Raw genomic sequence first — 114,024 nt, 5'->3', positions numbered from 1 at the left:
TCCTGAGCACCAAGCTCGGCCTCAACCAACAGGACGTCGGCCTGCTGCTCGGGATTGCGGTGTTCATCGCCACCCTGCTCGCGCTCTATGGTGGTTACATCATCGACCGCCTCGAAAAGCGTCGGCTGCTGATCCTGGCCATGCTCTCCAGTGCCATCGGCTTCGTGCTGCTGACCTTCGCCGAAAACCTCTACCTGACCACCGCCACCCTGGTGATCACCGAAACCGCTTCGGCGCTGTTTCTGATCGGGTCCAAGGCGATTCTCAGCGACAACCTGCCCATGGGCCAACGCGCCAAGGCTTTTTCGCTGCGCTACACCCTGACTAACATCGGCTACGCCACCGGCCCGATGCTCGGCGTGGTGATCGCCGGTGTGTACCCGATTGCGCCGTTCCTGATCGCCGGCGGCATCGCGTTCTTCAGCATTTTCCTGATGAGCGGCATTCCCAAGGACCCGGCCCAGACATCCGCCATCGGCCAGCCCCAAAGCTTTCTCAAAACCCTGGTCACCCTGAAAAACGACCGCACGCTGATCATGTTCACCTGCGGCTGCCTGCTCAGCACCGTGGTCCACGGTCGTTTTACCTTGTACCTGTCGCAATACCTGCTGGTGACCCACGACTCCAAACGAGCGCTGGAAACCATGGCCGCCCTGCTCGCCTGCAACGCCATCAGCGTGATCCTGCTGCAATACCAGATCGGCCGGTTTCTCAAACGCGAACAACTGCGTTACTGGATTGTCGGCGGCAGCAGCCTGTTCATCCTCGGCTTGATCGGTTTCAGCCTGGCCGACGGCCTGGTGAGCTGGTGCATCGCAATGTTCATTTTCACCCTCGGCGAAATGATCATTTACCCGGCCGAATTCCTCTTCGTCGACACCCTGGCCCCGGAAGAACTGCGCGGCAGCTACTACGGCGCGCAGAACCTCGCAGCCCTCGGTGGTGCGCTGAGCCCGGTGATCTGCGGCTTCTTGCTGATGCACACGCCCGCGCCCACCATGTTCTACGCCCTGAGCGCATTGACGGCGATGGGCGGTTTTCTCTGTTTCATGAGCGGTCGACGCGTCGCGATACTGCAAAAATAATGCATTGAAGCTGCATTAATATGAATTTGTCAGTATCGGTAATGACCGGCACACTGTTCGCCGTTCCTCCCCCAATAGTTGGAACCACTTCAAGGGCTTTCCGGGTATCCGGACAAGCCTTTTTTTTGCCCTGGTTTTTGTCAAAGGATCGATGTTCGTCATGCTCGCTCACTGGTTGCCTGCCGCCATCAACACCCGCCCCTCCGAATGGAGCCGTGCCGCCATCGGCATGGCCATGGGGACGATGTTCAGTGTCTGGTTGTGCGGCCAGGTGTTCGGCATCGACGTGGCGCTGCATCTGATAGGTCCGTTGGGCGCGTCGGCGGTATTACTGTTCGCCGTGTCCTCGGGTGCGCTGGCCCAGCCGTGGTCGATTCTTGGCGGTTACCTTTGCGCGGGGGTGATCTCGCTGCTGGTCGCTCACGTACTCGGCCGCACCCTCGGCAGCGCCTGCCTCGCGGCGGGCATGGCGCTGATTCTGATGTGCTGGCTGCGTTGCCTGCACCCACCCGCCGGGGCGCTGGCGCTGCTGATGGTGCTGGCAGACCCGGCGACCATCGCCATGGACTGGAAAGCCCTCGGCCCGGTGATGCTCAGCGGTTCGACGATGCTGCTCAGCGCGTTGGCGTACAACAACTTCACGCGCATTCGTTACCCCAAGCGTCCCGCCGAACCGGCCCCGCTAATGCCCGCGGCCGACATCCAGGCGATCACCGCCGAAGATCTGCGACGGGCACTCGCCGACATGGAGGCCTTCTACGACGTCACCCCTGAAGACCTCGAGCGTTTGATTCATGCCAGTGAATTGCATGCCAAGCGGCGCAGTATCGGTGAAGTGCTGAGCAGCAGAACCTAAAGGCATCTTTGTGGCGAGGGGGCTTGCCCCCGTTGGGTCGCGAAGCGGCCCCAAAACCTGCTAACGAATTTTTCCAGGCATAGCTCATTGCCCTTATCTGCGGCTGCTGCGCAGTCGAACGGGACGGTGCGGCGATCCGACAAGCCCCCTCGCCACAAATTCAAGGTTGATTCAAAACGGAGTCAGGCTGCCGAAGGCTGCGATCTTTTGATTTTGCACTAAGGTAAAAATGCAGAAAGAACCTGCACTTATCTCGGTTGTACAGGGCAAATTTGCACTGTTACGATCCTGCATCGCTCGCGCGCGAGCTTCTCTATAAAGAACAATAAAAGCAGGGAGTTAGTGATGACTGCTCAGGTTTCATCCCCGGGGACACCGTCCATGGATGCCACGCAAAACGAAGTGTTGGCCGAGGTTCGCAATCACATCGGTCACCTGACCCTCAACCGCCCCGCCGGCCTCAACGCCATTACCCTGGACATGGTCCGCAGCCTGCAACAGCAACTCGATGCCTGGGCACAGGATCCGCAGGTGCATGCGGTGGTGTTGCGCGGTGCTGGCGAGAAAGCCTTCTGTGCCGGCGGCGATATCCGCTCGCTGTACGACAGCTTCAAAAGCGGCAACACGCTGCACGAAGATTTCTTCGTCGAGGAATACGCCCTCGACCTCACGATCCATCACTACCGCAAACCGGTCCTGGCCTTGATGGACGGCTTTGTCCTGGGCGGCGGCATGGGGCTGGTGCAAGGCGCCGATTTGCGAGTGGTCACCGAGCGTAGCCGTCTGGCGATGCCGGAAGTGGCCATCGGTTATTTCCCGGACGTCGGCGGCAGCTACTTCCTGCCGCGCATTCCCGGTGAGCTGGGCATCTATCTCGGCGTCAGCGGCGTGCAGATCCGCGCCGCCGATGCGCTCTATTGCGGCCTGGCCGACTGGTACCTGGAGAGCGCCAGCCTGGGCGAGCTGGACGAGCGACTCGACCATCTGGAATGGCACGACACCCCGCTTAAGGACCTGCAAGGCGCGCTGGCGAAACTCGCCGTGCAGCAACTGCCGGCAGCGCCGCTGGCGGCGCTGCGGCCGGTCATCGACCACTTCTTCGCCCTGCCCGATGTGCCGAGTATGGTGGAACAACTGCGTGCAGTGACCGTCGCCGACAGCCATGAGTGGGCCATGGCCACCGCCGACTTGCTGGAAAGCCGTTCACCGCTGGCCATGGGCGTGACCCTGGAAATGCTGCGGCGCGGTCGGCACCTGAGCCTGGAACAGTGCTTCGCCCTCGAACTGCACCTGGATCGCCAGTGGTTCGAACGCGGCGACCTGATCGAAGGCGTGCGCGCCTTGCTGATCGACAAAGACAAGAACCCGCGCTGGAACCCGCCGACCTTGCAGGCGCTGGACGCCGAGCACGTCGCGAGTTTTTTCACCGGGTTTGACCAGAGCGGGAGCTGAACCATGCACGATATCGAATTGAGCGAAGAACAAGTGATGATCCGCGACATGGCCCGGGATTTTGCCCGCGGCGAAATCGCACCCCACGCACAAGCCTGGGAAAAGGCCGGCTGGATCGATGACGGTCTGGTGGCAAAGATGGGGGAACTGGGGCTGCTGGGCATGGTGGTGCCCGAGGAATGGGGCGGCACCTATGTCGACTACGTGGCCTACGCGCTGGCGGTGGAAGAGATTTCCGCCGGTGACGGCGCCACCGGCGCGCTGATGAGCATCCACAACTCTGTCGGCTGCGGGCCGGTGCTGAATTACGGCACCGAAGAGCAAAAACAGCAATGGCTGCCGGACCTCGCCAGCGGCCAGGCCATCGGTTGCTTCTGCCTGACCGAACCGCAAGCCGGTTCCGAAGCCCATAACCTGCGCACCCGCGCCGAACTGCGCGACGGCCAGTGGGTGATCAACGGCGCCAAGCAATTCGTCAGCAACGGCAAACGGGCGAAGCTTGCAATCGTTTTCGCCGTGACTGATCCGGAGTTGGGCAAGCGTGGCATCTCGGCATTCCTGGTGCCGACCGAAACAGCGGGGTTCATCGTCGACCGCAGTGAACACAAGATGGGCATCCGCGCTTCCGACACCTGCGCCGTCACCCTGAACAACTGCACCGTCCCTGAAGCCAATTTGCTGGGTGAACGCGGCAAAGGCCTGGCCATCGCCCTCTCCAACCTCGAAGGCGGCCGTATCGGCATCGCTGCGCAAGCCCTGGGCATCGCCCGTGCGGCGTTCGAAGCGGCGCTGGCTTACGCGCGGGATCGGGTGCAGTTCGACAAGCCGATCATCGAACACCAGAGCATCGCCAATATGCTGGCCGACATGCAGACCCGACTGAACGCCGCGCGCCTGTTGATCCTGCACGCCGCGCGCTTGCGCAGTGCCGGCAAGCCGTGCCTGTCGGAGGCTTCACAGGCCAAGCTGTTTGCTTCGGAGATCGCGGAGAAAGTCTGCTCGTCAGCGATTCAGATTCATGGCGGGTATGGGTATCTGGAGGACTACCCGGTGGAGCGTTACTACCGGGATGCGCGGATCACGCAGATTTATGAAGGGTCGAGCGAGATACAGCGGATGGTGATTGCCCGGGAGCTCAAGAACTACCTGATCTAAAAAGCTTCGCGGGCAAGCCTCGCTCCTACAGGGGAATGCATATCCTCTGTAGGCGCGAGCGGTGCGGCGATCCGACTTGCCCGCGAAGACGTCCGTGAGGACGCTACATCACTTGCCTTGGAATTCGGCCTCACGCTTGGCAATAAACGCCGCCATCCCTTCTTTCTGATCCTGGGTGGCAAACGCCGCATGGAATACCCGGCGTTCAAAACGCACGCCTTCCGACAGGCTGACTTCAAAGGCGCGGTTGACGCTTTCCTTGATCATCATCGCAATCGGCAGTGATTTCTTCGCAATCAGCGCCGCGACTTTCAGCGCTTCGTCCATCAGCTCATCCGCCGGCACGATGCGCGCCACGATCCCGCAACGCTCGGCTTCCACCGCATCGATCAAGCGCCCGCTCAGGCACATTTCCATGGCCTTGGCCTTGCCCACGGCGCGGGTCAGGCGCTGGGTGCCGCCCATGCCCGGCAAGACGCCGAGGTTGATTTCCGGTTGGCCGAACTTTGCATTGTCGCCGGCCAGGATGAAGTCGCACATCAGCGCCAGTTCACAGCCACCGCCCAAGGCGAAACCGTTGACCGCGGCAATGATCGGCTTGCGGCGGTTAGCCACGCGATCGCTGTCGCTGAACAGATCATCGAGGTAGATCTGCGGGTAGGTCAGCTCGGCCATTTCCTTGATGTCGGCACCGGCGGCGAAGGCTTTTTTCGAGCCGGTCAGCACGATGCAACCGATGTTCGAATCGGCTTCCAGGCCATCGAGGGCGTGGTTCAGTTCACTGACGATTTGGGCATTCAACGCGTTCAAGGCTTGCGGACGGTTGAGGGTGATCAGGCCGACGCGGCCGTGGGTTTCCAGCAAAATCGTTTCGTAGTTCAGCTCTTTATTGCTCACAGACGGGACTCCTTCTCAAAGATTGCGCGAAATGACCATGCGCTGAATGTCGCTGGTGCCTTCGTAGATCTGGCACACCCGCACGTCGCGGTAGATCCGCTCCAGCGGGAAGTCGTTCAGGTAACCGTAACCGCCAAGGGTTTGCAACGCCGAGGAACAAACCTTTTCGGCCATTTCCGAGGCGAACAGTTTTGCCATCGACGCTTCGACCAGCGCCGGTTTGCCGCTGTCGCGCAATGCCGCCGCGTAATGCACCATCTGCCGGGCCACGGCGATCTGGGTGGCCATGTCGGCCAGGCGGAACGCTACCGCCTGGTGCTCGATGATCGGCTTGCCGAAGCTCTCGCGTTCGCGGGCGTAGTCGCGGGCCGCTTCGAATGCGGCGCGGGCCATGCCCACCGATTGCGAGGCGATGCCGACACGTCCGCCTTCGAGGTTAGCCAGGGCGATCTTGTAGCCTTCGCCCTCCTCACCCAGTCGATTGGCCACCGGCACTTTCACATCCTCGAAGAGGATCTGGCAGGTATCAGAGGCGTGCTGGCCGAGCTTGTCTTCGACCCGCGCGACTTTATAGCCCGGCGAATCGGTGGGCACGATCAGCGCGGTGATCCCGCGTTTGCCGGCACTCGGGTCAGTCACCGCAAACACAATCACCACCCCGGCGTTTTGCCCGGAAGTGATGAACTGCTTGCAGCCGTTGAGCACGTAGTGATCGCCTTCCAGCCGGGCACGGGTTTTCAGGCTGCTGGCATCGGAGCCGGCTTGCGGTTCGGTCAGCGCAAACGCACCGAGCATCGCGCCGGCGGCCAGCGGTTTGAGGAAACGTTCTTTCTGGTCGTCGTTGCCGAACTTGAGGATCGGCACGCAACCCACCGAGTTGTGCACGCTCATGATGGTCGAGCAGGCGCCGTCGCCGGCAGCGATTTCTTCCAGGGCCATGGCGTAAGCCAGGTATCCGGTGTCACAACCGCCCCACTGCTCCGGCACCAGCATGCCGAAGAAGCCCAGGTCAGCCATCTCGCTGATGGCTTCCTTGGGGAAGCGATGTTCGCGGTCCCATTCGGCGGCGAACGGTTTCAGCCGTTCCTGGGCAAACTGCCGGGCCGCGTCGCTGATCTGAAGTTGTTCGTCGTTGGGGATCATGCCAATTCCTTAAAAATCAAGTTGAAACGCAAGACCTGTGGGAGCGGGCTTGTGTGGCGAGGGAGCTTGCTCCCGTTCGACTGCGCAGCAGTCGCAAAGCTTTTGGGGCCGCTTCGCGACCCAGCGGGAGCAAGCTCCCTCGCCACATAAAACCCACACACAGGTTGCGCCTCATTAGCCTCAGTACAGGCATTCAACGGCCATGGCCGTCGCTTCGCCGCCACCGATGCAGATCGCTGCAACGCCACGTTTCAGGCCTTTCTGGCGCAGGGCCGAGAGCAAGGTCACGAGGATCCGCGCGCCGGATGCACCAATCGGGTGGCCCAAGGCACAGGCACCGCCGTGGACGTTGATCTTCTCGTGGGAGATTTCCAGCTTGGTCATGGTCACCAGGCTCACCACGGCGAAGGCTTCGTTGACTTCGAACAACTCGACTTCATCCAGCGACCAGCCGGCTTTCTTCATCAATTTCTTGATCGCGCCCACCGGTGCCACCGGGAACAGCCCCGGGGTGTCGGCGAACGCCGCGTGGCCATGAATCACTGCCAGTGGTTTCAAGCCTTGTTTCTCGGCTTCGGAACGGCGCATCAGCACCAATGCCGCGGCGCCGTCGGAAATCGAACTGGAGTTGGCCGCCGTCACCGTGCCGCCCTCGCGGAACGCCGGTTTCAGCGAAGCGATCTTGTCCAGTTTGGCTTTCGGCGGTTGTTCGTCGTGGCTGATCAGCACTTGCTGTTTGCCGACCGTCACGGTGAGCGGCACGATCTCGGCGTTAAAACTACCTTCCTCGATCGCCTGTTGGGCGCGGGTGGTCGACGCGATGGCAAACGCGTCCTGATCTTCACGGCTGAAGCCATTGGTCTCGGCGCAATCCTCGGCAAAGGTGCCCATCAGGCGGCCCTTGTCGTAGGCGTCTTCGAGACCATCGAGGAACATGTGATCGAGCACCTGGCCATGGCCCATGCGGTAACCGCTGCGGGCGCGGTCCAGCAGGTACGGCGCGTTGGACATGCTTTCCATGCCGCCAGCGACCACCACGTCGGCGCTGCCGGCGATCAGCATGTCGTGGGCCAGGATCGTCGCTTCCATGCCCGAGCCGCACATTTTGTTCAGCGTCGTGCAGCGGGTCGATTTATCCAACCCGGCGCCCAGTGCCGCTTGCCGCGCCGGGGCCTGGCCGAGGCCGGCGGAGAGCACGCAGCCGAACAGCACTTCTTCGACGGATTCAGGGGCGATACCGGCGCGTTCGACCGCGGCACGAATCGCAGCAGCGCCCAGTTGCGGCGCGGTCAGGCTTTTCAGTTCGCCCTGGAAACCGCCCATCGGGGTGCGGACGGCGCTGACAATAACAATCGGATCGTTGGACAGTGTCATGACAAATACTCCTTATTTGGCGGCCATGCGCAAGGCACCGTCGAGACGGATCACCTCGCCGTTGAGCATGCTGTTTTCTATGATATGCCGGGCCAGCGCGGCGTACTCGCTCGGCTTGCCCAGGCGTGGCGGAAACGGCACCCCAGCGGCCAGTGAATCACGTACTTCCGGGGTCATGCCGGCCATCATCGGCGTTTCGAAAATGCCCGGTGCGATGGTCATCACGCGGATGCCGAAACGCGCCAGCTCACGGGCGGCAGGCAAGGTCAGGCTGGCAATCGCGCCTTTGGACGCCGAATACGCGGCCTGGCCAATCTGACCATCGAAGGCCGCCACCGATGCGGTGTTGATGATCACCCCGCGCTCGCCGTCTGCATCGGCTTCGGCCTCGGCAATCGCCGCAGCAGCCAGGCGCAGCATATTGAAGCTGCCGATCAGGTTGACGTTGATCACCTGGCTGAAACTGGCCAACGCATGGGGGCCGGTCTTGCCGAGGATCTTCTCGCCACGCACGATGCCGGCGCAATTGACCAGGCCATTGAGGCCGCCAAACGCTTTGACCGTCGCCTGCACCGCCGCTTCTGCCGCCGCTTCATTGCTGATGTCGGCCACCACGCTTTGCGCGCCAAGACGTGCAGCCTGCGCCGCGACGGCTTCGGCGTTCATGTCCACCAGCATCACCTTGGCGCCGGCGGCCACCAGCATTTCAGCGGTGGCGGCACCGAGGCCGGAAGCACCGCCGGTGACGAGAAAAACCTTGTTTTCGATCTGCATCATTGTTTCCTTGGATTCAAGCTGAAACGTTCTTCGCGGCGGCCTCTTGAGCCTTGGCGATTTCCTGGTTGCGCAAGATAAAGCGCTGCAATTTGCCGCTTGGGGTCTTCGGCAATTCGCTGACAAATTCGATTTCACGGGGGTACGAGTGCGCCGCCAGACGCTTGCGTACGTGTTGCCGCAGCTCTTCGGCCAACGCAGGTTCGGCACGGTATTGCGGGCTGAGCACAACGAAGGCTTTCACCAGTTCGGTGCGCTCCGGGTCGGGCTTGCCGATCACCGCCGCCTCGACCACCGCCGGGTGTTCGATCAGCGCGCTTTCCACGTCGAACGGGCCGACGCGGTAGCCCGAGGTGGTAATCACGTCGTCGCTGCGGCCGACGAAGCTGATGCTGCCGTCCGGGTTCCACTCGACGGTGTCGCCGCTCAGGTAATAATTGCCGACGAACGCTTTGGTCGGTACGCCTTCGTAACCACCGAACCAGCACATCGGCGACTGGGTACGGTCAATGGCCAGGATTCCTGGCTGGCCAACGCCGAGTTCTTTGTATTCCTCATCCAGCACCACGATACGGTGGCCCGGCGAGGCAAAACCGGCGGCGCCCATGTGGATCGGATGTTCCAGGCCATGGTGATTGCACAGCACCATGCCCAGTTCGGTCTGGCCGTAATGGTCGTGAATCACCACACCGAGGTTGTCGGCGAACCAGCGGATCACTTCCGGATTCAGCGGCTCGCCGGCGCTGCTGACGATGCGCAGCTTGCCCTTGATCGAACGGGCGAATTCATCGCCACCGGCAATCAGCAAGCGATAGGCGGTCGGTGAGCCAGTGAGGTTGGTAATCCCGTATTTGTTGATCACCCGGCAGGTGCTTTCGAGGGTGAACGGGCCATCGTAAAAGGTGATCGGATGCCCCATCGCCATCGGCCCGGTGACACCGAAATAAATACCGTAGGCCCAACCCGGATCGGCGACGTTCCAGAAGGCGTCCTCGGGGCGCAGGTCTACAGCGTCGCGGGTGTAACTCTGGAACGCAACGATGGCCTTGAGCGGCACCGACAGCGCTTTCGACGGGCCGGTAGTGCCCGAGGTGAACATCAGCAGGAACGGGTCTTCGCCGGTCAGCAATACCGGTTCGCAGATGCTGGAGTAGTTGGCCAGTTCCGCCCAGAAACTGAAATCACCCCGAACAATACCTTGGCCTTTCGCGCCGCCGACGGTGACGATGGTCGGGCAGTCGGCCACTTCAGCCAGTTTCGGCCGATTGACCGCATCGGTGACCACCACTTTGGCGCCGGAACTGTTCAGACGGTGTTCGATGGCTTTGGGGCCGAAGGCGGTGAACAGCGGCTGATAAACCGCCCCGATACGCCAGGCGGCAAACACGGTGATCAGCAATTCGAAGTTGCGGGGCAGCAGGCCTGCGACCTTGTCGCCCTTCTTCACGCCCTGGGCCACCAGAAAGTTGGCGAAACGCGCGGCCTTGTCCTGCAAGTCGCTGAAAGTATAGGTCGCGCTGCTACCGTCGCGGCCTTCCCAGAACAGCGCAATGCGCCCCGGCAAGGCATGCCGGTCGCAACACTCGACGCAGGCGTTGAGCGCTGTCAACGACCCTGTGAGCGCGGCATCGACGGTGTGCTGATAATTGAACTGTGACGTAGCAGACAAGTAATCGCGCATTGCCAGAATCCCTTTGTATTTTTATTAGGTTGGGGGAACCGTAATCAACAGGGAAATACTCGCTCTGCGCGGGGAGCGGGACAATGGTCAAAGCTATCAAGTTGTGTGACTGGTTTGGCCAAGGTTCGAGGGCGTGCCCGCGATGGCGTCAGCCCCCCAGGATCCGGATCAGTCCGCCTCGTTCAGAATCAAACTCCGATAATGCCCAGGATTGGACCCCGACCATTTGCGAAACGCCTTGTAGAACGAGCTGGCATCGGCAAACCCCAAACGGGTGGCGATTTCAGCGAAGCTGATGGCCGGCTCGGCCAGCCAGACGATGGCCAGTTCCTTGCGCACGCTGTCCTTGAGCCCCTGATACGTCTGCCCTTCTTCGGCCAGGCGGCGGCGCAAAGTTGAAGCCGACATGCACAGTTGCTGCGCCAGCGCTTCGGTTTCCGGCCAGCGCTCGGCGGGCAATTGCCGCAGATCGTGCTTGATCCGGCTGGCCAGGCTCTCGGGGTCGCGGTACTTGACCAGAATGTTCGCCGGTGCATGGGCCAGAAAGCGCTTGAGCTCTTCAGCGCTGCGCTTGATCGGCAAATCCAGGCAGTCGGCGGAGAAAATCATCCGCGTACGCGGCCGGTCGAATCGCAGGTTCTCGGAAAACATCACCCGATAGTCATCGCAAAAATCCGGCTCCGGGCAACGCAGTTCGATGGCCAGGATCGGAATCCGCCGCCCCGCCAGCCAGCAGGCAACGCCGTGCACGATCATCCAGTAAGTGAAATAGGTGAAGGCGCGGCGTGGTTCTTCGTCCTCCTCCAGCAGGACGATTTCCGCCAGGCTTTGCTGGCGAACCAGTTGTGCGGGCAGGCGTTCGAGCATCAACGACAGAAAGTTCAGGCCCGAGGTCAGCCCGGCGGCCAGGCTCGACTGAACCATGGAGCAGCGACAGAGAAACTCCAGGCTGCCGGACTTGAGCTTGCGCGGGTCCATGCCAAAAAACTCATCGTCCCCACGCCGGGCCAGCAAACGCCACAGACGCGCATAGGCGGCGGCCGGGACACGCGCGTCGGTGCTGTCCAACAGCGCTGGATCGATGCCGACCTTGTTCAACACCTCTGCGGTGGCAGCGCCAGGGGCGCAACTTTGCAACAGTGCTTCACGCACCAGTTGAATGGCGATGGTGTCTTTTTCCGACATTGACCGGGGTGAGCCTTGTTATTGGAGTGGTGGGCATATTAGCGCACCGCTCGCTCCTAAGGGATGGTGGGATCTTCAGGGTTGTTCAGCTTAGGTTCAGGCAATTAGCAATAACTACCATATGAGAATGAGTTTCATCATGTTACAAATTAGCACCCTATCTAATTACTCCCCGGTGCTGAATGCTCGTTCCTTTTCTGATCATGCTGCGCGAAGGCATCGAAGCCGCGTTGATCGTTGGCATTATCGCCAGTTACCTCAAGCAGACCGGTCGTGGCCAATGGATGCCGGCAGTGTGGGTCGGTGTATTCCTCGCCGCCGCGCTGGCCCTGCTGGTCGGCGGTGGCCTGGAACTGGTCAGTGCTGAATTCCCGCAAAAGCAGCAAGAGCTGTTTGAAGGTGTGGTCGGTTTGCTGGCCGTCGGCATTCTCAGCTCCATGGTGTTCTGGATGCGCAAGGTGGCGCGTTCGATCAAGCATTCGCTGCACGTTTCCCTCGATCAGGCGCTGACCGGCTCCAGGCATCAAGTGACCGCGCTGATCGCCATGGTGTTTTTCGCCGTCGCCCGGGAAGGCCTGGAAACGGTGTTCTTCCTGCTCGCCGTGTTCCAGCAAAGCGAAGGCCCGGCCGCACCGCTCGGCGCCCTGCTCGGCCTGGCCCTGGCGATCATCGTCGGCTTCCTGATCTACACCGGCAGCCTGCGCCTGAATCTCTCGGCGTTCTTGCGCTGGACCGGTCTGTTCATTCTGGTGGTAGCCGCCGGGATTCTCGCCAACTCGGTGCAAGCCCTGCATGAAGCCGGCGTGTGGAATCACCTGCAAACCGTGCTCTTCGACTTCAGCGCCACGCTGCCGATGGACGGCCCGCTGGGCTCGGTGCTGGCCGGCATGTTCGGCTACCAGGACGCGCCGACCGTCAGCACCCTCGGGGCGTATCTGCTTTATCTGTTGGTGGCGCTGGTGATGTTTTTTCTCCCGGCGGCCACGCCCGCGCAAACACCCTCTTCCGTTTCCAGCCAATAAGGGCCTTCATGTCAACGCCAGTTCCTCCAGTGGCTTCACCTCCGCGCGCCTTGCGCTGGGCGGTAGCCGGCTCGGTGATCGTGATGATCGCCGCCGCCGGCCTGTTCTACTACGCCTCGAAAATGGCCGCCGCCAAGCGCCAGAGCAACCACGACCAAGTGCTGGTCACCCTTCACCCGCACAGCTGCGAACCGAATGCGCTGACGGTTCCGGCCGGTCGCACCAGTTTCCGTATCGTCAACCGCTCGGACCGTGCCGTCGAATGGGAAATTCTTGACGGCGTGCTGGTGGTCGAAGAGCGCGAGAACATCGCCCCTGGCCTGAGCCAGGTGATCAACGCCAACCTGTTGCCCGGCGACTACGCCATCACCTGCGGCTTGCTGAGCAACCCGCGTGGCACCTTGCATGTCAGTTCGACTGCCGCATCCGATGCGGCGGCCAAGGCGCGTCCGTCGATGGTGGCGTTCATTGGCCCGCTGTCGGAATTTCGCGTGTACCTGAGCAGCCAGAGCACCGCATTGATCAAAGCCGTCGCCGCGCTTGAGCAAGCGATCGAGGCCGGCGACCTGAGCCAGGCACAAGCCTTGTATGTGCCGGCTCGCGCAGCCTATCAACGGTTGGCTCCAGCAGCCCAGCGCCTGGCGGAGCTGGACAACGCGATCAACGCCCGCGCCGACTACTTCGATAAGCGCGAGCAGGATCCGGGCTTCGTCGGCTTCCACCGCCTCGAATACGCGCTGTTCCAACAACGCAACCTCAATGGCCTGACACCCATTGCCCAGCGCCTGAGCATCGATGTCGCCAATCTCAAACAGCAACTGCTGGCCCAGTCGCTGCCACCGGAACAACTGGTGAGCATGCTGGTGCGCAACCTCAACAGCCTCGCCGAGGTACGCGCCAGTAGCGGCGAAGAAGAACGCTACAGCCACACCGACCTGAACGGTTTCGCCGCCAACCTCGACGCGACCCGCAAAGTCGTCGACCTGTTGCGGCCATTGCTGAGCAAACCTGCCGCTGAACTACTGGCGAAAATCGACAGCGCGGTCACGGCCTTCGACGCCGAACTCAACGGTTTCAAGGTCAAGGATGACTACGCCAGCTACGACACTGTCAGCGCCGAACAGCGCAAACGTATCGCCGACAAGGCCAAGGTTCTGGCCGATGCACTCGATGGAATCGATCCCGCCCTTGGCCTTTCCGGCCTGTAAGCAGAAGACCTCAGACAGATGAACGACTCAGAACAGTTTTCAGCACAACGCCGTCGTGTATTGATGGGTATGGGAGCCGCCGGTGTGGCGATAGCCGGTTCGGCCCTGAGTTGCCCGGTCATGGCCGCGACCCCGGCGCAAGTCACCGAAGCACCGAGCAGCGACAAGACCGAGGACCGCCACGCCTTCCACGGCCAGCACCAGACCGGCATCGTCACCCCGCGCCCAACATCCGGCATGCTGGTGTCGTTCGACGTATTGGCCAGCGACCGCGCAGATCTGGAGCGGCTGTTTCGCACGCTCAACGAGCGTATCGCGTTCCTGATGCAGGGCGGTCCGGTGGCCCAGGTCGACCCCAAACTGCCGCCGCTGGACTCGGGGATTCTTGGCCCGGTGGTTACACCGGACAACCTGACCATCACCGTATCGGTGGGCGAGTCGCTGTTCGACGAGCGCTTCGGTCTGGCCGGCGCCAAGCCCAAACGGCTGATCCGCATGGTCGGTTTCCCCAACGACGCACTGGAGGCCGACTGCTGCCACGGCGACCTTAGCCTGCAGTTCTGCTCCAACACCGCCGACACCAACATCCACGCCCTGCGCGACATCGTGAAAAACCTGCCGGACCTGTTGCTGGTGCGCTGGAAACAGGAAGGCAGCGTGCCTCCGCAAGCCCCGACGAAACCCGGTGTGCCGGCGCAAAGCGCACGCAACTTTCTGGGTTTTCGCGACGGATCGGCCAACCCCGACTCCAACGACGCCAAGGCCATGGACAGCATCGTCTGGGTCCAGCCCGGCAGCGACGAACCGGCCTGGGCGGTCAACGGCAGCTACCAGGCGGTGCGGATCATCCGCAACTTCGTCGAGCGCTGGGACCGCACGCCGCTGCAAGAACAGCAAAGCATTATCGGCCGGGTCAAGAGCACCGGTGCACCGATGGATGGTGCGCATGAAACCCAAGTCCCGGATTACGCCAAAGACCCGGAAGGCAAGCTGACCAAACTCGACGCCCACATCCGCCTGGCCAACCCGCGCACCGCCGCAACCCAGGCCAACCTGATCCTGCGCCGACCGTTCAACTACTCCAACGGCGTGAACAAGAACGGTCAGCTGGACATGGGTTTGCTGTTCATCTGTTACCAGGCGGATTTGCAAAAAGGCTTCATCACCGTGCAGACCCGACTCAATGGCGAGCCGTTGGAGGAATACCTGAAACCGGTTGGCGGCGGGTACTTCTTCACCCTGCCGGGTGTGACCGGCGACAAGGACTTCATCGGCCGCTCGCTGCTCAACGCCACACAACCCAAAGCCTCAGTCTGACCCTTACCACTCCACGGAACCGTCCCATGAAAAAGTCGCCCCTCGCGTTACTGCTGACCCTTGGTTTGCTCAACACCCCGTTTTCGGCTTTCGCGGCGACGGCGCCACTGGAGTTGGTGGGGCCGATCTCTGACTACAAGATCTACGTCACCGAACAACTGGATGAACTCGCCAGCCACACTCAGCAATTCACCGATGCAGTGAAAAAAGGCGACCTGGCCACCGCGAAAAAGCTCTACGCACCGACCCGCGTCTATTACGAGTCGATCGAACCAATTGCCGAGTTGTTCAGTGACCTCGATGCGTCCATCGACTCGCGGGTCGACGACCACGAAAAAGGCGTGAAGGCCGAAGACTTCACCGGTTTCCATCGCATCGAATATTCATTGTTTTCAGAGAGCAGCACCCAGGGTCTGGACAAGCTGGCTGACGGCTTGAACAAAGACGTGAAAGACCTGCAAACCCGCGTCGCCGGCCTGACCTTCCCACCGGAAAAAGTCGTCGGCGGCGCCGCTGCGCTGCTTGAAGAAGTGGCCGCCACCAAGATATCCGGCGAGGAAGATCGCTACAGCCACACCGACCTCTATGATTTCCAGGGCAACATCGACGGCGCGAAGAAAATCGTCGACCTGTTCCGTCCGCAGATCGAGAAGCAAGACGCGGCATTCATGGCCAAAGTCGACAAGAACTTCGCTACGGTGAACAAGACGTTAGCCAAGTACAAAACTACGGGGGGTGGTTTTGAAACGTATGACAAGGTGAAGGACAGCGACCGCAAAGCGCTGGTCGGGCCGGTGAATACCTTGGCTGAGGACTTGTCGATGTTGCGGGGGAAGTTGGGGTTGAACTGAATATCGGCGTTGTCTGTGAAAAGATCGCAGCCTTCGGCGGCGCCCACAGGCGCGGAGCTGCCGAAGGCTGCAATCTTTGCTTTTGAGCCCTACAAAATCCGATACAACAACCGCTCGATCCGCACCCGACTCACACGCTTGAGAAACCTGGCCACTCCCGCCGGGTAATCCGGCAGCGTTTGCAGATCCAGGTAACGCTCAATACGGCGGGTGTGCTGGAAAATCTCTGCCAGTTCCTTGCCACGCGGCTCCAGCAACTCGCCTTTCGGATCATCAATCAGCAACGCATTTTCCAGGTCGAGACGGAACGCCCGTGGATTGAGGTTGTTGCCGGTCAGCAAGGTGTAGCGCTGATCGATCCACATGCCCTTGAGATGATAGGTGTTGTCACCATCCTTCCACAGATGCAGGTTCAGCTTGCCGCTGTCGATGTTGCGCTGATGACGCTTGGCGAAACGTCGCAGGCTGATTTCGTAGAGGTATGGCAGCGCCGCGATCACCTTGAACGGCTCGCTGGGCGGGATGTAGAAGTCGTTGGCGGTCTTGTCGCCGACGATGATGTCGATCTTCACGCCGCGAGCCAGGGCCCGATTGATTTCCCGGGTCACCGCCAGCGGCAGGTTGAAGTACGGCGTGCAGATGGTCAGCTGATGCTGCGCACTGGCGATCAGCTCGCAGATGACTCGACTCAACGGGTTGTTCTTGCCCACACCGAGCAACGGACTGACCGATAAACCGCCCTTTGCCGTGCTGCCCGCCGTGGTGTCGTACGCCGCGTGCTTGAGACGGCTGCGCAGGTCGCCGATGTCGTGGCGCAGACTGCGGGTGGTCGGCAGGTTCGGCAGGTCTAGGCGATGCACCGCTTTGGAGGTGATCAAGCCGTGCTGGATCAAGTGATGCATCGAATCGGCGAGCGCCTGATTCTGCAGCAGGTGATAACGGTCGAAGCGGTACTTGTCGAATTTGTGCAGGTAAACGTTGTTCAGGCTCGCGCCGCTGTAGATCACGCAATCGTCGATCACGAAGCCTTTCAAATGCAGTACGCCGAACAGTTCGCGGGTCTGCACCGGCACGCCGTACACCGGCACTTCGCTTTCGTGGGTACGGGTGGTTTCCTGATACCAGGCTGAGTTGCCCGGTTGCTTGCCGGCACCGATCAAGCCGCGCTGGGCGCGCAGCCAGTCCACGACCACCACCACGTCCAGTTCCGGACGTGCCAGTTTGGCCGCGTGCAGCGCATCGAGGATTTCCTGGCCGGCCTCATCCTGTTGCAGGTACAGCGCAACGATATAGATACGCCGGGTCGCCTGAGCGATTTTTTCCAGCAGGCAACGACGGAACTCGGCAGCGCCAGAGAGGATGGTGACGGCATCGGCGGTCAGCGGAAAACTGCGCAATTTAGGCAGCAGAGAACGTTTGAAAAGCAACGGCATAGGGCTCGCAAAGGGTCGAATCCGAAGAGCCTGAGAGCTTACACCATGGATGGGTTTGGGTCTTGTTACTGTCTGTAAAGACCCCGCACCGATCGTTCCCATGCGCAGCAAAGGAATCCATCTCGTGACGCTGTGCGTCACATTAACGCTGGACGCGGAGCGTCCATGGCGGCATTCCCACGCAGAGCGTGGGAACGATCACTGAAAAAAACATTGACCAAGGAGAACGATCATTCTACTGTTGGCCGCATGAACGAAATCACTAGCAACGACACACGCGACATCATTCTGGATGTCACCGAAAAGTTGATCTACAAAAGTGGCATCGCTGCCACCGGCATGGATCTTCTGGTGAAAACCGCCGGCGTCTCCAGAAAAAGTATTTACCGCTACTTCGCCAACAAGGAGGAGCTTGTCGTCGCGGCCCTGCAACGCCGCGATGAGCGCTGGATGCACTGGTACCGGAGCGAAGTCGGCACGGCCCAACCCCCGGCCGAGCGGCTGCTCAACCTGTTTACCGTGCTCAAGGCCTGGTTCGTCTCCGAAGGCTTCCGCGGCTGCGCATTCATCAATACCAGCGGCGAAACCGGCGACCCGCAAGACCCGGTTCGCCTGGTCGCCAAAGACCACAAACAGAAACTGCTCGACTACGTGCGCGAGCTCTGTACCGAATATGGCGCAACAGACCCGGAGACGCTGGCCAGACAGCTGCTGATCCTGATCGACGGTGCCATTACCGTAGCGCTTGTGATGGGTGATCACAGTGCCGCCGATAATGCGCAATGCATGGCGCGAAAGTTATTGGACCTGTAACACTTTAAATAAGCCCGACAACTTTTTTGAACGTTAATTTGATAGGGAGACTTAATATGTCTACTGCCGAAGTTCGTCCGCCATTGCCGCCGTTTACCCGTGAATCGGCCATCGAAAAAGTTCGCCTGGCCGAAGATGGCTGGAACTCCCGTGACCCGGAACGGGTGTCTCTTGCCTACACCCTGGACACCCAGTGGCGTAACCGCGCCGAGTTCGCCCACAACCGCGAAGAAGCCAAAGCTTTCCTGACCCGCAAATGGGCCAAGGAACTGGACTACCGGCTGATCAAGGAACTCTGGGCCCATGGCGACAACCGCATCGCCGTGCGTTACGCCTACGAATGGCACGACGATTCGGGTAACTGGTTCCGTTCCTACGGCAACGAAAACTGGGAGTTCGACGAGAACGGCCTGATGTTCAACCGCTACGCCTGCATCAACGACCTGCCGATCAAGGAAAGCGAGCGCAAATTCCACTGGCCACTGGGTCGCCGGCCGGATGATCACCCCGGGTTGTCTGACCTAGGTCTGTAACATCACCTCACCGATCGTTCCCACGCTCTGCGGGGTAATGCCGCCACGGACGCTCCGCGTCCGCCGTGACGCAGAGCGTCACAAGATGCATTCCCACGCGGAAGCGTGGGAACGATCGGCTCAGGTCGCCGCAGAAGTTGGATATGGGTAAGATACCGGCCTTTCCCCGCAGCCCTCTTCTGCGCCCTGCCGAATAAGCCCCATTCCATGCCTTTCGAACTCAGCGTTGACCTCACTACCCTGGCCGTTCTGGCTCTCGTCGCTTTCATTGCCGGTTTCATCGACGCCATCGCCGGTGGTGGCGGTCTGTTGACCACCCCGGCACTGCTGACCGCCGGCCTGCCGCCGCATCTGGTGCTGGGCACCAACAAACTCAGTTCGACCTTTGGCTCGGCCACCGCCAGCTTCACCTTCTACCGCCGCAAGCTGTTCCATCCACGGCAGTGGATGCACGCCATCGTCGGCACGTTGGTTGGTGCGCTCAGCGGCGCCATCGTCGCTCATTATTTGCCGGCGGAATGGCTGAACAAGATGCTGCCGGTAATTGTGTTCGCCTGCGGCCTGTACCTGTTGTTCGGCGGCACACCGAAAGCGCCGCTGGACAGCGATGCACCCATCAAGAAAAAGTGGCAATCGAGCCAAGGCTTCAGCCTCGGTTTCTATGACGGCGTGGCCGGCCCGGGAACGGGGGCGTTCTGGACCGTCAGCAGCCTGCTGCTCTACCCCATCGACCTGGTCAAGGCCAGCGGCGTGGCGCGCAGCATGAACTTCGTCAGCAACATTGCAGCGCTGTCGGTGTTCATCTTTTCCGGGCAAGTGGACTGGATTATCGGCCTGAGCATGGGCCTGTCGGTGATGGTCGGCGCCTTCTTCGGCGCGCGCACCGCCATCAGCGGCGGTGCGAAATTCATTCGTCCGGTGTTCATTACGGTGGTGCTCGGCCTGACCGTGCGCCTAGCCTGGCAGCACTGGTTCAGCGTGGCCTAAGCGCCGCGCCACGTAGACGTCGATCAGGTAGCGGGCAATCGAGCGTGACGCCGGCAACGGCGGCAGCTCGTGCACGTTGAACCACTGGGCGTCTTCGATCTCGTCTTCCTGACAGACAATCTCGCCACCGGCGTACTCGGCATGAAAACCGAGCATCATCGAATGCGGGAACGGCCAGCACTGACTGCCCATGTACTGGATGTTCTTGACCTCGATCTGCACCTCTTCGCGAACCTCGCGAATCAGGCAATCTTCGGCCGACTCACCCGGCTCGGCAAACCCCGCCAACGTGCTGTAGACCCCGGTGACAAAACGCGGCGAACGGGCCAGCAGAACCTCGTCGCCACGGGTCACCAGCACAATCATGCTCGGCGAAATACGTGGGTAGCTGCGTAAATCGCATGGCTCGCAGTACATTGCCCGCTCGCGCGGCACCTGGATCATCGCCTGCCCGCAGTTGCCGCAAAAACGGTGCTCACGGGCCCAGGTACCGATTTGCGCGGCATAGCCCAGAACCTTGTAGACGGTGTGATCGCCATCGAGCATGAACGCCCGCAGGCCTTTCCAGTTACAACCCGGCACGTCGCTGTGACCGCGCAGTTCCAGCAGGTACACCGGTTCGCCATCCAGGTGACCGATGCCGTGCTCGGCAAGAACCGACAAGTCCTGACGCTTGAGCCATTCCCGTGGAAACAGGGCGCCATTGTCATCGAACAAAAAGCCTTCGGGGCTGCGCGCCACGGCCCAGCCGCCGGGTTGATCGGTGTCCAGTACTGCAGTGGTCCAGCGTGAAGTCATGGTTAATCAATCCAGAAATTCGGGTTTCTGTTTGCTCATATGGGCGGCCATGGCCACGCGCAGATCGGTGGACTGCAGCATGGCGGCGTTCCACGTGGCGACGTATTCAAGGCCGTCGTCGATGCGATGGTCGCGCATGTAGCTGATCATCTCTTTGGTACCGGTGATGGCAATCGGCGACTTGCCGGCGATTTCGCGGGCAATCCCCATCACGCCTTCAAGCAGGCTGGCGGTGTCGCTGTAGACGCGATTGACCAGGCCAATGTTACGCGCTTCTTCGGCGCCAAAGGTGCGACCAGTGTAAGCCAGCTCACGCAGCATGCCGTCACCGATGATCCGCGGCAAGCGTTGCAAAGTGCCAACATCGGCCGCCATGCCGATATCGATTTCCTTGATGGAAAATTGCGCGTCTTCAGCCGCGTAACGCATGTCGCAGGCCGAAATCAGATCGATGGCGCCGCCCAGGCAATAACCCTGCACCGCCGCCAGCACCGGTTTGCGGCAGTTGTCGACGGCGTTGAACGACGCTTGCAGCGCCAGGATCTTGCGCCGCAGCAGGCGCGCATTGCGGCCGACGTCCTTGCCCAGCTCATTGGCCACACCGGCGAGCATCATCAGGTCGATACCGGAAGAAAAATGCTTGCCGGCGCCGCTGAGCACCACCACCCGGACTTCATCGGTATCATCGACCCACTGGAAAATCTCGATGATCTCGCTCCAGAACGCGGCGTTCATCGAGTTGATCTTGTCCGGACGGTTGATCTGCACATGGGCGATGTTATCGGCCAGTTCGACGCTGAAGGCGGTGTATTGAGACATGGCAGTGATCCTTTACCGGACAGAAAATGAAGCCCGAACTATAACAAGGCATCTGTGTCGGCAGTAAGGCAGCGGTTCGGCCAAATGCGGGACTGGCTTCTGGATTTTCAGCGTCTGGACGGGCCTGCTCGCGATTGGCCGTACCACCGAAATTGTTAGAAACCGTCTTGGCGCGTGAACACAGTTGTCACTATGCTTGCGCCTGACTTTCCAAGGAGGAACCCTACCCATGCCGATTTCTTCACGCGCTGCCTTACTGGTCATCGACGTACAAAACGACTTCATTCCCGGCGGTCAATTGCCGGTGCCGGAGGGTGACCTGATTGTGCCCCTGATTAATCGTCTGGGTCACCAGTTCAAACAGGTCATCATTGCCCAGGACTGGCACCCGCCCGGCCACGCCTCGTTCGCTTCCAGCCACCCTGGGCACAAGCCTTACGACGTGATTCAGTTGCCTTACGGTGAACAGACGCTGTGGCCGGAGCATTGTGTTCGCGCCACGCCCGGCGCCGAGTTCCACCCGGAGCTGGACCTGCCCCACGCCCAATTGATCATCCGCAAGGGCTGCAACCCGGACATCGACAGTTATTCGGCGTTTCTGGAGGCGGATCGAACCACAACCACCGGTTTGGCCGGGTACCTGAAAGAACGCGGCATCGACACGGTTTACATGGTCGGGCTGGCACTGGATTTCTGCGTGATGTTTTCTGCGCTGGATGCGCGGGCGGCGGGGTTCAATGCGTTTGTGGTGATGGATGCTTGCCGCGCGATTGATCTGGAAGGGTCGCTGGCGGCGGCGATTGAGCGGATGCAGGTGGCGGGGGTCGGGTTGATTGAGTCAGCCGAATTGCTCGACTGAACTGTTGAACGTTTCCCCGCCTGGTTCGTAGCAGCTGCCGAGCTTGCGAGGCTGCGTTCGAGGACGCAGTCCTCGCAAGCCCGGCGGATGCGGTTTTCCCGAAAAGAACCGGTTACCTGGTTTTACGAGTGCTGCGCACTCGAACGCAGCCTCGCAAGCTCGGCAGCTGCTACAGGTCAGGGCCGCCGCTCAGGTTCGGAAAACCTACAAATGAACCGCCGGTTTCTCGCAGTCACACTGATGATGGAAAGACTGACCACCTCGATATCACCCGCGCCAGTGGTGCAGACGTGCAGCAGAGTGCTCATGCGGCGACGCTGCTGCGCGATGGGGATATACGCCAGAAGTAGTTATCTCAGAAAGAGAATGAAAAATTATCCAATATTAACCAATCTCCTTCTGGGTTTTGGATCTCAATCCGCACAATACCGGTCTCAGAAAAAACAATTTTATTTGCAGAATTCAAGTTCAAAAGCAAAAATTGCTGCCCTAACAAGCCGTTCACCCCATAAAAATATGCGACATTCGTGGCGACATTCGTCGCCCCGTACCAGAACGAAACTTCGTTGCATGGTTTTTTCAAGTTTAACGCAATGCGTTGTGCTCCCGAGTCTTTGTAACCTATATGTAAAACTTGAAGTTCTGTTTTCTCCGGAATGGTAATAAAACCATCTGTAGTCGGTGCGATCCCCGTCATCCCGCCCCCTGATACAAATCCTATTCTCATAACCGAGGTTTCGATCGTCTGACCTGAAACTATAATCTGTGTCAATTGGTTATCAAAATTTTCAGTGAGCGTACGCTGCACAGTCAACTCACGTATCGGAAACAAAACTGACCTGACCTGATCAGTGTTCTGGCCGAGCAAAACACTCAAGCTCACATTTGCCTTACTGTCATGTTTCAGACCTGCCAGTTCTTTTCTCCGCAACGGCACACTCAGTCCGGAACTCACTTCCTTCGTTGTTACTTTAAATGCTTTAAGTAGCGGAATCACATACTCGCCGCCTCCGCTATCGATCCCGACGCACTTGAGTTCAACTTCTTGTCCTTCCCGAATCCCCAACCAAGGCAGCACCTTCACCTCGGCATCGCCTTCAAACTTGCTGAAATCCAACACCTTGTCATCCGGCGCTTGAGGCACCTTCGGCGTTGGCAGTCTCGGATCCCCGTCGACAATTTTCTGCACCGTCAACAATGTCGGTTTCGAGCGGGTCTTGACGCCGTTTCGCGTCAGCTCCCACGGCAATCGGATCACTGTGCCGTGCCGAGCAACCAGATCCTGAATCGTCAGGGTGTTATTAACCCGCTTATTGGCATTGAACGCCTTGGCGGGAAACATCGGAAAACCCTCTGCCGTGACGGGACGGACAAGTTGAAGGCCTGTGTCGCCCGTTTGTGCCTTCGCAAACTCGATTCTAGCGATCAAGCCTTCCGGGTAGGCCAACGGATCAACTACCAACCCCGGCACGCCGACCACTGTCACCAGCGGCAGCTCGATCAGCGCCTCCCCAATCACGTCAACCGTGGTCGTGAAGGATCGCCCTACTTCCTTGCCACCGCGCAGCAACTTGTATTTGAATCTGGCCGAACCGCCCACTGCCCTGACGAACTGTGCGTGGGGCACCGGTAGTTTGTAAATGAACGGTGCGCGATCCACGGTTTCCTTGAGAACCAGCACCTCGGACGAGTCCGTCGCCGAGGTGAACGTGCAGGTCAGCTCAATGATGTCGCCCCTGAGCCATGAACGTTGCGCGTGGACTTGAGCAATCGCTGGTTGGCCTGCGAGCTTGCCCAAATCGATGCTATCCGGATCGTCCGAGGCGTCGTTCGGGTCTTCGCTGACCAGCGGTGGCTCGTACCAAGTGCCGTTCAGGCTGACGAACAGTTCGATGGCCGCCGACCACAGGGCATCCAGATCCACGCTGTTACCGATCCAGTCCCATACGGTATAGGTCACGACACACTTGGGTGTGTCACCGATCTTTTTGAACACTGCTTCGTCGATCAAGATCTCCACGGGCTCGCCGGACTTCGCCTCATCCTCTGAAACCTCATGCTCAATCGACTCGCCGCCGCATCTTACGCGGATCTTGTCGAACGCTCGGGTCAGGGGATAGAAGGCCGTGCAGATCACACCTTGCCGGGCTTGCTCAGGGTCTACACCGTCGTCCACCACCTGTGGCGGCAATACATTGATCCCCAGTTCAGAGTGCGACTCGTGATTACCTTCGAGATCTTTAAGACCTGGCCGTCGCTTGTGAAACCAGGCTCGCAACGTCGTCGACGAGTCAATGTTTTCCGAGCCGCGCCGGATGCTGTAGTAGATTTCATTGAGCCCGTCGAACAGCGCTTTTACCGGCAAATACAGAATGAAGCGTTTGTCGGTCAGTGACTCGACGATAGCGACCGACACTACAACGCCGTTGAGATAGAGGTCGATGTTGTCACCGACTTCCTGCTCCAGATAGCCGTCAACAAAGACTTTCACCCCTTCAGGGTAAAGGTAGGTCAGCGCCAGCGGAATCCCTCCATGAGCATTGATCGGGGCAGGTACGGTATCTTTCCAGCCTGGAATTCGTGGGGCGTAAAGGGTCAGCAGGTGAATGTCGGTCATCGCAGCGCTTCCTGTCAGTGACACCGCTCCAGGTGCAGAGAGGCTTCATTTATATGAGAGCGCTAAGGCCGGAGGCTTGGCTACTGTCATATCTGACAGGTAGGGACTGATTATCGCTACCGTCTGTCAGCTGGAGCTTCGGCAGTCTTTCTGCCGTACCAATTAGGCTGGTTCTACGAGTGCTGCGCACTCGAACGCAGCCTCGCAGGCTCGGCAGCTGCTACAACGAATGCGTCAGGCCGAGGTGGGCAGCCACAAACGGAACCGTGCGCCGCCCAATGGTGATGCCTGCGCGGTCAGCGTGCCGCCCTGCGCTTCCAGTGCTCGGCGGCTGATTGCCAGCCCCAGGCCAAACCCGCCTGTGGCGCGATCCCGACTGCGATCCAGCCGATAGAACGGCTCAAAGATCCGCTCCCGCTCTTCATCGGGAATGCCAATGCCATCGTCATCCACCCAGATCTCACAGCCTTTGGCGCACACCTGCACACCAATCTGAATCCGTTTCTCGCAATAGCGCATGGCGTTGCGCAGCAGGTTCTGGATCGCCCGGGCGGTCAATCTCGGATCCAGCGAGAAGCGTTCGAGCTGACCGTGCAGCAGCACATCAATGACGATTTCCGGTGACTCAAGCTCTTCATCGACGCTGCCCAAAATACTGTCGATGAATTCATCCAGCGACACCTCGACCTGATCCGGCAGCCGAGCCGGGTTTTGCAATCGGCTGTAGGACAGCAGCTCCAGCACCAGCTCATCCAGTTCGCGAATGTGCGCGACCAGGCCTTGCAGGCGTTCCCGGCTGGTGGCCGGCAAGTCGTCGGACAGCGCCAGGGCCAGGCCGAAATCCAGCCGCGTCAACGGCGTGCGCAATTCGTGGGACACGGCGTTGAGCAAGTCGCGCTGCTGGTTGAGCAGGTTTTCGATGTCGCCGGCCATGGTGTCGAACACGTTGGCCAGGCTGCCGATGTTGGAGCTGGGGGAAATCTGCGTGCGCTCGCTCAGGTGGCCCTTGCCGAAGCGTTCGGCGGTGCTTTTGAGACGTTCCAGGTCGCGCCAGTGCGGGCGCAGCCACAACAACAGGCAGGCCAGCATCGTCGCACCGATCAGCACGTTGATGCTCCAGTACAACCAACTGACATCCGTGGGGTCCGGTGGTACGACCATCTCCACCACCATCTGCTCGTTCAACGGTGTCACCGCCAGGGTGCGCCAGCCCCAGTCGCCGATGCGTACCACGTTCTCCCCGCGCTGCAAGCGTTCGCGCTCATCCAGGGTAAATTCGGTATCGTCGTTGCGGGTCAAAATGATGTGCAGCGGCTGGAACTCCTTGTCCATCTCCGCCGCCAGCGCCGGCCACTGCTCGACAGGCACCGTACGAAACTGTTTGACGATCAGCGTTTGCAAACCTCGGGAGTAATCGAGGTTGTAGGTCACAAAACGCTCATGGAAGACCTTGATCACCAGGTCCGGCACCAGGTAGATCGCCGCGCTGAACGAAACGATGGTCACCAGGTACAGACGAAACAGGATTCTGAACATGGTTCAGCATTCCCACTCGGAGCGGCTGAACAGGTAGCCCTTGCCCCACACGGTCTTGATCTTGCGCGCCTCGCCGGCGTGGTCGTCGAACTTGCGCCGCAGTTTGGAGATGGCCACATCCACCGAGCGGTCGGTACCGTTGAATTCGATACCGCGCAGGCGTTGCAGAATCTGATCGCGGCTCAGCACTTCGCCGGCATGCCGGGCCAGCACCACCAGCAAGTTGTATTCGCCGCTGGACAGCTCGACCAGTTGCCCGCGCCAGGTCACAGTGCGCTCGGACAGGTCGATGCACAGGTTGCCCATGAGAATACGGTCATTAGCGGTCTGCGGTTCGCTGAGGCTGCTGCGACGCAACAGCGTGCGTACGCGGGCCAGCAACACACGGGGCTCGCAAGGTTTGGTGACGTAGTCGTCTGCGCCCATTTCCAGGCCCAGCACCTGATCGTGACTGTCGTCACGGGCGGTGAGCATCAGGATCGGCAACGTCGCCGAATCGGCCCGCAGCAAGCGGCAGACCTGCAAGCCGTCGAGCCCCGGCAGCATCAGATCGAGAATCACCAGGTCCGGCGGACTGACCCGCGCGCGTTCGCGTACATGATCGCCGCGGCTGATCACGCTGACGGAATAACCGTTGCGTTCCAGGTAGCTGGCAATCAGTTCCGAGAGTGCGGTGTCGTCTTCGACCAGGAGGATGTTGGGCATGGGTGATTCCAGAAAGTGCTGTGGCGACTGGCGGGGCCTCATCGTGGGCTTGCCCGCGAAGGCGGCCTGACCGTCGCAAAAAGTTTCAAGCTGCGAAGGATATACGCCCTCATGCATACGCGAGCAAAACCCTTACACAATTTCACACAGCACCAACAAAGCTTCACCGCTACCCTCATCGACTCCCCGTAGGATGCGGGTAGTCATTATTGGGGTATTTCCATGTCAAAGAACCTGCTTGCCACGCTCAGCCTGATTGCCCTGGCGTTGACGCTGAGCGCTTGTGACCAGTCTTCGACCGCCGAAGAATCGGCACCGCTGGCCACGGTGCGCATCGAAACCGTCGAAGCTCGTCCTCTGTCAATCAGCAGCGACTTGAGCGGGCGGATTGCCGCGCCACGGATTGCCGAAGTGCGTGCCCGGGTTGCCGGCGTGGTGTTACAGCGGGTCTTCCGCGAAGGCAGCGACGTGAATAAAGGCGACGTTCTGTTCCGTATCGACCCGGCCCCCTTCAAGGCCGACCTGGACAGCGCCGAAGCCGCGCTGCGCAAGGCCGAAGCCAACGCGTTCCAGGCCAGATTGCAGGAGCAGCGTTACGCCCAATTGATCGAAGGCAACGCCATCAGCGCTCAGGATTACGACAATGCCCGAGCCAATGCCCGGCAGACCGCCGCCGATGTCGCCGCCAACAAAGCCGCGGTGGAGCGGGCGAAATTGAACCTCGGTTATGCCACCGTCACCGCGCCGATTTCCGGGCGCATCGGCCGCGCGCTGGTGACTGAAGGCGCGCTGGTGGGGCAGAACGAAACCACGCCGCTGGCGCTGATTCAGCAGTTGAACCCGATCCACGCCGACCTGACCCAATCGACCCGTGAACTCAACGATCTGCGCCGGGCCTTCCGCTCTGGCCAGTTAAAGGAAGTGGGCCAAGGCCAGGCCAAAGCCACGCTGATCCAGGACGACGGCAGCCTTTATCCGTTGCCCGGCAAGTTGTTGTTCACCGACATCACCGTCGACCCGGGCACCGGTCAGATCATTCTGCGCAGCGAGTTCCCCAACCCGGACCTCGACTTGCTGCCGGGCAGCTTCGTTCGCGTACGTCTGGAGCAGGCCTTCAATCAGCAAGGCATCAGCGTGCCGCAACGGGCCATTCAGCGTGACAGCGCCGGTGTCGCCCAAGTGCTATTGCTCGACACCGAACAGCGGGTCGGCCAGCAACCGGTAGAGCTGGGCGCGGTGCAGAACGATCGCTGGATCGTCACCCGCGGCCTCAAGCCCGGTGACCGCATCGTCACTGAAGGCCTGCAACACGCGCGCCCCGGTGAGAAAGTCCAGATCGACAACACCCCTCTTCCACTTGCCCAGGTTTCTGGCCAGTAAGCAGGACGCTTTTTATGCCGCAGTTCTTTATCGATCGCCCGGTGTTCGCCTGGGTGGTTGCCCTGTTCATCCTGCTGGCCGGTGCGTTGGCCATTGGGCAGTTACCCGTGGCGCAATACCCGAACGTTGCGCCGCCGAAAGTCGAAATCTACGCCACCTACCCCGGCGCTTCGGCGCAGACCGTGGACGAAAGCGTGGTCAGCCTGATCGAAGGAGAACTCAACGGCGCCGACCATCTGCTGTACTTCGAATCCCAGAGCAGCCTCGGCAGCGCCACCATCACCGCGACGTTCCAGCCGGGCACCAATCCGGAAATGGCCCAGGTCGATGTGCAAAACCGCCTCAAAGCGGTTGAGTCGCGCCTGCCTCAAGCGGTCACCCAGCAGGGTTTGCAGGTGGAGAAAGTTTCCGCCGGTTTCCTGCTTCTGATCACCCTCACCTCCAGCGACGGCAAGCTCGACGACGTGGCGCTCAGCGATTACCTGGCGCGCAACGTGATGAACGAGATCAAGCGTCTGGACGGCGTCGGCAAGGCCCAGTTATACGGCGCCGAACGGGCGATGCGGATCTGGATCGACCCGCAGAAGCTGATCGGCTTCAACCTGACTCCGGCCGACGTCAACGCAGCCATCGTTGCGCAGAACGCTCAGGTTTCCGCGGGCAGCATCGGCGACTTGCCGACCCGCACCACTCAGGAAATCACCGCGACCGTTCTGGTCAAAGGCCAGCTGTCGACGCCTGAAGAATTCGCCGACATCGTGCTCAAGGCCAATCCTGACGGTTCTACCGTGCGCATCCGTGATGTGGCGCGGGTCGAGATCGGCAGCCAGGAATATCAGTTCTCCACACGCCTGAACGGCAAACCGTCTACCGCCGTCAGTGTGCAACTGTCGCCGGGCGCCAATGCCCTGAGCACCGCAACGCTGGTGCGAGCAAAGATGGACGAACTGGCGCGCTATTTCCCGGCCGGTGTCGAATACAAGATCCCGTACGACACCTCACCCTTCGTCAAGGTCTCGATCACCAAAGTGGTTTACACCCTCGGCGAGGCGATGGTGCTGGTGTTTGCGGTGATGTTCCTGTTCCTGCAGAACATCCGCTACACGCTGATCCCGACGCTGGTGGTGCCGGTGGCGTTGATGGGCACGTTTGCGACCATGCTCGCGCTGGGCTTCTCGATCAACGTGTTGACCATGTTCGGCATGGTGCTGGCCATCGGCATTCTGGTGGACGACGCGATTGTGGTGGTGGAGAACGTCGAACGAATCATGGCCACCGAAGGCCTGTCGCCCAAGGAAGCCACGCGCAAGGCGATGAAGCAGATCACCGGCGCGATCATCGGCATCACCCTGGTGCTGGTGGCGGTGTTCATTCCGATGGCGTTCATGCAGGGCTCGGTCGGGGTGATTTACCAACAGTTCTCGCTGTCGATGGCCACGTCGATCCTGTTCTCGGCATTCCTCGCCCTGACGTTGACCCCGGCGTTGTGTGCGACGCTGTTGAAGCCGATTGCCAAAGGCGAGCATCACGAAAAAGCCGGATTCTTTGGCTGGTTCAACCGGCGCTTCGAACAACTGACCGAGCGTTATCAGGGCTGGGTCGCCTATGCGTTGAAACGCACCGGTCGTTACCTGTTGATTTATGGCGTGCTGCTAGTCGGCCTGGGACTGTGTTTCAGTCGTCTGCCCTCCTCGTTCCTGCCGGTGGAAGACCAGGGCTACACCATCACCGACATCCAACTGCCACCGGGCGCGAGCAAGAATCGCACAATAAATGTGGTGGAGCAGATCGAAGCACACAACGCCACCGAACCGGGCGTCGGCGACAGCACAGTGATTCTCGGCTTCAGTTTTTCCGGTAGCGGGCAGAACGCTGCGCTGGCGTTCACCACGCTCAAGGACTGGTCGGATCGGGGCAGCGACGACTCGGCGAGTTCCATCGCCGATCGCGCCAACATCGCGCTGAGCCAGATCAAGGATGCCATGGCTTTCTCGGTGCTGCCGCCGCCTGTTGACGGTCTCGGCACCTCCAGCGGTTTCGAGTTCCGCTTGCAGGACCGTGGCGGCCTCGGCCATGCCACGCTGATGCAGGCGCGTAGCCAGTTGCTGGCGGCCGCCGAGAAGAGCCCGATCCTGATGAACGTGCGCGAAAGTGCCCTGGCCGAAGCGCCACAGGTTCAGCTGATCGTGGACCGCAAGCAAGCCAACGCCTTGGGCATCTCCTTTGCCGACATCGGCAACGTACTGTCCACCGCTGTGGGTTCGGCTTACATCAACGACTTCCCCAACCAGGGGCGAATGCAGCGAGTGGTGGTCCAGGCCGAAGGCGATCAACGCAGCCAGGTCGCCGATCTGCTGAAGATTCACGTACGCAACAACGCTGAAAAAATGGTGCCGCTGTCGGCCTTCGTCCGGGCCAACTGGACCCAGGGCCCGGCGCAATTGACCCGATACAACGGCTACCCGGCCATCAGCATTTCCGGTGAACCGGCGCCCGGTTACAGTACTGGCGAAGCCATGGCGGAAATCGAACGGCTGGTGGCGCAAGGCCCGGCGGGGTTGGGTCAGGAATGGACCGGGTTGTCGTTGCAGGAACGCTTGTCCGGCAGTCAGGCGCCGATGCTGCTCGGTCTGTCGCTGCTGATCGTGTTCCTGTGCCTGGCGGCGCTGTATGAGAGTTGGTCGATTCCGACCTCGGTGCTGCTGGTGGTGCCGCTGGGTGTGCTCGGCGCGGTCCTGGCTGTGACCCTGCGCGGGATGCCCAACGACGTGTTCTTCAAGGTCGGGCTGATCACCATCATTGGCCTGTCGGCGAAGAACGCAATCTTGATCATCGAGTTCGCCAAAAGCCTGTATGACGAAGGTCATGACCTGATCGATGCCACGCTGCAAGCGGCGCGCCTGCGGTTGCGGCCGATTGTGATGACATCGCTGGCGTTCATTCTTGGGGTGGTGCCGTTGGCGATTGCTACCGGAGCCAGTTCCGCAAGCCAGCAGGCGATCGGCACCGGGGTGATCGGCGGGATGATCACGGCGACATTGGCGGTGGTGTTTGTACCGGTGTTTTTTGTGGTGGTGATGAAGTGGGTGCGCAAATCCGCCAAACCCCACTGACTCCACCTGTAGGAGCTGCCGCAGGCTGCGATCTTTTGACTTTGCTTTTAAAGATCAAGATCAAAAGACCGTCCGAACGCGGCCCGAGCCTTCGGCAGCTCCTACAAAAGCGACGTCGCGTGCGCTATGGTGCTGGAACGCACCATCAAAGTGAGTCTCCATGCCCTTCCTCGCCCGCACCCACCCTCGCCTGTCCGCCGCCGCCACCCTTGGCGTCGCGGCAGGCATTCTGGCTCCGGCCGATTCGATCCTCGGCAAAATCCTCATCGGCTGGAATGCCGGGGTCTGGACGTATCTGGCCCTGATCATCTGGCTGACCATGCGCTCCAAAGCCGACGACGTGAAACGCATTGCCGAAGTCGAGGACGAAAACGCCGGGCTGGTGCTGTTCACCGTGAGCATGGCTGCACTGGCCAGCCTCGCCGCCATCACCCTCCAACTAGCAGGCAGCAAAGATCTGGACACCTATCACCGGCTGTTGCACTACGGCTTTACCGGGATGACCGTGATCGGCTCGTGGCTGTTGATCGGGGTGATTTTCAGCGTGCATTACGCCCGGTTGTATTACACCTGGGAAGGCAAGGAACCTGCGCTGCGATTTGCCGAAGGGCTGACAACCCCCAATTACTGGGACTTCCTGTACTTCTCGTTCACCATCGGCGTGGCGGTGCAGACCGCGGATGTCGGCGTCGCCACGCGGGAATTGCGCAAGATCGTGCTAGCGCAATCGTTGATCGGGTTTGTGTTCAACACGGCGATATTGGGGTTTTCCATCAACATTGCCGCCGGTTTGTTCAGCTGACGACCGCCCCCTGCTCTGTTCAGCCTGGATACCAGCGTTTTGTGCCTGCATGCTGAGGCCATCCATTCACAGATTTTGACAGCTGTAACCTGTCAGGTTTGACAGTTTACAACCCGTCAGGAAAACGCTTCCATGGTGCATCCAGAGTTAGGGTCGGACGGCCTTTGGATACTTCCTTTTAGTGAACGGAGATCCTATTCATGAACGCTGTAATCAAACAAATCAGCTTTGCCCCAGGTAACTATGTTACTGCGAAGGCTTACGCCAACACTGGTACACCCTTCGAGGATTTCATTGCCACTTCCCGACTGATAGACCAGGTAAAAGTCGGCGTTCAACAACTTGATGCCGTACAGATTACGGCCATCGATCGACCCGCTTCGAATACTAAAGCCAAAAGCTATCCGGCACGTGAAATTATCATCATCCTCCCCAAGGACTTTCCGGTGGGCAAACATGCGATCAAAAGCAGTCCCGATGTGGCACTCAGCTTTAAAGACGACACCGTGGTAAGTGAAGCCATTTCAGGCGAAATCGAAATCGAACCGGCTGTCGACAGCGCTAACGTCAAAGCCAGGTTCAAGGTGGTCGTAGAGAATGCCGACGAAACTACATTTCAGCTCAATGGTGATTTTCAAGTTTTGAAATATTAACCGCTGTGTAAACCTTATTCAGGACGGGACACACAGTCAAAAAAAGGGAAGCCAGCGCTTCCCTTTTTCATTCGCGTCAGAACTTGTAATGCGCCCCCATGTTCACGCCAAAGTCCTTGGTAACGCCATCGCCCTTGCTGGTATCCAGTTCCGCGTGTAGCTGCCAGCGGTCATTGAGGGTCCAGGATGCTCCGGCGGCAACCTCCAACTGATTGCCGGACAAGTTATTGTCGAATTCATTGTTATTGACGCGCACCTTATTGGTCTTCACGAACTCATGAACGCCAGCAACACGCACATGAGGTTGCAGGACGCTGCCGTCAGACAGCGTCATGCCACGTCCCAGCGTTACACCCGCCTTGCCAAGCACTGAACGTGTGGTGTCGGCGTCGACCTTCAGGCCATTGTCCAGACTGAAGTCCTTGCCTTGCACGGAGGCTGCCTGCCATTGAGTGAACACCTCTGCGTAATAGCCGTCCTTGAAGTCGATACGCTTGCCGAACTCGACCGATGCACTGGCGCCCAGATTGTTGTAGTTGCCTTTGGTTTTGGTGTTATCGCTCAGTGCCACATTGGCTTCATTGCGGAAGTGATTGAGCTTGGCCACCGTATCCAGGTAATAGCCACTATCACCCAGCCAGGTGCCATAAACGCCGAGGGATGTACTGCCGATTTCACCGGAGCTGCCACGGCTCAGATCGAGAACGGATTTGCTGTAACCGGCAAACACACCCAGCAACACGCGCTCGCCCGCGATCTCCACCGGGGTATCGACCCCCATTGACAACCCGTACTGGCGCTGGCTATAGCCGTTCCCGTAGGCATTGTTGCCGATGCTGTACCGACTGCCGAAAGACCGGACCCATCCGCCGGTTTGCCCGCCATTGACACGTAGATCGCCCATCCGGTTGTTCAATAGAGGCATTTCGCCGTAGGTCACCGCAGGCGTCGTGCCGGCAATCGCCAATATCGAGCGGGTCGGTGTGCTGACGACTTCCTTGTCGGGTTGCAAGTACCAGTCATTCCCGTCCTTCACCAGTCTATAGGTGAACGCCCCGACATCGACCTGGTTGTTGACGAGGCCGTATTGCGCGTTTGAAGCAACGCTCTGCACCACCTTGATCGAAGCATCATTGACCGGATCGAAACCCGAACTGCGAACCAGCAACTGATGATTGCCGGCAGCGCTTGCAGTGATATTCAACAAATCACTGATGCCCTGGTTGAAATCGGTACTCATCCTGAATGTACCGTTGCCCGCCAGGTTGGCCACGTTCAGTTGAAAATATTCCTGATTAGTGCCTAATCGGACTCCGCCGCCATTGCTGAGTGTCAGGTTGTTCACCGACTGGCTGCCGGTCATCTGCCAGAGCGCCTGATTACTGATGGCGAAATTGGCGACGTTGTTCACTTGCCCCGTCAGGCTCGCCCCGTTATCCAGTGTCAAGCCAGAAGCACTGCCCGTCGCAGCGTTGACGTTGCCGGTCATGATGCTCTGGTTGTTGATGGACACGCTGGCGACATTGTCCAGGTTACCGCTCAGTGTCGAACCATTATCAAGCGCGACACTTGAAGCACCCAGCACATTACCGGTCATACGTGCCTGATTATTTAACACGGCGGTCGTGACGTTTTGCAGGTCCCCGGTCAACGATGCATTGTTCTGCAGCGTGACGTTGGCGGAACTGCCGGAAGCCACCGTTACATTACCGGTCAATGCGCTGTTATCCACAAGGAAACCAGCCGAGGCGCCTCGCCTGACTTCCAGCAACGTATTGTTGCCTGAGACCAGGCTCGAGCCATTACGCACTTCGATGTTGGCCACGGTCGGAAAGTTCGGCGCGTTGATGCCGACCACCAACGCCGACCCTGTCTTGCCTTCGACACGGGTAGCGTCCAGAACGATGGTGGTTGGAATGACAGTCGATACTTGCGTGTCGGTGCCCACCGTCACGCCATTGAGGCCGCCGGTGATCGTACTTCCGGTGGCCGACAGTGAACCCTCCAGCATCCGAATCCCGAAACTGGTGGCGCCAGTCCCTTCAACAGTGGAATTTCGCAGATTGAGGACGCTGAACCGGTTGCCCGCGATACCTCCTTGCAAACCTCGAACGACAGACCCATTGCGCAATATCACATTCGAACCACCGACGCTGGCGACGTTTCGTACCGCAGAGATGCCGATGCCGGTGGCACTGTTGACGCTCGAGTTGTCCAGGTTGGCGCTGGCGTTGGTCAGGGAAATACCTGAACCCGTTGCGGCGCTGACGTTTGAGCCAGTCAAGTTGAACACACCACCAGCAGCACTGGTCATCTGCAGTGTTGTGGCATTGGTGGCGTTCAACGTAGCGTTGCTTTGAAGCTGCCAGGTTTGCAGGGGTGTCGTGGCGTCGATGGCTTGAGTGGTGCCCGCCGGAACAGTGGCAGCCTGAGTCATCGATGAATTCATCAGAAGAGGCATCAGGGTTGCCACCCAGAAGCTGATCGATGTTTTCAAAAAAGGAAATTGCGACTTTGGCAACATAGTTGAGTCCTACTCGATTGCATTCCATCAGGAACGAGTTTCCGACTCAAACGGTGTGCGAGCCGGACTAAAACGGTCGCCAGACTACGGATAACTTTCCCGGGGATATGTAGGATCAATCTCCGTCTTTGTACGATTTATCCCCTTGCGTCGTAAGCTCGTACGTATCTGACTTCACCTCCTTGGATGAGGACGACAATTGCTGTCGCCCTTATCCTGGGAAGTTTCATTCGAAGCGCTGCTGATCCGTTATCAAGGACGGTTCTGCTCGCAATACACCAGGCTCGAGTTCAAGAGCGCCACGGGGACGATGACCTCGGAAGTGATTCCGTTGACCGTATACGCGATGCGCGCAAAACGGGTGGCAGGTCGCTGACCCGGGCCGGGGCTTGGCAGCTGGATCGTCCTGATGGCGGTGTAGTCCGTCAGGTTGAATTCCAGCACTCCGGTCGCTGGCATAGGCCTCGAATCCGTGATCTGAGTGCCGGGAATTGCAGCCCCACCCGCCGTGTTGGTGACCCGGCCCTCAAATTCCAGGTTCACTATTGCGCCTGTAGGGATATTGGGATCACGCAGGATCCTGATCCGCAGGCTGCGCGCCGCGTAAGGCGGCATCGGCCCGTTCGCTACAGTCGGGTGATCCATGCTTGGACAGTTGATGGAAGTCGCGACACGCTCCGGCACCAGGGTCCCGGTGGCTGTTCTGAAGGCTGAAACAATGATCTGTGGCGCCGGGAGATCGATCACGACCGCAGTTACGTTAACCGGGGTCACCGGTGTCTGCGTCATCACGTTCGCGCTGCCAGGGTATCCGATGGTGATGTAGGCTTCTCGCGCCATTGCACCGCTGCCATTGCCTTCGGCCAGGATCGTGTCCCAAGGCAATTGCGTGGTGACCGTCGTATCCCCAGCCTGCACGCCCACCGGGCTCCCTACTTGCTTGCCCTGGTAGTAGAACGTCACGATTTCACGCCCTGTCACCAGTCGGTCTGGATCTGTCCACAATGTCCAGGTCATGGTGGCGGCAAGCCCTGCCTGGGCCGGGCCGAGTGTGTTGGGAGCGGGCACCGGAGCGCCTGCGCCCTGAACCACCACCGGCACAATGTTGGGGTTGGTCAGATCTGGCAGGTTCGGTTGCTCAGGCCCGGCGTACGAAAAATCGACAACGCCAAATTGCTGCGGCTGCGAAACCGGGTTGACCGGAATCGTAGGGCGACGCAATTCGTACCAATACTCAAACTGCTCCTCGTCCTGTCTGTTGGGGTTACCAAAAACTTGCGCCCAGAAGTCGTAGTCAATCACGAACGTCAATGGACCTGGTGTACCGGCAGGTGGAATTTGCTGTTCAGGCAGATCGTAGACATTACCGTCCGAATCGGAGATATGCGGGATGATCCGGTCACCTGGACGCGAGTTGAGCGGGAAATCGATTTCCATCACGGCTTTGGAAGGAGGAGGTGCCACCGTCGCAAAAGTGATGGGCGTTTGCCCGTTGGGGCCGGTGACCGGGATCCTAGGAATGCCCAGTACCGGGGCGGGGGCACTTACCCGACTGAACAGCAACGTGATGGCCGAGTTGTTGCTGATATTTCCTGGCGCATCCTTGAGGTTATAGGAATAAAAGTACGAACCATCCCTCAACGCCTGCAGATCGGCCAGCGGAATGTTGATGACCCCGCCAACCGGCAGCGGAAAATCGATGACAGAGGCTCCGTTGACGTCGCCCTGCATCCCTGTAAATGTTGTTTGCGTAGAAACATAGAAACTGACGAGATCGGTTAACGCTTCGAATTTTGTATAGCCGGTAGGAATGGTCAAATCGAGACCGCCGGCGTTGGCGGGATCCGCCAGCCAGGCTTCGTCAATCCTCGTAGGCAAGCCAGTCTGGCTGATCAACACAGGCCGGGGGCCGGTGCCGTTGCCCGTACCGGGTTGGCGCTGGTAAGGCGCGGTCAGATCGACTTTGAACTCAAGAGGTGGATCAGATATATCGGGGTTGGTGTGGGCGTCATAAATAATGAATGTCGCGCCGTATTCCGCGTATTCGCCGTTCATATCAAACCTGTCGACCAGTCGATCGAGTGCAGCTCCAGTCACGTCAAAATCGATCGGAAACGTCCAGTCAGCCGCTGGCTGATTGGCTTTCAACAACTCCAAAACCACCCATGTCGGGTCGAACTCTATGGGCTTGACCCCTTTCGGGTGCACGTGAAGTTCGATTCTGTGAGCGCCTTCAGGCGTTTTGTCATCGACATCGGCCAATTGAAATTTGACCCGTCTGTCGACTTTCAGTTGTTGATAGGGAATTCGGCCATCAGGCAACACACCGACAATAGTCGGAGGCAAGGCAAGGACACCGCCAGATTTAACCTGCATATTCATGTTTGTATGCTCCATGGATGAATTAATCGTTGAACCATCAACGTTGTGTCCCAATGAAAAATCTCGCGACTCCTGGCTGCATGTCCCTGGGATTGACGTTTTTCTTGCGTTTGTGTGTTCTACAACGGTTGAACTTGAGACTCCTTGAGTTATGGGCCGCAAGGTGGATTCCCCGATACGCCCCGGTCGATCTTTACCAGGCCCGGGGCCGATCGACCCAGAGCGACACCCTTTCGATAAAGCGTGTACTGAGCGAGTGCCGATGCGTTGATGACCATAGGCTTGATATGTTTTTCGTATTTGTCGCTTTCGAGCCTGAAGTCGAAGCCCAGCGCTGAATCGGCTTCCTGCTGCGTCAATGTTTTGCGCAAGCTCAGCGCCGTGCCTGGAATGGCGTTACCGCTGCCGTTGAGGCTGCTGAAGCCTACCCATCCCAGTTCACACACATCGCCTGCAAGGAACCGCCCCGGTTGTGCCGGAACACGCACAGTGACCACCACCCAGATCGCTGGAGACGTCCTGCAATTCAGGTAACCCCACAAGGTTGCGTTGGGAAAGACCGGTTCCTTCAGGTTGACCGGGACCGGGCGTTTGAGGATGAACACCTGCGCCAGCGAGTCATCCTCGTTCTTGGTATCTCCAGACGTCACCTTGTAGGTCAGAGTGATGTCACCTATCAGTTGCAGGAACTGCGAGGGCAAGTGGATCGAGGTCGGAAACACCACCGGGACGGGAAAAAGGTTGTTGTAAAAACGAGTGTCGGACGTTGCCCCAGGCTCTCGAATCCAGATCTGCAGCAAATCACTCTCGCCAGGTTTGAGCGAAGGTGCGAGCCAAGGGGGGATTCGCAGTGTCACGCCATTGAGGTGCGCGTCCGGCGGAAGCACCTTATCGGCACCGACACCGTCAATGCTTAATGGCGCGGCGAATATTCCGATGGGTGTCGTTGTGCTCATTCGCCGTTCTCCAGAGGCCTTGAAAACCCTTTGCTTCGGGAGAAATTAAACGCAGTAATCGCGATCTCGCCTACTGTCAGATCTGACAGGTTTAACTACCGCTGGTCGGAATACTCCGGCCCTGTCGTCGGGTTCAGATCTTTTCAAGCTTGACGAGCCGATGGGTTATGCGGTTACCTGAAACCGGTTTCAGACCTTGCGGTCGCCCCTGAATAATTCCAATAAGAAGGCTGTCTATCCGTGAACGACTTCTCCGCCGCCCAGCGCAGCCGCGTCACCATGCTCGACGTCGCCGAACACGCGGGCGTCTCCAAGGCCAGCGTCTCGCGCTTCATCGGCGATGACCGCGCCCTGCTCTCCGATGCCACGGCCCTGCGCATCGAGCAGGCGATTGCCGAATTGGGCTACCGCCCTAACCAGATGGCCCGCGGCCTGAAACGTGGGCGCACGCGTCTGATCGGCATGTTGGTGGCCGATATCCGTAACCCTTATTCGATTGCTGTGATGCATGGCGTGGAAACCGCCTGCCGTCGGCACGGCTACAGCCTGGTGGTGTGCAACACCGATCGCGATGACGAGCAGGAACGTCAGCACCTGGCGCTGCTGCGCTCGTACAACATTGAAGGCTTGATCGTGAACACCCTCGGCCACCACGTGGATGAGTTGCGCGAATTGCAGCAGGAAATGCCCATGGTGCTGGTGGATCGCAAGGTCGAACAGTTCGATAGCGATCTGGTGGGGCTAGACAATCCTGCCGCCGTTGAAATGGCCCTCGCCCACCTGCAAGAGCGCGGTTATCGCGATGTGCTGTTGGTGACCGAGCCGTATGACGGCACCAGTTCACGGATCGAGCGGGTCAGCAGTTTCAAGGCGCAGATTGCGCAACGTCCGGCGCTCTCAGGCGCGGTAGTTGAAACCGGCGGCGATCTGACCAGCCGCTTGAAAACCTTTCTTGAAACCCCTGGCCCGAAAGCGCTGTTTTGCGCCAACGGCATCGCTGCGCTGGCCAGCACCCATGCGTTGCGTGAATTGAAGTGCAACCTGTTTGAGGATATCGGGCTGATCGCCCTGGATGATCTGGATTGGTATCCGTTGGTGGGTAGCGGGATTACCGCCCTCGCCCAGCCGACCGAGGACATTGGCGCAAGTGCGTTCGAGTGTTTGCTCAAGCGTTTGCGCGGGGATGGCGGGCAGGTGCGGACTTTGGATTTTGCGGCGCGGTTGATCGTGCGGGGGTCGACTCTTGGGCATTTTCGGTGACTGAAAGAACGGCATCGACCACTGATATTTCTTTGAACATTTTTTTTGAACAGAAATGAAACCGGTTTCAGAGGTGATAACAATGAACAAACCACCCGTTTCCATCAGCCTGTCCAGCTACGGCGCCGAGCTTGTGCGCCAACGTGGCCAGGGTAGTTTTGTCGAAGTGCTGGCCGCTGCCGGTGCCACGCACATTGAATGGCGCGAAGAGCTGCTGACCCTTGAAGACCCCGCGCAATTGGCCGACTCCACGCAATCCCGGGGCCTGGAAAGCGTGTATTCCTCGCCGCTGGAGTTGTGGCTGGCCGGGCAATCGGCACCCAACCCTGAATTGCTCTCGACCCTGCAACGCGCCGAGGCATTCGGCTCACAATGGCTGAAAGTCTCCCTGGGTTATTTCACCGACAACAATGACCTGCAAACACTGGCGCATGTGTTGCAGCAGAGCCCGGTGCAATTGCTGGTGGAAAACGACCAGACCTTGCACGGCGGCCGCATCGAACCGTTCCAGCGTTTCTTCGCCGACGTCGAGCAGCATCAGTTGCCAATAAAAATGACCTTCGATATCGGCAACTGGCAATGGCAGGAGCAGTCCGCCGCCAGCGCCGCGCGAATGCTCGGTCGACATGTCGGCTACGTGCACTGCAAAGCAGTGGCGCGTCGGGTCGACGGCAAACTGGTGGCGATACCACCGGCGGCCAGTGACTTGCACCTGTGGCAACAATTGCTGCGGCACATGCCCCAGAACGTGATGCGCGCAGCGGAATATCCGCTGCAAGGCGATGACCTGGTGCAGCTGACCACCGAACACGTCGCTACCCTCGCCTGCCTCGGCCAATCCCGCCTGGAGCCTGCGCATGTCTGAGATCGAGATTCTGTCGTTCGGCGAAACCATGGCGATGTTCGTTGCCGAGCAGAACGGTGAACTGGCCGACGTCGGCCACTTCCACAAGCGCATTGCCGGGGCCGACAGCAACGTCGCCATTGGCCTGTCGCGATTGGGCTTTAACGTCGCCTGGCTGAGCCGGGTGGGCGCCGATTCTCTCGGCCGTTTCGTCATCGATACGCTGAAGAAAGAAGGCCTGGATTGCAGCCACGTCGACATCGACCCGGCCCACCCCACCGGGTTTCAACTCAAATCCCGCGCCGATGACGGCAGCGATCCGGTGGTCGAATATTTCCGTCGCGGTTCGGCGGCCAGTCACTTGTCGGTGCAGTCGATTTCCCCGTCGCTGCTCAACGCCCGGCACTTGCATGCCACCGGCATTCCTCCGGCGCTATCCGCGTCGGCCCGGGCAATGTCCTTCGAACTGATGACCCGCATGCGCGATGCCGGGCGCAGCGTGTCGTTCGACCCCAACCTGCGCCCGAGCCTGTGGGCCAGCGAACAGCAGATGATCAGCGAGATCAACCGCCTCGCCGCCCTCGCCCATTGGGTGCTGCCGGGGTTGAGCGAAGGACGGTTGCTGACCGGTTTCGAAGACCCCGCCGACATCGCGGCGTTTTACCTCGACCAGGGCGCCGAAGCCGTGGCGATCAAGCTTGGCCCGCACGGCGCGTATTACCGCACGCATCAGGATGAAGGTTTCGTCGCAGGCGTACCCGTGGCAACCGTGGTCGATACGGTCGGTGCCGGTGACGGGTTTGCCGTGGGCCTGATCAGCGCCCTGCTGGAAAACCACGGCGTTGCCCAAGCCGTACAACGTGCCAACTGGATCGGCAGCCGCGCGGTGCAGAGCCGTGGGGATATGGAGGGGTTGCCTACCCGAGCCGAAATGTATGCCGACTTGCCCGAGATAAGGCCCGCATAGTCACCACCGCATTTAAACCGTTACCTGCTGCGACAAAAACAACAAGCTCAGGAGCATCACTATGAAAACCGCAACACTGGCCACCCGCCGCTGGTGGTACATCATGCCCATCGTGTTCATCACCTACAGCCTGGCGTATCTGGACCGCGCCAACTACGGGTTCGCCGCCGCCTCCGGGATGGCCAAGGACCTGATGATCACCCCGGGGTTGTCTTCCCTGCTCGGCGCACTGTTCTTCCTCGGCTATTTCTTCTTCCAGATTCCGGGCGCGATCTACGCCCAGAAGCACAGCGTGAAGAAACTGATCTTTGTCAGCCTGATTCTCTGGGGGGCCCTGGCGACCTTGACCGGGATCGTCTCCAACGCCTACTGGCTGATCGTCATTCGTTTCATGCTCGGAGTGGTCGAAGCGGCGGTGATGCCGGCGATGCTGGTGTACCTGTGCCACTGGTTCACCCGTGCCGAACGCTCGCGCGCCAATACCTTCCTGATCCTCGGCAACCCGGTGACCATGCTGTGGATGTCGGTGGTCTCGGGCTACCTGATCCAGCATTTCAACTGGCGCTGGATGTTCATCATCGAAGGCTTGCCGGCAGTGGTGTGGGCGTTTATCTGGTGGCGTCTGGCCGATGACCGTCCGGCTCAGGCCAAGTGGCTCAACGACCAGGAAAAGCAGGACCTGGAAAGTGCCTTGGCCGCCGAACAGGTCGGCATCAAGGCAGTGAAAAACTACGCCGAAGCCTTCCGTTCGCCAAAAGTCATCATCCTCGCCTTGCAGTTCTTCTGCTGGAGCATCGGCGTCTACGGTTTCGTGCTGTGGCTGCCATCGATCCTCAAGGCCGGCGCGCAAATGGACATGATCGAAGCCGGCTGGCTGTCGGCGTTACCCTACCTGGCGGCAGTGATCGGCATGCTGCTGGTGTCCTGGGGCTCGGACAAACTGCAGAAGCGCAAACGCTTCGTCTGGCCTCCGCTGCTGATCGCCTCAATTGCGTTCTACGGCTCCTACGCGCTGGGCGCGGAGCATTTCTGGTGGTCCTACACCCTGCTGGTGATTGCCGGTGCCTGCATGTACGCCCCGTACGGGCCGTTCTTCGCCATCGTTCCAGAAATCCTCCCGGCCAACGTGGCCGGTGGCGCCATGGCGTTGATCAACAGCATGGGCGCGCTCGGTTCGTTTGGCGGCTCTTATCTGGTCGGTTACCTGAACAGCTCCACCGGATCGCCTGGTGCGTCTTATCTGCTGATGAGCGGCGCGTTGCTGGTGTCGGTGGTGCTGACGATTTTCCTCAAGCCCGGCGCCAGTGACCGGGTCGTGGCCAAAGCCGCCGCGCCCCGGCCGGTGGCGGCTCATTCCTGAATGGATGTTGATATGAAAAAGCAGGTTGTGCTGTACAAGAAACTCTCGCCGCTGCTGATGGCTCGCTTGCACGAGCAGACCGAGGTGACACTGATCGACAGCCTCGACGCCGAAGGCCTGGCCAAGCTGCGGCAGGCCCTGCCCCGCGCCCAAGGGTTGCTTGGCGCCAGTCTGAAACTCGATGCCGGGTTGCTTGACCTGGCACCGAACCTGGAAGCGATTGCCAGTGTGTCCGTCGGCGTCGACAACTACGACATCGACTACCTGACCGAACGGCGGATCCTGCTCAGCAACACCCCCGATGTGTTGACCGAGACCACCGCCGACACCGGTTTCGCGCTGATCCTGGCCACCGCCCGACGCGTGGTGGAACTGGCGAACATGGTTCGCGCCGGCCAGTGGAACCGCAACATTGGCCCGGCGCATTTCGGCAGCGATGTGCATGGCAAGACGCTGGGCATCATCGGCATGGGGCGGATTGGCGAGGCGTTGGCGCAGCGTGGGCATTTCGGTTTTGGCATGCCGATTCTGTATCACAGCCATTCGCCGAAACCGGCGGTGGAGCAACGCTTCAATGCGCAATACCGCAGCCTGACCGAGTTGTTGCAGCAGGCCGACTTCATTTGCCTGACCTTGCCACTGACCGCTGAAACCGAAAAGCTGATCGGCGCCAGGGAGTTCGCCTTGATGCGCCCGCAAAGCATCTTCATCAACATTTCACGGGGTAAGGTGGTGGACGAAGAGGCGTTGATCGAGACGTTGCAGCAGAACCGGATTCGCGCTGCCGGACTGGATGTGTTCGAGCGCGAACCGTTGCGCCATGACTCGCCGCTGTTGCAGTTGAACAATGTGGTGGCGACGCCGCATATCGGCTCGGCGACCCATGAGACACGGGAGGCTATGGCGACTTGTGCGGTCGAAAATTTGTTGGCGGCGTTGGCGGGTGAGCGGCCAGTGAATCTGGTGAATGCCGGAGCGTGGAAGGGGTAAGGAACTGATCGTTCTCACGCTCCGCGTGGGAACGATCAGGCCCGTCGCATCTGCAGCAAATCCGCCGCACAGGACGCAATCCGCCGACACGCTTCAGCCAGCTTCAGCTGGTCCACCACCAGCCCGATGCGTATGTGCCCCGCCGCACTCGGCCCGAAGGCTTCGCCGGCCAGCACCGACACGCCATAACCTTCCAGCAGCCGCTCGGCAAAATCCTGGGCGCCGAGCCCGGTCTGGCGCACATCGAGCATCACAAACATCCCGCCATCGGGCTTGATCGGCCGGATACCGGGGCAACCGCTCAACCTCGCGCACACCAGATCGCGTCGCTGGCGATACTCCTCACGCATCAGCGCCACTTCCGGCAAATCCTTATCGAGTGCCGCTTGCGCGGCTTTCTGAACGAAATCCGGAATGCCGAACAGCATGCACAACGACAGATGCATCACATGATCGGCCAGTGGTTTCGGGCCGATCATCCAGCCTACCCGCCAGCCAGTCATGGCATGGGATTTGGACAAACTGTTAAGGGTCGCGGTGCGCTCGGCCATGCCCGGCAGGCTGGCCGGGCTGATGTGCTCGCCCTCATACAACAGGTCGCTATAGACCTCATCGCTGATCAGCCAGAGGTCATGTTGCACACAGAGCGCCGCCAGTTCCTGCCAGCTTTTCAAGGAAAGGCTGGCACCGGAGGGATTGTTCGGACTGTTGAGCAGAATGACCCGGGTTTTAGCGGTGATCAGCGCTGCGACATCCGCCGGCTCGACCCGAAAGCCGTTCTCCGGACGCACCGCCACAGGCACCACGCTCGCCCCGCAGGCACCGAACACGCCTTCATAAGTGACGTACATCGGTTCAGCGATGATCACTTCGTCACCCGGGTCGAGCAGGCACTGGGCAACCGAATACACCGCGCATTGAGCGCCGGGCAACACGATCACATGGTCGGCGTCCACCTCCTGGCCGCAGCGCTGCTGGTGACGGCTGGCGATGCTGCTGCGCAATGTACGGGTGCCGCGCACATCCGAGTAATGGGTGTCACCGGCCAACAGGCTGTCGATGGCCGCGTGGACGACCGGCAGCGGCGTATCGAAATCCGGGTCGCCGACCGACAGCAGCAGCACGTCGACGCCCTGCTCGCGCAATTCCAGCGCTCGATCGTGAATCTTCCAGGCTGCCGCTCCATCACCGTCGATTCGTTGGGTCAAGGCTGAATAGCGCATGTACTTCTCCTAACGCGCGAGTTCCAGTTTCAACCCTATCTCAAATCACGAAACGCGCCACCATTGCATTCAAATCTACCGCCAGTCGTGACAGTTCATGGGTGGCGGCGCTGGTCTGGTTGGCACCGGCGGCCGACTGGGTGGCCAGGTCGCGGATGTTCACCAGGTTGCGGTCGACTTCACGGGACACCTGGGCCTGTTCTTCCGAAGCGCTGGCGATCACCAGGTTGCGCTCATTGATCAGCTGAATCGATGAAGTGATCTGTTCCAGGGCAACACCTGCCGCACGGGCCATTTCCAGGGTGCTTTGGGTGCGCTGATTGCTTTGTTGCATCGACGAAACCGCTTCACCGGTGCCGTTCTGAATGCCGGCGACCATTTTCTCGATTTCCTGGGTCGATTGCGCAGTGCGATGGGCCAGCGCCCGGACCTCGTCCGCCACCACCGCAAAGCCACGCCCGGCCTCTCCGGCACGGGCCGCTTCGATGGCAGCGTTGAGGGCCAGCAGGTTGGTCTGCTCGGCAATGGCGCGGATCACGTCCAGCACTTTGCCGATGTCGCGGCCCTGAGTGGCCAGCCCCTCGATCATCAGTGCAGTGTTTTGCACGTCGTGGGTCATGGTCTGGATCGCGTCGACGGTTTCCACTACTCGGTCACGACCTTCACGGGCGGCCGCGGTCGACTGGTTCGAGGCTTCGGACGTCGATACCGCATTGCGTGCCACTTCTTCCACGGCGGCGGTCATTTCGTTGACGGCGGTGGCGGCCTGTTCAATTTCGTTGTTCTGTTGTTGCAGGCCACGGGACGCTTCCTGGGTCACGGTGCTGAGTTCTTCGGCGGCGGCGCCCAGTTGCGTCGCGGAGCCGGCGATCTGTTCGATGGTCTTGCGCAGGTTCGTCTGCATGGTGGCCAAGGCGCCGAGTAAACGCGCCGGTTCGTCGTTGCCGTCGACTTCGATGACCTTGCTCAGGTTGCCGCTGGCAATGGTTTCTGCTGCCAGCACCGCACGGTTCAGCGGCGTGACGATACTGCGGGTCAACAGCCAGGCCAGCAGCACGGTCATCAGGGCAGCGACCGCCGAGACCACGATGATGCCATTGGTGGCAAAGGCAAACTGCTCTTTGGCCTGGGCGTCGGCCGCAGTCGCGCCAGCCTTGTTGATGGCAATCAACTTGTTCAACTGCTCGCCCATCTGATCGGTACCGTCCTTGACCCGGGTGTTGATCAGGTTGAGCATTTCATCCAGTTTGTTCTGCCGCGAAAGCTCCATCATCTCGCGCACCGCTTGCAGGTATTTGTCCAGCGTGGCCGAGAATGTCTTGAATAACGCCGCCTCCTCATCGCCGGCCGGCAATGCCCCATAAGCAGCCTGTGCCTGCTTGACCTTGTCCACCAGTACCCCGATCCGGGTTTCTGCTTCTTGCAGGCTCGCGGGCTCACGGTTCACCAGAACCCGGAACGAGAGAATTCGCAGACGCAGCACGTTTTCGGTCATGACACCCAAGAAGCCGACGCTGGGTAGCTGATTGCTTTCCATATCCACAGAGGCCTGTCGGATGATCGACATGCGATTCGCCGCAAACACACCCAGCACGATGACCAGCAAGGCGATGAAAGCGAAACCGAGGAAAGCTCGAGGCGCGATTTTCAGATTACGCAGTGACATAGGATGATCTCGGTAATTGAGGCGGCGAGCATCCTTGCCATGATCACTGGCGGGCGGGCGATGGCGCGCACCTTTCAGTTTGGCGCCACTGTTGTAATTGGTTTGTGTACGCCTATTGGCTGTATCGGCCGGGGTTTAGGATTTTTGCAGGGGTCTGGAGAAATATTTTTCAAGGGCGGCAGAGTGTTTCAGCGGTGAAACAGATGTTGCGCGGAGGTCGGCTTTGCGCAGTAGCCTTTGTGGCGAGGGAGCTTGCTCCCGCTGGGCTGCGTAGCGGCCCCAAAAAATTTACGGCTGCTGCGCAACCGAGCGGGAGCAAGCTCCCTCGCCACAGAGATTTCTTTTTACTGAAGACAGTGTCAGGCCTTGCGGGCGGCCACCCGCCAAACCCGCGCGATATCACTGGCGCGCTCACGCAACAATCGCGGCGCCTCGGCGCAGGCCTGTTCCAGGGTCATCGGCCCGCTCGCCAATGCAAAAGCCGCATCAATGCCATGCTCGTACAGCGCCTGATACCCCTCGCCCAAGGTGCCGGCGATGACGATGACCGGCACGCCCTGCTGCCGGGCAATGCGCGCCACGCCAAACGGGGTTTTGCCGCGCAATGTCTGGGCATCGAAACGGCCTTCGCCGGTGATCACCAGGTCGGCGCCGTTGACCGCCTCGGCCAGCCCCACCAGTTCGGCGACCACTTCCACACCGGCCTGGAATTGCGCGCCAAGAAACGCCTTTGCGGCAAACCCCAGACCGCCCGCCGCGCCACTGCCCGGTTCATCGCGTACGTCTTTGTCCAGGGCTTGCGCGCAGAGCTCGGCAAAGTGCCCGAGAGCAAGGTCCAGTTGCTGGACTTGCTCGGGCGACGCACCTTTCTGCGGGCCGAAAATCGCTGACGCACCGTGCGGGCCGCACAGCGGATTATTGACGTCGGCGGCGATGTCGAAACGCACGCCGGCCAGACGCGGATCAATGTCGCTCAAATCGAGACGGGCCAGTTGCGCCAGCGCCAGACCACCCGGCGCCAGGGTTTGGCCCTGGGCATCCAGCAGTTTCACCCCCAAGGCCTGCATCGCCCCGGCGCCGCCGTCGTTGGTGGCGCTGCCGCCAATCCCCAGAATCACTCGTTGCGCCCCGGCATCGAGCGCAGCGCGGATCAATTCGCCGGTGCCGAAGGTGCTGCTGGTACAGGCATCGCGCAGGTCAAGCGGCACCAGTTGCAGGCCACTGGCCTCGGCCATTTCGATGATCGCGGTATGACTCTGCGGCAACCAGCCCCAGGCGGCATCGACCGTGGCGCCCAACGGCCCGCGAACACGGGTGCGGCGCAGTTCTCCGTCGCACGCGGCCAGAATCGACTCGACCGTGCCTTCGCCACCATCAGCCATTGGGCACTTGAGCAATTGCGCGTCTGGCCAAACCTGCGCCAACCCCAGCGCTATGGCCTCGGCCACACCCTGGGCACTCAGGCTGTCCTTGAACGAATCGGGGGCAATGACGATTTTCATGCGAATTCTCCAGTTCCAATGCGTCCATGCTGCCAGCAGGCCTGAACAATAACGCCGGTCCGCTGCACAAGCGGCCATGTGGATTATTGTTCATTTCCACAAAACCCTTGTCCGCACTGTTCGTCGTAGCAGCTGCCGAGCCTGCGAGGCTGCGTTCGGCGGCGAAGCCGTCGTGAAATCATGCGGCGCGGTGTGTCAGGTAAGCCGTATTTATAGAATTTACGACGACTGCGTCGCCGAACGCAGCCTCGCAGGCTCGGCAGCTGCTACGGAGCGGTGGTCGGCAGCTCGGTTTGTGGCAGGAGCTGGACGCCAAGGTACAGTGCGAGCATTCCGTCGAGCTTCAGCGGGTCGACGCCGCTGAGTTCGGCGATCCGCTCCATGCGATAACGCAAACTGTTGCGGTGGATGCCCAGGGCATCGGCGCAGGCCTGGCTCTGGCCGTCGTGTTCGCACCAACTGCGCAGGGTGGCCAGCAATTGCCCGTTACCGTCCTTGGCGATGACTTTACGCAGCGGCCGCAGCAGTTCATCCAGCGCATCATCGTCGCGGTGCCGCCAGAGCATCACCGGTAGCCGATAACGGTTCAGGATCAGCAAGCGCGAATGCGGCAACACATCGCGCCCGTAGGCCAGCAAATCGCCGACCCGTCGATAGCAGCGACGCAACCCCGACAAGCCGTCGGCCTGCCCGCCCACGGCAATGCGCAAAATGTTCCAGCCCAGGCCATCGAGCTTTTCCAGCAATCGTTCGTTCTCGACCGCAGGCGTCGCCGGGCGGCACCAGAGCAACGAAGATTTGGCCGAGCTCACGCACCAACTGTCCGGGTAGCGCGACATCAGCCAGGCGCTGAGCGCTTCGACGGTCTGGCTCGGGCCGTGTTCGATGCCCAACTCGAACAGATACGGCACCCGTGTCAGCTGTGGCTTGAGCCCCAGTTGCTGCGCTTCATCCAGCAACCGTGGCGAATCCCCTGCTTCGCTCAACAGCAATGCCAGCAGATCGTCGCACCGTTGACGCCGCCATTGCTGCTCGGCCTGCTGATTGCGCTGGGCCACCAGCATCTCGGCGGTCATGCGCACCAGTTCGGCGTAGGTGCGCAATTGCTCCGGTTCGCCAGTAATGCCCAGCACGCCGATCAAGCGCTGATCGAGCAACAGCGGCAGATTAATGCCCGGCTGCACGCCTTTGAGATGAATCGCCGTTTGCGCGTCGATCTCCACCACGCGCCCGTTGGCCAGCACCAGTTGCGCGCCTTCGTGACGGGTGTTGATCCGCTCCGGCTCACCGCTGCCGAGAATCAGCCCCTGACTGTCCATGACATTGACGTTGTAGGGCAGGATGGCCATCGCCCGGTCGACGATGTCCTGGGCCAGGTCGTGATCGAGTTCAAACATAGCGGGGATCCTTGAAAGCGTGATGGGGCGGCTTGTTCAGCCGCACAGGCCAGGGTCGCAAACCCTGTGCTCAGGCACAAAGACAACCACCCAAGGGGTGGCCGAGACTCACCGGGCGATCAACGTTACCCTTGCGTCGCAAAAAATCATAATAAAGAGAGAGCCCGCCATGTCACAGAGCGCCACCGCTACCCTGGCCAACGCTGACGACAAGAACGCCGTCTACAAACGCATTACCTTGCGTTTGATCCCCTTCATCTTCATCTGCTACCTGTTCAACTACCTCGACCGGGTGAACGTCGGGTTTGCCAAACTGCAGATGCTCGACGCGCTGAAATTCAGCGAAACCGTGTACGGCCTCGGTGCCGGGATTTTCTTTATCGGCTACGTACTGTGCGGTGTACCGAGCAACCTGGCCCTGACCAAATTCGGCCCGCGCCGCTGGATCGCGTTGATGATGATGACGTGGGGCGCGCTCTCGACGTGTCTGCTGTTCGTCACTACACCCACCGAGTTCTACACCCTGCGCCTGTTCACCGGTGCCGCCGAAGCCGGGTTCTTCCCGGGCGTGGTGCTTTACCTTTCGCAGTGGTTCCCGACGTTCCGCCGTGGCCGCATCATGGCGCTGTTCATGTCGGCGATCCCGGTGTCGGGCCTGCTGGGCAGCCCGTTTTCCGGCTGGATCCTCAACCACTTCGGCGCAGGCCAGGCCGGTTTGGCCGGCTGGCAGTGGATGTTCCTGCTGCAAGGCATCCCGACCGTGATCCTCGGCGCCCTCGCCTACTTCCTGCTCAGCGACAGTTACGCCAACGCCAAGTGGCTGACCCCGTACGAGCGTTCAGTGCTTGAAGCCGACCACGCCGAAGACCTGGCCAGTAAACCGAAAACCACCACCGACTCCTTGCGGGCAGTGTTCAAGAACCCGGCGATCTGGGCGTTCGGCCTGATTTATTTCTGCATCCAGAGCGGTGTCTACGCGATTAACTTCTGGCTGCCGTCGATCATCAAGAACCTGGGTTTCAGCGACAACCTGGTGATTGGCTGGTTGAGCGCGATTCCGTACCTGCTGGCGGCGGTGTTCATGTTGATGGTCGGTCGCTCGGCGGACCTGCGCAAAGAACGTCGCTGGCACCTGGTGGTGCCGATGCTGATGGGTGCGGTGGGGCTGTTGATTGCGGTGAACTTCGCGACCACGCCAGCTCTTGCGATTCTCGGCCTGACCCTCGCCACCATGGGCGCCCTCACCGGCTTGCCGATGTTCTGGCCGGTGCCGACGGCGATGCTCAGCGCCGGTGCGGCGGCCGGTGGCTTGGCGCTGATCAACTCCATGGGGCAGATGGCGGGTTTCCTTAGCCCGTATCTGGTGGGTTGGGTCAAGGACAGCACCGGGTCGACCGATGCGGCGTTGTACCTGCTGGCGGGTGTGATTGTTTGCGGGAGCTTGCTGGCATTGCGCATGACCCGGACGTTGCGGGTTTAAGGTTCAGTGAAAACAAAAACGGCCCTCCCGGGCCGTTTCTCATTCCATGCATTCGCAATTGCTTCTGTGGCGAGGGAGCTTGCTCCCGCTGGGTTGCGAAGCGACCCCAATCCCGGTGATCGCGGTTTTTCAGACATACCGCATGCCCAGGCTTTGCGACTGCTGCGCAGCCGAGCGGGACGGTGCGGCGATCCGACAAGCTCCCTCGCCACAAGGAGTGCTCTCACTACAGACTTTCGTCAGCCTTGCGGATCGAGGTTATCCAGCACTCGGTTGACAGCCAGCTCCCCAAGCATGACCACCGATTGAATCCCCAGCATCATGTTGCGATGGGGCATGTCCATCAATCCGGCGAATTCAGTGAGCATCATGCTCGCTGACGCCAGGGTTTCGCAGGCGTTGACCAGCAGGGTTTCGTTATCGACTTTCTCACCGACATGGTAAATGGTGCTGGGTTTGCGCTTGGTGGCTTTGGGGGTGGGCGGTTTGAGGTAATGGTCGAGGGCGCGCTCGGCGGCTTCGTTGAGTTTTTTGGAATCGGGGGTTTCGTAGGGGGAAACGTCGTCCGCTTCTGGTGGATTTGGCGTTGGTTTGAACATAGATGAAACTCCTAAAGCGCTTAAAAGGAGCCATCACCCTCGCTACCAAACGATGGGTGGAGGCCATACGCAGGTTGGTAGACCGGGCTCTAGGAAAACGGCGCACCCGAAGGTGCCCTGCGCATGACCACCATAAAGACGAGACGAAAAGGCTCGGCAAAAGGCAGTGCTTTGCAATTAGAGACCCGGGCTACCAAACCCGATCGCTGTTTTTCAGCGACGGGGAAACGATAAAACCCAGGCCCAAGGCGCACAAGCCGGCGGATTCTGGCGCAGTCGTAGGCAGCGGCGCAAGAATATGTAGCCTCAGTGAGTATCCGGAAATGTCTTTTAAACATCCCCGTTAAACGCTCTCCAGACCTCCTGCCTTGGCATCCAACTCAATCACCAAACCACCCGGCATCTGCACGAAAATCTGCCAGATCCCGTCCTCCGGCACCTGCGCCACCTGATACGGCAAACCGCTGGCCTGCACCCGTCGCAACACCGTGGCAGCGTCCTCATCGGTGCGAAAGGCAATGTGGCTCAACGCCGTTTCATCGAACGTCGGCTGTTCGATTACATGCACCAGCGCCTGCGCATCCTGATACAACCAGCGTCCAGGGAACGGGAATGGCGGGCGGCGTCCCGGCGCCAATCCCAACAACGAACCGAAGGCCTCCTGCAACGGTTGCCCGTCGGGGGTGTTGAAGGCCAGATGATCAAAGTGCCAACTCATAGCAACCCTCCTCCGTCGACGTCGATGACGGTGCCGCTGATAAAGTCGTTTTCCATCGCCAGAATAAACGCTGCCGCCAGATCTTGTGGGGTGCCGACCCGGCCCACCGGCAATGCGGCGGCGGTACGGGCAAACATCGCGGCGCGTTGCGTTTCGTCCATTCCGGCGTAAGCCTCGGTGTCGGTCACGCCAGGGCTTACAACGTTGACCCGGCGCGGAGCCAGTTCCTTGGCCAGTTGCTTGCCCAAGGCTTCCAGCGCCGCATTCAAGGTGGTTTTGATGAACTGCCCGGCGACAAATTTGCGCGATAACAAACCCGAGGTCAGCGTGATGCTGCCATGTGCGCTCAGGTATGGCAGCGCGACCTGAATCGTGCGCAGCGTGCCCCAGAATTTGACATCGAAGGCCTGTTGGGCGTGCTGCAAATCGCTGTCGGCCAGCGGTTTGGCACTCACACTCGGACCGGCCGTGATCACCAGATGATCGAAAGGGCCGATACGCTCGAACAGCTGTCGCAACGACGATTCATCAGTGACGTCCGCCGCTTCGTGTCGAATCTTTGCATCATGGTCGACCGCTGGCTGGCGGCGACTCACCGCGACCACACGGGCCTCACGCTCGGCTGCGGCCTGGACGATGGCTGCGCCTATTCCGCTGCTACCACCGATCACCACTACGGTCTGATTGTGCAAGGAAGCGTTGAGTTGTGTCATGAGCCGATCTCCGGTCGAGTTAGGGAGATTCAATCTTCCTCGGTTGCCAATCGAAGAAAAATCCCGGTAAATCAGAAGGATCTTTAAAGGATTTTTACCAATGAGCTCGATTCTCGACCTGGAGATCTTCGTCCGCACCGCCGACTCCGGCAGCATTTCCGCCGCCGCCCGCGCCCTGGAGCTGACCCCGGCGGCGGCCAGCATCGCCCTCAAACGCCTGGAAACCCGCCTCGGCATCCGCTTGCTGGCCCGTTCCACACGAAGCATGCGCCTGACCGAAGAAGGCCGGCGCTACCTGGATAGCGTGCGCCTGGCACTGGCCGCGCTGGCCGAAGGTGAGCAGGCGTTGAAGCAACAGACCCAAGGCTTGAGTGGTGTACTGCAATTGGCGGCGCCGTCGGACTTCGGGCGCAATGTGCTGTTACCGTGGCTAGATGATTTCAAGCGCCAACACCCCAACATTCAATTGCAACTATTGCTCAACGATCGACATGCCGACCTGTTCCGCGAGACGGTCGATGTGGCCCTGCGCTTCGGTGTGCCGAGTGACTCGACGCTGGTGGCGCTACCTATTCTGCCGCAGCATCGGCGCGTGGCCTGTGCCAGCCCCGAGTACCTGACCCGCCGTGGCACGCCGCAGCATCCCGAGGAACTGGGCGAACACAGCGCCCTTCTCTACCTGCGCAATGGCCGACCCTACAACCATTGGCGTTTCAGCCGTGGCGATGAGGTGCTGGAGGTTGATGTGCACAGCGACTACCTCAGCGACGACGGCGAAGTTGCCCGCCGCTGGGCCCTGGCCGGGCATGGCATCGCCTACAAGGCCTGGCTCGACGTCGCCGCCGATGTGCAGGCCGGGCGGCTGGTGACGCTGTTCGATGACTGGCAAGGCGAAAGCGTGCCATTCAATTTGCTCTGCCCGCATCGGGTGCAGGTGTCGGAGCGGGTCAAGGTGTTGCAAACGTTCTTGCAGGAGCGTTGTGAGGCACTGCGTCGATAATTCAGATTGCTCCGCGCAGCGGTTCTGGTATTTGATTAGGGCTTTCTGACCGGTAAAAGGATTTCGTCATGAGCTATCGCACGCTGGGTCATTCGGGTTTACAGGTGTCGACCCTCACATTGGGCACCATGATGTTCGGCGAACAGACCAGCACCGAAGATTCCCTGCGGATCATCGGCAAGGCCTGGGACCAGGGCATCAACTTCATCGACACCGCGGACGTGTACACCAATGGCCGCTCCGAAGAGATCGTCGGCGAAGCGATCGCCAGCCACCGCCACGAATGGGTGCTCGCCACCAAGGTCGGCTTCGGTCCGGTGGACGGTGTGCCGAACCGCAGCGGTTTGAGCCGCAAGCACCTGTTCAATGGCATCGACGCCAGCCTGACGCGGTTGGGCACCGATTATCTGGACATCTATTACCTGCACCGCGAAGACCACAACACGCCGCTGGAAGTCACGGTGTCGGCCATCGGCGATCTGATTCGTCAGGGCAAGATCCGCTACTGGGGCCTGTCGAACTATCGCGGCTGGCGCATCGCCGAAGTGATTCGTTTGGCCGACAAACTCGGTGTCGACAGGCCGGTGATCAGCCAGCCGCTGTACAACATCGTCAACCGTCAGGCGGAAACCGAGCAGATCACCGCCGCGCAAAACTATGGCCTCGGCGTGGTGCCTTACAGTCCGCTGGCGCGCGGTGTGCTCAGCGGCAAGTACGCGCCGGATGTGACACCGGACGCCAACAGCCGCGCCGGTCGCCAGGACAAACGCATCCTGGAAACCGAATGGCGGGTTGAGTCTTTGCGCATTGCCCAGCAGATCCAGCAATACACCCGGGACCGTGGCGTGGGCATCGTTGAGTTCGCCATCGCCTGGGTGCTGAATAACAGCGCCGTCACCTCGGCCATCGTCGGCCCGCGCACCGAAGAACAGTGGGATGGGTACACCAAGGCGCAAGCGGTGAAAATCACGGCGGAAGATGAAGCCTTTATCGATTCGCTGGTGACACCGGGGCATGCGTCGACACCGGGGTTCAATGATGTGAGCCATTTTGTGCCGGGACGCAAACCGCGTTCGGCTTGAGGTTTATCGCGGGCAGGCTCGCTCTCACAGGTTCTGTGTCGATCTGCTGACTATGCTTCGACGAAGTTACTTGTGGGAGCAGGCTTGCCTGCAACATCCCTCGCGATGTTGAAAATATCGATCACTTGGCCAATATTCAGCACAAAAACCACGTATCCTGCGCGCCCCGTTTGACCTTCAACCCGCGAGGACAGTTTGTCTAAAGGTATCGCTCTATCGGTCACAGCCTCGATGCTGTTTGCCGTCATGTATTACTACACCTCACTGCTCTCCCCCTTGAGTGGCGTGGAGATTTTCGGTTGGCGGATGTTGCTGACCGCACCATGCATGACCGTGTTCATGGTGGTGTCCGGCGAATGGAAACGTGTGGTCGAGATTCTTCGGCGGCTGGCCGCCAAGCCGAAGTTGCTCATCGCCCTGATCGGCTCGGCAGTGCTGCTGGGCCTGCAACTCTGGTTGTTCATGTGGGCGCCACTCAACGGCTATAGCCTTGACGTGTCGCTGGGGTATTTCCTGTTGCCGCTGTCCATGGTCCTGACCGGGCGAATCGTCTATGGCGAGCGCCTTTCCTATCTGCAGAAAATAGCCGTGTTCTTCGCCAGTCTCGGCGTGCTCAACGAGTTGTATCAGGTCGGCGGTTTTTCCTGGGCGACGTTGCTGGTGGTGATCGGCTATCCGATCTATTTCATCTTGCGCAAACGCCTGGCCACGGACAACCTTGGCGGGCTCTGGCTGGACATGGCGTTGATGCTGCCGGTGGCGTTCTGGTTCGTGCAGGGCGGTGAACAAGGTTTTGGCGTGTTCGATCAACATCCGTGGCTGTCGCTGTTGATTCCCCTGCTCGGGGTGATCAGCGCTTCGGCGCTGGTGGTCTACATCATTGCCAGCCGGCTGCTGCCGTTCAGCCTGTTCGGGTTGTTGAGTTACGTCGAGCCCGTGCTGTTGCTGGGCGTTGCGTTGCTGTTGGGGGAAAGCATCAAGGCCGGCGAATGGCTGACTTACATTCCGATCTGGCTGGCGGTGGCGGCGTTGGTGTTTGAAGGGTTCAAGCATCTGGTCCGGCAACGACGCCGGCCAATGTAATTGCATGATTCAAAAAAAAGCCCGGCCAGCATTGCTGCTGACCGGGCTTTTTCACATCAGGAACGGCTTAATCAGTGGAAAGCACACCGCGACGAACCTGATCGCGCTCGATGGATTCGAACAGAGCCTTGAAGTTGCCTTCGCCGAAACCATCGTCGCCTTTACGCTGGATGAACTCGAAGAACACCGGCCCCATCAGGGTTTCCGAGAAAATCTGCAGCAGCAGACGCTTGTCGCCAGGTTCGGACGAACCGTCCAGCAAGATGCCCCGTGCTTGCAGTTGATCGACCGGCTCGCCGTGGTTCGGCAAACGGCCTTCGAGCATTTCGTAGTAGGTGTCCGGCGGCGGCGTCATGAAGCGCATGCCGATTTTTTTCAGGCGGTCCCAAGTATCGATCAGGTTATCGGTGAGGAACGCCACGTGCTGGATGCCCTCGCCGTTGAACTGCATCAGGAACTCTTCGATCTGCCCGGCGCCTTTGGACGACTCTTCGTTCAGCGGGATGCGGATCATGCCGTCCGGCGCGGTCATCGCCTTGGATGTCAGGCCGGTGTACTCGCCTTTGATGTCGAAGTAACGGATTTCGCGGAAGTTGAACAGCTTCTCGTAGAAGTTGGCCCAATAGGCCATGCGACCGCGATACACGTTGTGGGTCAGGTGGTCGATGATCTTCAGGCCGGCGCCAACCGGGTTGCGGTCAACACCTTCGATGAATACGAAGTCGATGTCGTAGATCGAGCTGCCTTCACCGAAACGGTCGATCAGGTACAGCGGAGCGCCGCCGATGCCTTTGATCGCCGGCAGGTGCAATTCCATCGGACCGGTTTCGATGTGGATCGGCTGGGCGCCGAGTTCCAGGGCACGCTTGTAGGCCTTTTGCGAATCCTTGACCCGGAACGCCATGCCGCACACCGACGGGCCGTGCTCGGCCGCGAAGTACGAGGCCACGCTGTGGGGTTCGTTGTTGAGGATCAGGTTGATCGAGCCCTGGCGATACAGGTGCACGTCTTTGGAACGGTGGGTCGCGACCTTGGTGAAGCCCATGATCTCGAAGATCGGCTCCAGGGTGTTCGGGGTCGGCGATGCGAATTCGATGAACTCAAAGCCCATCAGGCCCATTGGGTTTTCGTATAAATCTGCCATTTTGGCGCCTCATCATGCTTTTAGAATTAACGGATCGTTAGTTGCTAGCAATGCTGAGACCGGCGGGTGGCGCGCAGGAGATGCCCCTCACGCTGCGGGCGAGGAAGTCACCGTAGATCAATTGGAACCCAAATATCTTCATTGTCGACCCAAGGCTCTTGCGGGCGAGGCTTCTGCTGCCAGAAGACGATTATTCTTATATGCGTAACCGGATTCTACACAGCGTAAATCAGTTTGTCCGCCTTCTTATACAATCCCCTTTTTCGTGGCCTGCGCAAGCGGTTTGTTGCACAGGAAAATCCCCGCCAGGATCAGCCCGCCGCCCAGGCACATCGCCAGTGTCAGCTGTTCGCCCAGCAACAACGCGCCGAGAAGAACAGCAGTCAACGGGTTCAAGGCGATGAACACGCCCGAGCGCGTCGCGCCGATTTTGCGAATGCCGTCGTAATAACCAATGTAGGCCAATGCCGAACCCAGCACGCCCAGGTACATCAGGCTCAACCATTGTTGTGCGCCGAGCCCGGTGAGCGCCGCGACACTCAGCTCGCCCCGCACGGCACTGGTCACCCAGAGCATCAGCGTGCCGAGCAAAATCGAGTACGTCACCGTCTGCACCGGCCCCAGTGTTTGATTCAGGCCTTTGGAGAACAGCGAATAAATGCCCCAGCCGAGCACGCAGCCGAAGATCAACAGATCGCCGATCCAGGCATCGGCATTGCCATCCAGTAACTGCGGATTGCGGCTGACGATCACCAGGCTGGCGCCAGCAATGCAGATCGCGATACCGACCACTTTCGCCCGACTCAGCCGCTCCTTGAACAGCAGCCACGACGCCAGGCCGATCACGGCTGGATTCAACGCTACGATCAATGATGCCCGAGACGCGTTGATGTAATGCAGCCCGTAAAAGAAGCACAGGTTGTAGAAGAAAATCCCGAAGAATCCCAACAGCGCCAATTGCAACCATTGCCTGGGGCTGGGTCGCACCAAGGGCACCCGCGCCAGCAGCAGGAACACCAGCAACGCCACGCTCGCCAGCAGGAACCGCAGACTCGCAGCGAATAACGGACTGAGGCTGTCGGCCAGAAACCGCCCGGCGACGAACGTCCCGCCCCAGATCATGGTGACCGCCGCCAGTTTCAGATAAACCGGCACATCCGAAGAGTTCGCAAGGGTCTGTTCACACGTAGTCATAAGTCTCCACCGCCAGAAATCGGGCATGTGGCGTATCATTCGACTAATGATCGATCATCGTAAAATGAGTAAAAACTCATGACCCTCACTCAACTCGAGATTTTCTCGCTGGTGGCCGAATTGCGCGGCTTCACGGCGGCCGCCCATCGTTTGGAGATTTCCCAGTCTGCGGTCTCCCACGCACTCAAGTCGCTGGAACAGGAATTGGGCGTCGAACTGTTGCGTCGGCATCAGTCCCAGGTCGAGCTCAGTGATATCGGCCAGCAGCTATTACTGCGCGCTCGGGCAATGCTCGGGCTGGCCAACACTTTGCGCCAGGAGGCGGCCGATTCACGCGGGATGAAAACCGGAACTCTGCGTATCGGCTCGTTCGGCCCGACCTCATCGATCAAGCTGTTGCCCAGGATCTTGCAGCACTACCGCGCCTCGCATCCGGGCATCGAGGTTCATATCGATGAAGGGCCGGATCGCCAGGTGATTCAGTGGCTGGAAGAACGGCGTATCGACATCGGCTTCGTGGTGTTGCCCCAAGAGCGTTTCGACACCGTGGCCTTGATCGAGGACCAGATGGTCGCGCTGCTGCCTGCCGACCATGTACTGGCCGGTCGCGGCAGCTTGCGCCTGAACGACTTGTGCCACGACCCTTTTGTGCTGACCGAAGCCGGGTCTTCGGAGCTGGTGTCGCGCCTGTTCAATACGGCGCGATTGACGCCGAACATCCGTTATCGCTGCTCGCAGTTGCTCAGCACATTGGACGTCGTAGGCCGTGGCGATGCCTTGACTGTCGTCGCCGAAAGCTCACTGCCTGACGACAACGACAACCGCTACGTGAAAAAACCGCTGTCGCCCCCCATCAGCCGCCAAGTCGGTCTGGCGGTGCTCGATCAGCGTCAGTCATCCCCCGCGACGCTGGCCTTTATTAAACTGGCCTCAAGATTGATTAAAGGTTGAGCGGCATAAGGGCCGATAGCCAACTATCATGGCTGAACTCTTTTGGGAGGCATGTCGACCTGCCAACCTTTGAGAGCCCTCTTTTATCGCGATGGATTTGCGAATGCCACTGAACGTCAAAAGTCGCCGCAAGCGTGGCACCCGGATCACTGTGACTGTTTTGAGCGGATTGCTCCCGGTGTTGCTGGGAGTCGCCATTCTCTATCTGCAGGCTGAACGTACCCTCAAGCAAAGTACTGAACTGACTGGCGAAGAATCCATTCGCCAGTTCGAACTGATGCTCGACAACACCGCCCAAGCGGCGCAGGAGCTCCTGCCGCTGGCTGGCAAAAACTGCAATGACGTCAAACTGGCCTTGCGCGAACAAGTTACGCGCCGGCCCTTCGTGCGCTCGACCAACCTGGTGTGGGACGACAACCTCTATTGCAGTTCGTTGTTCGGTGAATATCAGGAAAAGGTTAATCCCGGCGACTACACCCAAGGCCAGTTATGGCTCATGAACGGCAACCCGGTCACGCCCAATACCGCGCTGTTGGTGTACCGGCTCAGCGAAGGAAATAAAGGGGCATTGACCACGCTGAACGGTTATCACCTGAGCAATGAATTGCGCCTGATCGGCCGCAAGACATTACTGTTGCTACAAGTCGGTCCCAACTGGTTGTCCGCCGACGGCAAAGTTCACGAGGACGCCCTGCCCGCCTTGCCGGTAGCACAAAGTACGCTGACGTCCTCGCGTTATGCCTTTACGGTGGCCGCAGGTTTCCCCGAAGGAGAAACCTGGCGTTACATGCGTAGTGAATACCCGCCACTGTTCAGTCTGTTGATGTTCTTCGGCGTGGTGTCAGGTTCGATCGGGCATGTGCTGCAGAAGCGCTCGATGTCGCCCAGCCGTGAAATGCAGCGGGCGCTGGAGGCAGCAGAATTCATTCCTTACTTTCAGCCCGTGGTGCATGGCGACAATAAGCTGTGGTCCGGCACCGAAGTATTGATGCACTGGAAACATCCCAGGGAAGGCCTGGTGCGTCCGGATCTGTTTATCCCGTTTGCCGAACATTCCGGTCTGATCGTGCCGATGACCCGCTCGCTGATGCAACAGACCGCCACATTGCTGGCGCCCTTGTCGGCATCGTTCGAGGGGCCATTCCACATTGGCATCAACATCACCGCCAGTCATTGCCGGGATCTTGCGCTGGTCGAAGACTGCCGTGAATTCCTCAGTGCTTTTGCACCGGGCAGTGTCCATTTAGTGCTGGAGTTGACCGAGCGCGAACTGGTCGAACCGACAGCCATCACCCTGCTGTTGTTCGAACGGCTTCGCGCGCTGGGCGTGATGATCGCCATCGACGACTTTGGCACCGGCCATTCAAGCCTCGGTTACTTGCGTCAGTTCAATGTGGACTTCCTGAAAATCGACCAGAGTTTTGTCGCCATGATCGGTGTCGACGCCCTCTCCCGGCACATTCTGGACAGCATCATCGAACTCTCGGCCAAACTCGATCTGGGCATCGTCGCCGAAGGGGTGGAAACCGAGGAGCAAAGTGACTATCTGACTGCCCATGGCGTGAACTTTCTGCAAGGTTATCTGTTCGGCCGGCCGATGCCCGGCGCAGAGTTCATTAGAGCATTAAGTGATCATTAACTAACCACGTTAAGCGCCGGAATCATGATGATGCGCGCCAAATTGAATCAAAAGACTACTCTTGTTACATGAAGAAAAAGTCAGGATTTACTCTTGGCCAATTAACTACTACAATTTTTCATACCTGTGCAAAATCGGCAGGCGTGCCATTATCACCGAGTCGCTTCAAGGCTCTTGGCTTATAGCTTTGTTTGCGGTTGGTTTCAGCCAAACACACTATTGGAGTAAAGATATTGTCCAGACTCGCTGAATTCCGTGCAGCTGAAAAGGCCCTTCAAGAACAGCTCAAGCAGTTGGAATCTTTGAAGAACGATGCCGGTCTCAAAAAAGAAATCGAATTCGAAGAAAAGCTCCAGGGGCTGATGAAAACCTACGGCAAGAGCTTGCGCGACATCATCGCCATCCTCGACCCGCACCCGGCGAAATCCGGCCTGCAGCAGGCAACCGCCCCTAAAACCCGCCGCGCTCGCGTGGTCAAGGTTTATCAGAACCCGCACACGGGTGAACTGATTGAAACCAAGGGCGGCAACCACCGCGGCCTAAAAGCCTGGAAGGAACAATACGGTGCAGCCACCGTTGACTCCTGGCTGCGCGCCTAAGCGCTCACGGTAATAAAAAAGCCCTGCCAATGCAGGGCTTTTTCATGGATGCCGTCTAAAATGCGACGATAGTCGCCGATCAATTCGCTATAGCCTGACTAACTTTGTGCTTAATCCGTTTGGCTATCTAAAAATCCGGGCCATGCTCAAAAACGCGGGTACAGAAACCTTAAACTAAAGTTTCAAGCTGTTTCGAGCTGCCTCTATGTCGCCCTGACTTGCCTTATAAACCTCAGCCTGCCCCGCGTAGGAAAGAACATAGGCTTTATCGCCGTCCACTGCGGCGACCAATGTTTGAGACAACACATGTCGACCGTTCTGGGTAATGGTGCAGGTAGTTTCCAGCGCCGATAACCGGCTCAAGGCAGTCGGATGAATTTTGTTGCAGACGCTCTGATAGCCGCCCTGAAAAAAGTCCTTCTGCACGGACTTGCGCATTTCCAGTAACACACCTTCCAGATTCACCTGATGACCGCTTTCCACTTGAGTCATGGTCAACTCCATCACCATTACCGGTGTCCCGTCCTGGTCGTTTTTTACCGCGCGCTGGCGGGAAACCTGAGGTTTGGCCTCGTCTTGCGGCACGGTCTCGACGGTCCATCCATTGGGCCAGGTCACGACCGGAGCTTCTGCATCAGCACGGGTAACACCTGAAAGCAGACACATAAGGACGAACATCAATTGACAGGGTCGGATCATTGTAATGAACACTCACGGATTGAGCCGCGAAGTCTGAGCTTCACCCGCCCGGCAGGCAAGCCTGCGGTTTTGGTTTGGCGATGCCAGGCCCCTTGCGTATCATTGTGAGCATTCTTGGAATTTCCGGAGGGCCCATGAGCCTGCACGAACTCAATACATTTCCTGGTGTGACCGCCCAACCTGACACCGCCACCCAGAAGTTCGTCTTCAACCACACCATGCTGCGGGTCAAGGACATCACCCGGTCCCTGGATTTCTACACCCGCGTCCTGGGTTTCTCGCTGGTGGAAAAGCGTGATTTCCCGGAAGCCGAGTTCAGCCTGTACTTCCTGGCGCTGGTCGATAAAAACCAGATCCCGGCCGATGCCGCTGCCCGCACCGAGTGGATGAAATCGATCCCCGGCATTCTCGAACTGACCCACAACCACGGCACCGAGAACGACGCGGATTTCGCCTATCACAACGGCAACACCGACCCGCGCGGCTTCGGCCATATCTGCATCTCGGTCCCAGACATCCGTGCCGCGTGCGAACGTTTTGAAGCGTTGGGCTGCGATTTCCAGAAACGCCTGAACGACGGTCGCATGAAGAGCCTGGCGTTCATCAAGGACCCGGATGGTTACTGGGTCGAGATCATTCAGCCGGCACCGTTGTAAATCAAAAGATCCACCCACAAAAAACCCCATGATCGCTCATGGGGTTTTGTGTTTTCAGCTTCGGCGTTTATGCCGGCGCCGAGGTGCGAATCAAGTGATCGAATGCGCTCAGGGAAGCCTTGGCGCCCTCGCCCACCGCAATCACGATCTGCTTGTACGGCACGGTGGTCACGTCGCCGGCCGCGAACACGCCGGGGATCGACGTCTCACCACGGGCATCGACAATGATCTCGCCGCGCGGCGACAGCTCGATGGTGCCTTTAAGCCAATCGGTATTAGGCAACAGACCGATCTGCACAAAAATCCCTTCCAGCTCGACAGTGCGCAGCTCGTCCGACTGACGATCCTTGTAGCGCAGGCCGTTGACCTTCTGGCCATCGCCGGTCACTTCAGTGGTTTGCGCACTGGTGATCACGGTAACGTTCGGCAGGCTGTGCAACTTGCGCTGCAACACCGCGTCGGCGCGCAATTGCACGTCGAACTCCAGCAGGGTTACGTGGGACACGATCCCCGCCAGGTCGATGGCTGCTTCGACGCCGGAGTTACCGCCACCGATCACCGCCACACGCTTGCCTTTGAACAGCGGACCGTCACAGTGCGGGCAGTACGCCACGCCCTTGTTGCGGTATTGTTGCTCACCCGGAACGTTCATTTCACGCCAGCGCGCGCCGGTGGCGAGGATCACGGTCTTGGCTTTCAAGGACGCGCCGCTGGCGAAATGGATTTCGTGCAATTCACCGTTTTTTCCCGGCACCAGCTTGTCGGCGCGTTGCAGGTTCATGATGTCCACGTCGTATTGCTTAACGTGTTCTTCCAGTGCCACGGCCAGTTTCGGCCCTTCGGTTTCCTGCACGGAGATGAAGTTCTCGATGGCCATGGTGTCGAGCACCTGGCCACCAAAACGTTCAGCCGCCACGCCGGTGCGAATGCCTTTACGAGCGGCGTAAATTGCCGCTGAAGCACCGGCCGGGCCACCGCCGACGACCAGTACGTCGAAGGCTTGCTTGGCGCTGATCTTCTCGGCCTGGCGCTCGATGCCGCTGGTGTCGATCTTGGCGAGGATTTCTTCCAGGCCCATGCGACCCTGGCCGAAGTTCACGCCGTTCAGGTAAACGCTTGGCACGGCCATGATCTGGCGCTCGTCAACTTCGGCCTGAAACAGCGCGCCGTCGATGGCGACGTGGCGGATGTTCGGGTTCAGCACGGCCATCAGGTTCAGCGCCTGAACCACATCCGGGCAGTTCTGGCAGGACAGCGAGAAGTAAGTCTCGAAGTTGAACTCGCCTTTGAGCGAGCGGATCTGCTCGATAACGTCGGCACTGGCTTTCGATGGGTGGCCGCCGACTTGCAGCAAGGCCAGCACCAGGGATGTGAATTCGTGGCCCATCGGGATGCCGGCGAAACGCAGGCTGATATCGGCTCCCGGGCGATTGATCGAGAACGATGGTTTACGCGCATCGTTACCGTTGTCGAGCAGAGTAATCTGGGTGGAAAGACTGGCAACGTCTTTGAGTAACGCGAGCATTTCCTGGGATTTCGCACCGTCGTCGAGGGATGCAACGATCTCGATCGGCTGAGTGACCCGTTCCAGGTACGATTTCAACTGGGCTTTAAGATTGGCGTCCAACATACGGGCGATTTCCTTAGATGCTGTTTGAATAGAGAGCAATCAGACATAAAAAAACGCCCGAGCGAATCTCGCCCGGGCGTTTTATGGGGCGGTGCAGCTTACTTAGTAGGTGCGGAGCTCCGCCCTGATGAAGCGCGTCACAGACTTAGATCTTGCCGACCAGGTCCAGGGACGGAGCCAGAGTGGCTTCGCCTTCTTTCCACTTGGCTGGGCACACTTCGCCCGGGTGAGCGGCGACGTATTGAGCGGCCTTGATTTTGCGCAGCAGCTCGGAAGCGTCACGACCTACACCGCCATCATTGAGTTCAACGATTTTGATCTGGCCTTCAGGGTTGATCACGAAAGTGCCACGGTCAGCCAGGCCAGCTTCTTCGATCAGCACGTCGAAGTTGCGGGAGATGACATGAGTCGGGTCGCCGATCATGGTGTACTGGATTTTGCCGATCGCTGGCGAAGTGTTGTGCCAGGCAGCGTGGGCAAAGTGGGTATCGGTGGAAACGCTGTAGATCTCGACGCCCAGTTTTTGGAACTCGGCGTAGTTGTCAGCCAGGTCTTCCAGTTCGGTCGGGCAAACAAAGGTGAAGTCAGCTGGGTAGAAGAAAACGACAGACCACTTGCCTTTCAGGTCAGCGTCCGACACGTGTACGAAGTCGCCGTTTTTGTAGGCGGTAGCTTTGAACGGTTTAACTTGGCTGTTGATGATAGGCATCGGTGACTCTCCGTCAGGGGTTAAGAAGTTGATGTGGTGAATCCTACCCACCCGATCGCCGGTTGGCTCATTGGCAAACCTGATGCTGCTGATTTGTTTTCGCTATTAGCCGAGCGTATTAATAGAAGAAAACGTGATCTACAGCGCCAACGGCTTTTCAGCGATTCGGGTCATCCCGAGAAACGGGCTGGCTTCAACATAGCGCATGGCTGACTTCACATCCTTCCAGCCCACGTAATTCATCAACGACTTCAAATCCCAACCGCTCTGATGCGCCCAGGTGGCGAAGCCGCGACGCAGGGAGTGACTGGTGTAGTGCTCGGCCGCAATGCCGGCGCGCTCCAGTGCCTGGCGCAACAACGGGATCACGCTGTTGGCGTGCAAGCCCTCCTCGCTCAAATGGCCCCAGCGATCGATGCCACGAAACACGGGGCCACGGACCAACGCGGCTTCGGTAATCCATTCGATGTAGGCCTGTACCGGGCACAGGCGCTGCAAGGCGGGTGCCTGGTAGGTCTGGCCGAGGTTCTCGCGATCGCCCTTGCTGCGTGGCAAGTAGAGGGTAATGCCTGAACCGGCGCTGGCTTGTACATGCTCGATCTGCACGCGGCACAACTCATCACTACGAAAACCACGCCAGAAGCCCAGCAGGATCAGTGCGGTGTCGCGCTTGGCTCTCAGCAATCCCGCGCGATCGCCCTGCGCCCTGGCGGATTGTGCTTCCTGCTCCAGCCAGGCGATCACTTGCTCCAGATGTTGAAGCTGCAAGGGTTCAGCCTGTTTTTCCTGGGCCGGGTGCAGCGCGCGAATACCTTTGAACACTTTGCGCACCACCGGTGCCTTGGTCGGATCGGCGAACCCCTGGCTGTTGTGCCACTGCGCCAACGCGGACAAGCGCAACTTCAAGGTATTGATCGACAGCACGCCCGCATGTGCAACCAGGTACCGCGCAACGCTATCGCTGGTCGCCGGCAGGAACCCGCCCCAGCTGACTTCGAAGTGCTCGATGGCCGCGCGATAGCTGCGACGGGTGTTGTCGCGGGTAGCGGCTTGCAGGTAGCGATCCAGATCGGTCATGGGCTCAGTGCTCGAAAACGTACCGCGTTGGCGATTGAATACCCGGTCTACAGCTCATCACACGGGGTAATACCAGTATATCCCGCATCAGTTATCACAAGTTTTTAACTTTATTCACGGCATGGTACATTGTGTATATTAGTGGTACGTACCACAGTATCAAATCGTAGGAGAACACATGGCACGTGGCGGCGTAAACAAGGCACTGGTGCAAGCGGCACGCTCGGCAATCCTCGCCCGGGGCGAACACCCGAGCATCGACGCAGTGCGGATCGAAATGGGCAATACCGGCTCGAAAACCACGATCCATCGCTATCTGAAAGAGCTCGATGACGGCACCGAACCCGCGCCAGCACCTTCCGAACCGATCGATGATGAGCTGACAGCGCTGGTGGCGCGACTGGCGCAACGCCTGAAAGAACAGGCGCAAGAACCCATCGACCAGGCACGCGCGCAGTTCGAGCAACAACGAAAAGAGCTGGAAACCCAGTTGCACGAGGCCCGCGAGGCCAATACCGAATTGCAACAGCAATACGAAATTCAAAGCCTGGCGCTGACCCAGGAATCGGCGGAACTGCACGACACCCGCTCGATGCTGCAAACCGAGCAAACCCGCAACGCCGGGCTGAACCAGGCACTGGCCGATTTCGAGTTGCGTTTGCAGGACAAGGACGAGCAGATCCGCTCACTGGAAGAAAAACACCTGCACGCCCGCGAAGCACTGGAGCACTACCGCAACGCCGTCAAAGACCAGCGCGAGCAGGAACAGCGACGCCACGAAGGCCAAGTGCAGCAGATTCAGATGGAGTTGCGTCAGGCCCAGCAAAGCGCACTGGTACGCCAGGATGAAATCACCCAACTGCATCGCGACAATGAGCGTCTGCTGACCGAAAACCGTGGCACGCTGCGGGAGTTGAGCCTGTTGCAGGAGCAACTCAAGCACACCAACAGCCGACAGGATCAGTTACTGGAACAGGTCACCCGCATCGACAGCGAACGCACCCTCCTCCAGGAACGCTTGCGCATTGCCTTGCTGGAAAGCCAGTCGCTCAAGCAGAACATTGACGAGCAGTCGCACATCAACAAAGCGCTGGAAGTTGAACTGATCAAGTTGCAGGCAAGCCTGGATGAAAGCGTGCGCCTGGCCGCTGTCGTTGCGACAGCGCCAGACGCATCAGCGCCACAGAAGAACGATTAACCCGCGACTGGCGTGCGCATGGTGACGAACTCTTCGGCGGCCGTCGGATGCACACCTATGGTTTCGTCGAAGTCGCGCTTGGTCGCGCCCGCTTTCAGGGCAATCGCCAACCCTTGCACGATCTCGCCGGCATCCGGGCCGACCATGTGGCAACCCAGGACCTTGTCGGTCTTGGCGTCCACCACCAGTTTCATCAAGGTGCGTTCCTGGCATTCGGTCAGGGTCAGCTTCATCGGCCGAAAACGGCTTTCGAAGATGACCACATCGTGCCCAGCCTCGCGCGCCTCTTCTTCAGTCAGCCCGACAGTGCCGATGTTCGGCAAGCTGAACACGGCGGTCGGGATCATCTTGTAATCCACCGGGCGATATTGCTCAGGTTTGAACAAACGCCGCGCCACGGCCATGCCTTCGGCCAGAGCAACCGGCGTGAGTTGTACCCGACCAATCACATCACCGAGGGCCAGGATTGACGGTTCAGCGGTTTGATACTGTTCATCGACCTCGACAAAACCTTTCTTGTCGAGTTTGACCCCGGTGTTTTCCAGCCCCAGGTTGTCGAGCATCGGACGCCGACCGGTGGCGTAGAACACGCAATCCGCTTCCAGCTCACGACCATCCTTGAGCGTCGCCTTCAGGCTGCCATCGGCCTGCTTGTCGATACGTTCGATGTCGGCATTGAATTGCAGGTTCATGCCGCGCTTGGTCAGCTCTTCCTGCAAATGTTTGCGCACTGCGCCGTCGAAGCCACGCAGAAACAGATCACCGCGATACAGCAGCGTGGTCTCAGCGCCCAGCCCGTGGAAAATCCCGGCAAACTCCACCGCAATGTAACCACCACCGACCACCAGAACGCGCTTGGGCAGCTCTTTAAGGAAGAATGCCTGGTTGGAGCTGATGGCATGCTCGTGCCCCGGAATCTGCGGGATCTGCGGCCAACCACCGGTGGCAATCAGGATGTTTTTGGCGGTGTAACGCTCGCCATTGATCTCAACCTGATGCGGATCGACGATTTTCGCGTGACCTTCATGCAAGGTCACACCACTGTTGACCAGCAGATTGCGATAAATGCCGTTCAGGCGATTGATCTCGCGATCCTTGTTGGCGATCAGCGTCGCCCAGTCGAACGTCGCTTCACCCGGAGTCCAGCCAAAACCTTGCGATTGCTCGAAGTCTTCGGCGAAGTGCGCGCCGTAGACCAGCAGTTTTTTCGGCACACAGCCAACGTTCACGCATGTACCGCCCAGGTAGCGGCTCTCGGCCACGGCGACTTTCGCACCAAAACCGGCCGCGAACCGCGCAGCCCGCACACCGCCAGAACCGGCACCAATCACATATAGGTCAAAATCGTAGGCCATTACTATCTCCTCGGCAGGACACCAGCATACCTGCGAGCGCCCTTTGGGCAAGCGTTGCAAACTATTTGGGGCCGAAAAATGAAAAAGCCACCCGAAGGTGGCTTTTCAATACAAGCAGCTCAGGCGCTATCAGTAAGCCTTGCCAGTCTTGTAGAAGTTCTCGAAGCAGAAGTTGGTTGCGTCGATGTAGCCTTCGGCGCCACCGCAGTCGAAACGCTTGCCTTTGAACTTGTAGGCCATGACGCAGCCGTTTTGCGCTTGCTTCATCAGGGCGTCGGTGATCTGGATTTCGCCGCCCTTGCCTGGCTCGGTCTGCTCGATCAGGTCGAAGATGTCCGGGGTCAGGATGTAACGGCCGATGATCGCCAGGTTCGACGGTGCATCTTCAGGTTTTGGCTTCTCGACCATGCTGTGAACGCGATAGATGTCGTCGCGAATCATCTCGCCGGCGATCACGCCGTACTTGTTGGTTTCCTGAGGATCGACTTCCTGGATGGCCACGATCGAGCAGCGGAACTGCTTGTACAGCTTGACCATCTGGGTCAGTACGCCGTCGCCTTCGAGGTTGACGCACAAGTCGTCCGCCAGTACTACGGCGAAAGGTTCGTCGCCAATCAGTGGACGGCCGGTCAGGATTGCGTGGCCCAGGCCTTTCATTTCGGTCTGGCGAGTGTAGGAGAACGAGCACTCGTCGAGCAGTTTACGGATGCCGACAAGGTATTTCTCCTTGTCAGTGCCCTTGATCTGGTTTTCCAGCTCGTAGCTGATGTCGAAGTGGTCTTCCAGGGCGCGTTTGCCGCGACCGGTAACGATGGAGATTTCGGTCAACCCGGCATCCAGTGCTTCTTCGACGCCGTACTGGATCAGTGGCTTGTTTACCACCGGCAGCATTTCTTTGGGCATGGCTTTAGTCGCTGGCAGGAAGCGAGTACCGTAACCGGCTGCTGGGAACAAGCATTTCTTGATCATATAAGTCCTTGAAAGGGCTGTGTGTACGAGTTTCGGCGCAGTCTAATCAGGCGGCGTGCACCTTACAATGCCCCGCACTGGCTAACCGACGCCATCATAGAGAAATATTCTGATGGATAGTTCCGCAGATAAGCTGCACAACGTCTTATAGATAGCAGAGATCGACGACCTGCGCGGCCATCAGTCTAGCGACAATCTGCCCCACCCTACACCCATCGGCACCCGTTGAGGGCATTTGGCGCTATCATTGCGCACCTGAACCAGCCAACGAGGCAGATAGATGTCGGCAGCAAAAAGCGTCAACGGGTACCTGATCAATCAGGCGAAAGACGGCCAGTGGTGGATAGACAGCGTCGGCGGCGAGAATATTGCCGGGCCGTTCCCTACAGAAGCGTTGGCGATTGAAGTGGCATTGGTGTTGCAGGATCAACCCGCAGCACCCAAGCGGCGCGGCAAGGACAAGCCTTGAGCTGAACCTGGCGCGACCGCAGCCCTGTCTTTGCGCAGGGCTTTTTTGTGAATGCCTGCAACGAAGTGGCCAATCGCTATAACCTTTCGTTGCAGCCGCTGTCATAGCGTTTAGCCCCCATCACTGACGACGACCACGACATGAAAAGATTCTTGCCACTGATTGCGGTACTGGCCCTGAGTGGCTGCGCCACGTCAGAAACGACTTACCTGAAAAATGGCGAGCAAGGCCTGACCATCGACTGCTCCGGGGAAGCCAACGCCTGGGCCAGTTGCTACGAAAAAGCCGATGCCTCTTGCGCCGGTACCGGCTATCGGATTGTCGGTACCGACGGTACACCTTCGACCAAGGAAAGCGACAAAACCCTGGGCGTCGACGTCGGCAATTACAAGAACCGCAGTGTGGTGGTGGTCTGCAAGTAGGGCACCCATTGCCCTACATATGGATTTCGGCGAACTTGATCCCGAGCCCGCGTACCGTCTCGATCAAATCGTCGAGGCGGCTGAAGGACTCGACTTCATCGTTGTCATCCACCAGGAAAAAACTGCGCCCGGCGCTTTTTTTGAAAAATACGATCCACTCCCCCGGATTCGCCGGGTTCTGAATCACATGGGTGGCAGAGATATGACCCTCTGCGTGGCGCTCCCGCACCTGCTCTCGTTTCATGCTCGACTCCAGAAATGACAATGCCGTCAAAGTGCGACTTTGACGGCATCGATGCTGACCGGGGGTAGTTTATCAGCCGGAAATGCACGCGGTGGCGGCATTGCGTACATCCCATGGGCGCAACGGCACATTGGAGATGCGCTCATGCAGTTTGATGCTGCTGCCACCGGAGCGGTCTTCAATGTCAAACACCGCTGCCGGCCCCGAGGAGAACTTCTGCGGCACAATCACCCGCATGCCATCCTTTTGCGGCTCGACTTGCAAGGCCCCACGGCTACTGGCCAATTTCTCGACCAGGCACTGGGCGTACTCATGGGGTTTCTTGCCTGAAATCACGTTCATGGTAGGCAACGACGCAGTGATGTCCGAGACCGTCGCACATCCACCCACTGCCAATACAAACGGCACGACCAGAACACCCCATTTCATATGAAACCTCCGATAAAGACCCTCCGACAGCACAAATGCTGTTTTTCTCCAAGGCTCCCTGCATTTATCGCTCATAGAATTCCAAATAACTGTTTTTAATTGTCAAAGCGGACCCCGACAGCCAGATAATAACCTGTTCGGGCTGATAAACTGCGCCAATCGCCCATGCTATCGTTTTGATTTTGTAGAAAAAGCCCTTCTGGAGGCGCCTCATGAAATTTATCCACCAGCGCGAGCACCTCAACGAAGACGACATCGTCGTCATTCAGTGCTCCCAAATGTGCAACATCCGCTTGATGAACGACGCCAACTTCCGCAGCTTCAAGAACGGCGGCCGTCACACGTATCACGGTGGCGCATTCGACACCTTCCCGGCCCGGATCACCGCGCCGAGCACCGGTTTCTGGAACATCACCATCGACACGGTCAACCGCCGGCCGATCAGCGTGACCCGCAAACCGACCCTGACGCACTCGATCAAGATCATCCGCCGCTCCAGCTCGAAGCTGAGCTGAACCCACACCAGAACAGGCAGGTATGACCGTGGCCCAGACGACCAAATACGTCATCAAATACAAACTCAACGGCGAACGTCGCTTCGAATTCGCCCAGCTTGAAAACGGCACCGCAGAAGAAGCCAAGGCTGCGCTGGACAAGCTGCATGGCCAGAGCGAAGACGTCATCAGCGAGATCAGCGTCAGCAAAGCGCTGTAACGCGATCTGGAGCGACAACATGGACGTCTGCTCCCCTCTCGCGAATTCGACCGCAAGCGCCGGAGTGCCCGCTCCCGCAACGCTCTCTAAACTGGCCGCCTCGACCTTTTGGTCAAGGAGTCAGAACCCTTGCTTACCGATCCGATTCACCACGATGCCCTCGACTGGGGCAAACTTACGCAGCAACTCGACCAGGATGGCTGCGCGATCATCAAATCGCTTTTAAGCCATAAGACCTGCGATGAAATAAGCGCCCTGTACGACTGCCCCGAACCCTTTCGCTCGAAAGTGGTGATGGCGCGCCACGGTTTTGGCCGTGGCGAGTACAAATACTTCAGATACCCGCTGCCGGATCCGGTGGCCCGATTGCGCAGCGCGCTCTACCCTCGACTGGTTCCCATCGCCAATCGCTGGTATGAATGCATGGATCTGCCGACCCGTTTCCCCGAATCCCACGAAGCGTTTCTGCAACGCTGCCATGCCGCCGGCCAGGAACGCCCGACACCTTTATTGCTGCAATACGGCCCGCAGGACTACAACTGCTTGCATCAGGATCTGTACGGCGAACACGTGTTCCCGCTGCAAGTGGCGATTCTGCTGTCAGAACCGGGAGAGGACTTTACCGGTGGCGAATTTGTGCTGACCGAACAACGCCCACGGATGCAATCGCGCCCGCAAGTCATCGGACTGAAGAAAGGTGACGCGTTGATTTTTGCCGTGAATCAGCGCCCGGTTAAAGGCGTTCGCGGCTATTACCGAGTGACCCTGCGTCATGGGGTGAGTCGCCTGCACAGTGGAAAACGGCATACCCTTGGAATCATCTTTCACGATGCGTTATGAGCCCATGAACCCGATCACCTTCGATCTGTTTGCCGACGCCGACCCCGAGCAGCAGCCCAGGCGCGAGCAGATCGGCGAACAATCCTACGTCCTGAGGGGCTTTGCCCTGCCCTGGCTCGACCGGTTACTACCGGCTCTGGAGGCGGTTCTGACAGCGGCGCCGTTTCGGCAGATGGTCACGCCCGGCGGCTTTACCATGTCGGTGGCCTTGAGCAGTTGCGGCACCTGGGGCTGGACCACCGATCGCAGCGGCTACCAGTACACCCGCAACGATCCGCAGACCGGCGCGCCCTGGCCTGAAATGCCCGAGGTGTTTTTCGAACTGGCCCAGGCGGCGGCGCGAAAGGCAGGGTTTATGGCGTTCGTACCGGACTCCTGCCTGATCAACCGCTATGTTCCCGGGGCCAGGATGTCGTTGCATCAGGACAAAAACGAAAACGCCTACACTGCCCCCATCGTGTCGGTGTCTTTGGGGTTGCCGGCGACGTTCCTGTTCGGCGGCTTCGAACGCAACGCCAAAAGCCAGCGGGTGCCGCTGTTTCACGGTGATATCGTGGTTTGGGGCGGCGTGGACCGTTTGCGTTACCACGGCGTATTGCCGATCAAGGAAGGCCAGCATCCGCGGCTGGGCGAACAGCGGATCAATTTCACTTTTCGTACTGCGCGATGATGCAGTCGAATTCGACCGCAAGACCCGGAGTGTGGCGTCGGTGCCGGCTGGTTAATCTGCATGAAACGGGTCAACGGACATGAAGCCATGACAACTCAATCGCCAACAATCGCCACCGAAAACGATCCTCGCTGGGCCGCCGTGGTCGCGCGCGATCCACGTGCCGACGGGCAGTTTGTGTATGCGGTGAAAACCACCGGTATCTACTGTCGCCCCAGCAGCCTGGCACGCCTGCCGAAACCGCAGAACGTCGAATTCTTCGACACGGCCGAGCAAGCTCAGGCGGCGGGTTATCGCCCCAGCAAACGGGCCGCGAAAGATCACAGCGACGTCGCCGCGCAACACGCCGCGACCGTGGCCGCCGCGTGCCGTCAAATCGAATCCGCCGAAACGTTGCCGGCGTTGAATGAGCTGGCGGATGCAGCCGGTTTGAGCAGTTTCCACTTCCACCGCGTGTTCAAGGCCATCACTGGCCTGACGCCCAAGGGCTACGCCACCGCCCATCGTTCACGCAAGGTTCGCGAGCGCCTGACCGATGGCGGCACGGTTACCGATGCGCTGTATGACGCCGGATTCAATTCCAACAGCCGTTTCTATGAGGCAGCGGATCAATTGCTCGGCATGACACCCGGGGACTATCGCGCGGCCGGGCAGAACAATGACATTCGCTTTGCCGTCGGCCAGTGCTCTCTGGGAGCGATTCTGGTGGCACAAAGTGAGCGCGGAGTCTGCGCGATTCTGCTGGGCGACGACCCGCATCAACTGGTCTGCGACCTGCAGGACAAGTTTCGCCGCGCCAACCTGATTGGCGCCGATCATGAGTTCGAGCAGTTGATCGCCAAGGTCGTCGGCTTTATCGAAGCCCCGGCCCTCGGCCTGGATTTGCCGCTGGATGTACGCGGCACAGCGTTTCAAGAGCGGGTATGGCAAGCCCTGCGGGAGATTCCCGTCGGCAGCACCGCCAGTTACGCCGATATCGCTCAGCGCATCGGCGCACCGAAAGCCATGCGCGCCGTGGCCCAGGCCTGTGGCGCGAACAGTTTGGCGGTGGCGATCCCTTGCCATCGCGTGGTGCGCAGCGACGGCAACCTGTCGGGTTACCGCTGGGGCGTGGAACGCAAGCGTCAGTTGCTGGAACGTGAAAACGCGTCCGGGTCCTGAATGCCAATATAGACCGCCACGGATTCCGGGCCGGTGTAGACCTCGAAGTCCGTGGCGAACTTGCGGCGAACCTGCGGGTTGTCTTCGAAGTAAGCCCAGATAAAGCCCCAAGCCTGAATGACGCTGTCCGGCATCGCCCCTTTGGCGCTGAACACCAGGTAATCGCCGCCCTCAACCTGAATCTGCGCAAAGCCCTCGGAGGGTGCGGTGACCGCCGCGCCCGAGGTTACATCGAAGTGACCTGAAGCGTCGGACTCGTAGTTGGAATACACGCCGTACATAAAGGAATCCGGCTGTTTGTGGGCGATTTTGTCGAAAACGTCCTCGACGAAAAATTGTTCCCACAAAGGGCCGATACGTGCGGTATCCGGCTGCTGCTCTGCGGCATTGCGGGTTCGCACCTGCAAACCCGAGACACTGAAGGGCAGCACTTCACGCAGTTTTACATCCATTGTCGCTATTTCCTTTTCACTACAGTTTGTCTGTTTGATTGGTGCCAAGACGATCAACGATTGACGTCGACCACCACCCGGCCGCGCAACTGCCCGGCAAGCAAGCGCAGCGCGGCGTCGATGGCTTCGCTCAAGCCGATTTCGTGGCTGATCAGCGGTAGCAAGGCGAAATCCAGGTCCTTGGCCAGGCGATTCCAGGCCAGTATCCGCCGGGCTTTGGGTTGGGTCACGCTGTTGATCCCGGCCAGGGTCACGCCGCGCAATATGAACGGTGCGACGGACGCCGGGAAGTCCATGCCCTGGGCCAGGCCGCAGGCGGCGACGGTGCCGTTAGCCCTGGTGCTCGCACAAGCGTTGGCCAGTGTGTGGCTGCCGACCGAGTCGATCACCGCTGCCCAACGCTCCTTGGCCAACGGCTTGCCCGGCTCCGACAATGTGGCGCGGTCGATGATCTCACTGGCGCCCAATTGCTTGAGGTAGTCGTGTTCGGAGGTGCGGCCGGTGGAGGCCACCACGCGATAGCCGAGTTTGCTCAGTAGCGCGATGGCGAAACTGCCTACGCCACCGTTGGCGCCCGTCACCAGTACGTCGCCCTGTTCGGGACTCACGCCGTTGTGCTCCAGCGCCAGGATGCTCAGCATCGCCGTGTAGCCGGCCGTGCCGACGGCCATCGCTTGCGCGGCGGTGAATGCCTTGGGCAACGGAATCAGCCAGTCGCCATTCAGGCGAGCTTTCTGCGCCAATCCGCCCCAATGTCCTTCGCCGACGCCCCAGCCATTGAGCAGGACTTGATCACCGACCTTGTAGTCCGGGTGACTGCTGACTTCGACGGTGCCCGCCAGATCGATCCCCGGCACCATCGGGAACTTGCGCACCACCGGGCTGCTGCCGGTGATCGCCAGGCCATCCTTGAAGTTCAGCGTGCTGTACGCCACACGCACCGTCACATCGCCCTCGGGCAATTGATCGTCAGCGATCTCTTGCAGCGTGGCCCGGTAACCGCTGTCGTCTTTGTCGATCAAAATGCCTTTGAACATCATTGCCTCCTGGTGGAATCGTTCAGTTGTCGTGCTGTTGAAATAACACAGGGAACCCCATCACCGTACCCGACTTTAAGCCAATCCCCATCGGCTGGCGCCTTGCGGATCATCCTGTACGCATTAAAAACTCGACTGGCCTTGCGCCAGGCATTACTGATACATACTTGCTTCTACCGTCCCTGCCCTGTTTCGACGTCGGAGAACACTGCACATGAGCCAATGGCCAGACACCCGCATTCTTGACCTGCTCGGGATCGAGCTGCCGATCATCCAGGGCCCTATGGCCGGCGCGACGACTTCGGCCATGGTGATTGCTGTGTGCAACGCCGGCGGCCTCGGCTCCATGCCCGCCGCAATGCTGAGCATCGAGCAGTTGCGCGAAGAACTGAAGACGATTCGCCAACACACCCAGCGTCCGTTCAACGTCAATTTCTTCTGCCACCAACCTCCGCCGCCGGATGAGCAGCGCGCCCGGGAATGGAAGAATCTGCTGGAACCGTACTACCGGGAATTGGGCGTCGACTTCGACGCACCGACGCCGGTGTCCAATCGTGCGCCGTTCGATAACGCAGCCTGCGAAGTGATCGAAGCGTTTCGCCCCGCAGTGGTGAGTTTTCACTTCGGCCTGCCGGAAAAATCGCTGCTGGATCGGGTAAAAGCCACCGGGGCGAAAGTTCTCTCCTCAGCGACTACGGTCGAAGAAGCCATCTGGCTGGAGCAGCATGGCTGCGATGCGATCATTGCGATGGGTTACGAGGCTGGTGGTCACCGGGGCATGTTCCTCAGTGATGATTTGAGCAGCCAGGTGGGTACTTTCGCGCTGGTGCCACAGGTCGTTGATGCGGTGAAAGTGCCGGTCATTGCGGCGGGCGGGATTAGCGATGCGCGTGGCGTCGCAGCGGCTTTCATGTTGGGCGCATCGGCGGTTCAGGTAGGTACGGCTTATTTGTTCACGCCAGAGGCCAAGGTCAGCGCGTCCCACCACAAGGCGTTACGCACGGCCAAGGAAAGCGAGACAGCGGTCACCAACATTTTCACCGGGCGCCCGGCGCGCGGGATTCTCAATCGGGTGATGCGTGAGCTGGGGCCGATGAGCGCCAAGGCACCGGCCTTCCCCTTGGCGGGCGGTGCGCTGATGCCATTGCGGGCTAAAGGGGAAGCGGATTTCAGCAACCTTTGGGCCGGGCAGGCGTTCACCCTGGGCGTTGAACTGACTTCGGCAGAGCTTACCCGGCGTTTGGCGGATGAGGCATTGGCCAAATTGCTTCACCGCTAATCCCTGTGGCGAGGGGGCTTGCCCCCGTTCGAGTGCGTAGCACTCGCAAAATCTACGATAACTTCGAGATTCTGGGGCTGCTTCGCAGCCCAACGGGGGCAAGCCCCTTCGCCACAACAGCTCCCTCGCCACAGTTCAGTGCCAACTCCGCATCCGGCAAGTTCCGTTTACAGGCATTTCGCTATATATTCTTATATATAGCGCTTCACTCGCCTACCACGGAGCCGTTTCATGACCATGCGTGCCTCACGTTTTGCCCCTGTGTGCCTGTTCAGCGTGTTCGCTTTCGGGTCCGCCCACGCGAACGAAGTCCAGGTCGCCGTTGCCGCCAACTTCACCGCGCCGATCCAGGCCATCGCTGCCGATTTCGAGAAAGACACCGGGCACAAACTGGTCACCTCCTTTGGTGCAACCGGCCAGTTCTATACCCAGATCAAGAACGGCGCGCCGTTCGAAGTGTTGCTCTCGGCGGATGACACCACGCCACAAAAACTCGAGACCGAAGGCGACACCGTCAAGGGTTCGCGCTTCACCTACGCCATCGGCACGCTGGCGCTGTGGTCGGCCAAGGAAGGTTATGTCGACGCCAAGGGCAAGGTTCTGAGCGACAACCAGTATCAGCATCTTTCCATCGCCAACCCGAAAGCCGCCCCATATGGCCTGGCTGCCACTCAAGTGTTGGCCAAGCAAGGCCTGACTGACAAGGTCAAAGACAAGATCGTTGAAGGCCAGAACATCACCCAGGCTTACCAATTCGTGTCCACCGGCAATGCCGAACTCGGTTTTGTGGCCTTGTCGCAGATCTACAAAGACGGCAAAGTGACCAGCGGTTCGGCCTGGATCGTTCCGGCCAACCTGCATGATCCGATCAAACAAGACGCGGTGATCCTCAACAAGGGCAAGGACAACCCGGCCGCCCAGGCATTGGTTGACTACCTCAAGGGGCCGAAAGCCGCCGCCGTCATCAAGTCCTATGGTTACCAACTCTAAATGACGCTATCGAGTGCCGATTACTCCGCGATCTGGCTGACCCTGAAACTGGCGTCCCTGACCACGGTCATCCTGCTGATCATTGGCACTCCGATTGCGTTATGGCTGTCGCGTACCCAATCCTGGTTACGCGGCCCGGTCGGGGCGATCGTCGCCCTGCCCCTGGTGCTGCCACCCACGGTGATTGGCTTTTATTTACTGTTGGCGCTCGGCCCGAACGGGTGGATCGGCCACTTCACCCAATCGCTGGGACTCGGCACCCTGAGCTTCAGTTTTGCGGGGCTGGTGATCGGCTCGGTGCTGTACTCGATGCCGTTCGTGGTCCAGCCGCTGCAAAATGCCTTTTCCGCCATCGGCACTCGCCCATTGGAAGTGGCCGCCACCTTGCGCGCCAACCCCTGGGACACGTTCTTCAGCGTGATTGTGCCGCTGGCCCGTCCCGGTTTCATCACCGCGGCCATTCTCGGTTTTGCCCACACTGTCGGCGAGTTCGGCGTGGTGCTGATGATCGGTGGCAACATTCCCGACAAAACCCGCGTGGTCTCGGTGCAGATCTACGATCACGTCGAAGCCATGGAATACGCCCAAGCCCATTGGCTGGCCGGGGCAATGCTGGTGTTTTCCTTTGCAGTGTTGCTGGCGCTCTACTCCAGCCGTAAAACCAAAGCGGCCTGGAGCTGACCCATGATTCAAATGCGCTTGAAACTGAGCTATTCGGGATTTGCCCTGGATATCGACTTGCAATTGCCCGGCCGTGGAGTGACTGCGCTCTATGGTCATTCCGGTTCGGGCAAAACCACCTGCCTGCGTTGCATCGCCGGCCTGGAACAGGCCGGGCAGGGTTTTATCCAGATCAACGATGAAGTCTGGCAGGACAGCGACAAGCGGATTTTCGTCCCGCCGCATAAACGCGCCCTGGGTTATGTTTTCCAGGAAGCCAGCCTGTTTCACCATCTGTCGGTGCGGGCCAATCTTGAATTCGGCCTCAAGCGCATCCCTCGCCAACAGCGGCGGGTCGACATGGCGCATGCCACTGAACTGCTAGGGATTGGCCATTTACTCGACCGCAATCCGCAGAATCTTTCCGGCGGCGAGCGCCAGCGTATCGGCATCGCCCGTGCCCTGCTCACCAGTCCCAAACTGCTGCTGATGGACGAGCCACTGGCGGCGCTTGATACCCAGCGTAAAAACGAAATCCTGCCTTACCTGCAACGGTTGCACGATGAGCTCGACATCCCGGTGCTGTACGTCAGCCATTCCCAGGATGAAGTCGCGCGGCTTGCCGATCACCTCGTCCTGCTCAGCAACGGCAAGGCTTTGGCCAGCGGCGCCATCGGCGAAACCCTGGCCCGGCTCGATCTGCCGCTGGCGCTGGGCGATGACGCCGGCGTGGTGATCGAAGGGCACGTCAGCGCCTATGACGCCGACTACCAGCTGTTGACCTTGCAACTGCCCGACACCGACCTGAGCATTCGGGTCGCCCACGCGCCGATGACCAAGGGCCAGGCATTGCGCTGCAAGGTTCAAGCGCGGGATGTCAGCCTGAGCCTGCAAGGCGTCGAACAGAGCAGCATCCTCAATCGCCTGCCGGTCACGGTGATCAGTGAAATCGGCGCCGACAACGCTGCTCACGTACTGATCCGCCTGAATGCCGCCGGCACACCGCTGCTGGCGCGAATCACCCGCTACTCCCGGGATCAACTGGGCGTGCACCCCGGCCAGCAACTCTGGGCGCAGATCAAAGCGGTGGCGGTGTTGGCCTGAAATCTGTCGGCATTCTTTAGGCACCCCGGCAATGGCGCGTGGTCAATGGCTTAACACCCTGACTCGCCGCCCGGGATTGCCTGCCATGCCAGATACCGCGTTGTCCGAGGGACTGCCGTCCGACCTGCATTACGTCGACGACAGCCAGCCTGGCATCACCCGCAAGAAGCTGCGTGGCGCATTCGGCTATTTCGCCCCGTCGGGTCGCCGCATTACCGATCCGGATGAAATCAAACGCATCAACGCCCTCGCAGTACCACCCGCCTACACCGATGTATGGATTTGCCCCGACCCGCGCGGTCATCTGCAAGCCACCGGTCGCGATGCCCGTGGCCGCAAGCAATACCGTTATCACCCGCGCTGGCGCGAAGTGCGCGATGCCGACAAATATTCACGCTTGCGGGACTTCGGCCTGGCCCTGCCGAAACTGCGCAAGCAGCTTGAAACCCTGTTGGCGACTCCCGGCTTCAGTCGCGACAAGGTGATGGCCACGGTGATTACCTTGCTCGATGCAACGCTGATCCGGGTTGGCAACACTCAATACGCCCGGGACAACCGCTCCTATGGCCTGACGACCCTGCGCAACCGTCACGTCGAGATCAACGGCAGCGCGATCATGTTCCAGTTTCGCGGCAAGAGCGGCATCGAGCACCAGATCACCGTAAAAGACCGGCGCCTGGCGCGGATCATCAAGCGCTGCCTGGAGATTCCCGGGCAAAACCTCTTTCAGTATCTGGACGAAAACGGTGACCGGCACACCGTCAGCTCCTCCGACGTCAACGCTTACTTGCAAATGCTGACCGGCGCCGATTTCACCGCCAAGGATTACCGCACCTGGGCCGGCAGTGCGCTGGCGTTGGCAGTGTTGCGCAAGCTGCAGTGGCAATCGCCAGCCGATGCAAAGCGGCAGGTGGTGGACATGGTCAAGCATGTCGCCCGGCAACTGGGCAATACCCCGGCGGTTTGCCGCAAGTGCTACATCCACCCGGCGGTCGTCGATGAGTTTATGCAAGGCGCATTGGCCGGACTGCCGCCGTCGCGGGGGCGTAAAAGGCTCAGGGCAGAGGAAGTGGCGCTGGCGGTGTTTCTGGAGAAGCTCATCGAGAAGGCTGAAACACCATGAGTCGACTTCTGGGGTGCACTGAACCGACGAACTGACCCACCAGTTTTTTGCATGATCGCAAAGCGCTTCTATGCTTGATCTGAACACGAACAGCTTCGGTGGACGCCATGGAAGACATTTTCGTTGTGAAACGCTGCAACAAGATCATCGTTCATGGCCGCCGGGCCGGAGAAACCGGTCACCCACCACCCGACGCCGCCGTCTGGTATCGCATCGTCGATACCCGCACGCGCGGCTTCATCGGTGACGGTTACGATCTTGAAGAGGACGCCAGGCACGAATGTCGCAGGCTTAACGAGGCCAGTTCGCCGGTGTCGCACGGGTTGGCTTGACGCCGGCCACTTTCATTTTCCGGGTCTATACTTGAAGGAGCTGAAGGACCAGCGACCCATCGGCAGAAAGCTCGCTCCCCCGCGGGCTTTTTGTTGCCCTTTAGCCGATTTCCTTGAACGGAGGTGATTGTCATGTCCGAGAAAGAGTCTATCGCCACCCTGCTCACCCTGCTTGACTCCCGTCAGGCCCGCCTTGCTGCTGCGTGCAAGGAAATCGCCGACTGGGTCGATCATCAAGGGGGGCATCCGACAGCGCTCAGGATTCGTGACCGCTTGAACGACATCGAGAAGGACACGCCGCAGATTCGCAGCGCGTTGTCTGCACTCAAACATGTCGAGCCGCCACTGCCTCGGTTCAAATCAGGCGACCGCGTTATTTGAGCCAGGGACAGAGTCCAATCCAGCACACCTGAGCGGTGACCTCTTCGTCACCGTGGTTGTGCCTGCCTGCCCGACTCGCGCTGCTGCCCAACCCGGCCCGGTTTGCCGGGCTTTTTTTATTCGTGCTTTGACCATTTCACACCGCCTTCACAACCGAGCCCCTACAGTTCACTTGCTCCTTTGAAAACATCCCCTGGCCCGCCCGCATGCGGGCCATTTTTTTGCCTGCCGTAACGCGAACGAACGCCCTCACCCGCCAGGTGTCGAACGCTTACACATCACGAAGGAGTATGTCCCATGGTCACTCACTTCAAAGTCGGCGGGCACCTGGCCTGCGGGCACAAAGGCAGCAACCTCACTTCCAGCAGCATATTGAACCGGGTGAAATGCAGAAGCTGCCGCAACACCGATGCGTACAAGGAAGCGCGCAAAACCGAACGCAACGCCGCCCGTCGGGCCGCACGCAAGGCCAAAGCCACCCACACCGCCAATGATTGGCGCTCAGAGTGGACCCAACGGCTGATCGAGATGCCCGGACTGCAACGGCTACCGCGTGGCTTTACTGGCCAGCCATTTGTATAGCTGACACGCCAGGCGTGAGGATTTCCTCTAGAAAATCGATAAACACATTGATCCGGCTGGATCCCCGGTGGTTGGGCAAATACAGCGCGTTGATGCAGCTGCTCGCACTGCCGGGATTGACTTCGTAGTGTTCCAGCAACCGCGTCAGCCGGCCTGCGGCGACATCGTCGCGCACCAGCCAGTCGGCCAACAGGGTCACCCCGCCGCCGGCGATTGCCGCTTCGCGCAGGATGTCGGCGTTGTTGCTTTGCAGGCGGCCGTGCACATTGAGCTGGATGGTTTCCTTGTCGCCCTGGAACGTCCAGCACTGGTGCGAACCAGCGTAATCAAAGCGCAGGCATTGGTGCTCGAGCAAGTCGCGAGGATGACACGGCGCCGTGTGGCGGCTCAGGTAATCCGGGCTGGCCACCACCCAGCGCTGGAAGGCCCCTACCCGTTTACTGACGATGTCTTCACTGACCACCGACGATCCCAGACGCACTGACACATCGATCTGTTCGCTCAGCAGGTCGCTGACCTGATCGCTCAACGACACGCTTATTTCCAGTCCCGGATGGCGCTCGAGCAGTCGGCCCAGATGCGGCGCGATGATCCGCCGACCGAACTCGACAGGGACGCTGATCCGCAGGCGTCCTTGCGCCTCGCTGCCACGGTCGGCAACCACGGCATCGGCTTCGTCGATGGCGTCAAGAATCGCCACAGCCTTTTCGAAATAGGTTTGCCCGGCGACGGTCACGCTGGTGTTGCGTGTCGTGCGGTTGAGCAGGCTGGCGCCGAGCTCGTTTTCCAGCCCCGCCACCTGGCGAGTGACCGAAGACGTCGAGATGCCGAGCTTGCGCGCTGCGGAGGAATAACCGCCGCAACGCACGGTTTCAACAAACATCTTCAGTGCCAGCAACTTGTCCATAAGCGGAATCCGGTCAAAAAGAAACGGTGATGATAGTGCATCACCGTTCGCCAGCCGTCTTGTATGACCGTGCTTCACCGGACTCCCCCACACCCGGCGCTCAGGCATTGGCCTTGCGGCCGAGGAACATCACCAAAGCCAAGGTCGGGAGCAATGCCACCGATGCGGCAGACAGGTTCCAGCCGAAGTGCTCGTAGAGCGGGCTCGCCACCAGCGATCCCAAGGCACCGCCAACGAAGATACTGGTCATGTACACGGCGTTGAGGCGTGCCCGGCTGTGCGGGTCGATGGCGTACACCTCGCGCTGGCCCAGCACCATGTTCAGTTGCACGGCGAAATCCAGCAGCACCGCGCACACCACCAGCCACAGGTAGCTGCTGCCGGGCAGCGCAGCGATCAACAATGAGGCCGGTGCCAGTAGCAGTGCGACCCGTGTTCCGCGGTGGCCGTGGCCGGCATCGGCCAAGCGCCCGGCAATCGGCGCAGCGACTGCACCTACCGCTCCGACCAGGGCAAAAATCGCCACCTGCGCCTGGCTGAAACCGTGGTGACGCATCAGCTCAATCGGCGCAAGCGTCCAGAACAGGCTGAAGCTGGCGAACAACAATCCCTGATACAACGAACGTTGACGCAGCACCGGATGGCGACGAGCCAGGGTAAACACCGAGCCGATCAGCGCGGCATAAGTCGCCTGATGCGTTGGCACACGGCGCGGCAGCGCAGCCGCGGTGATCAGGGCGATGACGGCCATCAGCGCCGCCGCGCTGTAAAACACCCCGCGCCAGCCAAACACTTCCACCAGCAGGCTGGACAGCGGACGCGACAACAGAATGCCCAGCAGCAGCCCGCTCATGATATTGCCCACCACACGACCGCGCGTGGCTTCGGGTGCCAGATGCGCCGCCAGTGGCACCAGAATCTGCACTGCAACCGAAGTAAGGCCGATCAGCAAGGAAAATACGAGGAACATCGACGGCGAGTGCGTCAGCCCGGCACACAGCAGCGTAACGCTCGCCGCGAGGGTGAAACCCACGACCAGGCGCCGGTTTTCCATCAGGTCGGCCAGCGGTACCAGCAACAGCAGACCCAACGCATAACCAAACTGTGTGAGTGAAACGATCAGGCTGGCATTGGCGCTGGACAGGCCGATCTGCGGCGCGATCAATTCGACAATCGGTTGGGCGTAATAGAGGTTGGCCACGACCGCGCCGCAGCAAAACGCCAGGAACGCGACCATCAGGCCGGAGAGTGAAGCAGGCTGTTCGGCCTTGGCCGCCGCTGCGGGGTTACCCGTGAGCATGATGACACCTCGTTGAGTTCGGGAAAGTGATGCCAAGGCTAAGGGCATGGGCCGACACAGAGAATCCATCATCCGGGCAATGGAGTGATGCGCCATCCGCAACGACCCCGGCGTTGCCGTTGGCGCAAAGCGCTATTGCGCGACGTGGCAATACTCCGGCGCTTGCGCTTTCTCTAACCTTGGGCACTTGGCGCAGGGCTCTCCATCAGCGCCCTTCCCCCGGATGCTCAAGGAGCTGTTCATGATCCCGAATCCCTCATCGATGCGCATTGCGCGCCTCTCGCGTTGCAAACCCTCATGAAGGGCAATTTCCTGAGATCCAGCCCCCTCTGGATCAGCGCGGCCGTCCTCGCTTCGATAGGTGCAATCGGCGCAGCGATGCTGATGTGGCGCCCGGCGATAGCACCGATTGAGCGCCCGCGAACGTTCGATGCCGCGCAATTGCAGCGCGGTGCGCGGGTGGTCGAAGCAGGCGATTGTGCGGTGTGCCATACGCGTCCGGGCGGTCAATACATGACAGGCGGGCTGCCGCTGGTGACGCCGTTCGGCACGCTCTACAGCACCAACATCACACCCGATCCGCAGACCGGTATCGGCCAATGGTCACTGCCGGCGTTCGAGCGGGCGATGCGTGAAGGGATCGCCCGCGATGGCCACTTCCTGTACCCCGCCTTCCCGTACGTGCACTACCGGCGCATGAGCGAAGGCGACATTGCCGACGCGTATGCGTACTTGATGAGCGGCCCTGCCGTGAATTCACCGGCCATGCAAAACCACATGAATTTCCCGATGAACATCCGGCCGCTGGTGTCGTTCTGGAATCTGCTGTTTCTGCATGCAAAGCCGCTGACGCCGGTAGCGCAACAATCTGAAGCGTGGAATCGCGGACGTTATCTGGTTGAAGGCCCCGGCCACTGCGCAGGCTGCCATTCACCGTTGAACCTGATCGGTGCCGAGAAGTCCGGCGAGAGCCTCGCGGGCGGTAAGGTGGATGGCTGGGAGGCGCCTTCGCTGCTCGGCATGGCCCGTCGCGCAAACCCGTGGAACACTGAGCAGTTGGTCCACTATCTGCGGGCAGAAGTGGTGGACGGGCACGGCACAGCCGCGGGCCCGATGCGCCCGGTCAGCCTCAGTCTGGCTCGCTTGCCGGTCAGTGACGCCGAGGCGATTGCCGAGTATTTGCTGAGCCTGCAAACCAAGGCTGCGATCACCGAAATCCAACCCGGCGCCGGGAGCGTTGAGACCTTGGACCAGACCAGCGGCGCCCTGCTATTCGCCAGTGCCTGCGCCGGTTGTCATGCCCCAGCGGCGCCGATGCGCGAGATCGACGGGCGTCCGGGGCTGGATCGCACCTCGGCACTGCAAGCCCCAAGCGCACGCAATTTCCTGAAAACCGTGCTCGAAGGCGTGACGGCAACGCCGGGCGTGCCCGGACCGGTCATGCCGCCGTTTGCCGCCAGCCTGGACAACGTTCAACTCATCGCCCTGGCGTCATACCTGCGCCAGCAAGCCAGGCCTGACCAACCCTGGACAGAGCTTTCTTCCACTATTGAAGCGATCCGTCAGGAGACGAAATGACCCAAGTCACGCTCAACGTCAACGGCTCGGCCCATGCATTGGAGCTGGAACCTGACATGCCGCTGCTCTATGCGCTGCGTAATCATCTGGGGCTGAACGGCGCCAAATACGGGTGTGGTTTGGGGCAGTGCGGCGCCTGTACGGTCATCGTCGACGACAAGCCGGTCTTTTCTTGCGTGACGCCCTGCGCGGGCCTTGAGGGCAAGAAGGTTCGAACGGTTGAAAGCCTCGGTTCTGCCGAACGTCCCGGCCCTTTGCAGAAAGCCTTTATCGACAAACAGGCGGCTCAATGCGGCTACTGCATCGCCGGCATGCTGATGCGCGCGCAGTCATTGCTGGAGAGCAATCCGCACCCGGACGAGCAGACCATTCGCGAGCACATGGCAGGCAACCTGTGTCGTTGCGGCACCCACCTGCGGATTATCGAGGCAATCAGCCTGGTGGCCGGGCAAAACGGGAGCGCGACATGACGATGGAGAAAAAAGTCGACCACGGTCGCCGGGCGTTCTTGCGTGGGGGGGCCTTGCTGGTGGCGTTTACCCTGGTGCCAGCGGCGCGTCGTGCATGGGCCGATACCGAAGTGGATACCCTCGGCACGGTGGTGCTGGCACCTGATCTGCCCGGCAGCCTGCGCACCAATCCCTACCTCGATGCGTGGATCCGCGTGGGCCCTGAAGGCATCACCGTCTACACCGGCAAGGTCGAATTGGGCACTGGCGTCAAAACAGCCTTGCTGCAAATCGCCGCCGAACGTCTGGAGGTTTCGCCGACGGCGATCAACTTGCTGACTGCCGACACTGCCCTGACGCCCAACGAAGGCTACACCGCCGGCAGCCATAGCATTTTCGACAGCGGCACCGCGCTGTTCAACGCGGCGGCGCAAGTGCGTGAGTTATTGCTGCAGTCGGCCGGGCGCAGCTGGGAGGTGGCACCGCCACTGTTGACGACGCAGGAAGGCGTCATTCACGGCCCTGCCGGACAACGAATGTCCTACGCTGACGCCGTCAAAAACGTCGATCTGCACCTCTATGCCAAGTCCGAATCGCCGGCAATGCCCGCGACGGGCTTCAAGCTGATCGGTCATTCGCTGCAACGACTGGATATTCCGGCAAAAGTCAGCGGCGGCCCTGCATTTGTTCAGGACATTCGCTTGCCGGGCATGCTGCACGCTCGGGTCATTCGCCCTCCTCGTCCCGGCTGCACGCTGGAGGCCTTCGACGCGGAGTCGATCAAAACGTTGGCCGGGGTTGTGCAGGTGATTCGCGACGGCAATTACCTTGCCGTGGTGGCGCGTGATGAATGGCAAGCGATCAAGGCCATGCGCAGCGGATATGAATCGGCGCGCTGGAGCGGTGGACAAGCGATACCCGAGTCACGGGACATCCACACATTGCTCGAGCGCCTGCCTTCACGCCGCTACCCGATCAGCCATGAGGGCACCCCACAGGTGGCGACCGACAAGAGCTATCGAGCGCGCGTGACCAAGCAATACCTGATGCACGGATCCATCGGCCCATCCTGCGCCGTGGCCTGGTTCAAGGACGGCACCCTCACCGTCTGGACCCACACCCAAGGCGTGTATCCGCTGCGCGCCGGGATCGCCGAAATGGTGCGGCTACCGCCCGAGCGCGTTCGCTGTATCCACACCGAAGGGTCCGGTTGTTACGGCCACAACGGCGCAGACGATGCAGCGGCCGACGCGGCGTTGATTGCCATGCGAATACCGGGCACGCCGGTGCGGGTGCAGTGGATGCGCGAGCAGGAAAATCTCTGGGAACCCTACAGCTCGGCGATGGTGACTGAAGTGCAGGCCAATCTTGATGCTCAAGGTCGACTGCAGGACTGGAATTATGAACTGTGGACCACGCCGCATAACGAACGCATCGTCAACGCGGGCCGGCTGCTGCCGGCGCGACTGTTGGCCCGGCCGTTCATCTCCGCGCCTTCGGTGCCCATCGCTCAACCTGAAGGCGACGGCGATCGCAATGCCGTGCCGCTGTACACGCTGGCATCCACGCGCATCAACATGAACTTCGTCACTGAGATGCCGTTTCGCACCTCTGCCATGCGCTCGCTGGGCGCGCACATCAACATCTTCGCAATCGAGGCGTGCATCGATGAGCTTGCCGCCAGGGCCGGGAGCGATCCGGTGGCCTTGCGCCTTGCGCATCTGGCAGATCCCCGGGCGCGGGCCGTGGTGGAGCGCGTGCGCGACGCCATCGGCTGGTCGCAAAAAAGCAGCGAACCCGGCGCGGGCATCGGCTTCGCGTTTGCCCGCTATAAAAACATCATGGGTTATTGCGCGATCGCGGTGCGCTTGCGCGTACATCCGCAGACCGGCGAGGTGCAGGTCGATCACGTCGTCACGGCGGTAGACGTCGGGCAAATCGTCAATCCCGATGGCCTGCGCAACCAGGTGGAAGGCGGGATCGTGCAGTCCACCAGCTGGACGCTCTATGAAAAAGTCGCCTATGACGCCGGGGGCATACGCAGCTACGACTGGAGTGGCTACCCGATCCTGCGTTTTTCGCAGGTGCCGAAAAAGGTCGACGTGCACCTGCTCGACCAGCCGGGACAGCCGTTTCTCGGCGCCGCCGAAATCGTCCAGGGACCGATGGCCGCCGCCCTCGGCAATGCCGTGGCGAACGCTACCGGCCGACGCTGGCTGAACCTTCCTTTGACCCGCTCAGAGCAACCGTCCTGACCCTGCGCAGCGTTGCGTTTCACGCAATGCAGCGTAGAGGCTGATGCGGATTATCAAGCGGCATGCAGCGGATTAACTTACGGCCATACGGTGCCTGGCCAAACGTCCATCGCCGCCCTGCTCCCTCTTTTCGAAACCCGGAGAAATTCTATGACGCAGCAACTGTTCCAACCCATCGCATTGGGGCCATACACACTCCCGCACCGAGTGGCGATGGCGCCGCTGACCCGCTCACGCGCCGGGCAACCGGGCGATGTCCCGACGGCCATGAACGCCGAATATTACCGCCAGCGTGCGAGCGCCGCGTTGATCATCACCGAGGCGACGCAAATCTCCCGACAGGGCCAGGGCTATGCCTGGACCCCGGGAATCTACAGCGATGAGCAGGTACAGGCCTGGCGCGAAGTCAGCAGCCAGGTGCACGAGGCCGGCGGTTTGATCTTCATGCAACTCTGGCACGTGGGCCGCGTGTCGCACCCAAGCTTTCAGCCCGACAACGCCCTCCCGGTGGCCCCAAGCGCATTACCCGTGCCGGGCAAAACGTTCATCGTCGACGCGGATGGCAACGGTGTGTGGGGCGATGTGCCGGTTCCGCGGGCACTGGAAACCTCGGAGATCGCTGACATCATCAACGACTACCGCCGGGCCGCGCGCAATGCGCTGAACGCCGGGATGGATGGCGTGGAAATTCACGCAGGCAACGGCTATCTGTTGGATCAGTTCATCAACAGCAACAGTAACCAGCGCGAGGATAGCTATGGCGGCAGCCTGGAAAACCGTGCGCGCCTGTTATTGGAAGTGGTTGCTGCCGTCGTCGACGAAGTCGGTGCGCAGCGTGTGGGGGTACGCCTCACGCCGATGGGACGCTTCATGGGCATGGGCGATGAGACGCCGCAAGCTACGTTCGGCCACATCGTGCGTTCGTTGAACCAGTGGAATCTGGCCTACCTGCACCTCGTCGAGCCTGCCGTCGTTGGCACCGTCAAGGACGAGAACTTCGATCCGCGCTGGGATGCAATCATCGGCCAACTGCGTGCAGCGTGGGACGGCGTGCTGATGATCGCCGGTGGCTACGACCCCGAGACGGCGGAACAGGCCTTGATCGACGGCCGCGCGGACATCATCGCGTTCGGCAGACCGTTTCTGGCCAACCCTGATCTGCCACGACGAATTCGCGACGGGTTATCGCTCAATGCGCCGGATCCGAGCACCTTCTTCGGTGGCGATCAGCGTGGATACGTGGATTACCCGGCTCACTCCTGACAGGTGAATCCAGACCATCAATGCACCTTGGCGCGCCCGTGGGCGCCTCGTCCGACGGGCAGGAGCGCCGCGCCAAGGAACTGATGCTGCGTGCAATCAGCCGCAGCGTTTGCATCAGCGAACTGGCTGAACAATGCGCTCTAACACAACCTCCAGTGGATGGCGCAATTGCGTGTTGGCGAAGCGCTTCACCTGACTGCGGCAGGAGTATCCCGTCGCCAGCGCCTCACCCTTTTTGTCCAGCTTGCCGGCCCATGACTGCTCGAAAATGGTCCGCGAGGTGTCCTGGTTCCGGGCTTCATGACCGTAGGTTCCAGACATGCCGCAGCAGCCGGTCGCCTCAGTCGTCAACTTGAGCCCGAGCCGGGCAAAAACGGTTTCCCATTGCGAAGTGCTGGCCGGGACATTGGTTTTCTCGGTGCAGTGCGCCAACAAACGGAAGGTATCAGTCGCCGGATGCGGATTTTCCGGCAACGCATCGCAGAGCCATTCCTGGGGTAGCAGGACCTTTGGGCAATCGTTGAGCCCCGGTACTTTCTGATATTCCTGGCGGTAGACCAGGGTCATCGCCGGGTCCAGGCCCACCAGCGGCACTCCACAGTCGGCGAGCGTCTTGAGCTGATGGGCGTTGCGGATCGCCGCCTTGGCGAAGGCACCGAGGAAACCCTGCACATGCAAAGGCTTGCCGTTGGCGCTATAGGACGCCAGAAACACCCGATAACCCAGCTGATGCGCCAACTGGATGAAGCTCGCCAGCAACGGGGTTTCGAAGTACCGGGTGAAGGCGTCCTGCACCAGCACCACGCTGCGCTCGCGTTGCGCGACAGTGAGCTCGCGCAAGGCTGGCACACTGGCGACAGCGACCTTGCAGCGGGTCAGCGTGGCCTGCAGGTTATGGCGATTGATCAACGGACTGTCGAGCATACCGACCTGTCGCTCAAGCAGACGGCTCACCCATTTCGAGCTCATCACCGCGTTGTACACACCTGGCGCGTAGGCCATGTAAGGCAGGGTGAACTCCAGCGAGCCGATCAAATAGTCGCGCAGCGGGCGTTGATAACGACCGTGGTACAGCTCCAGAAATCGCGAACGGAATTCCGGCACGTTGACCTTGACCGGGCATTGTCCCGCACAGGATTTACAGGCCAGACACCCCGCCATCGCGTCGTAGACCTCATGGGAGAAATCCGCCTCGCCACGCGAGCGCGCCAGGTTATTGCGCAACCGCGTTGGAAACCCGCTCAGCCACGACAATTTGCCTCGGGCCGCTTGCAGTACATCGATATTGGCCGCGCCTTGCAGACGCAACCACTCGCGAATCAATGAGGCCCTGCCCTTTGGCGAATGCTGGCGTTCACGGGTGGCTTTCCACGACGGGCACATCGCATCGTTGGGATCGTAGTTGTAGCAGGCGCCATTACCGTTGCAGTGCACGGCGGAGCCGAAGCTTTGCCACACGCGCTCGTCGATTTGCCGGTCCAGGTCACCACGCAGCGTGACTTCGTTGACCTTGAGCAAGCCTTGGGCGGCGTCCGGCGGAGTGCATATTTTGCCGGGATTGAGCTGATTGTGCGGGTCGAACGCCCCCTTGAGCGATTGCAGCGCCGGGTACAGCTCGCCAAAAAACTCGGGGACATATTCCGAACGCAAACCTTTGCCGTGCTCCCCCCACAGCAGCCCCCCATAACGCCGGGTCAGCTCGGCCACGGCATCGGAAATCGGCTTGACCAGAGCGGCCTGGGCCGGATCTTTCATATCCAGCGCCGGACGTACATGCAACACACCGGCATCGACGTGACCGAACATGCCATAGGCCAGGCCATGGCTATCCAGCAAGGCGCGGAACTCAGCGATGTAGTCAGCCAGTTTCTCCGGTGGCACGGCGGTGTCTTCGACGAAAGGCTGCGGGCGAACCTCGCCGTCAACGTTACCCAGCAGCCCGACCGAGCGTTTGCGCATGGTGTATACGCGGGTCACGGCTTCGGCCCCTTCGGCCAGGGTGTGGCCCAGTCGCTCAATCGTCGTGTCGGCCTGCAGATGCTCCACGAACGACGCCACGCGAGCATTTACGTCCGCCAGGTCTTCCCCGCTGAACTCCACCAGGTTGATGCCCAGCGTCGCGCGCCCGGCGTCCGTCGGGAAGTACTCGGCGACGCTGTGCCAGACAATGTCTTTCATCGCCAGCATCAACACTTTGGAGTCCACGGTTTCGATGGACAACGGCTTGTGCGCCAATAACGCATTAGCGTCGCGCAACGCATCCATGAAGCTGCTGTAGCGCACGTTCACCAACACCGAATACTTGGGAATCGGCAGCACGTTGAGCTTGGCCTCGACGATGTAGCCCAACGAACCTTCCGCACCGCACAGCACACTGTTGAGGTTGAAACGCCCGTGCTCGTCGCGCAGGTGCGCCAGGTCGTAACCGGTCAGGCAGCGGTTGAGTTTCGGGAATACCGACTCGATCAGGTCGGCCTGGGTTTCCTGAATGTGCCGCGCCGTCCGGTACACCTCGCCGATGCGGCCGGATTGCGTGCATGCCACTTCCAGCTCCGCGTCGGACAGAGGCCGGCTGTGCAGGCGCTCGCCACCGAGCAGCACACTGTGCAGTTCCAGCACGTGATCGCGGGTCTTGCCATAGGTGCAACTCCCCTGGCCGCTGGCGTCGGTGTTGATCATGCCGCCGACGGTGGCGCGGTTGGACGTCGACAGCTCCGGGGCGAAGAACAGCCCATGGGGTTTGAGCGCGGCATTCAGCTGGTCCTTGACCACGCCCGCCTGCACCCGCACCCAACGCTCGGCGACGTTGATTTCCAGGATGGTGTTCATGTGCCGCGACAAGTCGACCACGATGCCATCGGTCAATGACTGGCCGTTGGTGCCGGTGCCGCCGCCTCGCGGGGTCAGCTTGATCTGGCGAAAGCGTGGTTCGGCCATCAAGGTCGCGATGCGTGCGATGTCGTCCGCGTCCATGGGGAACACCGCCGCTTGCGGCAGGCGCTGGTAAATCGAGTTGTCGGTCGCCAGCACGGTGCGGGTGGCGTAGTCGGCGCTGAGCTGGCCACGAAAACCGCTGGCGCGCAGGGCCTGAAGAAATTCCGGGTAGTCTGCCGCGAGTGCAACGGTGGGCAACTGAGCGATCATCGCAGGCTGTTCTCTTGTCGGTCTAATCATGGGAAAAAATCAAAACACTTGTCGCCTGAGCATTAATGGGTCAGCCTCAGGTCGTCGGCTACGCCAATGATCCTGTAGGCTCTGGCGCCGGACAAACGGATAATCCTGCCGCTATCGATGACTTTTACGAATGAATTACCGTCACCTTACGCCCTCGATGTCGTTGCTGCTGGCCTTTGAGGCCGCCGCCCGCCATGAAAGCTACACCCGCGCCGCGATGGAACTGTCACTGACCCAAAGCGCCGTGAGCCGGCAAGTCCAGGCGCTGGAACAGCAACTGGGCCTGACGCTGTTTCGCCGTGAAGGCCGGCAAGTGCAGTTGACCGATGTCGGTCGTCTCTACCAGCGAGAAATGAGCGAAGCCCTCGGACGCATCCGCAGCGCCACGTTGCAAGCCATGGCTTATCAATCCGGCAGCGGCACCCTGCGCCTGGCCACCTTGCCGACCTTCGGCTCGAAGTGGTTATTGCCGCGCCTACACGACTTCTACAAAACCCATCCCGGCATGCTGGTGCACATCAATTCCCGGATCGATGCCATCGACTTCGAAACCAGCGGTATCGATGCCGCGATCGTCGTCGGCAATGCCGATTTGCCGGGCCTGATCAGCCATCGCCTGCACACCGAAGAACTGATGGTGATCATTTCTCCAGAAGTGGCCGAGCTCCACGACGCCTGGACGCCGGAGCGCATTGGCGCACAGACACTGCTCAACGTCGCAAACAACGCCAACGTCTGGGGCGAGTGGTTCAGCCATCACGGCCTGCCCCATCGAATGATGCGGCTGGGGCCGAGTTTCGAACTCACCTCGCACTTGATCCAGGCCGTCAGGGCTGGCATCGGCATCGGTTTGGTGCCACGTATTCTAGTGGCCGACGAGTTGGCCAACGCAGAGCTGATCAGCCTCGACCAGCCGTTCGCCAGCCAGCGCAGTTACTACCTGACCTACCCGCCGCGCAACGAGATGTTGCCATCGCTTATCGCGTTCCGTACCTGGTTGCTGGAACAGATCTGAACGAGCGCGAAGAACAGGCTGACCATTTTGTTCTTCTATGATGTCCATCAGTTGCGCGCGCAACTGCAGGATTTTTGATGCGTTGGTGGCAAGGAAATTGAGGAATCCATGACTGACCGCGAACAACTCCATCGAGATGGCTTTGCGCTGCTCCGTCGAGCGATCCCGGCCGAGTGGCTGGGTGACATTGTGAACGCCCTGGCATATTTCGACGATTATGGCCCCGAGAACGGCGCAACACGTCTCGTTCCCGGCAGCCATCGCCCTGACCAGGAAGCGCCGCCATTCGACTTCAATGACGAGTCCCGGTCCGTGCAGCTTTCAGGCTCCGTGGGTGACATCCTGGTGTTTGATGTGGATTTAGTGCATGCGGGCAGTCTGAACTCGATCGGCGCACGCCGACGCTCCATCCTGATCAGTTATTTTGCAGAGACGTTATACGCGTCACACCCGGAAACGGTGAGCCTGCGCAGTATCCGGATGGACACGACCGATCGGTTCGACCCTTCGGATTTTACCTGCTCAAGCGGCTCACAAATTTTCTCACCGTTTAAAGCCAGTAAAATCAGCACCTCAAAATAAATTGCGGAAGAACTCATAGCTGCCGCGATGCCTCCAGTTGGCCAAGGCAAAGCAGGCGGACGTCGGTCTAGAGAGATGACTTCTGCTGGCGCAAGTTCAGCTAGTCTAATCACATCACGTACCCAGGAACCGTACCAATGCCGGATCGCTCTGAAGTGAACATAGCCATAACAGACGCTCTCACACTGCTGCTGCACAATCAGCACGCCATATGTGCAGCCATTGGTGACAAATTGGTTCTCTGAAAATGGAACCGAGAATGTCGCCGCTAACGCAATGGCGGCCATGGAAACGCCCGATATCAATGCTCAAAGCCTGACAGACGCCAGTCTGCCTATGCGTTGGGCACCTGACTAAACATTCCGTTGCGGGGTCATCCCCATGAGACACAGCGAAAGGCACAAAACACACCGGACAGGCTGGCTTCGCGCTGCTGTTCTTGGCGCGAATGACGGTATCGTTTCAACGGCTAGCCTCGTCCTGGGAGTTGCGGCGGCCGGTGCGAGTTCAAAGAGCATTCTGGTCGCAGGTGTTGCCGGCCTTGTCGCCGGAGCAATGTCGATGGCGGCTGGTGAATATGTATCGGTCAGTTCCCAAGCCGACACCGAACGCGCAGACTTGCTTCGGGAAAGTAAAGAGTTGGCCGCCAACCCCAAGCAGGAGTACGAAGAGCTGGTTGCCATTTACGTCGAGCGGGGATTGGATACAGCGCTGGCTTCAAACGTTGCCACACAGTTGATGCAACACGATGCTCTGGGCGCTCATGGACGCGACGAATTGGGGATATCCGATACATTGGCCGCGCGTCCTGTGCAAGCTGCCTTTGCCTCCGCAGCGACTTTCTCTGTGGGCGCTGCATTACCATTACTGGTGGTTCTGATGGTTCCGACTGCTGCACTTATGTGGGGGGTTGCTGGCAGCTCGCTTCTGTTTCTCGGGCTCTTAGGAGTTCTGGCTGCCCATACCGGCGGCGCCCCCATGATTGCTTCAACTGCTCGTGTCACCTTTTGGGGGGCCCTGGCAATGGCGTTGACCGCTGCGGTGGGTACCCTGTTTGGGGTAGCAGCATAAATGTTTGATAATGAGCAGAACAACATAATGGCCGTCTCGTGGACCATGATGATGGATTGTCTCATTGAGGCGCAAATACCTTTACCCCTCGCGGCGTTTCAATCGATGAGTTCCTGAGCAGTGGCTGCCAGCTGACTGCCAACCCGGTCTTTTAACGTGTCAATAAAGCGAGCGATTTTTGCGTCGACAAACTGTCGTGAGGTGTAGACGGCATAAACCGTTCATAGAACCGCCGCCCCGCATCGGTGACCGCGTTCCGTACCTGGTTGCTGGACCAGATCTAAACGAGCGCGAAGAACAGGCAGACCATTTTGTTCTTCTATGATGTGCATCAGTTGCGCGCGCAACTGCAGGATTTTTGATGCGTTGGTGGCAAGGAAATTGAGGAATCGATGACTGACCGCGAACAACTCCATCGAGATGGCTTTGCGCTACTCCGTCGAGCGATCCCGGCCGAATGGCTGGGTGACCTTCGTGCCGTGTTCGATGCGGGCGTGAAGCCGGCGGACCAATGGCCAGTGCCGCGCGGCATGGATTGGCGCCATTCGCTGCTGGATTCTGATATGAAGATTCAGGCGGTGTGTCGTCTGCCGGAGCTGCTGACGGTGGTGGGTGAGCTGATCGGAGAACGGTTTTTCCTCTCGCAGGTGGAGGGTCGCGAGCCCCTTGCAGATGGCGGTCATCAGCGGCTGCACCGCGACTTGTCGGCCCAACGGCCAGGCGACATTGTGAACGCTATTGCTTACTTCGACGATTATGGCCCCGAGAACGGCGCAACACGTATCGTCCCCGGCAGCCATCGCCCTGACCAGGAAGCGCCGCCATTCGACTTCAATGACGAGTCCCGGTCCGTGCAGCTTTCAGGCTCCGCGGGTGACATCCTGGTGTTTGATGCCGATTTAGTGCATGCGGGCAGTCTGAACTCGATCGGCGCACGCCGGCGCTCCATCCTGATCAGTTATTTTGCAGAGACGTTATACGCGTCACACCTGGAAACGGTGAGCCTGCGCAGTATCCGGATGGACACGACCGATCGGTTCGACCCTTCGGATTTTGCCTGCTCAAGCCATCAAGAATAGCGGACCGAATACCAACAAGGAGTGCCTGCCATCAATGGCAGCACCACACCCGTCCGACTGACAATCGGACGGGTGCGGTGGCCTTGATGGATTCTCCAGGGGGGGATCCACCCTACAGCTGGGACTTTTTTTGTGTCCGCCACTTTCCTGGGGTCATATTGAATTTACTGGAGAACATTCGGGTGAAATGGGATTGATCAGCAAACCCGCACTCCAAGCCCACTTGAGAAATAGAAAAATCAGTTTGCTCAAGGAATTCTTTCGCTCGGGTTAATCTTGCAAGCTGAAGCCAATCACGTGGGGAGTGGCCCGTAGCATTCTTGAAAGCTCGGGAGAAATGACTTCGTGACAAGGAACACTCCTTGGCTACGGCCGAAACCTGAATGCCGCAATCAAGGTTTTCCATCATGACTTCTTTTGCTTTTCGCTCCTGCCAATAACTCAGTCTGCCCGGCCCGTTATTGGTCGCTATGAGTCGCAGATTGGCGCATGCCATCGTCATGATCGGCTCAGCGCCAAGCCCGGCGGCACCGATTGCGATGGATACCCGTTTGTCGCCTCCCTGGCTGGACTTGAAGACTTCTACAACGTCCACGTCGTTCATTGTGACCTCTCAATGTTGGAGACGAGGTCTATTGTGTCCAGCATCATTTTAGCGAAAGCGCTTGATCGGGCCGTCCATGCGCCCGTTTGGGCCAGATCGTTAGCGGGGTTTGCGTAGCCCGCTTGGGGTTAGGCCCAGGTGGCGCTTGAACAGTCGAGCAAGGTATGAGGGGGAGTCCAGGCCTACCGCGAGGCTGACTTCGAGGATCGATAGTGAAGTGCATGAAACAAGCCGGGCGGCCGTTTCCACTCGGGTGCGGTTGGTGAAATCCAGCAGGGTTTCGCCCGTAATGTCTTTGAAGATACGAGTAAGGTGACGCCGTGACAGGTGGAACTCATGCCCAATCGACTCAATATCCAAATCTGTTTCCAGATTCTCCTGAATGTAGCGCTGTATGTCGCGAACCAGCGTCGCCTGCTGCTGATGTTCACTCGGCTGCGGCTGAGTCTGCTGACAAGCGATAACCCGCGCGCACTCCTCGAAGAGCAGATGATTGAGATGGGGTAATTGGCGCTGAAAGGCCTCCGCGGATGCACTGCCTTGCAGTTGGTCGTACAGGCGCAAGATACTTTCCAGCGTCTCTGTTCCTTGCCAGATCCCCGATCGATTTACCTGTTTGGCGAAACCGCTGTAACCGTTCATCTGTCCTTGATGTTTGATGTAAGAGGGATCGACATACAAGGTCATATGTTTCTCCCGCCCCGGAGCCGCTTGGGTTGCGTGTGCAAAGTCTGCCGGCACAAAGGAAAACAACTGGGGCGAAACGTGAGAAGTCTGGCTGCTTTCGGTCGACAGGAATAGCCCACCCTGGCGTGGTAACAGCAGCATATGACAGTCATGGGCGTGCCAATCCACGGCGTAGCCACTGGTGTCGCTAGTCTCCAAGTGAAACACTTCGGGCGACTGACCACTGAGCTTGGACGACATGTAGGCCATAAAATAGACCCCTTAATACAAGTGCACCGCTGCAATAGCCTCGTCGGGGCGGTTCTGAGCGGCGGATGGGGACCATCGGTAACAATAGATGCGTCATCATACATACCTTCCCAACGCCGCACGACCAGACCAAAGCGTCCCTCCCCCCCTTGACTTGCGCCCGACCCACGCGCACTGCCGATCGCTGTGGATGACCCGGATCATCTCTCCATCAGGCAATACGCTCGAATAGTCCAAACATGGGTAACAGCCATTGGACTTGATCCGACGATGCAATTTTTTGAGGTATGCATTCCCTTCAGGAATGCTCCACATAAAATTAATGAATTTTTATTATTGCTGTGTCTGGCGTAGCTTGATTTCAGGACATGGAGAACCGCCTTGAAATCATCCCCTCTCAACTCAGAAAAATTTGATACCTCACGAGCCAATGAGTACGGACGACAGAGCCGTATTGCGCTAGCAGGATATGACGCCTGCCAAGACTTGGCGGCGTGCATGCTGGCGGCAAGCCTGGGCACTGCACGTTCGGCAAAAATACTTGTAGTTGGCGCTGGCGGTACGGCGCAGGAAATTGTTGCTATGGCCAAGCTTGAGCCGGGTTGGCGCTTCACGGCCGTTGATCCGTCCGAGCCGATGTTGGAGGCTGCAAAGCAGCAATTAGAGGCAAACAACTTGCTTGAAAGAACGGCCATGCATCTTGGGCATGTTGAAGACCTGGCAGCAGACGAGTCATACGACGCAGCGACCTTGATCGGGGTACTCCATCATCTCGATGGAGATGAAACCAAGCGACAAATTTTACGATCCATTCGGGCTCATCTAAAACCGGGGGCGCCGTTGATTGTCGCGGGGAATCAATACGCTTATGCCAGCCAGCCGCTACTGCTTGCGGCTTGGGGGCAGCGGTGGCGGCAGCATGGAGCCAGCCCGGATGAAGTGAAGGTCAAGCTTGGGAAAATCCTTCAAGGCGCTGATCCTCCACATTCCGAGGCGGCGGTTCAAAATCTCTTGCATGACGCCGGATTTGGAGACGCTACCCGTTTCTTCAGCAGCCTTTTCTGGGGGGCGTGGTTGACGTGCAAAGTGGTCTGAACATGATTGAAAGTATTAGATATACGTCGACCGTAACAGACCAATGGCGGGAAATCTATAATCACCAACGTCCACACCAAGCTCTGGATTTTAACGTTCCTGCCTCCCGGTACCGGCAAAGCGAGCTGTGCTATCAGGAGGTACCGGCGGAACTGGAGTACGGCGATGATGACGAAGTGCGAACAGTGCAAGCCAACGGGGAGCTCAACTGGTGAGGGTAGGAGCTCAAGCTGGGCCCGGGCGTTTACCGGTGAGCGTGTGGGCTTGCGCAGGACCTTGGAGGACGGCAAGCACGATGTCTACTGGGTAGGCATCGCATTGCACAAATTGAGATGAACGCCCGATCCGTAATATCAGGTAAACGGCTTCGTTAACTGTCCACTATGTCTCCGAACATGTGTCCACCATGTCCCCCGGTCCAAACAGAACGCCCCGCAGGAAACACCCTGCGCTTTCACAGAAGAGCGTTCAAGCGCAAGGGCACTGTCCTTCGGGGCATCACTCAATTTCGATGCAACAGGGTATTGGGCGCAACGCCAAATGCTTTGCGAAACGCATGGCTGAAATGGGAGAAGTCAGAAAACCCGAAGTCCAGCGCCGCCTGGGACACACTGCGCACCTGACCGCGCTCGATCGCTTCACGGCTGGCATTCAGGCGCTCTTTCCAGATTTCTGCCACGGGGGTCTTCTGGTAACGGGCGAAGGCTCGGGTGACGGTGCGGGTGGACACATTGTGGGCCTGCGCGATGACTTCAATCGACAGGTCCGGCTCGGTCAAGTGCCGTTGAATGTACTTCATGATGCGGCCGTAGAGATCCAGCTCATCGTGACTGATCTTCAAGTCCTGGAGTTCCAGGCTGATGACAAGGAGGTCGAGCAAAGCGCTGGAGTAACGGTTCGAGATGGCCTCATCCTGCAACGATGCCGGCGCACTCGCGGCCTGACGCAACATTTCACGCAATGGAATGACTCCCGGACGCCGCTCGTCGAGAACCATCGCGGTGTAATCGGCGATACGTGGCAGACGTTCGACGAGCAAGGCTCGCGGAATGCGCACCAGGTGGTTTTCAGTGCCACCGAAGCTGAATCGAAACGCCTGAGTTGCGTCATAAAGAAACAAATTGCCCGCCGCCAGGTTGGCTTTTCTGCCGCCTTGTTCAATCTGGCCGTGGCCATTTCGAGAGAACCCCAACCATAAATCTTCGGAAGGACCACTGCGCAGATGCTGCTCGGAGCGTTCCCAGTAATGCAGGGGTGCAGACAGCGAACAAATGTCCAGATCACCCACGGTATTGACTGCAAGCGAGCCATCAAAACTGCTCTGGGACAAAGGTTTGCTATCGGCCGCCAGGCAATGGCGGCAGACCACTTCCTTCCAATAATCAAAGCGGCGCGGGGCCGCGACAGCGAGGGTCGAATATTGAGTGCTTGGGTTCATGCCACGGACCTCAGTACAACCTTGCAGTAAGAGCGCGAGAAGTTCTAACGGCTTTATCGCAGCAATTAACAGGCCAAGCGCATTCATGCCGATCCTGAAGGGCTCTGCGAAGTGACTGCCATCGAGGTTTTCGCCCGGCCAACGTGACGCGAGAACACCTCAAAATCCCCACTTAGAGGCAGAGTGCCTGACGTATTCGGCGTGGGTGCACCAATGCCGATCATGGCCGCGCCGCGTGTGTCGGCGTTGTCTTTTACAACCAAACGGTTGTCCTGACGAACAAAGCGGCCTATCGCCGTCCAGCCTAATTTTCACCTCACAGCAGCTCATCCCCCTGCTGATGAGGCCTCCCATGGACCGACAATATTCAAAACAATTGCCTGACTCATCCTGGCTTCTGCACATGCGCGATCTCGTGCCTGAGGAGTCGGCTTACTGGTTGATTGAATGGGGAGCCATGAAGCTGCTGCATCGACGGCAGGTCGCCAAGCGCACCCCGCCGCCGAAGCGTGAATCCAAACCGCTTGCCTGAAAAAAAACGAGGAGCTCAAGATGGAATCTGCAATCGACAAACATCTCAAATGCCCACGCACCCTGTCCCGCCGCGTGCCCGATGAGTATCAGCCGCCGTTTCCGATGTGGGTGGCACGCGCTGACGAGCAACTGCAACAAGTAGTGATGGGGTACTTCGGCGTGCAGTATCAAGGCGAAGCACAGCGCGAGGCCGCGTTGCAGGCGATGCGTCATATCGTCGGCAGTTTCAGCCTGGCCAATGGCCCGCAGAACCACGACTTGACCCACCACACCGACAACAGCGGCTTCGACAATCTGATTGTCGTCGGGTATTGGAAAGACCCGGCGGCCCACTGTCGCTGGTTGCGTTCACCGGAGGTGAATGACTGGTGGGCTTCGTCGGATCGGCTGAGTGATGGCCTTGGCTATTTCCGTGAAATCAGCGCCCCGCGCGCCGAGCAGTTTGAGACCCTGTACGCCTTCCAGGACAACCTGCCCGGCGTCGGCGCGGTAATGGATACGACCAGTAGTGAAATCGAAGAACACGGCTACTGGGGCTCGATGCGCGACCGCTTCCCGATCTCCCAGACAGACTGGATGATGCCCACCAGCGAGCTGCAAGTGGTCGCGGGTGATCCCGCCAAGGGTGGCCGGGTGGTGATCATGGGGCATGACAACCTCGCCTTGATTCGCTCAGGCCAGGACTGGGCGGACGCCGAGGCTGAAGAACGTTCACTGTACCTCGACGAGATCCTGCCGACCCTGCAGGACGGCATGGACTTCCTGCGTGACAACGGCCAACCCCTGGGCTGCTACAGCAACCGCTTCGTGCGCAATATCGACCTGGACGGCAACTTCCTCGACGTGAGCTACAACATCGGTCACTGGCGCTCGATCGAGAAGCTCGAACGCTGGGCGGAATCCCACCCCACCCATCTGCGAATTTTCGTGACCTTCTTCCGTGTCGCGGCGGGCCTGAAGAAATTGCGGCTGTACCACGAAGTGTCGGTGTCGGACGCCAAGAGCCAGGTGTTCGAGTACATCAACTGTCACCCGCAGACCGGAATGCTGCGCGACGCGCAATCGCCTGCATCCTGAATCTGGTCGGCGTCTAACCCCCCCCCCAATTTCTGCCGTTTTGCCGCCCTGCCCGGGTGGCACGGCCTTGCCGTGCAAGGAATAAAAGATGAATAAGATCCTTCTGCTGACACTCTCCACGCTGTTGCCCGTACTCCACGCGAACGCTGGCGAGGTGGCCCCTGGCGATTACGAGCAATACCCGGTCGGCGCTACCATCGGCGCGATTTACTACCAGCACTCCACCACAGACTCGGCCTACGCCAATGGCCATAAGGCCAGCTCGGACTTCAAGTTGAGCTCGGACGTCGGCATCCTGCGTCTGCTCCATGTGTACGCGCTGAGTGAAACGGTCACCATCGACCCGCAATTCCTCCTGCCCTTCGGGCACGTTTCCACTGGGGGCGATGCCTCGACACTCGGCAGTACCCGGGGCGTCGGCGACTTGATCCTCACCGCGCCGGTCAAGTGGCGGCTCAACGAAGCCCGCGACACCCTCAGTATCGCCCCCTATGTGTATGTCCCTTCCGGTACCTACGACAAGAACGACGCGCTCAACCTCGGTGAGAACCGCTGGAAATTCGAGCTGCAGAGCGCCTACGTCAAGCACTTCACGGAGAAGTGGGCAATGGACCTGGTCGGCGGTGCCACTTGGTATGGCGATAACACCGATTACGGCGCCAATGGCGACCGCCTCAAGCAGGACGTGTCCTACGCTGCCCAGGTGATGGGCCGTTACATGCCAGACGCCACCACGGCATTCGGCGTCGGCTTCGGGCGTACCTGGGGCGGTGAAACCAGCGTCGCGCGTGTCAACCAGGACGACGAAATGGGCACCACCAACTTCCGCCTGACAGCCACCAAATTCGTCACCCCCCAGGACCAGCTCCAGCTGCAGCTGGGCAAGGACCTTTCAGTGGATAACGGCGCCAAAGAGGACTTCCGCATGAACCTGCGTTACGCGCACGTGTTCTAGCCAACTGTCCAGCAGACAGCCGCCGGACACCCTTCCTGCGCCTGGCGCAAGGATGTCCGGCTCAACCAAGTCGGTGTCTTTTTCAACCAAGCCACCGCGCAGAGGCACGGATTATCTTGAACCCCAGGCCACCACGATAAGGACAGCCCCACCATGGCAATCGTTCGTCCCACCCTTGAACACTTACTGGACATCGCGAACGGCCTGCACATGCAGCTCAGCCGTGAACAAGCCAGTGAATACCTGGCCCTGATGCAGTCGAGCTTCGACGCCTACGACCTGATCGACGAGCTGCCCGATTGCGTGCCGCCCGTCCGTTACGAGCGCAGTTCCGGCTACCGCCCTTCGGCGGCCCACAACCCCTTGAACGCCTGGTATTACCGCACCGAAGTCAACGGCGCACCACAAGGCAAACTGGCGGGCAAAACCGTCGCGCTCAAGGACAATATCGCCCTGGCCGGCGTCCCCATGATGAACGGTGCCGCGCCACTCGAAGGTTTCGTCCCGTCGTTCGATGCCACCGTGGTCACGCGCTTACTGGATGCGGGGGCGACCATTCTCGGCAAGGCCACGTGCGAGCACTACTGCCTGTCCGGTGGCAGTCACACCTCTGACCCCGCACCGGTACACAACCCCTATCGTCAGGGTTTCGCCTCCGGTGGTTCCTCCTCCGGCAGCGCGGCACTGGTGGCCGCCGGCGAAGTGGATCTCGCGGTCGGCGGCGATCAGGGCGGCTCCATTCGGATTCCTTCGGCATTCTGCGGTACTTACGGGATGAAGCCGACCCACGGCCTGGTGCCCTACACCGGGATCATGGCGATCGAAGCGACCATCGACCATGCCGGGCCCATCACGGCCAACGTGCGCGACAACGCGTTGATGCTGGAAGTCATGGCCGGCGCCGACGGCCTCGACCCACGCCAGGCCGCGCCCCGGGTCGACACCTACAGCAATTACTTGGACCGTGGCGTGCAAGGGCTCAGGATCGGCATCCTGCAGGAAGGTTTCCAGCTGGCCAACCAGGACCCGCGCGTAGCTGCATCGGTGCGTAACGCCATCGCCCAGTTTGAGCGGCTCGGCGCGCATGTCGAGGAAGTCTCCGTGCCGGAGCACAAGATCGCCGGCTCGCTGTGGCTCCCCATCGGCTGTGAAGGCCTGACAATGCAGATGATGCACGGCAATGGCGCCGGTTTTAACTGGAAAGGCCTGTACGACCTCACGTTGCTGGACAAGCAAGCCGGGTGGCGCGAGCAGGCGGATCAGCTGTCCGCGTCTCTCAAGCTGTGCATGTTTGTCGGTGAATACGGCATCAAGCACTACAACGGCCGTTTCTACGCCAAGGCGCAGAATCTCACACGCATGGCCCGGGCCGGTTACGACGCAGCGCTGGCGCGCTACGACCTGCTGGTGATGCCGACCGTGCCGATCATCGCCCAGCCTCATCCGGAACCCGGTTGCTCGATCACGGAATACGTGGCCCGGGCGCTGGAAATGATCGGCAACGCCTCAGCCCAGGACATCACCGGCCATCCGGCCATGTCGATTCCCTGCGGGCTGGTGGACGGCCTGCCGGTCGGGCTCATGCTGGTGGGCAAGCACTATGCCGAAGGCACGATTTACCAGGCGGCCGCAGCGTTCGAAGCGTCCGTTGACTGGAAAAACAATTAACCGGTCGGTCCCCGCGCAGCGCACAAAAACAAACACCCCAGGCGCTGCTTAAACGCTCAACGATGAGGAGTTAACTGATGAACACCGATGAAAAAACCACCTCGACCCCAGGCGAGCGAGCCCGCGCCCTATTCCAGGTGCTCAAGCAAAAGGAGCTGATTCCCGACGGCTATATCGAACAGCTGACCCAACTCATGGCCCACGACTGGAGCCCGGAGAATGGCGCTCGAGTGGTGGCCAAGGCCTGGGTCGACCCGCAGTTTCGTGAACTGCTGCTCAAGGACGGTACCGCTGCCTGCGCGCAATTCGGCTATACCGGCCCACAAGGTGAATACATCGTCGCCCTGGAAGACACCCCCACGCTGAAAAACGTGATCGTCTGCAGCCTGTGCTCCTGCACCAACTGGCCCGTCCTCGGCCTGCCGCCGGAGTGGTACAAGGGCTTCGAATTCCGTGCCCGCCTGGTCCGCGAAGGGCGCACCGTTCTGCGGGAACTGGGCACCGAGCTGCCAGAGGGAGCCACCATCAAAGTGTGGGACACCAGTGCCGAAAGCCGCTATCTGGTGCTGCCGGTACGACCCGAGGGCAGTGAGGGTATGGATGAAGAGGCCCTTCGGGCCCTGATCACCAAGGACGTCCTGATCGGCGTGGCGCTGCCGCAGGTAGCGTAGCCAGGGCGCTGGGTTTCTTTCACTTTTCAGAGGTATTCACAATGGATGGCTTTCACGATCTCGGCGGTTTTCAAGGCTTTGGCAAAGTCCAGCACACCATCAATAGCCTGAGCTACAAACAGGTGTTCAAGCAGGACTGGGAACACCTGGCCTACAGCTTGATGTTCATCGGCGTCGATCACCTGAAAAAATTCAGCGTCGACGAAGTGCGCCACGCCGTCGAACGCCTGGATGTTCGCCAACATGTCGGCACGCAATACTACGAGCGCTACATCATCGCCACCGCGACCCTGCTGGTAGAAACAGGCGTGATTACCCAGGCAGAACTTGATGAGGCCCTAGGCTCTCACTTCAAGCTGGCGAACCCCGCCCACGCGGGCGGTCGCCAGGCGATCACCGGTCGGCCCCCCTTCGAGGTGGGCGATCGGGTGGTCGTTCGCGACGAATATGTGGCCGGGCATATCCGCATGCCGGCCTACGTACGCGGCAAGGAAGGCGTGATCCTGCACCGCACGTCAGAACAGTGGCCCTTCCCGGATGCCATCGGCCATGGCGATGTGAGCGCGGCGCATCAGCCGACCTACCACGTCGAATTTCGTGTGAAAGACCTTTGGGGCGACGCGGCGGACGATGGTTTCGTGGTGGTCGATCTTTTTGAAAGCTACCTCGACAAGGCGCCCAGCGCAAAAGCGGTGAACGCATGATTGACGGCGCCCAGGCGGGCCGACTGCCGGTGACGGTCCTTTCGGGCTTCCTCGGCGCCGGCAAAACCACCCTGCTGAACCATATCCTGCGCAATCGCGAAGGCCTGAGAGTCGCGGTCATCGTCAACGATATGAGCGAAGTCAACATCGATGCCGAAGCGGTGCAGCGCGACGTGTCGCTGCACCGTGGTCGCGATGAGTTAATCGAGATGAGCAACGGCTGTATTTGCTGCACACTGCGCGCCGATTTGCTGGAGCAGATCAGTGATCTGGCACGTCAGCAGCGTTTCGACTACCTGCTCATTGAATCCACCGGGATCTCCGAGCCGATGCCGGTGGCGGAGACGTTCGCCTTCCTTGACACCGAAGGCTTCAGCCTCAGCGAACTGGCACGCCTGGACACCTTGGTGACGGTGGTCGATGGCAGCCAGTTTCAGGCGCTGCTCGAGTCGCCGGATACCGTGGCCCGTGCGGATGCCATGGAAGACGCGCCGGAGCGCCATCTGGCCGACCTTCTGATCGAGCAGGTGGAGTACGCCAACGTTATTCTCGTCAACAAACTGGACCTGATCGATGACGCCGGTTACCAGGCACTGCACGCCATTTTCGCCGGCCTGAACCCCGGCGCGCAGATCCTGCCGATGACCCACGGTCAAGTCGCGCTGTCGAGCATCCTCGGCACCCATCTGTTTGATTTACCCAGCCTTGCCGCGTCGCCGGGCTGGATGAGGAAAATGGAGGCGACCGACGCGCCAGCCTCCGAAGCGGACACCTACGGTGTGACATCCTGGGTCTACCGTGAGCGGACACCCTTTCACCCACAGCGCTTGCTCGACTTTCTCCAGCGCCCCTGGCGCAACGGACGGCTGTTGCGCAGCAAAGGCTATTTCTGGCTCGCCAGCCGGCACCTGGAAACCGGCATGCTGGTGCAGAGCGGCGGGCAGTTCCAGTGGGACTATGTCGGCCACTGGTGGAACTTTATCGATCCGTCGCAATGGCCACGGGATGAATACCGGCTCCAGAGCATCATGGCCAAGTGGGACAACGTGGTCGGTGATTGTCGCCAGGAATTGGTGTTCATCGGCCAGGGCCTCGACACCGAGGTTTTACAGCGCGAGCTTGACCACTGCCTGCTCAGTACCCGGGAAATCGCCGCCGGCCCACTGGCCTGGCAAGCCCTGCCGGGGGCGACAGTGTTTGATTCGCAGTCGTTGTCGGTACGTCCCCCGCAGCCCCTGGCGACTGACATCACTTCACTCAGGTAGAGGTGCTCCATGTTTTTTTCAGCCGGACAACCCACTGGGTATTGGCTCCGCTCGCCGACAGACTGGACCAGCCTGACCAGGCGAGCACGCCGTTGTCGTCGAACAACCCGTTGTTGCGACGCATCCTGACCAGCGTCGAGCAATTGCTGCAAGAGCGTCGGATGCAGAAAGACGAGGTGCGCGCACTGAGCCTTGAAGTCGCCGAACTGAACGAGCGCCTGGCCTGCCGCGACAGGCTGTTGCGCCAATGGGAGGCTCGCCAACAGCTTATTGCTCAAGGCGCCTTGTCCTGGATCTTTCCATCGGTTTGACACAGCCAATTGCCGTCGGCGTCAACGCGCTGCTGGGCGACCCGCGCCATTACCTCGCCGACTTCTATAGCCCGATTGGGCGTCCGTCGAAACGGCAGGCGTCGATTCAAGGCTACCTCCTCAACCCTAACAACCGCGCCGCATTCCCATAAAGCAACTTATCCAGCACCTGATCCTTGAACCCCAGCGCCTGAAAATCCTCGATCGACTGGCGGATCGGCCGGAACGGGTAGGACGAGCCAAACAACAGTTGGTCGCCCAGAAAGCCATTGGCTGCTGCGACAAAGGCCTCGCTGCCCGGCAGGAACAGGTACATGTCTGGCACGGCGAAGATGTTTTCATAGCGAAAAGCTACGCCCAGCAGTTGCGCCACGTTCGGCCAGTAGCCGTGGTAACAGACTATTTTCAGTTCGGGAAACGCTCGTGCCACCGCTGCCAGGCGGCCAGGGTCGTTGAAGGCCGGATCCGGCGTGGTCGGTCCGCTCATCAGGAACAGCGCAATGCCACGGCGCGACAAGTGTTCGTAGAGGGGAAAGTACAGCGGGTCATCCGGATGCCGTGCCGGCACGGCGAAACCCGGCTCCAGGCCGATACCGACCAGACCGAGTTGATCAATCACCCGGTCGATTTCGGCAATAGCGCCATCGATACCCTGAAGCGTCGGGTCAACCCCGGCGATACCCAGCAGCTCCTGATGGGGATGGGTGATTTCGTGGATGAAATCATTCGGCAGGTGTTGCCCAGGGGTGTGTCGCCCCACCACCACCGCCTGGCTCAAACCGGCTTCTCGGACTTCGGCAATAAAGCCCTCTGGCGTCAGCGAGCGGGCAAAATGCTCGTCGCTGCCGCGAGCTCCGACGCGGCGATTCAGCCAGCGCGCGGTGGCGTAGCCCGCCGAGCCCGGGTTGGCGCCAAAGAAATCGTGCAGATAGGCCGGCCGGCAGCGCATGTCGATCACTTTCATACCGCGGTTTCCTCTTGTTTGGTCTTGGCTCGCACATCGAAGGCTCCGCCCGTGAGCACCTCATTGACGGTCACCGCCTGTTTACCGGGCAACGACGGGAACACCAGTTCGGCGAAGCGGTAGGCCTCTTCCAGGTGCGGATAACCTGAGAGCACGAAGCTGTCGACGCCGAGGTCGACGTATTCCTGCAGCCGGGCGGCGACGGTCTGCGGGTCACCGACCAAGGCAGTACCGGCACCGCCGCGCACCAGGCCGACACCGGCCCACAGGTTGGGACTGACTTCCAGCTGATCGCGACAGCCACCGTGCAGCGCAGCCATGCGGCGCTGGCCTTCGGAGTCCATGGTCGCGTAGTTGGCCTGGGCCTGGGCGATGGTCTCGTCGTCCAGGTACTGAATCAGTTCGTTGGCAGCGGCCCAGGCTTGCTCGTTGGTTTCACGCACGATCACGTGCAGACGTACGCCAAAACGCACTGTGCGGCCGTGCTTCGCGGCGCGGGCACGTACATCGCCGATCTTCTCGGCCACCGCGGCCGGTGGCTCGCCCCAGGTCAGGTAGGTGTCCACGTGTTTGGCGGCCAGCTCGTGGGCAGCCGGCGAAGAGCCACCGAAGTACAGCGGCGGATAGGGCTTCTGCACCGGCGGGAAGAAATTCTGCGCCCGCTTCACATGGATGTGCTTGCCCTCGAAGTCGACCGTTTCACCCTGCAATACCCGACGCCAGACGGTGAGGAACTCATCGGCGGCCTCATAGCGCTCATCGTGCTTGAGGTACACGCCCTCGGCGGCCAACTCGGCCGCATCGCCACCGGGGACCACGTTGAGCAGCAGGCGCCCACCCAGGGCCTGGTCGAGGCTGGCAGCCTGGCGTGCCGTTACGGTCGGGCTGCTGATTGACGTGCGCAAGGCCACCAACAATTTAATCCGGCTGGTCACTGGTACCAGGCTGGCGGCGGTGACCCAGGGATCAAGACAACTGCTGCCGGTGGGAATCAACAGGCCGTCGTAGCCAAGGCTTTCCGCAGCCACAGCAATCTGCCGCATGTACTGGTTGGTGGCCGGGCGGCCGGACTCGGACTTACCCAGGTAGCGGGTGTCACCGGAGGTGGGGAGAAACCAGAAAATATCCAAATTCATGGTACGGGCCTCAGGGAGTGATACAGGGCTGGATCACAAGGCGCACGGCACATCGGCCGGCAGATATAGGAAGCGAGCACTCTGTGGCGCCCTGATCAGCACTGTTGCTGGAGAGTCAGGTGCTTGAGCAAGAGCCATACCAGAAGCCCTGAAACCCTGCGTTGCGGGCCTGCAGGCAGCGTGCACAACCACCTGAGCGGCGACGGTGGAAGGTGAATGCCATGCGCTTTGGTCCACCCACTGTTGCCCACCCAACAGTGATGTTGAACCGCTATTGTCTGAGCAACACTTGGCCGATCCGAGAGGCATTACCCACTGATTTCGGCCGGCTAAAGCCAGCCAAAAGCTGCTCCCCTGGCACTGACAGCCCGACAAAGCCTTAAGCTAATAACCAAAAAGTATTTATTAGATGTTTTTTAGATCACTTACATTCAATTCATGGATGCCACAGTGTTGCCCGACAAACAGCAGCGCCATTGCTGCTCACGCAACAGTCGCTCAACAGTTAGCTGCCCAGACAACAGCAGTCGAGACCAAGCAACAGACTAACTTATTGTTTTTCATAGCTATTTTAACCATGGAACAACTCTTGCTCTGATGGCTGCACATCCCGCAACTCGAACAGGAACAGACCCCATGAGCACTCCACTTAAAGTCGTCGCCGTTTCCGGTGGAACCTATCGTCCGTCGCGCACCCTGGTACTGGTCCAAGCCATCGTTGCTGAGCTGACCAGCACCTGCCAATCGAAAGCCGCATCATCGAGCTAGGTGACATTGTCCGCCCGCTGGGCAGCGCCATATCCCGTCGGGAGCTGCCGGAAACTGTTGAGTACGAGTTGAATGCGATTGAGTCGGCGGACCTGTTGGTGGTGGCCGCACCGGTCTACCGTGGTGCCTACCCGGGCCAGTTCAAGCACCTGTTCGACCTGATTGGCCAGGACGCATTGATCGATACCCCGGTGTTGCTGGCCGCCACCGGTGGCAGCGACCGGCATGCGCTGGTAATCGATCACCAGTTGCGCCCGCTGTTCAGCTTCTTCCAGTCGGTGACCCTACCCCTGGGCGTGTATGCCTCGGAGGCCGATTTCACGAATTACCAGATCAGCAGCGAAGCGCTGAAGACACGCATCCGCCTGGCAGTCGAACGGGCCGCACCGCTGTTCACCGCCAATGCCGCCGACCTGCGGAAAACAGCCTGAGGAACAGCCTGTGACCGCTATCCATACATCCAAACTTGAAACCCCGCTGCAGATCGCTCGGACGCTCGCCGCCGAGTTTTCCCGAACCGCCGCAGAACGCGACCATCTGGGCGGCACGCCGAAAGCCGAGCGCGACGAGTTGCGCCGTAGCGGTCTGCTGGCGATGAAAATTGACCAGCAATACGGTGGCCTTGGCGCCAGCTGGAGCGACACCCTGGAAGTGGTGCGCGAATTCGCCAGGATCGACAGCTCGATCGCCCACGTGTTCGGCTTCCAGCACTTGATGCTGGCCACGGTGCGGCTGTTTTCCCGGCCCGAACAGTGGCAGCCCTGGTTCGAACAGACCGCGCGCAACAACTGGTTCTGGGGTAATGCCCTTAACCCGCTGGACACCCGCACCCTGTCGAAAAAGTTTGCCGGCTATCGCGAGTTTTCCGGGCGCAAGAGTTTCTGCTCCGGCTCCGCCGATTCGGAAATGCTGATTGCCTCGGCGCTGGATGAATCCACCAGCGGCAAGCTGTTGATCGCCGCCATTCCCAGCCACCGCACCGGCATCACCTTGCACGGCGACTGGGACAACATCGGCCAACGGCAGACCGACAGCGGCAGCGCCACCTTCGAACGGGTGCGCGTGGAAGAGAATGAGCTGCTGCTCGATCCCGGCCCGCTGAGCACGCCCTTTGCCTGCCTGCGCCCGCTGATCGCCCAACTGACCTTCGTCAATATCTTCCTCGGCATTGCCGAGGGCGCGTTCGAAGAGGCCCGCGATTACACCCTCAAGGAAACGCGCCCCTGGTTCAAGGCCAACGTCAGCCAGGCCAATCAGGACCCCTATGTCCTGCGCCATTACGGCGAATTCTGGGTCGGGCTGGAAAGCGTGCGCCTGCTCACTGAACGAGCCAACGCCCTGCTCGACCAAGCCTGGAGCAAGGAGCACCAACTCGCCGCCGAGGAACGTGGCCAACTGGCCCTGGCCATTGCCACCGCCAAGGTCGCCGCCACCCGCACCGGCCTGGACCTGACCAGCAGCCTGTTTGAAGTGACCGGCGCCCGCGCCACCCATGCCGCGCTGCGCCTTGATCGTCACTGGCGCAACCTGCGCACCCAGACCCTGCACGACCCCGTGGACTACAAGCTCCATGAACTGGGTGACTGGGCGCTCAACACGGCGCTGCCCACTCCGTCCTTTTACTCATAGGCCCGACCATGCAACTACTCACGCTGCCGCCCTCACCAGCCTTGGCCACCTCGATACGCGCCACCGCGCAAGTCTTCGAAGACCCGAAATCAC

At 59.8% G+C, this 114,024-nt stretch carries 107 protein-coding genes and 3 pseudogenes (2 of these 110 running past the window's edge); 68 read left to right on the top strand and 42 right to left on the bottom strand.

Features of this window, described 5'->3' with window-relative positions:
* From F475_RS05015 to F475_RS05000, 4 genes are all read left to right on the top strand, one after another.
* On the top strand, positions 1-1,085 hold the 3' portion of the coding sequence (locus F475_RS05015; protein WP_111453303.1) for an MFS transporter. 94 nt of this gene lie to the left of the window's left edge; 1,085 of the gene's 1,179 nt are visible here — the last part of the coding sequence; its start codon lies off the left edge, out of view; its stop codon occupies positions 1,083-1,085.
* Positions 1,086-1,245: 160 nt separating this feature from the next.
* On the top strand, positions 1,246-1,941 hold the full coding sequence (locus F475_RS05010; RefSeq protein WP_111453404.1) for an HPP family protein: 696 nt from the start codon (positions 1,246-1,248) through the stop codon (positions 1,939-1,941).
* Between the two features lie 345 nt (positions 1,942-2,286).
* Positions 2,287-3,393, top strand: coding sequence for an enoyl-CoA hydratase/isomerase family protein (locus F475_RS05005; RefSeq protein ID WP_111453302.1), 1,107 nt, complete (start codon positions 2,287-2,289; stop codon positions 3,391-3,393).
* A gap of 3 nt (positions 3,394-3,396) precedes the next feature.
* On the top strand, positions 3,397-4,548 hold the full coding sequence (locus F475_RS05000; protein ID WP_018929133.1) for an acyl-CoA dehydrogenase family protein: 1,152 nt from the start codon (positions 3,397-3,399) through the stop codon (positions 4,546-4,548).
* 108 nt (positions 4,549-4,656) lie between these two features.
* On the opposite strand, the gene F475_RS04995 is transcribed toward F475_RS05000, so the two are convergent.
* The 6 genes from F475_RS04995 to F475_RS04970 all read right to left on the bottom strand — a co-directional run bounded on the left by F475_RS04995 (position 4,657) and on the right by F475_RS04970 (position 11,602).
* Positions 4,657-5,430 (bottom strand): enoyl-CoA hydratase, encoded by a 774-nt coding sequence (locus F475_RS04995; protein WP_111453403.1) that lies wholly within the window; start codon positions 5,428-5,430, stop codon positions 4,657-4,659.
* Between the two features lie 30 nt (positions 5,431-5,460).
* A complete protein-coding gene (locus F475_RS04990; protein WP_111453301.1) occupies positions 5,461-6,588 on the bottom strand; it encodes an acyl-CoA dehydrogenase in 1,128 nt (375 codons plus the stop codon).
* 180 nt (positions 6,589-6,768) lie between these two features.
* A complete protein-coding gene (locus F475_RS04985; protein ID WP_111453300.1) occupies positions 6,769-7,962 on the bottom strand; it encodes an acetyl-CoA C-acyltransferase in 1,194 nt (397 codons plus the stop codon).
* 12 nt (positions 7,963-7,974) lie between these two features.
* Positions 7,975-8,736: an SDR family NAD(P)-dependent oxidoreductase gene (locus F475_RS04980; RefSeq protein WP_111453299.1), complete on the bottom strand. Its 762-nt coding sequence runs from the start codon at positions 8,734-8,736 to the stop codon at positions 7,975-7,977.
* Between the two features lie 16 nt (positions 8,737-8,752).
* Complete coding sequence (locus F475_RS04975) at positions 8,753-10,417, bottom strand: AMP-binding protein (protein ID WP_018929128.1); 1,665 nt, start codon at positions 10,415-10,417, stop codon at positions 8,753-8,755.
* A gap of 168 nt (positions 10,418-10,585) precedes the next feature.
* Positions 10,586-11,602 carry an AraC family transcriptional regulator gene (locus tag F475_RS04970; RefSeq protein WP_111453298.1) on the bottom strand — a complete coding sequence of 339 codons (1,017 nt, stop codon included), beginning with the start codon at positions 11,600-11,602 and terminating at the stop codon, positions 10,586-10,588.
* Between the two features lie 182 nt (positions 11,603-11,784).
* Between F475_RS04970 and efeU the strand changes: the two genes are divergently transcribed.
* Genes efeU through efeO (F475_RS04950) form a run of 4 tightly spaced genes read left to right on the top strand, consistent with a single transcriptional unit; the run spans position 11,785 to position 16,000 of the window.
* On the top strand, positions 11,785-12,624 hold the full coding sequence (gene efeU / locus F475_RS04965; protein ID WP_111453297.1) for an iron uptake transporter permease EfeU: 840 nt from the start codon (positions 11,785-11,787) through the stop codon (positions 12,622-12,624).
* A gap of 8 nt (positions 12,625-12,632) precedes the next feature.
* Positions 12,633-13,832, top strand: a complete 1,200-nt coding sequence (gene efeO, locus F475_RS04960) for an iron uptake system protein EfeO (protein ID WP_111453296.1) — start codon at positions 12,633-12,635, stop codon at positions 13,830-13,832.
* Positions 13,833-13,850: 18 nt separating this feature from the next.
* Positions 13,851-15,149, top strand: coding sequence for an iron uptake transporter deferrochelatase/peroxidase subunit (efeB, locus tag F475_RS04955; protein ID WP_111453295.1), 1,299 nt, complete (start codon positions 13,851-13,853; stop codon positions 15,147-15,149).
* A gap of 26 nt (positions 15,150-15,175) precedes the next feature.
* Complete coding sequence (efeO, locus tag F475_RS04950; RefSeq protein ID WP_111453294.1) at positions 15,176-16,000, top strand: iron uptake system protein EfeO; 825 nt, start codon at positions 15,176-15,178, stop codon at positions 15,998-16,000.
* A gap of 89 nt (positions 16,001-16,089) precedes the next feature.
* On the opposite strand, the gene pssA is transcribed toward efeO (F475_RS04950), so the two are convergent.
* Positions 16,090-17,433 carry a CDP-diacylglycerol--serine O-phosphatidyltransferase gene (gene pssA, locus F475_RS04945; protein WP_018929122.1) on the bottom strand — a complete coding sequence of 448 codons (1,344 nt, stop codon included), beginning with the start codon at positions 17,431-17,433 and terminating at the stop codon, positions 16,090-16,092.
* A gap of 249 nt (positions 17,434-17,682) precedes the next feature.
* On the opposite strand from pssA, the gene F475_RS04940 reads away from it, so the two are divergent.
* The 3 genes from F475_RS04940 to F475_RS04925 all read left to right on the top strand — a co-directional run bounded on the left by F475_RS04940 (position 17,683) and on the right by F475_RS04925 (position 19,766).
* Complete coding sequence (locus tag F475_RS04940; protein WP_111453293.1) at positions 17,683-18,246, top strand: TetR/AcrR family transcriptional regulator; 564 nt, start codon at positions 17,683-17,685, stop codon at positions 18,244-18,246.
* 56 nt (positions 18,247-18,302) lie between these two features.
* A complete protein-coding gene (locus tag F475_RS04935) occupies positions 18,303-18,779 on the top strand; it encodes a nuclear transport factor 2 family protein (protein WP_018929120.1) in 477 nt (158 codons plus the stop codon).
* A gap of 207 nt (positions 18,780-18,986) precedes the next feature.
* Positions 18,987-19,766: a TSUP family transporter gene (locus F475_RS04925; protein ID WP_019578834.1), complete on the top strand. Its 780-nt coding sequence runs from the start codon at positions 18,987-18,989 to the stop codon at positions 19,764-19,766.
* Here F475_RS04925 and nudC read toward each other — a convergent pair.
* Positions 19,734-20,564 carry an NAD(+) diphosphatase gene (gene nudC / locus F475_RS04920; protein ID WP_111453291.1) on the bottom strand — a complete coding sequence of 277 codons (831 nt, stop codon included), beginning with the start codon at positions 20,562-20,564 and terminating at the stop codon, positions 19,734-19,736. The genes F475_RS04925 and nudC overlap by 33 nt on opposite strands.
* A gap of 6 nt (positions 20,565-20,570) precedes the next feature.
* Complete coding sequence (locus tag F475_RS04915; protein ID WP_086944326.1) at positions 20,571-21,383, bottom strand: crotonase/enoyl-CoA hydratase family protein; 813 nt, start codon at positions 21,381-21,383, stop codon at positions 20,571-20,573.
* Positions 21,384-21,612: 229 nt separating this feature from the next.
* Between F475_RS04915 and pncA the strand changes: the two genes are divergently transcribed.
* A complete protein-coding gene (pncA, locus tag F475_RS04910) occupies positions 21,613-22,242 on the top strand; it encodes a bifunctional nicotinamidase/pyrazinamidase (protein ID WP_111453290.1) in 630 nt (209 codons plus the stop codon).
* A 355-nt stretch (positions 22,243-22,597) separates the two neighbouring features.
* Here pncA and F475_RS04905 read toward each other — a convergent pair whose 3' ends face one another.
* The 3 genes from F475_RS04905 to F475_RS04895 form a co-directional block, all read right to left on the bottom strand.
* Entirely contained in the window at positions 22,598-24,859 is a 2,262-nt protein-coding gene (locus tag F475_RS04905) for a hypothetical protein (protein WP_111453289.1), read from the bottom strand.
* Between the two features lie 234 nt (positions 24,860-25,093).
* Positions 25,094-26,395 (bottom strand): ATP-binding protein, encoded by a 1,302-nt coding sequence (locus tag F475_RS04900; protein ID WP_018929114.1) that lies wholly within the window; start codon positions 26,393-26,395, stop codon positions 25,094-25,096.
* A 3-nt stretch (positions 26,396-26,398) separates the two neighbouring features.
* The gene (locus tag F475_RS04895) at positions 26,399-27,100 is read right to left on the bottom strand and encodes a response regulator transcription factor (protein WP_018929113.1); all 702 of its coding nucleotides are present in this window, start codon (positions 27,098-27,100) and stop codon (positions 26,399-26,401) included.
* Positions 27,101-27,322: 222 nt separating this feature from the next.
* Here F475_RS04895 and F475_RS04890 point away from each other — a divergent pair, with 222 nt between their 5' ends.
* From F475_RS04890 to F475_RS04875, 4 genes are all read left to right on the top strand, one after another.
* The gene (locus tag F475_RS04890; RefSeq protein ID WP_111453288.1) at positions 27,323-28,480 is read left to right on the top strand and encodes an efflux RND transporter periplasmic adaptor subunit; all 1,158 of its coding nucleotides are present in this window, start codon (positions 27,323-27,325) and stop codon (positions 28,478-28,480) included.
* Positions 28,481-28,494: 14 nt separating this feature from the next.
* Positions 28,495-31,593, top strand: a complete 3,099-nt coding sequence (locus F475_RS04885; RefSeq protein ID WP_064617750.1) for an efflux RND transporter permease subunit — start codon at positions 28,495-28,497, stop codon at positions 31,591-31,593.
* Positions 31,594-31,753: 160 nt separating this feature from the next.
* Positions 31,754-32,395 carry a DUF1345 domain-containing protein gene (locus F475_RS04880; protein ID WP_019649642.1) on the top strand — a complete coding sequence of 214 codons (642 nt, stop codon included), beginning with the start codon at positions 31,754-31,756 and terminating at the stop codon, positions 32,393-32,395.
* 200 nt (positions 32,396-32,595) lie between these two features.
* The gene (locus F475_RS04875; RefSeq protein ID WP_111453287.1) at positions 32,596-33,048 is read left to right on the top strand and encodes a hypothetical protein; all 453 of its coding nucleotides are present in this window, start codon (positions 32,596-32,598) and stop codon (positions 33,046-33,048) included.
* Positions 33,049-33,124: 76 nt separating this feature from the next.
* On the opposite strand, the gene F475_RS04870 is transcribed toward F475_RS04875, so the two are convergent.
* From F475_RS04870 to F475_RS30605, 3 genes are all read right to left on the bottom strand, one after another.
* Complete coding sequence (locus F475_RS04870) at positions 33,125-35,485, bottom strand: autotransporter outer membrane beta-barrel domain-containing protein (RefSeq protein WP_256597056.1); 2,361 nt, start codon at positions 35,483-35,485, stop codon at positions 33,125-33,127.
* A gap of 339 nt (positions 35,486-35,824) precedes the next feature.
* The gene (locus F475_RS04865) at positions 35,825-37,954 is read right to left on the bottom strand and encodes a hypothetical protein (protein ID WP_256597055.1); all 2,130 of its coding nucleotides are present in this window, start codon (positions 37,952-37,954) and stop codon (positions 35,825-35,827) included.
* Positions 37,955-38,103: 149 nt separating this feature from the next.
* Entirely contained in the window at positions 38,104-38,910 is an 807-nt protein-coding gene (locus tag F475_RS30605; RefSeq protein WP_064617742.1) for a hypothetical protein, read from the bottom strand.
* 240 nt (positions 38,911-39,150) lie between these two features.
* Between F475_RS30605 and F475_RS04860 the strand changes: the two genes are divergently transcribed.
* From F475_RS04860 to F475_RS04840, 5 genes are all read left to right on the top strand, one after another.
* Entirely contained in the window at positions 39,151-40,170 is a 1,020-nt protein-coding gene (locus tag F475_RS04860; RefSeq protein WP_111453285.1) for a LacI family DNA-binding transcriptional regulator, read from the top strand.
* A gap of 82 nt (positions 40,171-40,252) precedes the next feature.
* Positions 40,253-41,035: a sugar phosphate isomerase/epimerase gene (locus F475_RS04855; RefSeq protein ID WP_111453284.1), complete on the top strand. Its 783-nt coding sequence runs from the start codon at positions 40,253-40,255 to the stop codon at positions 41,033-41,035.
* Complete coding sequence (locus tag F475_RS04850; protein ID WP_111453283.1) at positions 41,028-41,981, top strand: sugar kinase; 954 nt, start codon at positions 41,028-41,030, stop codon at positions 41,979-41,981. The genes F475_RS04855 and F475_RS04850 overlap by 8 nt, the downstream gene beginning before the upstream one ends.
* Positions 41,982-42,042: 61 nt before the next feature.
* Entirely contained in the window at positions 42,043-43,341 is a 1,299-nt protein-coding gene (locus F475_RS04845) for an MFS transporter (protein ID WP_111453282.1), read from the top strand.
* Between the two features lie 12 nt (positions 43,342-43,353).
* A complete protein-coding gene (locus tag F475_RS04840) occupies positions 43,354-44,331 on the top strand; it encodes a D-glycerate dehydrogenase (protein WP_111453281.1) in 978 nt (325 codons plus the stop codon).
* A gap of 35 nt (positions 44,332-44,366) precedes the next feature.
* Here the strand turns inward: F475_RS04840 and F475_RS04835 are convergent, their stop codons facing one another.
* The 4 genes from F475_RS04835 to F475_RS04815 form a co-directional block, all read right to left on the bottom strand.
* A complete protein-coding gene (locus tag F475_RS04835) occupies positions 44,367-45,554 on the bottom strand; it encodes a pyridoxal phosphate-dependent aminotransferase (protein ID WP_064617730.1) in 1,188 nt (395 codons plus the stop codon).
* 40 nt (positions 45,555-45,594) lie between these two features.
* The gene (locus F475_RS04830; protein ID WP_111453280.1) at positions 45,595-47,220 is read right to left on the bottom strand and encodes a methyl-accepting chemotaxis protein; all 1,626 of its coding nucleotides are present in this window, start codon (positions 47,218-47,220) and stop codon (positions 45,595-45,597) included.
* A gap of 359 nt (positions 47,221-47,579) precedes the next feature.
* On the bottom strand, positions 47,580-48,722 hold the full coding sequence (locus tag F475_RS04820; RefSeq protein ID WP_111453279.1) for a glycerate kinase: 1,143 nt from the start codon (positions 48,720-48,722) through the stop codon (positions 47,580-47,582).
* Positions 48,723-48,988: 266 nt separating this feature from the next.
* A complete protein-coding gene (locus tag F475_RS04815; protein WP_064617724.1) occupies positions 48,989-50,119 on the bottom strand; it encodes a sugar diacid recognition domain-containing protein in 1,131 nt (376 codons plus the stop codon).
* 169 nt (positions 50,120-50,288) lie between these two features.
* Between F475_RS04815 and F475_RS04810 the strand changes: the two genes are divergently transcribed.
* Positions 50,289-51,599: an MFS transporter gene (locus F475_RS04810; protein ID WP_111453278.1), complete on the top strand. Its 1,311-nt coding sequence runs from the start codon at positions 50,289-50,291 to the stop codon at positions 51,597-51,599.
* Between the two features lie 239 nt (positions 51,600-51,838).
* On the opposite strand, the gene F475_RS04805 is transcribed toward F475_RS04810, so the two are convergent.
* The 3 genes from F475_RS04805 to F475_RS04795 form a co-directional block, all read right to left on the bottom strand.
* The gene (locus F475_RS04805) at positions 51,839-52,198 is read right to left on the bottom strand and encodes a DUF6124 family protein (protein ID WP_111453277.1); all 360 of its coding nucleotides are present in this window, start codon (positions 52,196-52,198) and stop codon (positions 51,839-51,841) included.
* Positions 52,199-52,541: 343 nt separating this feature from the next.
* Positions 52,542-52,916 (bottom strand): hypothetical protein, encoded by a 375-nt coding sequence (locus tag F475_RS04800; protein ID WP_111453276.1) that lies wholly within the window; start codon positions 52,914-52,916, stop codon positions 52,542-52,544.
* Positions 52,913-53,629, bottom strand: a complete 717-nt coding sequence (locus F475_RS04795) for an SDR family oxidoreductase (protein WP_111453275.1) — start codon at positions 53,627-53,629, stop codon at positions 52,913-52,915. The genes F475_RS04800 and F475_RS04795 overlap by 4 nt, the downstream gene beginning before the upstream one ends.
* A 100-nt stretch (positions 53,630-53,729) precedes the next feature.
* Here F475_RS04795 and F475_RS04790 point away from each other — a divergent pair, with 100 nt between their 5' ends.
* The 3 genes from F475_RS04790 (at position 53,730) to rarD (ending at position 56,794) form a co-directional block, all read left to right on the top strand.
* The gene (locus tag F475_RS04790) at positions 53,730-54,629 is read left to right on the top strand and encodes a LysR family transcriptional regulator (protein ID WP_111453274.1); all 900 of its coding nucleotides are present in this window, start codon (positions 53,730-53,732) and stop codon (positions 54,627-54,629) included.
* A 68-nt stretch (positions 54,630-54,697) separates the two neighbouring features.
* Positions 54,698-55,711, top strand: a complete 1,014-nt coding sequence (locus tag F475_RS04785; RefSeq protein WP_018929082.1) for an aldo/keto reductase — start codon at positions 54,698-54,700, stop codon at positions 55,709-55,711.
* A 195-nt stretch (positions 55,712-55,906) separates the two neighbouring features.
* The gene (rarD, locus tag F475_RS04780) at positions 55,907-56,794 is read left to right on the top strand and encodes an EamA family transporter RarD (RefSeq protein WP_026286642.1); all 888 of its coding nucleotides are present in this window, start codon (positions 55,907-55,909) and stop codon (positions 56,792-56,794) included.
* A gap of 67 nt (positions 56,795-56,861) precedes the next feature.
* Here rarD and hppD read toward each other — a convergent pair whose 3' ends face one another.
* Positions 56,862-57,938, bottom strand: coding sequence for a 4-hydroxyphenylpyruvate dioxygenase (gene hppD, locus F475_RS04775; RefSeq protein ID WP_007935668.1), 1,077 nt, complete (start codon positions 57,936-57,938; stop codon positions 56,862-56,864).
* A 246-nt stretch (positions 57,939-58,184) separates the two neighbouring features.
* Positions 58,185-59,132, bottom strand: coding sequence for a DMT family transporter (locus F475_RS04770; protein ID WP_111453273.1), 948 nt, complete (start codon positions 59,130-59,132; stop codon positions 58,185-58,187).
* 78 nt (positions 59,133-59,210) lie between these two features.
* On the opposite strand from F475_RS04770, the gene F475_RS04765 reads away from it, so the two are divergent.
* The 3 genes from F475_RS04765 to F475_RS04755 all read left to right on the top strand — a co-directional run bounded on the left by F475_RS04765 (position 59,211) and on the right by F475_RS04755 (position 62,321).
* On the top strand, positions 59,211-60,083 hold the full coding sequence (locus F475_RS04765; RefSeq protein ID WP_111453272.1) for a LysR family transcriptional regulator: 873 nt from the start codon (positions 59,211-59,213) through the stop codon (positions 60,081-60,083).
* A gap of 103 nt (positions 60,084-60,186) precedes the next feature.
* Positions 60,187-61,722, top strand: a complete 1,536-nt coding sequence (locus F475_RS04760; protein ID WP_111453271.1) for an EAL domain-containing protein — start codon at positions 60,187-60,189, stop codon at positions 61,720-61,722.
* Positions 61,723-61,955: 233 nt separating this feature from the next.
* Positions 61,956-62,321, top strand: a complete 366-nt coding sequence (locus tag F475_RS04755) for a histone-like nucleoid-structuring protein, MvaT/MvaU family (RefSeq protein ID WP_007935661.1) — start codon at positions 61,956-61,958, stop codon at positions 62,319-62,321.
* A gap of 174 nt (positions 62,322-62,495) precedes the next feature.
* On the opposite strand, the gene F475_RS04750 is transcribed toward F475_RS04755, so the two are convergent.
* Positions 62,496-63,020, bottom strand: a complete 525-nt coding sequence (locus F475_RS04750) for a DUF4946 domain-containing protein (RefSeq protein WP_026286641.1) — start codon at positions 63,018-63,020, stop codon at positions 62,496-62,498.
* A 134-nt stretch (positions 63,021-63,154) separates the two neighbouring features.
* Here F475_RS04750 and gloA point away from each other — a divergent pair, with 134 nt between their 5' ends.
* Entirely contained in the window at positions 63,155-63,676 is a 522-nt protein-coding gene (gene gloA, locus F475_RS04745) for a lactoylglutathione lyase (protein ID WP_007935657.1), read from the top strand.
* Between the two features lie 67 nt (positions 63,677-63,743).
* On the opposite strand, the gene ahpF is transcribed toward gloA, so the two are convergent.
* The 3 genes from ahpF to F475_RS04730 form a co-directional block, all read right to left on the bottom strand.
* Entirely contained in the window at positions 63,744-65,306 is a 1,563-nt protein-coding gene (gene ahpF / locus F475_RS04740) for an alkyl hydroperoxide reductase subunit F (RefSeq protein WP_064617701.1), read from the bottom strand.
* Positions 65,307-65,451: 145 nt separating this feature from the next.
* Positions 65,452-66,015 carry an alkyl hydroperoxide reductase subunit C gene (ahpC, locus tag F475_RS04735; RefSeq protein WP_105345993.1) on the bottom strand — a complete coding sequence of 188 codons (564 nt, stop codon included), beginning with the start codon at positions 66,013-66,015 and terminating at the stop codon, positions 65,452-65,454.
* Between the two features lie 138 nt (positions 66,016-66,153).
* Entirely contained in the window at positions 66,154-67,092 is a 939-nt protein-coding gene (locus F475_RS04730; protein WP_111453270.1) for a site-specific integrase, read from the bottom strand.
* Between the two features lie 178 nt (positions 67,093-67,270).
* Here F475_RS04730 and F475_RS04725 point away from each other — a divergent pair, with 178 nt between their 5' ends.
* Positions 67,271-68,290 carry a DNA-binding protein gene (locus F475_RS04725; RefSeq protein ID WP_111453269.1) on the top strand — a complete coding sequence of 340 codons (1,020 nt, stop codon included), beginning with the start codon at positions 67,271-67,273 and terminating at the stop codon, positions 68,288-68,290.
* Here F475_RS04725 and gorA read toward each other — a convergent pair.
* Positions 68,287-69,645 carry a glutathione-disulfide reductase gene (gene gorA, locus F475_RS04720; protein WP_018929070.1) on the bottom strand — a complete coding sequence of 453 codons (1,359 nt, stop codon included), beginning with the start codon at positions 69,643-69,645 and terminating at the stop codon, positions 68,287-68,289. The two genes, F475_RS04725 and gorA, sit on opposite strands and share 4 nt — an antisense overlap.
* A 129-nt stretch (positions 69,646-69,774) precedes the next feature.
* The gene (gene galU, locus F475_RS04715; RefSeq protein ID WP_003182953.1) at positions 69,775-70,614 is read right to left on the bottom strand and encodes a UTP--glucose-1-phosphate uridylyltransferase GalU; all 840 of its coding nucleotides are present in this window, start codon (positions 70,612-70,614) and stop codon (positions 69,775-69,777) included.
* A gap of 280 nt (positions 70,615-70,894) precedes the next feature.
* On the opposite strand from galU, the gene F475_RS04710 reads away from it, so the two are divergent.
* A complete protein-coding gene (locus F475_RS04710; protein ID WP_111453268.1) occupies positions 70,895-71,083 on the top strand; it encodes a hypothetical protein in 189 nt (62 codons plus the stop codon).
* Positions 71,084-71,223: 140 nt separating this feature from the next.
* The gene (locus tag F475_RS04705; protein WP_018929069.1) at positions 71,224-71,505 is read left to right on the top strand and encodes a hypothetical protein; all 282 of its coding nucleotides are present in this window, start codon (positions 71,224-71,226) and stop codon (positions 71,503-71,505) included.
* Between the two features lie 13 nt (positions 71,506-71,518).
* Here the strand turns inward: F475_RS04705 and F475_RS04700 are convergent, their stop codons facing one another.
* The gene (locus F475_RS04700) at positions 71,519-71,749 is read right to left on the bottom strand and encodes a hypothetical protein (RefSeq protein WP_007935641.1); all 231 of its coding nucleotides are present in this window, start codon (positions 71,747-71,749) and stop codon (positions 71,519-71,521) included.
* 72 nt (positions 71,750-71,821) lie between these two features.
* Entirely contained in the window at positions 71,822-72,178 is a 357-nt protein-coding gene (locus F475_RS04695; protein WP_018929068.1) for a hypothetical protein, read from the bottom strand.
* A 212-nt stretch (positions 72,179-72,390) separates the two neighbouring features.
* Here F475_RS04695 and F475_RS04690 point away from each other — a divergent pair, with 212 nt between their 5' ends.
* The 5 genes from F475_RS04690 to ada all read left to right on the top strand — a co-directional run bounded on the left by F475_RS04690 (position 72,391) and on the right by ada (position 75,563).
* Positions 72,391-72,693 carry a DUF1883 domain-containing protein gene (locus F475_RS04690; protein ID WP_007900033.1) on the top strand — a complete coding sequence of 101 codons (303 nt, stop codon included), beginning with the start codon at positions 72,391-72,393 and terminating at the stop codon, positions 72,691-72,693.
* Positions 72,694-72,721: 28 nt separating this feature from the next.
* Complete coding sequence (locus F475_RS30400) at positions 72,722-72,892, top strand: hypothetical protein (RefSeq protein WP_086945763.1); 171 nt, start codon at positions 72,722-72,724, stop codon at positions 72,890-72,892.
* Between the two features lie 129 nt (positions 72,893-73,021).
* Complete coding sequence (locus tag F475_RS04685; RefSeq protein WP_018929065.1) at positions 73,022-73,732, top strand: 2OG-Fe(II) oxygenase; 711 nt, start codon at positions 73,022-73,024, stop codon at positions 73,730-73,732.
* Complete coding sequence (gene alkB / locus F475_RS04680) at positions 73,722-74,402, top strand: DNA oxidative demethylase AlkB (protein ID WP_111453267.1); 681 nt, start codon at positions 73,722-73,724, stop codon at positions 74,400-74,402. The genes F475_RS04685 and alkB overlap by 11 nt, the downstream gene beginning before the upstream one ends.
* 87 nt (positions 74,403-74,489) lie before the next feature.
* Positions 74,490-75,563: a bifunctional DNA-binding transcriptional regulator/O6-methylguanine-DNA methyltransferase Ada gene (ada, locus tag F475_RS04675; RefSeq protein WP_026346071.1), complete on the top strand. Its 1,074-nt coding sequence runs from the start codon at positions 74,490-74,492 to the stop codon at positions 75,561-75,563.
* Here ada and F475_RS04670 read toward each other — a convergent pair.
* Positions 75,527-76,015 carry a GyrI-like domain-containing protein gene (locus tag F475_RS04670; RefSeq protein WP_111453266.1) on the bottom strand — a complete coding sequence of 163 codons (489 nt, stop codon included), beginning with the start codon at positions 76,013-76,015 and terminating at the stop codon, positions 75,527-75,529. The two genes, ada and F475_RS04670, sit on opposite strands and share 37 nt — an antisense overlap.
* A 53-nt stretch (positions 76,016-76,068) precedes the next feature.
* A complete protein-coding gene (locus F475_RS04665) occupies positions 76,069-77,052 on the bottom strand; it encodes an MDR family oxidoreductase (RefSeq protein ID WP_111453265.1) in 984 nt (327 codons plus the stop codon).
* A gap of 214 nt (positions 77,053-77,266) precedes the next feature.
* Here F475_RS04665 and F475_RS04660 point away from each other — a divergent pair, with 214 nt between their 5' ends.
* The 8 genes from F475_RS04660 (at position 77,267) to F475_RS04620 (ending at position 83,503) form a co-directional block, all read left to right on the top strand.
* Positions 77,267-78,331 carry a nitronate monooxygenase family protein gene (locus F475_RS04660; RefSeq protein WP_111453264.1) on the top strand — a complete coding sequence of 355 codons (1,065 nt, stop codon included), beginning with the start codon at positions 77,267-77,269 and terminating at the stop codon, positions 78,329-78,331.
* 237 nt (positions 78,332-78,568) lie between these two features.
* Positions 78,569-79,321 carry a molybdate ABC transporter substrate-binding protein gene (modA, locus tag F475_RS04650; protein ID WP_371924250.1) on the top strand — a complete coding sequence of 251 codons (753 nt, stop codon included), beginning with the start codon at positions 78,569-78,571 and terminating at the stop codon, positions 79,319-79,321.
* Complete coding sequence (gene modB, locus F475_RS04645) at positions 79,322-80,002, top strand: molybdate ABC transporter permease subunit (protein ID WP_111453261.1); 681 nt, start codon at positions 79,322-79,324, stop codon at positions 80,000-80,002.
* A 3-nt stretch (positions 80,003-80,005) separates the two neighbouring features.
* Positions 80,006-81,085 carry a molybdenum ABC transporter ATP-binding protein gene (modC, locus tag F475_RS04640; protein ID WP_111453260.1) on the top strand — a complete coding sequence of 360 codons (1,080 nt, stop codon included), beginning with the start codon at positions 80,006-80,008 and terminating at the stop codon, positions 81,083-81,085.
* Positions 81,086-81,170: 85 nt separating this feature from the next.
* Positions 81,171-82,208 carry a DNA topoisomerase IB gene (locus tag F475_RS04635; protein WP_111453259.1) on the top strand — a complete coding sequence of 346 codons (1,038 nt, stop codon included), beginning with the start codon at positions 81,171-81,173 and terminating at the stop codon, positions 82,206-82,208.
* A 107-nt stretch (positions 82,209-82,315) separates the two neighbouring features.
* Entirely contained in the window at positions 82,316-82,540 is a 225-nt protein-coding gene (locus tag F475_RS04630; protein WP_111453402.1) for a hypothetical protein, read from the top strand.
* A 132-nt stretch (positions 82,541-82,672) separates the two neighbouring features.
* Positions 82,673-82,921: a hypothetical protein gene (locus F475_RS04625; RefSeq protein WP_018929055.1), complete on the top strand. Its 249-nt coding sequence runs from the start codon at positions 82,673-82,675 to the stop codon at positions 82,919-82,921.
* A gap of 297 nt (positions 82,922-83,218) precedes the next feature.
* A complete protein-coding gene (locus F475_RS04620) occupies positions 83,219-83,503 on the top strand; it encodes a hypothetical protein (RefSeq protein WP_111453258.1) in 285 nt (94 codons plus the stop codon).
* Here the strand turns inward: F475_RS04620 and F475_RS04615 are convergent.
* Positions 83,481-84,410 (bottom strand): LysR family transcriptional regulator, encoded by a 930-nt coding sequence (locus F475_RS04615; RefSeq protein WP_018929053.1) that lies wholly within the window; start codon positions 84,408-84,410, stop codon positions 83,481-83,483. The two genes, F475_RS04620 and F475_RS04615, sit on opposite strands and share 23 nt — an antisense overlap.
* A 100-nt stretch (positions 84,411-84,510) precedes the next feature.
* The gene (locus F475_RS04610) at positions 84,511-85,710 is read right to left on the bottom strand and encodes an MFS transporter (protein WP_086945554.1); all 1,200 of its coding nucleotides are present in this window, start codon (positions 85,708-85,710) and stop codon (positions 84,511-84,513) included.
* Positions 85,711-86,088: 378 nt separating this feature from the next.
* On the opposite strand from F475_RS04610, the gene F475_RS04605 reads away from it, so the two are divergent.
* The 4 genes from F475_RS04605 (at position 86,089) to F475_RS04590 (ending at position 91,255) form a co-directional block, all read left to right on the top strand.
* A complete protein-coding gene (locus F475_RS04605) occupies positions 86,089-87,288 on the top strand; it encodes a cytochrome c (RefSeq protein ID WP_256597052.1) in 1,200 nt (399 codons plus the stop codon).
* Positions 87,285-87,758 carry a (2Fe-2S)-binding protein gene (locus F475_RS04600; protein ID WP_111453256.1) on the top strand — a complete coding sequence of 158 codons (474 nt, stop codon included), beginning with the start codon at positions 87,285-87,287 and terminating at the stop codon, positions 87,756-87,758. The genes F475_RS04605 and F475_RS04600 overlap by 4 nt, the downstream gene beginning before the upstream one ends.
* Entirely contained in the window at positions 87,755-89,992 is a 2,238-nt protein-coding gene (locus tag F475_RS04595; protein WP_111453255.1) for a molybdopterin cofactor-binding domain-containing protein, read from the top strand. Before F475_RS04600 ends, F475_RS04595 begins: the two co-directional genes overlap by 4 nt.
* A gap of 150 nt (positions 89,993-90,142) precedes the next feature.
* A complete protein-coding gene (locus F475_RS04590; RefSeq protein WP_111453254.1) occupies positions 90,143-91,255 on the top strand; it encodes an alkene reductase in 1,113 nt (370 codons plus the stop codon).
* Between the two features lie 114 nt (positions 91,256-91,369).
* Here the strand turns inward: F475_RS04590 and F475_RS04585 are convergent, their stop codons facing one another.
* Positions 91,370-94,399, bottom strand: a complete 3,030-nt coding sequence (locus F475_RS04585) for an FAD-binding and (Fe-S)-binding domain-containing protein (RefSeq protein ID WP_111453253.1) — start codon at positions 94,397-94,399, stop codon at positions 91,370-91,372.
* Between the two features lie 160 nt (positions 94,400-94,559).
* On the opposite strand from F475_RS04585, the gene F475_RS04580 reads away from it, so the two are divergent.
* From F475_RS04580 to F475_RS04555, 5 genes and pseudogenes are all read left to right on the top strand, one after another.
* Positions 94,560-95,444, top strand: coding sequence for a LysR substrate-binding domain-containing protein (locus F475_RS04580; protein ID WP_096480274.1), 885 nt, complete (start codon positions 94,560-94,562; stop codon positions 95,442-95,444).
* Between the two features lie 108 nt (positions 95,445-95,552).
* Positions 95,553-96,026, top strand: coding sequence for a phytanoyl-CoA dioxygenase family protein (locus F475_RS04575; protein WP_111453252.1), 474 nt, complete (start codon positions 95,553-95,555; stop codon positions 96,024-96,026).
* 137 nt (positions 96,027-96,163) lie between these two features.
* Positions 96,164-96,383 (top strand): annotated as a pseudogene (locus F475_RS30600) (hypothetical protein).
* Positions 96,384-96,407: 24 nt separating this feature from the next.
* Entirely contained in the window at positions 96,408-97,097 is a 690-nt protein-coding gene (locus tag F475_RS04565) for a VIT family protein (protein ID WP_111453251.1), read from the top strand.
* Between the two features lie 392 nt (positions 97,098-97,489).
* Positions 97,490-98,176 carry a phytanoyl-CoA dioxygenase family protein gene (locus tag F475_RS04555; protein ID WP_111453250.1) on the top strand — a complete coding sequence of 229 codons (687 nt, stop codon included), beginning with the start codon at positions 97,490-97,492 and terminating at the stop codon, positions 98,174-98,176.
* 112 nt (positions 98,177-98,288) lie between these two features.
* On the opposite strand, the gene F475_RS04550 is transcribed toward F475_RS04555, so the two are convergent.
* Both F475_RS04550 and F475_RS04545 read right to left on the bottom strand, forming a co-directional pair.
* Positions 98,289-98,780 carry an AraC family transcriptional regulator gene (locus tag F475_RS04550; RefSeq protein ID WP_111453249.1) on the bottom strand — a complete coding sequence of 164 codons (492 nt, stop codon included), beginning with the start codon at positions 98,778-98,780 and terminating at the stop codon, positions 98,289-98,291.
* 99 nt (positions 98,781-98,879) lie between these two features.
* Positions 98,880-99,716 carry an AraC family transcriptional regulator gene (locus F475_RS04545; protein WP_064617673.1) on the bottom strand — a complete coding sequence of 279 codons (837 nt, stop codon included), beginning with the start codon at positions 99,714-99,716 and terminating at the stop codon, positions 98,880-98,882.
* A 195-nt stretch (positions 99,717-99,911) separates the two neighbouring features.
* Between F475_RS04545 and F475_RS30595 the strand changes: the two are divergent.
* The 3 genes and pseudogenes from F475_RS30595 to F475_RS30590 all read left to right on the top strand — a co-directional run.
* Positions 99,912-99,989 (top strand): annotated as a pseudogene (locus tag F475_RS30595) (integrase); the annotation flags it as partial.
* A gap of 108 nt (positions 99,990-100,097) precedes the next feature.
* Positions 100,098-100,811 (top strand): class I SAM-dependent methyltransferase, encoded by a 714-nt coding sequence (locus tag F475_RS04535; RefSeq protein ID WP_111453248.1) that lies wholly within the window; start codon positions 100,098-100,100, stop codon positions 100,809-100,811.
* Positions 100,812-100,813: 2 nt separating this feature from the next.
* Positions 100,814-101,026 carry an integrase core domain-containing protein gene (locus F475_RS30590; protein WP_225602743.1) on the top strand — a complete coding sequence of 71 codons (213 nt, stop codon included), beginning with the start codon at positions 100,814-100,816 and terminating at the stop codon, positions 101,024-101,026.
* A gap of 287 nt (positions 101,027-101,313) precedes the next feature.
* Here F475_RS30590 and F475_RS04525 read toward each other — a convergent pair whose 3' ends face one another.
* On the bottom strand, positions 101,314-102,249 hold the full coding sequence (locus F475_RS04525) for a helix-turn-helix domain-containing protein (RefSeq protein ID WP_018929040.1): 936 nt from the start codon (positions 102,247-102,249) through the stop codon (positions 101,314-101,316).
* Between the two features lie 352 nt (positions 102,250-102,601).
* Between F475_RS04525 and F475_RS04520 the strand changes: the two genes are divergently transcribed.
* The 8 genes from F475_RS04520 (at position 102,602) to F475_RS04485 (ending at position 109,434) form a co-directional block, all read left to right on the top strand.
* Positions 102,602-102,781 carry a hypothetical protein gene (locus F475_RS04520; protein WP_018929039.1) on the top strand — a complete coding sequence of 60 codons (180 nt, stop codon included), beginning with the start codon at positions 102,602-102,604 and terminating at the stop codon, positions 102,779-102,781.
* Positions 102,782-102,801: 20 nt separating this feature from the next.
* Positions 102,802-103,860, top strand: coding sequence for a phenylacetaldoxime dehydratase family protein (locus tag F475_RS04515; protein ID WP_111453247.1), 1,059 nt, complete (start codon positions 102,802-102,804; stop codon positions 103,858-103,860).
* 88 nt (positions 103,861-103,948) lie between these two features.
* A complete protein-coding gene (locus tag F475_RS04510; RefSeq protein WP_111453246.1) occupies positions 103,949-104,815 on the top strand; it encodes a transporter in 867 nt (288 codons plus the stop codon).
* Positions 104,816-104,968: 153 nt separating this feature from the next.
* The gene (locus F475_RS04505; protein ID WP_111453245.1) at positions 104,969-106,483 is read left to right on the top strand and encodes an amidase; all 1,515 of its coding nucleotides are present in this window, start codon (positions 104,969-104,971) and stop codon (positions 106,481-106,483) included.
* A gap of 77 nt (positions 106,484-106,560) precedes the next feature.
* On the top strand, positions 106,561-107,154 hold the full coding sequence (nthA, locus tag F475_RS04500) for a nitrile hydratase subunit alpha (RefSeq protein ID WP_111453244.1): 594 nt from the start codon (positions 106,561-106,563) through the stop codon (positions 107,152-107,154).
* A gap of 41 nt (positions 107,155-107,195) precedes the next feature.
* A complete protein-coding gene (nthB, locus tag F475_RS04495) occupies positions 107,196-107,858 on the top strand; it encodes a nitrile hydratase subunit beta (protein ID WP_111453243.1) in 663 nt (220 codons plus the stop codon).
* Entirely contained in the window at positions 107,855-109,123 is a 1,269-nt protein-coding gene (locus F475_RS04490; RefSeq protein WP_111453242.1) for a GTP-binding protein, read from the top strand. Before nthB ends, F475_RS04490 begins: the two co-directional genes overlap by 4 nt.
* 41 nt (positions 109,124-109,164) lie before the next feature.
* The gene (locus tag F475_RS04485) at positions 109,165-109,434 is read left to right on the top strand and encodes a hypothetical protein (protein WP_018929032.1); all 270 of its coding nucleotides are present in this window, start codon (positions 109,165-109,167) and stop codon (positions 109,432-109,434) included.
* 112 nt (positions 109,435-109,546) lie between these two features.
* On the opposite strand, the gene F475_RS04480 is transcribed toward F475_RS04485, so the two are convergent.
* Positions 109,547-110,398, bottom strand: a complete 852-nt coding sequence (locus F475_RS04480) for an amidohydrolase family protein (RefSeq protein WP_111453241.1) — start codon at positions 110,396-110,398, stop codon at positions 109,547-109,549.
* Positions 110,395-111,534, bottom strand: coding sequence for an FMNH2-dependent alkanesulfonate monooxygenase (gene ssuD / locus F475_RS04475; RefSeq protein WP_018929030.1), 1,140 nt, complete (start codon positions 111,532-111,534; stop codon positions 110,395-110,397). The genes F475_RS04480 and ssuD overlap by 4 nt, the downstream gene beginning before the upstream one ends.
* Positions 111,535-112,170: 636 nt before the next feature.
* Between ssuD and msuE the strand changes: the two are divergent.
* The 3 genes and pseudogenes from msuE to F475_RS04460 form a co-directional block, all read left to right on the top strand.
* A pseudogene (msuE, locus tag F475_RS04470) lies at positions 112,171-112,733 on the top strand (FMN reductase).
* A 10-nt stretch (positions 112,734-112,743) separates the two neighbouring features.
* On the top strand, positions 112,744-113,931 hold the full coding sequence (locus tag F475_RS04465; protein ID WP_018929028.1) for an acyl-CoA dehydrogenase family protein: 1,188 nt from the start codon (positions 112,744-112,746) through the stop codon (positions 113,929-113,931).
* Between the two features lie 8 nt (positions 113,932-113,939).
* On the top strand, positions 113,940-114,024 hold the beginning of the coding sequence (locus F475_RS04460) for a sigma-54-dependent Fis family transcriptional regulator (RefSeq protein ID WP_111453240.1). Its footprint extends 1,019 nt past the window's final position; the window shows 85 of its 1,104 coding nt (coding positions 1-85); it begins with the start codon at positions 113,940-113,942; its stop codon lies beyond the right edge, outside the window.

Origin of the sequence: Pseudomonas sp. URMO17WK12:I6 (assembly GCF_003253625.1) — a bacterium.
In the GTDB taxonomy this organism is placed as follows: domain Bacteria; phylum Pseudomonadota; class Gammaproteobacteria; order Pseudomonadales; family Pseudomonadaceae; genus Aquipseudomonas.
The sequence above is the reverse complement of the archived record's forward strand: the minus strand, read 5'-3'. Positions and strand labels throughout refer to the sequence as shown.

Excerpts from the sequence above, each read along its gene's own strand:
- F475_RS04600 (WP_111453256.1), top strand. The coding sequence starts at position 87,285 with ATGACCCAAGTCACGCTCAACGTCAACGGCTCGGCCCATGCATTGGAG.
- F475_RS04840 (WP_111453281.1), top strand. The coding sequence starts at position 43,354 with ATGAAAAAGCAGGTTGTGCTGTACAAGAAACTCTCGCCGCTGCTGATG.
- F475_RS04765 (WP_111453272.1), top strand. The coding sequence starts at position 59,211 with ATGACCCTCACTCAACTCGAGATTTTCTCGCTGGTGGCCGAATTGCGC.
- F475_RS04785 (WP_018929082.1), top strand. The coding sequence starts at position 54,698 with ATGAGCTATCGCACGCTGGGTCATTCGGGTTTACAGGTGTCGACCCTC.
- F475_RS04590 (WP_111453254.1), top strand. The coding sequence starts at position 90,143 with ATGACGCAGCAACTGTTCCAACCCATCGCATTGGGGCCATACACACTC.
- F475_RS04795 (WP_111453275.1), bottom strand. The coding sequence starts at position 53,629 with ATGACACAACTCAACGCTTCCTTGCACAATCAGACCGTAGTGGTGATC.
- F475_RS04855 (WP_111453284.1), top strand. The coding sequence starts at position 40,253 with ATGAACAAACCACCCGTTTCCATCAGCCTGTCCAGCTACGGCGCCGAG.
- ssuD (WP_018929030.1), bottom strand. The coding sequence starts at position 111,534 with ATGAATTTGGATATTTTCTGGTTTCTCCCCACCTCCGGTGACACCCGC.
- hppD (WP_007935668.1), bottom strand. The coding sequence starts at position 57,938 with ATGGCAGATTTATACGAAAACCCAATGGGCCTGATGGGCTTTGAGTTC.
- F475_RS04545 (WP_064617673.1), bottom strand. The coding sequence starts at position 99,716 with ATGGCCTACATGTCGTCCAAGCTCAGTGGTCAGTCGCCCGAAGTGTTT.
- F475_RS04875 (WP_111453287.1), top strand. The coding sequence starts at position 32,596 with ATGAACGCTGTAATCAAACAAATCAGCTTTGCCCCAGGTAACTATGTT.
- F475_RS04700 (WP_007935641.1), bottom strand. The coding sequence starts at position 71,749 with ATGAAACGAGAGCAGGTGCGGGAGCGCCACGCAGAGGGTCATATCTCT.
- F475_RS04750 (WP_026286641.1), bottom strand. The coding sequence starts at position 63,020 with ATGATCCGACCCTGTCAATTGATGTTCGTCCTTATGTGTCTGCTTTCA.
- galU (WP_003182953.1), bottom strand. The coding sequence starts at position 70,614 with ATGATCAAGAAATGCTTGTTCCCAGCAGCCGGTTACGGTACTCGCTTC.
- modB (WP_111453261.1), top strand. The coding sequence starts at position 79,322 with ATGACGCTATCGAGTGCCGATTACTCCGCGATCTGGCTGACCCTGAAA.
- F475_RS04725 (WP_111453269.1), top strand. The coding sequence starts at position 67,271 with ATGGCACGTGGCGGCGTAAACAAGGCACTGGTGCAAGCGGCACGCTCG.
- F475_RS04615 (WP_018929053.1), bottom strand. The coding sequence starts at position 84,410 with ATGGACAAGTTGCTGGCACTGAAGATGTTTGTTGAAACCGTGCGTTGC.
- F475_RS04980 (WP_111453299.1), bottom strand. The coding sequence starts at position 8,736 with ATGCAGATCGAAAACAAGGTTTTTCTCGTCACCGGCGGTGCTTCCGGC.
- gorA (WP_018929070.1), bottom strand. The coding sequence starts at position 69,645 with ATGGCCTACGATTTTGACCTATATGTGATTGGTGCCGGTTCTGGCGGT.
- F475_RS04480 (WP_111453241.1), bottom strand. The coding sequence starts at position 110,398 with ATGAAAGTGATCGACATGCGCTGCCGGCCGGCCTATCTGCACGATTTC.
- F475_RS04625 (WP_018929055.1), top strand. The coding sequence starts at position 82,673 with ATGTCCGAGAAAGAGTCTATCGCCACCCTGCTCACCCTGCTTGACTCC.
- F475_RS04610 (WP_086945554.1), bottom strand. The coding sequence starts at position 85,710 with ATGCTCACGGGTAACCCCGCAGCGGCGGCCAAGGCCGAACAGCCTGCT.
- F475_RS04515 (WP_111453247.1), top strand. The coding sequence starts at position 102,802 with ATGGAATCTGCAATCGACAAACATCTCAAATGCCCACGCACCCTGTCC.
- F475_RS04770 (WP_111453273.1), bottom strand. The coding sequence starts at position 59,132 with ATGACTACGTGTGAACAGACCCTTGCGAACTCTTCGGATGTGCCGGTT.
- F475_RS04670 (WP_111453266.1), bottom strand. The coding sequence starts at position 76,015 with ATGGATGTAAAACTGCGTGAAGTGCTGCCCTTCAGTGTCTCGGGTTTG.
- F475_RS04885 (WP_064617750.1), top strand. The coding sequence starts at position 28,495 with ATGCCGCAGTTCTTTATCGATCGCCCGGTGTTCGCCTGGGTGGTTGCC.
- F475_RS04710 (WP_111453268.1), top strand. The coding sequence starts at position 70,895 with ATGTCGGCAGCAAAAAGCGTCAACGGGTACCTGATCAATCAGGCGAAA.
- ahpC (WP_105345993.1), bottom strand. The coding sequence starts at position 66,015 with ATGCCTATCATCAACAGCCAAGTTAAACCGTTCAAAGCTACCGCCTAC.
- F475_RS04635 (WP_111453259.1), top strand. The coding sequence starts at position 81,171 with ATGCCAGATACCGCGTTGTCCGAGGGACTGCCGTCCGACCTGCATTAC.
- F475_RS04525 (WP_018929040.1), bottom strand. The coding sequence starts at position 102,249 with ATGAACCCAAGCACTCAATATTCGACCCTCGCTGTCGCGGCCCCGCGC.
- F475_RS04565 (WP_111453251.1), top strand. The coding sequence starts at position 96,408 with ATGAGACACAGCGAAAGGCACAAAACACACCGGACAGGCTGGCTTCGC.
- F475_RS04925 (WP_019578834.1), top strand. The coding sequence starts at position 18,987 with ATGCCTTTCGAACTCAGCGTTGACCTCACTACCCTGGCCGTTCTGGCT.
- F475_RS04520 (WP_018929039.1), top strand. The coding sequence starts at position 102,602 with ATGGACCGACAATATTCAAAACAATTGCCTGACTCATCCTGGCTTCTG.
- F475_RS30605 (WP_064617742.1), bottom strand. The coding sequence starts at position 38,910 with ATGAGCACAACGACACCCATCGGAATATTCGCCGCGCCATTAAGCATT.
- F475_RS04665 (WP_111453265.1), bottom strand. The coding sequence starts at position 77,052 with ATGTTCAAAGGCATTTTGATCGACAAAGACGACAGCGGTTACCGGGCC.
- F475_RS04870 (WP_256597056.1), bottom strand. The coding sequence starts at position 35,485 with ATGACTCAGGCTGCCACTGTTCCGGCGGGCACCACTCAAGCCATCGAC.
- efeO (WP_111453296.1), top strand. The coding sequence starts at position 12,633 with ATGTCAACGCCAGTTCCTCCAGTGGCTTCACCTCCGCGCGCCTTGCGC.
- efeU (WP_111453297.1), top strand. The coding sequence starts at position 11,785 with ATGCTCGTTCCTTTTCTGATCATGCTGCGCGAAGGCATCGAAGCCGCG.
- nthB (WP_111453243.1), top strand. The coding sequence starts at position 107,196 with ATGGATGGCTTTCACGATCTCGGCGGTTTTCAAGGCTTTGGCAAAGTC.
- F475_RS04880 (WP_019649642.1), top strand. The coding sequence starts at position 31,754 with ATGCCCTTCCTCGCCCGCACCCACCCTCGCCTGTCCGCCGCCGCCACC.
- F475_RS04850 (WP_111453283.1), top strand. The coding sequence starts at position 41,028 with ATGTCTGAGATCGAGATTCTGTCGTTCGGCGAAACCATGGCGATGTTC.
- F475_RS04585 (WP_111453253.1), bottom strand. The coding sequence starts at position 94,399 with ATGATCGCTCAGTTGCCCACCGTTGCACTCGCGGCAGACTACCCGGAA.
- F475_RS05010 (WP_111453404.1), top strand. The coding sequence starts at position 1,246 with ATGCTCGCTCACTGGTTGCCTGCCGCCATCAACACCCGCCCCTCCGAA.
- F475_RS05000 (WP_018929133.1), top strand. The coding sequence starts at position 3,397 with ATGCACGATATCGAATTGAGCGAAGAACAAGTGATGATCCGCGACATG.
- F475_RS04575 (WP_111453252.1), top strand. The coding sequence starts at position 95,553 with ATGACTGACCGCGAACAACTCCATCGAGATGGCTTTGCGCTGCTCCGT.
- F475_RS04695 (WP_018929068.1), bottom strand. The coding sequence starts at position 72,178 with ATGAAATGGGGTGTTCTGGTCGTGCCGTTTGTATTGGCAGTGGGTGGA.
- F475_RS04690 (WP_007900033.1), top strand. The coding sequence starts at position 72,391 with ATGAAATTTATCCACCAGCGCGAGCACCTCAACGAAGACGACATCGTC.
- F475_RS04760 (WP_111453271.1), top strand. The coding sequence starts at position 60,187 with ATGCCACTGAACGTCAAAAGTCGCCGCAAGCGTGGCACCCGGATCACT.
- F475_RS04505 (WP_111453245.1), top strand. The coding sequence starts at position 104,969 with ATGGCAATCGTTCGTCCCACCCTTGAACACTTACTGGACATCGCGAAC.
- F475_RS04800 (WP_111453276.1), bottom strand. The coding sequence starts at position 52,916 with ATGAGTTGGCACTTTGATCATCTGGCCTTCAACACCCCCGACGGGCAA.
- F475_RS04660 (WP_111453264.1), top strand. The coding sequence starts at position 77,267 with ATGAGCCAATGGCCAGACACCCGCATTCTTGACCTGCTCGGGATCGAG.
- F475_RS04595 (WP_111453255.1), top strand. The coding sequence starts at position 87,755 with ATGACGATGGAGAAAAAAGTCGACCACGGTCGCCGGGCGTTCTTGCGT.
- F475_RS04845 (WP_111453282.1), top strand. The coding sequence starts at position 42,043 with ATGAAAACCGCAACACTGGCCACCCGCCGCTGGTGGTACATCATGCCC.
- ahpF (WP_064617701.1), bottom strand. The coding sequence starts at position 65,306 with ATGTTGGACGCCAATCTTAAAGCCCAGTTGAAATCGTACCTGGAACGG.
- alkB (WP_111453267.1), top strand. The coding sequence starts at position 73,722 with ATGCGTTATGAGCCCATGAACCCGATCACCTTCGATCTGTTTGCCGAC.
- F475_RS04580 (WP_096480274.1), top strand. The coding sequence starts at position 94,560 with ATGAATTACCGTCACCTTACGCCCTCGATGTCGTTGCTGCTGGCCTTT.
- F475_RS05005 (WP_111453302.1), top strand. The coding sequence starts at position 2,287 with ATGACTGCTCAGGTTTCATCCCCGGGGACACCGTCCATGGATGCCACG.
- F475_RS04815 (WP_064617724.1), bottom strand. The coding sequence starts at position 50,119 with ATGTTTGAACTCGATCACGACCTGGCCCAGGACATCGTCGACCGGGCG.
- modC (WP_111453260.1), top strand. The coding sequence starts at position 80,006 with ATGATTCAAATGCGCTTGAAACTGAGCTATTCGGGATTTGCCCTGGAT.
- F475_RS04895 (WP_018929113.1), bottom strand. The coding sequence starts at position 27,100 with ATGCCCAACATCCTCCTGGTCGAAGACGACACCGCACTCTCGGAACTG.
- F475_RS04555 (WP_111453250.1), top strand. The coding sequence starts at position 97,490 with ATGACTGACCGCGAACAACTCCATCGAGATGGCTTTGCGCTACTCCGT.
- F475_RS04940 (WP_111453293.1), top strand. The coding sequence starts at position 17,683 with ATGAACGAAATCACTAGCAACGACACACGCGACATCATTCTGGATGTC.
- F475_RS04890 (WP_111453288.1), top strand. The coding sequence starts at position 27,323 with ATGTCAAAGAACCTGCTTGCCACGCTCAGCCTGATTGCCCTGGCGTTG.
- nthA (WP_111453244.1), top strand. The coding sequence starts at position 106,561 with ATGAACACCGATGAAAAAACCACCTCGACCCCAGGCGAGCGAGCCCGC.
- nudC (WP_111453291.1), bottom strand. The coding sequence starts at position 20,564 with ATGACTTCACGCTGGACCACTGCAGTACTGGACACCGATCAACCCGGC.
- F475_RS04810 (WP_111453278.1), top strand. The coding sequence starts at position 50,289 with ATGTCACAGAGCGCCACCGCTACCCTGGCCAACGCTGACGACAAGAAC.
- modA (WP_371924250.1), top strand. The coding sequence starts at position 78,569 with ATGCGTGCCTCACGTTTTGCCCCTGTGTGCCTGTTCAGCGTGTTCGCT.
- F475_RS04805 (WP_111453277.1), bottom strand. The coding sequence starts at position 52,198 with ATGTTCAAACCAACGCCAAATCCACCAGAAGCGGACGACGTTTCCCCC.
- pncA (WP_111453290.1), top strand. The coding sequence starts at position 21,613 with ATGCCGATTTCTTCACGCGCTGCCTTACTGGTCATCGACGTACAAAAC.
- gloA (WP_007935657.1), top strand. The coding sequence starts at position 63,155 with ATGAGCCTGCACGAACTCAATACATTTCCTGGTGTGACCGCCCAACCT.
- F475_RS04905 (WP_111453289.1), bottom strand. The coding sequence starts at position 24,859 with ATGACCGACATTCACCTGCTGACCCTTTACGCCCCACGAATTCCAGGC.
- F475_RS04830 (WP_111453280.1), bottom strand. The coding sequence starts at position 47,220 with ATGTCACTGCGTAATCTGAAAATCGCGCCTCGAGCTTTCCTCGGTTTC.
- efeO (WP_111453294.1), top strand. The coding sequence starts at position 15,176 with ATGAAAAAGTCGCCCCTCGCGTTACTGCTGACCCTTGGTTTGCTCAAC.
- F475_RS04915 (WP_086944326.1), bottom strand. The coding sequence starts at position 21,383 with ATGTCTCAATACACCGCCTTCAGCGTCGAACTGGCCGATAACATCGCC.
- F475_RS04510 (WP_111453246.1), top strand. The coding sequence starts at position 103,949 with ATGAATAAGATCCTTCTGCTGACACTCTCCACGCTGTTGCCCGTACTC.
- F475_RS04790 (WP_111453274.1), top strand. The coding sequence starts at position 53,730 with ATGAGCTCGATTCTCGACCTGGAGATCTTCGTCCGCACCGCCGACTCC.
- ada (WP_026346071.1), top strand. The coding sequence starts at position 74,490 with ATGACAACTCAATCGCCAACAATCGCCACCGAAAACGATCCTCGCTGG.
- pssA (WP_018929122.1), bottom strand. The coding sequence starts at position 17,433 with ATGCCGTTGCTTTTCAAACGTTCTCTGCTGCCTAAATTGCGCAGTTTT.
- F475_RS04970 (WP_111453298.1), bottom strand. The coding sequence starts at position 11,602 with ATGTCGGAAAAAGACACCATCGCCATTCAACTGGTGCGTGAAGCACTG.
- efeB (WP_111453295.1), top strand. The coding sequence starts at position 13,851 with ATGAACGACTCAGAACAGTTTTCAGCACAACGCCGTCGTGTATTGATG.
- F475_RS04975 (WP_018929128.1), bottom strand. The coding sequence starts at position 10,417 with ATGCGCGATTACTTGTCTGCTACGTCACAGTTCAATTATCAGCACACC.
- F475_RS04900 (WP_018929114.1), bottom strand. The coding sequence starts at position 26,395 with ATGTTCAGAATCCTGTTTCGTCTGTACCTGGTGACCATCGTTTCGTTC.
- F475_RS30590 (WP_225602743.1), top strand. The coding sequence starts at position 100,814 with ATGATTGAAAGTATTAGATATACGTCGACCGTAACAGACCAATGGCGG.
- F475_RS04550 (WP_111453249.1), bottom strand. The coding sequence starts at position 98,780 with ATGAACGACGTGGACGTTGTAGAAGTCTTCAAGTCCAGCCAGGGAGGC.
- F475_RS04730 (WP_111453270.1), bottom strand. The coding sequence starts at position 67,092 with ATGACCGATCTGGATCGCTACCTGCAAGCCGCTACCCGCGACAACACC.
- F475_RS04835 (WP_064617730.1), bottom strand. The coding sequence starts at position 45,554 with ATGCGCTATTCAGCCTTGACCCAACGAATCGACGGTGATGGAGCGGCA.
- F475_RS04490 (WP_111453242.1), top strand. The coding sequence starts at position 107,855 with ATGATTGACGGCGCCCAGGCGGGCCGACTGCCGGTGACGGTCCTTTCG.
- F475_RS04985 (WP_111453300.1), bottom strand. The coding sequence starts at position 7,962 with ATGACACTGTCCAACGATCCGATTGTTATTGTCAGCGCCGTCCGCACC.
- F475_RS04630 (WP_111453402.1), top strand. The coding sequence starts at position 82,316 with ATGGAAGACATTTTCGTTGTGAAACGCTGCAACAAGATCATCGTTCAT.
- F475_RS04620 (WP_111453258.1), top strand. The coding sequence starts at position 83,219 with ATGGTCACTCACTTCAAAGTCGGCGGGCACCTGGCCTGCGGGCACAAA.
- F475_RS04705 (WP_018929069.1), top strand. The coding sequence starts at position 71,224 with ATGAAAAGATTCTTGCCACTGATTGCGGTACTGGCCCTGAGTGGCTGC.
- F475_RS04820 (WP_111453279.1), bottom strand. The coding sequence starts at position 48,722 with ATGAAAATCGTCATTGCCCCCGATTCGTTCAAGGACAGCCTGAGTGCC.
- F475_RS04605 (WP_256597052.1), top strand. The coding sequence starts at position 86,089 with ATGCTGATGTGGCGCCCGGCGATAGCACCGATTGAGCGCCCGCGAACG.
- F475_RS04935 (WP_018929120.1), top strand. The coding sequence starts at position 18,303 with ATGTCTACTGCCGAAGTTCGTCCGCCATTGCCGCCGTTTACCCGTGAA.
- F475_RS04865 (WP_256597055.1), bottom strand. The coding sequence starts at position 37,954 with ATGAATATGCAGGTTAAATCTGGCGGTGTCCTTGCCTTGCCTCCGACT.
- F475_RS04990 (WP_111453301.1), bottom strand. The coding sequence starts at position 6,588 with ATGATCCCCAACGACGAACAACTTCAGATCAGCGACGCGGCCCGGCAG.